Origin of the sequence: Mixta sp. Marseille-Q2659 (assembly GCF_940807255.1) — a bacterium.
Lineage (GTDB): Bacteria > Pseudomonadota > Gammaproteobacteria > Enterobacterales > Enterobacteriaceae > Mixta.
Genome location: NZ_CALNWY010000017.1, coordinates 1 through 85336 on the forward strand (window position 1 = coordinate 1; position 85336 = coordinate 85336).

Here is an 85336-nt window from a genome sequence, read left to right on the forward strand (position 1 = left end):
TTGGTGGGTCGTGCAGGATTCGAACCTGCGACCAATTGATTAAAAGTCAACTGCTCTACCAACTGAGCTAACGACCCACTTTTGCCATCCGAAACATAATTACTTATGCCTCGTCAACGGCGGCATATATTACTGATTTACATTTCCAGCGCAACCACTATTTTCCCCGCAACGGTTTAACTGCTTACCTTTCATGCGTTAAGACCAGAAATCCAGCGAAATCTGGTCGATATAACGCAATTACAGGCTTGCTGCACGCTTTTGCGCCTGTTTGGCCGCTTCGGTGTTTGGATACTGCTTAATCACCTGCTGGTAAACCGCTTTCGCTTTGGCGGTATCACCTTTGTCCTGCATGATCACGCCGACCTTATACAGGGCTTCCGAGCTTTTCGGCGATTTAGGATAATTTTTCACCACGGTGGCGAAATAATAAGCCGCATCGTCCTTTTTGCCTTTGTTGTAATTCAACTGCCCAAGCCAGTAGTTGGCGTTCGGCTGATAGGTTGAATCAGGATATTTCTTCACAAAAGCCTGAAATGCCGCGATAGCCTGATCGTACTGTTTCTTTTCCAGCACCAATGCTACAGCGCTGTTGTAATCAGTATTGGCATCGCCGCTTTGCACCGGTGCGGTGCTGGTTGACGCATCCGCCGCTGGTGCTGGTGTTGCCGCTGCCGTGTCGCCGCCAGAGGCCGCTGCGCCGCTACTGGCCGACGCGCCGCTGCTCAGGCTGTCAATTTGCTGATAAATCTGTTTCTGCCGCTCAACCACCTGGTTCAGCTGGTAGCTGTTTTCCTGGATCTGACCGCGCAGCGAATCTATATCGCTTTGCGTGGCGTTAAGCTGCTGCTGGAGCTGCTGAAGAAGCTGAGCCTGTGCATTTGAGATGCGCTCAAGAGAGGTGACACGGTCTTCTACCGAGCCGGAGCCGACGTTACTGATTGAAGCCTGGGCATTAGCGGCCCAGGGGGCCGCTATGCCAATCAGTAACGACAGACTCAACAAGTGAGGTCTGAAGCTACTAATCATGTGAGTCTCTTAGTATACCAGGACGGCACGACGGTTTTTGGAGTACGCCGCTTCGTCATGACCCAGTACCGCAGGCTTCTCTTTACCGTAAGAAACGATAGAGATCTGGTCGGCAGAAACGCCTTTGCCCTGCAGGTACATTTTCACGGCGTTAGCACGACGCTCGCCCAGTGCGATGTTGTATTCCGGCGTACCGCGCTCATCCGCATGACCTTCAACGGTCACTTTGTAAGACGGGTTGCTACGCAGGAAAGCGGCATGCGCATCCAGCATCTGAGCGAAGTCAGAACGGATGTCATACTTGTCCAGGTCAAAGTAAACGATGTTGTTCTGCTGCAGCTGCTGCATCTGCAGACGTGCCTGCTCGTCAGAAGACATGTTGCCGTTGCCGTTCATACCGTTGCCGTAAGCACCGTCAGCGCCGCCCATACCGTTGGTCTGGTCGTTGTCGTTGTTCTTGTGCGAGCTACATGCAGCCACAGCAATGACCGGCAGAGCCAGCATTAAACCCTTCAGCACTTTGTTCAGTTGCATTTCTAAAATCCTGTTTTAAGTTTGCTATACATATTTACACATGCATCACAGATACGGCGACCAGGCAGGGAATTTGACCTGTCCATCAGTAGCCGGAAGACGCGCTTTGAAACGCCCATCTGTCGAAACCAACTGCAACACGGAACCCATCCCCTGAGTAGAGCTATAGATTACCATCGTGCCGTTAGGTGCGAGACTTGGCGTCTCATCCAGGAACGTGTCCGTTAATTGTTGAACGGCTCCCGTTTCCAGATCCTGTCTGGCGACGTGTTGAGCGCCGCCGTTGGTGCTAATCATCACCATAGATTTGCCGTCAGTAGCAACGTCTGCGTCCTGGTTCTGTGAACCTTCCCAGGTAATACGCTGCGGTGCGCCGCCATTGACATTAACTTTATAAATTTGCGGACGACCGGCCTGGTCAGAGGTATAGGCCAGGTTCTGGCTGTCCGGGAACCAGGTCGGCTCAGTGCTGTTAAAGCGGCCGTCGGTAACCTGGCGAATCTGACCAGAGCCGATGTCCATAACGTAAATATTCAGGCTGCCGGTTTTAGACAGCGCAAACGCCAGCTTAGAGCCGTCCGGCGAGAAAGCCGGGGCGCCGTTGTGACGCGGGAAAGAAGCAACCTGACGAATAGCACCGTTTGCCAATGTCTGAATGACCAGCGCCGATTTACCGCTTTCAAAGGTAACATAGGCCACTTTGCTGCCGTCCGGCGACCAGGCCGGGGACATCAGCGGCTGCGGCGAGCGATGCACGACAAACTGGTTGTAGCCATCATAATCCGCCACGCGCAGTTCATACGGGAACTGACCGCCGTTGGTCTGCACAACATACGCGATACGGGTACGGAACGCGCCTTTAATACCGGTCAGCTTTTCAAAAGATTCATCGCTGGCGGTATGCGCCGCATAACGCAGCCACTGTTTCGTGACTTTATACTGGTTCTGCGCCAGCACGGTGCCCGGCGAGCCAGAAGTATCAACCAGCTGGTAAGAAACGGTATAACTACCGTCGGCGCCCGGCTGGATTTGTCCCACGACCACGGCGTCAATACCGAGCGCGGTCCAGGCGGCAGGCTGTACTTCTGCGGCGCTGGTTGGCTGCTGCGGCAGGCGAGAACGATCCAGCGGATTAAATTTACCGCTGTTGCGTAAGTCGGCAGCGATAATGCCGCCAATATCTTCCGGCGCCGCGCCCGGTCCATCCCACTTAAACGGGACAACACCAATCGGACGCGCCGTATTCACCCCTTGGGTGATTTCGATGCGCACTTCTGCGTGCAGCATTGCTGCCCACAGAAGAAGAAAAAAGCTTAAGGTTACACGTAGAGCCTGCTTCATTTTCTCTCCCTTATCTGAACGCCATGTTCATGATAATTCGCACTGTTCCTGACGACGGTTAACTATATGGTCACTCATTTACGTGGCAGAAAGGCGACAGCTCATGCGTTCACGGAACGCCTGTTAAGTAAGCGACCGGAATGCGTGAGTGCGGTTAACACCCTGCAACGTGAAGTATGACCAATATAAGACCATACAGAGTACGGCAAGCTAACCATAGTTCAACCTGCCATTTGTTACTGCATTCTTACGGCTTGAATTCCAGCGTGGCATTTTTTACTGCCTGCCAGACATCCTGATTCGGCGGTTTTGGCATATGCGCCATGCGCGCCGCGTTAATGGCCGCCTGACACAGTGCCGCATCGCCGCCCGCCGCCGTGGCCGAAATCAGCAAACCATCGGGCGCCAGCTTAATACGGACATCACAGGTGCGTCCCTTAAAGGTGTCGGCATCATAGAATTTACTTTCTATCGCGCCTTTTACCTGGCCCAGATAGCTGTCAATCGCCGCACCAGACGCGCCCGATTTTTTCTGCGTACCCTGCCCCGCCGCACCGCTGGACTGACCGGTTTTCGGCGCATTCTTACCGGAGGTCAGGCCGCCCAGCAGATCGTCTACCGCACTGCTGTCGCTGGCCGCTTCCGCCGCCGCTTTTTTCTTCGCGTCAGCGGCGGCTTTCGCTTTCGCTTCGGCGGCTGCTTTGGCTTTAGCGTCAGCGGCGGCTTTTGCTTTCGCATCGGCTTTTGCTTTTGCCTCAGCGGCCGCTTTCTCTTTGGCCTCTTCCGCCGCTTTGGCTTTCGCCTCAGCAGCGGCTTTTGCTTTGGCTTCCTGCGCTGCTTTCGCTTTCGCCTCGGCTTTGGCCTCAGCAGCCGCCTGTGCTTTGGCTTCAGCATCTGCTTTAGCCTTTGCTTCCGCCGCGGCTTTCGCCTGTTCTTCCGCTTTTTTCTTCGCTTCTGCGGCAGCGGCCTTCGCCTGTTCTTCCGCTTTTTCTTTGGCCTGAGCTGCGGCTTTCGCTTTGGCTTCGGCAGCGGCGGCTTTTGCCTGCTCCGCCGCTTCCGCTTTGGCTTTCGCCGCCGCGGCTTCCGCCGCTTTTTGCTGTTCTTCAGCGCGTTTCGTCGCTTCGGCGGCCTGACGCTGCTGCTCCGCCTGCGCCTGCGCCTGCTTTTTCGCCTCTTCCTGCGCCTGCAGACGCTCTTTTTCCAGCTCTTTCAGCCGCTGCTGTTCTGCGGCCTGCTTTTGCTGTAGCTCTTCCGCCTGTTGCTGCGCCTGTTTTTGACGCTGCTGTTCCGCACGGCGACTGTCGCTTTGCTGATTTTGCTGGCGGTTATATTGTTCAACCACCGCGCCCGGATCGACCATGACGGCATCAATATCGCTGCCGCCACCGCCGCCGCTGGCCTCGATTTTTTCGTTAAACGAACTCCAAATCAGTAATGCAATCAGTATGATATGCAGTATTACCGAGATGATTATCGCGCGTTTTAACTTATCGTTTTGTTCGGATGCCTTCGACACGCTCGGTTCCCAAAAAACGGTTACGGAATGATTAAATTGGCTGCGTCATCAGGCCGACTGATTTCACACCCGCCTGATGCAGCAGGTTCAGCGCCTTGATGATTTCGTCATAGGGCACATCTTTCGCGCCGCCAATCAGAAACACCGTTTTCGGATTCGCTTCCAGTCGGCGCTGTGCTTCCGCCACCACCTGCTCTGAAGGCAACTGCTCCATACGATCGTGATCGACAACCAGGCTGTATTGCCCAACACCGGAGACTTCTACAATCACCGGCGGGTTATCATCGCTGGATACCGTTTTGGAATCCGTGGCGTCCGGCAGATCGACCTCAACGCTCTGGGTGATAATCGGTGCCGTCGCCATAAAAATCAGCAGCAGCACCAGCAATACGTCCAGCAGCGGAACGATATTTATTTCAGATTTCAGATCGCGACGACCGCGACCACGCGTTCTGGCCATACGTCACCTCTGCTTACTTTTTATTCTCGCTGGAGAACGCCTGACGGTGCAGGATGGCCGTAAACTCTTCCATAAAGTTGTCATACCCCTGCTCCAGCTTGTTTACGCGCTGGTTCAGGCGGTTATAGGCCATGACGGCAGGAATAGCGGCAAACAGACCGATCGCAGTCGCGATCAGCGCTTCGGCGATACCTGGCGCAACCATTTGCAACGTCGCCTGCTTTACCGCGCCCAGCGCGATAAAGGCGTGCATGATGCCCCAAACGGTACCGAACAGGCCGATATAAGGACTAATAGAGCCCACGGTGCCAAGGAAAGGAATGTGGTTTTCCAGGCTTTCCAGTTCACGGTTCATTGAAATGCGCATCGCACGGCTGGCACCTTCCACTACTGCTTCCGGCGCATGACTGTTAGCACGATGCAGACGGGCGAACTCTTTAAAACCGGCGTAGAAGATCTGCTCCGAGCCGCTCAGCTCATCACGGCGCAACTGGCTTTCCTGGTACAGGCGGGAAAGCTCAATGCCCGACCAGAACTTATCTTCAAACGCTTCCGCTTCGCGACCTGCCGCGTTAAGAATGCGGGTGCGCTGGATGATAATTGCCCATGAAGCAATAGAAAACCCAATCAAAATCAGCATGATAAGTTTAACCAGAAGGCTTGCCTTCAGGAACAAATCAAGAACATTCATGTCAGTCACTGCTTGAACTCCGCGACAATAGACTTGGGAAGCGCTATCGGCTTCATTAGGTGTGGGTTGATACAGGCAATAAGGACTTCTGCTTCATTGAGCAATTTGCCTTCTGCGTTAACGATACGTTGCGTAAAAGTCATAGTCGCACGGCTCATTGACGTTACCTCGCTCTGCACCTCAAGCATATCATCCAGCCGCGCAGCAGCAATATAATCAACCGTGATTCGACGCACGACAAAGGCAATCTGCTGTTCAAGCAACGATTGCTGGTTGAAATGATGCTGGCGCAGCATTTCTGTACGCGCTCGTTCATAAAAAGCGATATAGCTGGCGTGGTAAACCACACCACCGGCGTCCGTGTCTTCGTAGTAAACACGCACCGGCCATCGAAACAGCGTTGTACTCACTTTACATCCCGGTAATGCTTTTTAAACGTTGCTACTATACGCAAGTGCAAACGGGTTTGGAATGGGTCACCGGAGCGCTGAGAAAATAATTATCGAATGGAAACTATTGACAAAAACTTCGTGATTATTTCTTGCAGAAAGCGGATCTAACTGGAGATTTGCTGACGTAAATTTTCATTGGCGAAAGCGCCTGCCGAAAGAGGCAGGCGTTGAGAAAAATTACCAGATAAAGAACAGCGCGCCTGACGCCAGCACAATCAGGGCCAGCAATGGCGAAAAGAACGTTTGCCAGCGAACACGATGAGGGCGAAAGCCAACGCCATGAATGACACCAGCACAGACCGCCCACATCAGCAAAAATCCCTGCCAGACAGATAATGCGCTGGTGCTGGCGGCAAAGCGCGTCGGATCCCAAAACAAACAGCCTGCCAGCAGCAAAGCCAGCACCAGAGAAAGCGCCCGTAACGGGCGCTTATCCATAATGGCATACAGCTGTTGCAGCCGCTGACGCATCAGGCTTTATCCTGCTGCGCGCTTTCTTCTACATGCTCCAGCGCCAGCGCGGTGATAATTCCAAAGGCGCAGGCCAGCAGCGTTCCAAGAATCCAGGCAAAATACCACATGCTTAACGCCTCCGTTAATAGAGTGAATGGGTGTTGCTTTCAATATGTTCTTTGGTGATACGCCCGAACATTTTGTAGTAACACCAGCTGGTGTAAATAAGGATAATCGGAACGAAAACCATCGCCACGTACAGCATTAGCTTCAGCGTCAGCAGGCTGGACGTGGCATCCCACAGCGTCAGGCTCATGTTCGGCTGCGTGCTGGATGGCATGATGAACGGGAACATCGCCACGCCAGCGGTAAGAATGACGCAGGCCAGCGTCAGCGAAGAGAACAGGAAGGCCCAGGCGCCCTTCTCCATGCGTGAGAAAAGCACGGTGAACAACGGGCAAATTACGCCCAGCGCCGGAATCAGCCACAGCACCGGATGCTGGTTGAAATTAATCAGCCAGGCGCCCGCTTCACGCGCTACTTCTTTATTTAATGGATTAGACGCCGCCGCATGATCCATCGCGCTGGTTACCACGTAGCCATCAATACCGTAAACCACCCAAACACCTGCGAGGGCAAACGCCACCAGCATAATCAAGGCGCAGATTTGCGCCGTGGCGCGCGCGCGCAGCTGTAATTCGCCGTTGGTACGCATTTGCAGCCAGGTAGCGCCCTGGGTCAGGATCATGGTCAGACTGACCACACCCGCCAGCAGGCCAAACGGATTCAGCAGCTGGAAGAAATTGCCGGTATAGTACAAACGCATATAGGCATCGGCATGGAAAGGCACACCTTGCAGCAGGTTACCGAACGCCACGCCAATCACCAGCGGCGGTACGAAGCTGCCGATAAAAATGCCCCAGTCCCACAGCTTGCGCCAGCGCATATCCTCGATCTTGGAGCGGTAATCAAACCCAACCGGACGGAAGAACAGCGAGGCCAGCACCAGAATCATCGCCACATAGAAACCGGAAAAGGCAGCGGCGTAAACCATCGGCCAGGCGGCAAACAGTGCGCCGCCAGCGGTAATCAGCCACACCTGGTTGCCGTCCCAGTGCGGCGCGATGCTGTTAATCATAATGCGGCGTTCGGTATCGCTACGACCAAGAATGCGCGACAGCATACCGACGCCCATATCAAACCCGTCGGTGACCGCGAAACCAATCAGCAAAATACCGATCAGCAGCCACCAGATAAAACGTACAACTTCATAATCCAACATGGCTGACTCCTTTACTGCAGCGGCTGCGAGGCGACTGTGGACTGCTCATAGTGATAGCGTCCGGTTTTCAGGCTGCTGGGGCCCAGGCGAGCAAATTTGAACATCAGATACATCTCAACCACCAGGAAGAGCGTATAGAGGCCGCAAATTAACCCCATTGAGAACAGCAGGTCACCCACGGTTAAGGTGGAGTTAGCTACCGCAGTCGGCAGCACTTCGCCAATCGCCCACGGCTGGCGGCCATATTCCGCCACGAACCAGCCCGCTTCCACGGCGATCCAGGGCAGCGGAATACCGTACAGCGCCGCTTTCAGCAGCCAGCGGTTTTTACCGATACGGTTACGGATCACGCTCCAGAACGACAGGCCGATAATGCCCAGCATCAACACGCCGCACAGCACCATAATGCGGAAGGAGAAATAGAGCGGCGCAACGTGCGGGATAGAATCCTGCGTTGCCTGCTTAATCTGCGCTTCGGTCGCATCGGTAACGTTAGGCGTATAGCGCTTCAGCAACAGGCCATAGCCAAGATCCTGCTTATGGCCGTTAAAGGCTTCGCGTACTGCCGGATCGGCATTACCAGCGCGAAGCTCTTCGAGCAACGCATAGGCTTTCATCCCGTTGCGAATACGCACCTCATGCTGCGCCAGTAGATCTTTCAGGCCGGTCACCGGCCGATCGACCGATCGCGTGGCAATCAGACCCAACAGATAAGGGATTTGAATCGCATAGCTGTTTTCCTGCGTCAGCTGATCTGGCAGGCCGAACAGGGTGAAGGCGGCCGGCGCGGGCTGAGTTTCCCATTCTGCTTCGATGGCTGCGAGCTTGGTTTTCTGGACGTCGCCCATTTCGTAGCCGGACTCATCACCCAGCACAATAACGGACAGCACCGCCGCCATACCAAAGCTGGCTGCGATAGCGAAGGAACGCTTAGCGAATGCGGTGTCGCGTCCGCGCAGCAGGTAATAAGCGCTGATGCCAAGAATAAACATCGCGCCGGTGGTATAGCCAGCCGCGACGGTATGCACGAATTTCACCTGCGCAACTGGGTTAAGCACCAGTTCGGAGAAGCTCACCATCTCCATACGCATGGTTTCAAAGTTGAATTCGGAAGCGATGGGATTCTGCATCCAGCCGTTAGCCACCAGGATCCAGAGCGCGGAAAGGTTGGAGCCCAGCGCCACCAGCCAGGTCACAGCCATATGCTGCACTTTGCCCAAGCGATCCCAGCCAAAGAAGAACAAGCCGACAAAGGTCGATTCAAGGAAGAACGCCATCAAACCTTCAATGGCCAGCGGGGCGCCGAAAATATCGCCGACGTAGTGGGAATAGTAAGACCAGTTGGTGCCGAACTGGAATTCCATAGTCAGGCCGGTAGCGACACCCAGAGCGAAGTTGATGCCAAACAACTTGCCCCAGAATTTGGTCATATCTTTGTAGATCTGTTTACCCGACAGGACATAGACGGTTTCCATGATGGCCAGCAGAAACGCCATACCCAGCGTTAGCGGCACAAACAGGAAGTGGTACATCGCCGTCAGGGCAAACTGTAAACGCGACAGTTCGACGATATCAAACATCTTAACCCCTAGCTTTTTCCAGAAAGCGTTGAAGCATGATGTTTATTTGCCGCGACAAACGGCAAATAGCGACATGCTTATTGCTATTAAAAAGAAACGTTATTTTTATTTTGCTGATTAACGGACAAAGAAAGAGATGACCGCCGCAGCAAAGGAAAAAGAGTTAATAACTCATTACCATTGAGACGACAATATCATACCCTTACAAACGATACGGTAAAGCGAAATTAGTGTGAGCTGCAAGAAATTTTTTTGATCTGGATTCAGGTTTAACCTGAACGAGTTACAGGAACCAATATGATGCAACGCAATTTATTCCAGGCAAGACCAACCAGGAATATAAAGCTTAAATATCATATAGTTATATACAAAGAGCTAAAAAGGTTAAATATAAACTCTCAATTTAACTCATAAGTTAAATGATGGTTAATTTTATGTTCTAAAATAGCTCCGTTATTAATATTAATTTAAATTAATAGATAAATAATACCTTATATGTTGTTATCCAATACGTAAAACAAAGCTTTCTTTCATGCGTTAACTCAACAGATAAAAATCATTGAGGCTAATTCACCGGAAATTAAATTAACAAAATTTAAACCATAGAGGTTTTTATTTTTAACATTAAAATTCGCAATAAATATGCCAATTTTATCGACTCAGTAAAAACAGCGCCCTGATTCTTTCAGGTCGATCTTATTTGAGGTTCTTAATCGTAATAAAGGACAGCAGGTTTTGAAGTGAAAAGCCGGGGGTTAACTATCTTAGGCGAGGCCCTAAACCATAGGTCTGGAAACAGAAACAGGCGTGAAGCCTGTGAAGGCTGAATCCCGGAACATAGTTGATGAGCAATAGCTGCAGTAAGGAGAACTACTCCACCTCACCTCACCTCACCTCACCTCACCTCACCGCAGAAGCAGAAGCAGAAGCAGAAGCAGAAGCAGAAGCAGAAGCAGAAGCAGAAGTAAAGAATACGAAAGAAGCAACAGAAGCAACAGAAGCAGCCAGCAAGCTGCTACGCGGCGCATAAAAAAGGCCACCCGAAGGTGGCCAATATGTCGAATAATCTGACACAGATTATTTTAGAGGGAGTACTGCTTTTACTGCGTCGCCAATATCTGCCAGGCTACGAACGGTTTTCACGCCGGCCGCTTCCAGCGCAGCAAATTTTTCATCCGCGGTGCCTTTGCCGCCAGCAATGATTGCACCAGCGTGGCCCATACGCTTGCCTTTCGGCGCAGTAACGCCAGCAATGTAGCCCACAACCGGTTTGGTGACGTGTTCTTTAATGTAGGCTGCCGCTTCTTCTTCTGCGCTGCCGCCGATTTCACCGATCATCACGATGGCTTCGGTCTGCGGATCGTCCTGGAACATCTGCAGAATGTCGATAAAGTTGGATCCTGGAATCGGGTCGCCGCCGATACCTACGCAGGTAGACTGGCCGTAGCCAATATCCGTGGTCTGCTTAACGGCTTCATAAGTCAGCGTACCGGAACGGGAAACGATACCGATACGACCCGGCTGATGAATGTGGCCCGGCATAATGCCGATCTTGCATTCGCCTGGGGTAATCACGCCCGGACAGTTCGGACCGATCATACGCACGCCCGCTTCATCCAGCTTCACTTTTACCGTCAACATATCCAGCGTCGGGATACCTTCGGTAATGGTGATAATCAGCTTAATGCCCGCATCGATCGCTTCCAGAATCCCGTCTTTACAGAACGGCGCCGGTACATAGATCACGGATGCCGTCGCGCCGGTCGCTTCTACCGCTTCGCGCACGGTATTGAATACCGGCAGGCCGAGATGGGTGGTGCCGCCTTTGCCCGGCGTTACGCCGCCAACCAGCTGCGTACCATAGGCCAGCGCCTGCTCAGAGTGGAAAGTACCCTGACCGCCGGTGAAACCCTGGCAGATCACTTTGGTGTTTTTGTCGATCAAAATGGACATTATTTACCCTCCGCTGCAGCAACAACGCGTTGGGCCGCGTCGGTCAGGCTGGTTGCTGCAATAATGTTCAGACCGCTGTCCGCCAGTTTCTGTGCGCCCAGCTCAGCGTTGTTTCCTTCCAGACGTACCACTACCGGTACGTTGACGCCGACTTCAGCGACCGCGCCGATGATGCCGTCGGCAATAAGGTCACAGCGTACGATGCCGCCGAAGATATTCACGAATACCGCTTTTACCGCGTCGTCAGACAGGATGATTTTAAAGGCTTCGGTAACGCGCTCTTTGGTCGCGCCGCCGCCGACGTCGAGGAAGTTGGCTGGCTGGCCGCCGTGATGTTTCACGATGTCCATGGTGCCCATCGCCAGACCGGCACCGTTTACCATACAGCCGATATTACCTTCCAGCGCAACGTAGTTCAGTTCCCACTGCGTTGCATGCGCTTCGCGCGGATCTTCCTGGCTCGGATCGCGCATTTCGCGCAGTTCAGGCTGACGGAACATCGCGTTGCCGTCGGCGCCCAGTTTGCCGTCGAGACAGATCAGGTCGCCCTGTTTGGTAATCACCAGCGGGTTGATCTCAACCAGCGCCAGGTCGCGCTCCAAGAACATGGTCGCCAGACCCATAAAAATTTTGGTGAACTGGTTTACCTGTTTGCCGGTCAGACCCAACTTAAACGCCAGCTCGCGGCCCTGGTAAGGCTGCGGACCGGTTAACGGATCCAGCGCCATTTTATGAATCAGGTGCGGGGTTTCTTCCGCCACTTTTTCAATTTCCACGCCGCCTTCGGTGGAAGCCATGAACACCACGCGACGTGAGCTACGGTCAACCACGGCACCGAGGTAGAGTTCTTTATCAATATCGGTAGCGGCTTCAACCAGAATCTGGTTTACCGGCTGCCCTTCCGCATCCGTTTGGTAAGTAACCAGACGTTTACCCAGCCAGTTTTCAGCAAAAGTACGGATCTCTTCTTTGCTGTTAACGACTTTCACACCGCCCGCTTTACCACGGCCACCGGCATGAACCTGACATTTTACTACCCACGGGCCTGCGCCAATTTTAGAGGCTGCTTCTTCCGCTTCACGTGGCGTAGTGCAGGCGTAACCGGTTGGTGCCGGTAAGCCATACCGTGCAAACAGCTGTTTCGCCTGGTACTCGTGTAAGTTCATGATGTTCTATCCATTCAGGTCTGAAAAGATTAATAAGGTTGGGCGCGGCAGAACCGCGCCCGGCAACATTAAACGTCCAGCAGCAGACGCGCCGGATCTTCCAGCATCTCTTTTACCGCTACCAGATAGCCGACGGATTCGCGGCCATCGATCAGACGGTGGTCATAAGAGAGCGCCAGATACATCATTGGCAGCACCACAACCTGACCATTAACAGCCATCGGACGATCCTTGATGGCGTGCATGCCCAGGATAGCGCTCTGCGGCGGGTTGATGATCGGCGTGGACATCAGCGAACCGAATACGCCGCCGTTGGTGATGGTAAAGTTACCGCCGGTCAGCTCTTCTACCGTCAGCTTGCCGTCACGGCCTTTGACCGCCAGCTCTTTAATTTTCTTCTCGATATCCGCCATGCTCAGCGTATCAACGTCACGCAGAACCGGCGTTACCAGGCCGCGCGGCGTGGAGACGGCGATGCTGACATCGAAATAGTTGTGGTAAACCACATCATCGCCATCGATGGACGCGTTCACTTCCGGGTAGCGTTTCAGCGCTTCGACTACCGCTTTGATATAGAAGGACATAAAGCCCAGACGCACGCCGTGACGCTTCTCGAAGGCATCGCCGTACTGCTTGCGCAGATCCATGATCGGCTTCATGTTCACTTCGTTGAAGGTGGTCAGCATCGCGGTGCTGTTTTTCGCTTCCAGCAGACGCTCAGCTACGCGTTTACGCAGACGCGTCATCGGCACGCGTTTTTCGCTACGGCCAGCCAGCGGCTGCGGCGCGGCGGCGGCGGCGGCTTTCGGCTCAGCTTTCGCAGCGGCAGGCTGCTGTTTCAGATGTTTTTCCACATCTTCCCGGGTGAGACGGCCGCCAACGCCGGTGCCTTTAATCGCGGAGGCATCCAGGTTATGTTCCGCGATCAGACGACGGATCGCCGGGCTCAGCGCATCGTTGCTCTCTTCTTCCAGCGAAGCGGTCTGGCGCTGCGCAGGCGTCGATTCGTTGCTTTCCGCTTTGGCAGTGGTCTCTTTGCCGCCGCTGTTGCCCTCTTTCAGGCGACCCAGCACCTGACGCGAGGTCACGGTTGCGCCCTCCTCTTCCAACACGGCTTCCAGTACGCCGTCGGCGGAGGCAGGCACTTCCAGCACAACTTTATCGGTCTCGATTTCTACCAGAACTTCATCGCGGCTTACCGCATCGCCCGGTTTTTTATGCCAGGTTGCTACAGTGGCATCAGCAACAGATTCAGGCAGGTCGGGAACGAGAATATCTACGCTACTCATTATCTTTCCTTATTTAATCAACGTTCAGCGCGTCATTAACCAGGTCTTGCTGCTGTTTCAGGTGTACAGACATGTAACCTACAGCAGGTGAAGCGGAAGCCGGACGTCCGGCATAACGTAAAGAAGCACCAAAAGGAATCACTTCACGGAAGTGATGCTGGCTGCAATACCACGCACCCTGATTCAGCGGCTCCTCCTGACACCAAACGAAATCATGGACGTGCGCATAAGGCTGCAGCGCTTCCTGGACCGCTTTATGCGGGAAAGGATAGAGCTGCTCAATACGCACGATGGCAACATCGTTTTGTTCATTTTTGCGGCGCTGTTCCAGCAGATCGTAATAGACCTTACCGGCACACAACACCACGCGTTTGACTGCTTTCGGATCGAGATCGTCAACTTCGCCAATGGCTGGCAGGAAGCTACCGCTCGCCAGTTCTTCCAGCGAGGAGACTGCCAGCGGATGACGCAGCAGCGACTTCGGCGACATCACTACCAGCGGACGGCGCATACCGCGTAATGCCTGACGACGCAGCATGTGATAAACCTGCGCCGGCGTCGACGGCACGCAAACCTGCATGTTTTGCTCTGCGCACAGCTGGAGATAACGCTCCAGACGCGCCGAAGAGTGTTCCGGGCCCTGACCTTCATAGCCGTGCGGCAGCAGCATTACCAAGCCGCACATCCGGCCCCATTTCTGCTCACCAGAGCTGATGAACTGGTCGATAACCACCTGCGCGCCGTTGGCGAAATCGCCGAACTGCGCTTCCCAGATGGTCAGCGTACGGGGCTCAGCGGTAGCGTAGCCATATTCAAATGCCAGCACTGCTTCTTCCGACAGCACGGAGTCCCAGACTTTAAACTGGCCCTGACCGTTGTGAATATGCTGCAGCGGCGTATAAGTCGAGCCGTTCGCCTGATTATGAATAACCGCATGGCGATGAAAGAAGGTGCCGCGACCGGAGTCTTCGCCGGAAATGCGCACCGGAATCCCTTCGTCTACCAGCGTAGCGTAAGCAAGGTTCTCCGCTGCGCCCCAGTCAAAGAGTTTATTACCCGCCGCCATTTCTGCGCGATCGTTATAGATTTTTGCGACACGCGACTGCACTTCCACCGATTCCGGCACCTGGCTGATGCGTTTAGCCAGTTCCTGCAAACGCTTCAGCTCAACTTTTTCCGGGTAGCTTTCATCCCACTCATGGTTGAGATACGGCGACCAGGTAAAGGAGTGCAGGCTCATCGGACGCCATTCCGGCACCACGCATTCGCCCGCATCCAGTGCGTCACGGTAAAGGTTAACCATTTCCGTCGCATCTTCCAGATTGATCACCTGCTCAGCTTCCAGACGGTCAGCGTAGATTTTACGCGGCGTCGGATGCTTTTTGATTTTCTGGTACATCACCGGCTGGGTTGCGCTTGGCTCATCCGCTTCGTTATGGCCGTGGCGGCGATAGCAAACCAGGTCGATAAAGACGTCGCGCTTAAAGTTGTTACGGAAATCGAGCGCCAGGCGCGTGACAAAAGCAACCGCTTCCGGGTCATCCGCGTTCACATGGAAAATCGGCGACTGCACCATTTTGCCGATGTCGGTACAGTATTGTGTTGAGCGGGCGTCTTTCGGGTTAGAAGTGGTAAAACCAATCTGGTTGTTAATTACGATACGTACCGTACCGCCCACTTCATAACCGCGCGCCTGTGACATGTTCAGGGTTTCCTGCACCACGCCCTGGCCAATAACCGCTGCATCGCCGTGAATGGTAATCGGCAGCACTTTATTGCTTACCGGCTCATCCAGACGATCGAGACGGGCGCGTACTGAACCCATCACCACCGGGCTGACGATCTCCAGGTGCGACGGGTTAAACGCCAGCGCCAGGTGAACCATGCCGCCTTCGGTTTCCACGTCGGACGAGAAGCCCATATGGTATTTCACGTCACCGGTGCCGAGATGTTCTTTATGCTTGCCAGCGAATTCGTCGAACAGATCCTGCGGCTTTTTACCCAGTACGTTAATCAGCACGTTCAGACGACCGCGGTGCGCCATACCCAGCACAACTTCGCGCGTACCGTTTTTACCCGCGTGACGAATCATCTCGCGCAGCATCGGCACCAGCGCATCGCCGCCTTCCAGCGAGAAACGTTTTGCGCCAGGGAATTTGGCGCCCAGATAACGCTCCAGCCCTTCCGCCGCGGTTAACTCTTTCAGAAAGCCTTTTTTCTCTTCAGACGAGAATGCGGCATGACCCACTACCGATTCGATGCGCTGCTGAATCCAGCGTTTCTCTTCGGTGTTGGTGATATGCATATATTCCGCGCCGATAGGGCCGCAGTAGGTTTGCTTCAGGGCATTAATCAGCTCGCCCAGCTGCAGGCGATCTTTGCCGATAGCGAAAGAACCGACGTTGAAGGTTTCCTGATAATCCTCTTCGCTCAGGCCATGGAACGCCGGATCGAGATCGGATACCTGCTCCTGCTGCCATAATCCCAGCGGATCGAGGTTAGCGTGCTGATGACCACGGAAGCGGTAGGCGTTAATCAGCTGTAAGACTTTAACCTGCTTGGCATTGGCATCAGGATCGCCAACAGAGGCGGCATAGCGAGAAGTATCTTTCGCCAGACGACGGAAATAGTCGCGTGTGGAGGAGTGGAACTGCTCCGGCTTGAGCCCGGCGCCAGGAAGCTGTTGGAACATGTCGCGCCATACAGCATCAACAGAGTCAGGATCGGTGAGAAAATCCTCATAGAGCTGCTCTATGTAAGATTGGTTCGCGCCGGCCAGCCAGGAAGAGTCAAGCCAGGGCTTCATTGCGCTGTTCTGCATTGTGATCCCTTAAGCATTACATGCTTTTTTCGAGGTTTCATTGTTGCCGGCGTACCGGCTTGCCCAACGCTGCGTCCCGCATTCGCTTACCGAGTGCGTGGCGCAGCCAGATCCAGTTCATCGATACGAGCGCGGTGGGCAAGCGATGCCCTGGCCCGTAAGGGAACCTTGGTAAAGTTTTTCACCGACGCCGTGACAGACCTTACCAGGGTCTCCGTAAAACATCCGGGAACCTGGGTTCCCGGATGGCAGTGCCGTTATGCGTTACGCTGCAGCAGCATCGACTTGATATGGCCGATAGCTTTCGTTGGGTTCAGCCCTTTTGGACAAACGCTGACACAGTTCATGATGCTGTGGCAGCGGAATACACTGAAAGCATCGCTGAGATCGTCCAGACGCGCATTGGTTTCCGTATCGCGGCTATCGATCAGGAAGCGATACGATGCCAACAAGCCAGCCGGTCCGATAAACTTGTCCGGGTTCCACCAGAACGACGGGCAAGAGGTTGAGCAGCAGGCGCACAGGATACATTCATATAACCCATCCAAATGTGCGCGATCTTCCGGCGTTTGCAAATGCTCGCGCGCGGGCGGATTTTCACCATTATTCAACAGGTAAGGCTTAATCTTCTCATACTGCTTGTAGAACTGTCCCATGTCCACGACTAAGTCGCGCACCACCGGCAGACCCGGCAGCGGACGGATAACAATTTTTTTCTTGCCGTTACCCAGCGCCGAAACCGGCGTGATGCAGGCCAGACCGTTGCGGCCGTTCATATTCAGGCCGTCGGAGCCGCAAACGCCCTCGCGGCAGGAACGACGGAAAGCCAGCGTCGGATCTTTCTCTTTCAGCTTAATCAGCGCGTCCAGCAGCATCATGTCGCGTCCATCTTCCGCTTCCAGGCTGTAATCCTGCATGCGCGGCGCGGCATCCACATCCGGGTTATAACGATAAATGGAAAATTCGAGTCTCATCGTCTCTGCTCCACAAATTAGTAGGTACGCACTTTCGGCGGGAAAGCGGCGCGCAGTTTCGGCTGCATGTTCACCTCACGGCGCGTCATGCTTTCGGTTTGCGGCAGATAGAGCGAATGGCACAGCCAGTTCTCATCGTCACGTTCCGGGTAGTCAAAACGGCTATGGGCACCGCGGCTCTCGGTGCGGTAGTTGGCGGCTACAGCGGTCGCAAACGCGGTTTCCATCAGGTTATCCAGCTCCAGGCATTCGATGCGCTGGGTATTGAAATCGCTGGAGCGATCGTCGAGACGCGCGAGTTTCAGACGCTCACGGATCTGACGCAGCTCTTCCAGGCCTTTCGCCATTGCGTCGCCTTCGCGGAATACGGAGAAGTTGTTCTGCATGCAGCTTTGCAGCGCTTTGCGGATCTCAACCGGATCTTCGCCGGTAGTGTTGTTATCCCAGCGGTGATAGCGCGCCATCGCCGCATCGATATCTTCCGGCGTCGCATCGCGCAGCGGGCCTTGCTCCTGGATAGACTCCAGCAGATGCAGACCGGCGGCGCGACCGAATACCACCAGGTCCAGCAGCGAGTTGCCGCCGAGGCGGTTGGCGCCATGCACCGATACACAGGCAATTTCGCCCACGGCGAACAGGCCCGGCACCACAACATCTTCACCTTTTTCATTCAGGGTGAGCGCCTGGCCGCTGACTTTGGTCGGAATACCGCCCATCATATAGTGGCAGGTCGGGATAACCGGAATCGGCTCTTTCACCGGATCGACGTGTGCAAAAGTCCGTGACAGCTCAAGAATGCCAGGCAAACGCGACTCCAGCACTTCTTTACCCAGATGATCCAGCTTCAGTTTAATATGCGGGCCCCACGGACCTTCGCAGCCGCGGCCTTCACGAATTTCAATCATCATTGAACGGGCGACAACGTCACGACCCGCCAGATCTTTGGCGTTCGGCGCGTAACGCTCCATAAAGCGTTCGCCATGTTTATTCAGCAGGTAACCGCCTTCGCCACGGCAACCTTCGGTCACCAGCACGCCCGCGCCAGCGATACCAGTTGGGTGGAACTGCCACATCTCCATATCCTGCACCGGCACGCCAGCGCGCAGCGCCATGCCAACACCGTCGCCGGTATTGATATGCGCATTGGTGGTGGACTGATAGATACGGCCTGCGCCGCCGGTCGCCAGGACCGTCGCTTTCGCTTTGAAGTAAACCACTTCGCCGGTTTCAATGCTTAAAGCGGTGCAGCCTACGACAGCGCCATCCTGGTTTTTCACCAGATCCAGCGCGTACCATTCGGAGAAAATGGTGGTTTTGTTTTTCAGGTTCTGCTGATAGAGCGTATGCAGCAACGCATGGCCGGTACGGTCAGCAGCAGCAGCGGTACGCGCCGCCTGCTCGCCGCCGAAGTTACGCGACTGGCCGCCGAACGGACGCTGGTAAATGCGCCCATCCTCCAGGCGGGAGAATGGCAGGCCCATATGTTCCAGTTCCAGAATCGCTTCCGGGCCGGTTTTACACATATATTCGATCGCGTCCTGGTCGCCGATATAGTCGGAACCTTTGACGGTATCGTACATATGCCATTCCCAGTTATCTTCATGGGTGTTACCCAGCGCAACGGTAATGCCGCCCTGCGCGGAAACGGTATGGGAACGCGTCGGAAAAACTTTTGACAGCAGGGCGCAGCTCTGGCCCGACTGGGAAATCTGTAGGGCCGCGCGCATACCTGCGCCGCCTGCCCCGATTACTACGGCATCAAACTCTCTGACTGGCAAATTCATTATCACGCACCCCACACCACAACAGTTCCATAAATCGCATAAACCAACAGTGCAACAACAATAGCCAGCTGTAACAGCAGGCGCCATGCCAGAGGTTTAATGTAATCCGTCAATATCTGCCACATGCCGATCCAGCCGTGAATAACGGTGGAAAACAGCGTCAGCAGCGTAAAGACCTTGGTAAAGGAAGAGGCGAAGAAGGCGCGCCAGATATCGTAAGTCAGAGTATCTGACACAATAATGAAGCCGAGGATATATAAGGTGTAGAGCGTAATGAGGATTGCAGTAGCACGCAGCAGCAGCCAGTCCTGCACGCCATTGCGCCCCAGAGCAGTAGCATTGCTTACCATACGAGGACTCCAGCCAGAATTGAAAGCACGACAGTAATACCAAAACCGATACGCGCAGAGCTGTTGCCTACGCGCTGTGTTTCTGCCAGATAACCGAAGTCCATCAACATATGGCGGAAACCACCAATGGTATGCCAGGCTAGCGCAGTAAGGATGCCCCACATAATGAACTTAGCAAAAAAGCTGTTCATTACGGCGGTTGCCTGTTGGAAGCCTTCGGGAGAGGAGAGCGAGAGACCCAGTAGCCAGAGCAGAATACCGACGGCTACAAAACTAATGACGCCGGAAACGCGGTGGAGAATGGACGCTATTGCAGTAACGGGAAACCGGATCGTAGTGAGATCCAAGTTGACAGGTCTTTGTTTTTTCACGGTTTTGCCCACACAGCTTTTCTTATTTTGCTTCCTCCGGGCCTGAAGGTGGAAAGCCTTAGGGGGACTTTTTCACCGGCACCATTACAGCAACATCCAGTGTTAATTGAAGCGGTAAAACGCTGGGTGGCTCCTGGTGTCAGGGTATTCCGGAGACCTGGCGGCAGTATAGGACGATCACATTCTCATTACAATTCCTCTACAAACGCTTTAGCAAGATTTAAGTGGAACAGTGATCCACCTCACGATTTTCATATTTTAAACAAATTTAATTAACTGATTTGACAATAGTTCAACAATTCAGTTACAAACTAACGCACAAAAGTCCTATGATGCGCAAAAGTTATGGGGATACACTTTCCCCTAAACTCAAGTTATGTAACAGTATTGAAATAAAATGCTAAACGCATCAGGTTATTAATTAAGATTCATAATGACCAGAACGGATCTTTAACAACCACAGAACGCATTAGCATCGTGGCTGCCGGAAACTTTCCGACCGCGCCCGTCACTCTGTACCCTGCACGCAAAACATGTCACAGAGCTGATAGTCTGCAATTACTTCACGCAATTCGCAGCATGATGGTAATTTCGGTGTCAAAGATCCTACAAATATGGCGCTAAGGAGACTGTAAATGACTGATAAAAAAGTGACGCTCACCCTGGACGGTGAAGCTCCTGTTGAGCTGGACGTGCTACAAGGCACGCTGGGTCAGGACGTTGTTGATGTCCGAAGCCTGGGCTCAAAGGGTCTGTTTACGTTTGACCCTGGTTTTACCTCTACTGCGTCCTGCGAATCCAAAATCACCTATATTGATGGTGATGAAGGCATTTTGCTCCATCGCGGCTACCCGATTGATCAACTCGCCACTCACTCAAACTACCTGGAAGTCTGCTATATCCTGCTGAACGGCGAAGCACCGACGCCAGAACAGTTTGAAGAATTCCGCACCACGGTTACGCGCCATACCATGATTCATGAGCAGATTACCCGTCTGTTCCACGGTTTCCGTCGCGACTCCCATCCGATGGCGGTGATGTGTGGCGTTACCGGCGCGCTGGCGGCGTTCTACCATGACTCGCTGGACGTGAATATTGAGCGTCACCGTGAGATCGCGGCTTTCCGTCTGCTCTCTAAGATGCCGACCGTGGCCGCCATGTGTTACAAATACTCTATCGGCCAGCCGTTTGTTTACCCGCGCAACGATCTCTCCTATGCCGGTAATTTCCTGCATATGATGTTCGCCACGCCGTGCGAAGAGTATAAGGTTAACCCGATTCTGGAACGCGCAATGGATCGTATTCTGATCCTGCATGCTGACCACGAGCAGAACGCCTCTACTTCTACCGTCCGTACCGCGGGTTCTTCCGGCGCTAACCCGTTCGCCTGTATCGCAGCAGGTATCGCTTCGCTGTGGGGACCGGCGCACGGCGGCGCGAACGAAGCCTGCCTGCGCATGCTGGAAGAGATCAGCCATAAAGATCATATTCCAGAATTCGTAAGACGCGCGAAAGATAAAAATGACTCTTTCCGCCTGATGGGCTTTGGCCATCGCGTCTATAAAAACTACGATCCGCGCGCAACCGTGATGCGTGATACCTGTCATGAAGTGTTAAATGAACTGGGTATGAAGGATGATCTGCTGGAAGTGGCGATGGAGCTGGAACATATTGCGCTCAACGATCCCTATTTCATTGAACGCAAACTCTATCCGAACGTCGATTTCTACTCTGGCATTATTCTGAAAGCGATGGGCATCCCCTCTTCCATGTTCACCGTGATTTTCGCCATGGCGCGTACCGTTGGCTGGATTGCACACTGGAAAGAGATGCACGACGAAGGCATGAAAATTGCCCGTCCGCGTCAGCTCTACACCGGTTACGATCAGCGTGAGTTTGAATCTAAGCTGCCGAAGTAAATATCGGATAGCAAAAAAGGGCCTGCGGGCCCTTTTTTATTAGCCAGTGTTAACTATTTCTGGCAGCCGGGACACCAGTAAAAGGGCCGGGAGGAAAGCGTGGTTTTTTCGATGATGCCGCCGCAACGTTCGCAGGCTTTTCCGGCGCGATGAAAAACTTTAAAGGTAAATGCCGCGCCGTGATGGGCGCTTTTCATGGTGCCGCGCATACGATAAGAGTGGCGTGGGATCGCCAGCATAGCCTGAACCAGGCGCTGGAGCTGCGTCTCGGTCAAATCCTGCGCCCGATGCTGCGGCGCCAGCCCGGCTTCCCATAAAACTTCCACCCGCAGATAGTTACCTAAACCGGCCAGAAACGCCTGATCGAGCAGCAGGCCGCTGAACTGGCGACGGCGAAAACGCGGTGAAAGCAGACGTTCTTGCACCGCTTCCTCAGTCAGCTGCATATCCAGCACGTCAGGGCCGATGCGCTGGAGGAAAGGATGCGCCGCCAGCGTATCGCTGTTGTGCATCTCAATATCCGACGCGCTGTACAGCAAAATCGTCTGATCGGCACAGGCGAGCCGCACGCGCAGCACGCGCTGCGTGACGGGTTCGCTGCCGGTTTTCACCACGCGCCAGACGCCATACAGTTGGTTATGGCTGTAAAGCGTCAGTCCGTTGGAAAAGTGCGTAAGCAGCGCTTTCCCACGGGTTTCAATGGCGGTAACCGTCTCGCCGAGTAAGGCGTTTTCATAGGTTTTAAGCTGCGGAAAGGCAAACCAGACATTCGTTAATGGTTTGCCGACAATGGCTTCTTCCAGCCGATCCGCCGCCCGGCGGATCTCTGGTCCTTCTGGCATACGAATATCCTGTTAGTGCGTTGCGCCGCCAACCAGGCGCAGATCCTGTTCAGTACGAAGTGCAATGGTAATCGCCATTTCCAGCGCCAGAATGACGGTTTGTGCCGCCATGCTGGGACTGCCGGGATGGTTTATTGCCTGCTCCGGCAGATAAGGAATATGAATAAAACCGCCGCGCACGGCATTATCCTGCTGGGCAAGACGATGCAGCAGGCCGTACATCACATGGTTGCAAACATAGGTGCCAGCCGTTTGCGATACCGAAGCAGGAATACCCGCTTCCCGAATGCCTTCCACAATCGCCTTAATCGGCAAGGAAGAGAAATAGGCCGCCGGGCCGCCAGGAATAATCGGTTCATCAATCGGCTGATTGCCGTTGTTGTCCGGGATGCGCGCATCGTTAATATTGATGCCGACGCGCTCGACGGTAATATCCGCGCGTCCGCCCGCCTGCCCCACCGCAATGACCAGCTCCGGTTGCAGCGCTTCCATCTCCGCATAGAGCGTAGTCAGCGCATCGCCAAAGGCGCAGGGCAGTTCTTTTGCCACTACTTTATAGCCGCATAACATGCGCTCATGCAGCTGACGAACGGCTTCCCATGAAGGATTGATCTGCTCGCCGCCGAACGGTTCAAACGCGGTAATCAGTACATTTTTCATTTTCGCCTCACAGGAACATCAAAAAATAGAGCAAAAATATGTTCACAATTAACAGTAGCACGCCGGTTGGCGTCTGCGCCTTGATGACCGCATTACGATCCGGCAGTTCCAGCAGCGCCGCCGGGACGATATTGAAATTAGCCGCCATTGGCGTCATTAGTGTGCCGCAATAACCGGAGAACATGCCAATCGCGGCCATCACCGCCGGATTGCCGCCGTGCTGAAGCACCAGAACCGGAATGCCGATACCGGCGACAACGATAGGAAACGCGGCAAAGGCGTTGCCCATGATCATCGTCAGCAGCGCCATGCCAACCACAAATACCGCGACGGCGATAAAGCGGTTATCGACCGCCAGATACTGCTCCGTCAGGTGTGCAATGGCGCTGCCGACGCCTGCGGTGGTAAACAGCAGGCCAAGCGTGGCGAGGATTTGCGGCAAAATAAATGCCCAGCCGATAGAATCCAGCAGCCGGCGTGTTTCCTGTAATGACTGGGTCGGACGCTCGCGGCTCATTTTTAGTGCGACCAGCCAGCCCACCAGACAGCCGAGCGTCATGGAAAAGAGCGTCACCAGCGTGGAATGGTTGCCTGCGCCGAATACCGCCAGTTCCAGTCCGGGAATATGATTAAACGCCAGCACGCCCGCAACCGTGACCAGCGGAATAGCCAGCGCCGGTAAAAACAGGCGGTTGCCGAGACGGCTGGCGCTCTGCTGCCGCTCAGATTCGCTGCGCTGGTGATAGCTTCCCAAACGCACGCCGCCGAAACCGGCGATCAGCGCCATCGCTACGACCAATATGCCGACCAGAATATGCAGACTGCGCGTGCCTTCCGCGCCGGAGCCGGTAAGCTGCTCCGCCAGCCGGTACGCCCAGTCACCGATAAGGAACATCAGCCCGTACAGTCCCCAAAACAGACCGGTTGTGAGCCGTCGCGGATTTGCCTTATCGCGCCACGACAGCAGCGCCACCACCAGCAGAATGAGTCCGGCCAGATAAAACAGATATTGTTGCTGAAACATTAGCGGCCTCCTTTTTGCTGGAGCGCCGCCTGATTCAGCGCGCTGATTTCTGCCGCCAGCTTTTTATCCAGTCGACGCAGACGAAGGGAGTGAATAATAAAGGCACTAATCGCGGTAGGAATGCCCCACAGCGCAATATGCAACGGCTCAGTATGAATACCGCCGGACTCCAGCATAAAGTTGTGCATAAAGATGATCGCGCCGAAAGCGACAAAAATGTCTTCGCCGAAGAACAGGCCGACATTATCCGTGGCAGCGGACATGGCGCGCAGACGGTAGCGTACCGATTCCGGCAGTTCGCCGTAACGGTTCTCCGTAGCGCCTTCCGCCATTGGCGCCAGCAGCGGGCGCACCATCTGTGGATGTCCGCCAAGGCTGGTCAGACCCAGCGCCGCCGTGGCTTCACGTACCAGTAAATAGACGATTAACAGACGCCCCGCCGTCGCGGTTTTAATAGTGGCAATCCACGCCTGCGCACGCTCTTTTAAACCATGACGCTCCAGCAGGCCGATAACCGCCAGCGGCAACAGCAGAATGAAAGGCAGGTTGCGCGTGTTAAGAAAGCCGGAACCCAGCTTTTCCAGAATATCGCCCAGCGGCATATGCGCCGCCACGCCGGTCACCAACCCTGAAATAATGACCACCAGCACCGGATTAAAGCGCAGTAAAAAGCCGATAATAATGGCTGCGATGCCCAGTAAGGGCCAAAGATTTACCAAAGGCTGCATAAATTTTCCTTATAAGAACCCCGACGTCAGTCGGGGTTAAAATGTCAGGCTACGCTGCTGACTAAAATTTGCTGCGCGGCGAAAGCGTCACGCAGGCGGCGGGCAAAGGCCAGCGCATGGGGACCATCGCCATGCAGGCAAACGGTCTGCGCACGCAGTGCAACCCGTTCGCCCGTCACGCTGGCGACTGTGCCATGCTGAACCATTTCTAATGTACGAGAAATGGCCTGTTTTTCTTCTTCAATCATCGCGCCGGGTTGGCCACGCGGCACCAGCGAGCCGTCGGTCTGATAACCCCGATCGGCAAAAACTTCTTCACGTGTCTGCAAGCCGTAATGACGGGCGGCGCGAATCGATTCGCTGCCCGCCAGGCCAACCAGCAGCAGGCCAGCATCAATGGCCTTTACCGCACGGGCGATGGCATCCGCCAGCCCAGCATCGCGCGCCGCCTGGTTATAGAGCATGCCGTGCGGCTTAACGTGCGTGAGCTTGCCGCCCTCGCTTTCCGTAATGGCTTTCAGTGCGCCGATTTGATACAGCACCTGCGCATAAACGGTTTCCGATGGAAGCTGCATGGCGCTGCGGCCAAAATTTTCCCGATCGGGAAAGGAGGGATGCGCGCCAATTGCCACGCCATACTCCAGCGCCCAGCGTACTGACTGCAACATAGTTTGCGCATCGCCCGCATGGAAACCGCAGGCGATATTGGCTGAACTGACCAGCTGCAACAGTTCACGATCGCTGCCGCAGCCTTCGCCTAAATCCGCGTTTAAATCAATTTTCATTTTCCAGTCCCCATGCCATGCGGTCGAGAACCCGCTGCTGCTGCTGTTTCGCCTGCAGCGCTTCCTCCAGCGTACAGTGAATAAAATGGATCGGTTCGCCGAGGCGGATTTGCGCCAGATGATAAAGATCCGCTTCAATAACGCAGGCGATACGCGGATAGCCGCCGGTGGTCTGCGCATCGGCCATCAGCACAATCGGCTGACCGCTGTGTGGAACCTGAATCACGCCGGGCAACAGGCCGTGCGACAGTAGCTCGCGCTGACTATTGCGCGCCAGCGGCCTTCCCTGCAGGCGGTAGCCCATCCGATTACTTTGCGGATCAAGCCGCCAGGAAACGCGCCAGAACGCTTCCTGAGATTCCCGCGCAAACTCATGGTATTCCGGCCCCGGCAGCGCGCGCAGCCGGTTGCCCCACAGCAGCTGACGTACACCTGCGGGCTGGCTGAAGGTTCGCGTCGGCGCGGCCAGCGGCAGCACATCGCCATCCTGCAGACGCCTTCCCTGCCAGCCGCCAAATTCCGCATTAATATCGGTGCTACAGGAGCCAAGCAGCGGTTCAATCGCGAAGCCGCCGTTGATTGCCAGATAACTGCGCATGCCGCGTACCGGCATTGCCAGCGTCAAGCGCTGTCCTTTTTTGACCGGTAGCCGCCAGCCGGTCCAGACCGGACGACCGTCCAAATCAGCGTTGCAGCCAGCACCGGTCAGGGCAAACCAGCCGTCACGCTCAAACTCGGCACAAAACTGACCTAAGGTAATCTCCAGTACCGCCTGCTGCTGTGGATTTCCTACCAGCAGATTCGCCGTACGCATCGCCGGTTCATCCAGCGCGCCGCCGCTGCTGATGCCGAACTGCCGCCAGCCGCCGCGTCCGCCGTCCTGAAGCGTGGTGTTCATACCGGCACGGATAATTTTCAGCATACGCCCTCCTTCTGCGGCACAAAACGTACGCGATCGCCCGGTTGCAGTAATGTTGGTGGCTGGTGTTGCGGATTGAATAACGGCAATGTGGTGCGGCCCAGCAGTTGCCAGCCGCCGGGCGAAGCCAGCGGATAGATGCCGGTTTGACTACCGCCGATGCCGACCGTCCCCGCTGGCACCAGCACGCGTGGTGTGCTGCGGCGCGGCGTATGCAGACGCTCATCCAGCCCGCCCAGATAGGGGAATCCCGGTTTAAAGCCGATAAAGTAAACCACATACTCTGCGGCCGAGTGCGCCTCGACCACCTGCTGCGGCGTCATCTGACAGTGACGTGCGACCTCATCCAAATCAGGCCCCGCCTCGCCGCCATATATCACCGGAATGGCGACATCGCGCGATTCCGGCACGACAGCTTCGCTCTCTTCCCACCAGGTTTGCAGGCGCTCAATAGCGTCCAGCGCCTGATGCTGCGGATCGCTCAGAATAACCGTGAGGTTATTCATTCCAGGAATCGCTTCCAGTACCTGCGGGTAATCGCGCAGACGTTGAGTCAATCCCCAAATTCGCTGCTGGCTGAGCAGTGAAACAGGCGGTTCCAGCTCAAGCACGACCGCGCGTTCCCCCAGTAGGTAACAACGTGCCCTTTGCAAAATTCGCCTCCTGTTATAACCCCTGGTTATGATCTTATTCATTTCGAACAGATAGTTATGCGGGGATGCAGCAGGCGTGTCAACCGCTTTTGCGTGAGTTTATAATAGGAAATTAACGGCAGGCGGCTGCCCGCCGTCGGATAAACAGGCGAGGAAAATCAGGCTGGATTATTAATATCGATAAAGGTGACATCCAGTGAATGATGCGCCGCCAGCCATTCCCCCAGCGCGCGAATACCGCCGCGTTCGGTGGCATGGTGACCGGCAGCAAAAAAGTGAATGCCGTTTTCTCGCGCGCTGTGGATGGTCTGTTCGGAGACCTCGCCGGTAATAAACGCGTCGACGCCAAAGGCCGCCGCGCTGTCGATAAAGCCCTGGCCGCCACCACTGCACCAGGCGATGCGCCGGATCTGCTGTGGAGCATTATCGCCGCAGTGTAAGGTTCACGCCCCAGTACCGCCGCGATACGTTGCGCCAGCGCCTCGCCGCTCAGGCTCTCCGCCAGTTCGCCCCAGGGCACCAGCGGTTGCACTTCGCCCTGTACGTTAATGCTCAGCGCCTGCGCCAGCTGTGCGTTGTTGCCCAGTTGCGGATGCGCATCGAGCGGTAAATGCCAGCCGTAAAGGTTAATATCATTTGCCAGCAGCGTACGCAGACGGCGACGCTTCATGCCTTTAATCGCTGGCGCTTCGTTTTTCCAGAAGTAGCCATGATGCACCATCACCGCATCCGCCTGTAGCCGTACCGCTTCATCCAGCAGCGCCTGACAGGCGGTGACGCCGGTGACGATTTTCCTCACCTCGTCGCGTCCCTCAACCTGTAAGCCATTCGGCGCATAGTCGCTGAACGCGGCGCTGTTAAGCTGTTGGTTAACGATCTGCTCCAGTTCAAAATTGTTCATTCACCTACTCCGTGCGCGTAATAGTGGACGCCTGGCGCGCCGCTTCAAAGATAGCCAGGGTTTTCTCTCTTGCCGCCTTATGTTCCACGATCGGCAGCGGATAATCGAGCCGCTGATGATTTTTCTTTGCCCAGCGATGGGGATCGTGGATTGCGCTGTCGGGCACTGCCGCCAGCTCCGGCAGCCAGCGACGAATAAAGGTTCCCTGCTTATCGAAACGTTCGCCCTGGGTGGTGGGGTTGAAAATACGGAAGTAAGGCGCCGCATCGGTGCCAGTGGAAGCCGCCCACTGCCAGCCACCATTATTGGCCGCCAGATCGCCATCGATTAATACCGACATAAAATAGCGTTCGCCCAGCTGCCAGTTAATTTGCAGATCTTTGACCAGAAAGCTGGCGGTAATCATGCGCAGGCGATTGTGCATCCAACCCGTGCTGTTTAGCTGGCGCATGGCGGCATCTACTATCGGATAACCGGTTTGGCCCTGCTGCCAGGCGGTAAAATGCTGCGCATTCTGTTGCCAGGCCACGTTTTTCGTCCACGGTATAAAGGGCTGGTTTTTACAGAGCGCCGGAAAGGCGACCAGCAGATGACGATAGAAATCGCGCCAGACGATCTCATTCAGCCAGACGCTGGCCCGCTCGTCATTTAACGCCTGCGGCTGCTCACGCAGCAGGCGATGCAAACACTGACGCGGCGACAGCGTGCCGGTTGCCAGACAGACGGAGAGGCGGCTGGTGGCATCCAGCGCCGGTAAATCGCGCTGCGCCGGATAATCCAGCACCCTTTGGCGGCAAAATTCGCGCAGGCGCTGTAACGCAGCGGCTTCGCCGATCGGAAAAAAGTGTCGATCAAAAGGCTGGCGAGGATAATCGAAAGGTGCCAGCGCAGGCAGAGCTTCAGGAGTGATTGCCGCGCGTTTATTGGGTGCTGGCAAGCATTCCGGCAAACTTTCACGCAGCCGTCGCAGATAAGCCTTACTGAAAGGCGTAAACATCCGGTACATTTTTCCGTCACCGGTCTGCACGCTGCCGGGCGGCAGCAGCACGCTGTCATCGAAACCCTGCACCATTACGCCCTGCTGCGTTAACCGGCGTTCAACCGCTGCATCCCGCTCGCGCTCGTTAAATTCATATTGGTAGTTATAGAAAAGCGCATCGACCTGCTGTTCGCGGCAAAAATCCGCCAGGCAGTCGACAGAAGCACGGAAATCATCGCACTGGCGATAGTGCAAAACGATGCCTTTGTCAGCCAGCGCCGTTTGTAAAAGCTGCAGACTTTGCCAGATGTAATCCGCCTGACGCGGCGACATATCATGCTGCCGCCACTGCTGCGGCGTCGCGATAAACAGCGCGATGACCTTAGCATCGCGCTGCCGACAGGCGGCCCACAGCGCGCTGTTATCGTTGATGCGCAGATCGTTGCGCAGCCAGACCAAATGGGTGTCCATACTCTCTCCTGATCTGTCAACGACCGTAACGTAAGCGCAGCGCTTCCGGGTAGGGCTCAAAATAACGCTGTTGCGACAGCCATTCGTGCGGATACTCTTTCATATAGTGTTTAAGCAGCGTGATGGGCGCCAGCAGCGGCTGTACTCCCTGCCGATAGCGATCGATAAGCGAAGCCAGCTCCTGGCGCTGCGACGAAGAAAGCTGTTTACGGAAATAGCCCTGAACGTGCATCAAAACGTTGGTATGGTTACGGCGTGTAGCGCGATGCGACATCAGCCTCATCAGGCGGTTGCGGTATTCAGTGGCAAATTCTTCCAGCGAGGCGTATTCCTTCATTGCCGCGACAAACGGCCCTAACTGTCGATATTCAGGCTGCGAATGCGCCAGCAACAGCAGCTTATAACGGGTATGGAATGCCATCAGCTTGTGTGCCGTCAGCCCGTCTTGCCAGAGCTGGTTAAACTCATGTAGCGCATAGACTCGCGCCACGAAGTTCTCGCGCAATGTGTCATCATGCAGACGGCCATCCTCCTCCATCGGCAGCCAGGGCATCTCCTGCTGTAAAGCCTGTGCGAAAATGCCCACGCCCTCTTTGCGATTATTATTGCTGTCAGGTTCATAGATACGCACCCGCTCCATACCGCAGCTGGGCGATTTAGCGCAAAGAATATAGCCACAAAGGTGATGCAGACCGGCGACCTTGCGGCGGGCAAAATTGCGCATCTGCGTCGTTACTTCTTCTCCGCCCGTTTTACTAAAACAGAGTGCGATCTCGTCCTGATGTTTTACCAGCCGCAGCGCCGGACGCGGCACAGGCAATCCGATCGACATTTCCGGGCAAATGGGTTCGTAGCGCACGTATGGCGCGAGTTCTTCCGTAGCAAAAGTCAGACGCTTATGACCGCCATCAAAACGTACGCTGTCGCCCAATAAACAGGCGCTGATTCCTACCGGTATTTTCTCGCTCATACTTGTACAACCTCAAACATCTTGTATAAGTTTAAGTGTAGCGCAAGCCTCTCTATGACGCACTTCAAATCCCGTCGGACTGTGGCAACAGGCAAAAAAAATCTCATCGGATGATGAGATTTTCAGGCGGCGGAGCGTAGCGGGCGGCCAGGTTATTATCGTTGCTGACTGCAGGTTCAATAGAAATCGCCACCAGCTGCTTCAGCCTGCGCCAGCCAGACCGGTTTGGTGCTGGTTTTACTCCAGACGCGATGCAGATAGCTATAAAAACGCGCACGATCGCGGCGAAACAGCATCACCGGCAACGCCAGTACGCCAACAATGATTACCGCTGCGCGACGCAGGATAATTTTATGCAGGGGATAAATGGAATACATTACCTACGCCTCCTGAGAAGAATGAGTTACAAATTAGTCATTGGTTAAATATGATAGGCCCCATTGCGTAATTTTACTACTCATCCGACCACTAATTCGGTGAAAAAAAGTGCAGATTTACACTTCGCCTGTAATTAGGTTACATATCTGTTAATTTTAGGTTTTTGTTTTGTTTGATTCAGCAGGTGCAACACAAAGCGCAGCGGGTTTTGTTAAAGTGCGGTTTTGTCATTTTCTGTCTGTGACAGCGGAGAATCCTCGTTTTGGCCAGCGTACTGATTGTTGAAGATGAAAAAGAGATTCGTCGTTTTCTGCGCGTCGCGCTGGAAAGCGAAGCCTTGCGGGTTTATGACGGCGATACCTTACAGCGCGGACTAATTGAGGCCGCTACCCGCAAGCCTGATTTAGTGATTCTTGATTTGGGTTTGCCGGATGGCGATGGCCTCGACTTTATCCGCGATTTTCGCCAGTGGAGCGGCGTGCCGGTTATTGTGCTGTCCGCACGCAGCGACGAGCAGGATAAAATCGCGGCATTGGATGCCGGCGCCGATGACTTTCTCACGAAACCTTTTGGCGTCGGCGAACTGCTGGCGCGCGTGCGCGTCGCTCTGCGTCGTCAGCCCGGACAGCAGGCACTGCACGCACCCGTACAGTTTGGTCAGATTACGGTGGATTTGGCGGCACATCATATTGCGCGTAACGGGGAGACGGTTCATCTTACGCCGACGGAGTTTCGGCTGCTGGCGCTGTTACTGAACAATCCAGGAAAAGTGCTGACGCAGCGGCAGTTACTGAATCATGTCTGGGGGCCGAATGCGGTTGAACATAGCCACTATCTGCGCATCTATATGGGCCATTTACGGCAGAAGCTGGAGCAGGATCCCGCCCGTCCGGCGCATCTGCTTACCGAAACGGGTATCGGCTATCGCTTTATGCCGTGATCAGCGGACATAAAAAAAGGCGCTGAATATCAGCGCCTTTTTTGTGGTTTAGCCTCAGGCGTTTTTCAGCACTGCGCTAACAATCTCAACGGCTTCTTTTTCGATTTGCGCACGATGCTCGGCGCCGAGGAAGCTCTCACAATAAATCTTGTAAGCATCTTCCGTGCCTGACGGACGCGCGGCAAACCAGCCGTTTTCCGTCATCACTTTTAAGCCGCCAATCGAAGCACCGTTGCCTGGCGCGCTGGTCAGACGGGCCGTAATCGGATCGCCTGCCAGCGTAGCCGCGCTGACCATTTCCGGCGACAGTTTCGACAGCGCGGCTTTCTGCGCGGAAGTGGCTGGCGCCTGCAAACGGTTGTAGCTCGGTGCGCCAAAACGCTCAGCCAGTTCATCGTAGTGCTGCTGCGGGTTTTTACCGGTTACGGCGGTGATTTCCGCCGCCAGCAGGCAGAGGATGATCCCGTCTTTATCGGTTGACCACGGCGTGCCGTCAAAACGCAGGAAAGAAGCGCCCGCGCTCTCTTCGCCGCCAAAACCGAAGCTGCCGTCGAACAGACCGTCAACAAACCATTTAAAGCCTACCGGCACTTCCACCAGCTTACGGCCAATATCGTTGACAACGCGGTCAATCATGGCGCTGGAGACCAGGGTTTTGCCTACGGCAACCTCTTTGCCCCACTGCGGACGATGCTGGAACAGATAATTGATTGCCACCGCCAGGTAATGGTTCGGATTCATCAGCCCAGCCGGAGTGACGATTCCGTGACGGTCGTAATCGGGATCGTTGCCGAAAGCGAGATCGAACTTATCGCGCAGCGCCAGCAGACCGGCCATCGCACATTCGGACGAACAGTCCATACGCACCACGCCATCTTTATCCAGATGCATAAAGCGGAAAGTCTGGTCAACGGCGTCGTTAACAATGGTTAAGTCCAGCTGGTAATGTTCGGCGATGCGCTTCCAGTATTCCATGCCGGAGCCGCCCAGCGGATCGATGCCGATTTTCAGACCCGCTTTCTTAATCGCCTCAATATCCACCACCTGCGCCAGGCCTTCTACATAAGGCTGAATCAGATCTTTTTCCTGGATATGTCCGCTGGCCCACGCTTCTGCCAGCGGCAGACGCTTCACCTCCTGCAGATCGTTTTGAATCAGCTGATTCGCGCGATCTTCTACCACTTTGGTAACGTTGGTATCGGCCGGGCCGCCGTTCGGCGGGTTGTATTTGATGCCACCATCTTCCGGCGGGTTATGAGAAGGCGTAATGACAATGCCGTCCGCCTGCGCGCCGCCGGCTTTGTTATGCTCAAGGATCGCGTTGGAGATCGCCGGCGTCGGCGTATAACCGTTATCCTGCTGCACAATCACATCAACGCCATTAGCCGCTAATACTTCCAGCACGGAAATAATGGCTGGCTCTGAGAGCGCATGGGTATCCTTACCAACGTAGCAAGGGCCAGTAATCCCATTCTTTTTACGTTCTTCAGCAATGGCCTGGGCGATAGCCAGAATATGCGTTTCGTTGAAACTCTGGCGTGCAGCGCTGCCGCGATGCCCGGAAGTGCCAAATTTCACCGCATGTTCCGCATTCCCTTTTTCTGGCTGTAGAACGTAATACTGGGATGTTAATTGTGCAACGTTAATCAAATCGCTCTGCTGGGCTGGCTGCCCGGCACGGGGGTGATTGGCCATTGGCGCTTCTCCCTGACGCATCAGTTAAATGGTGCCGCAAACCTTATCTGCCAGTTCCTGCGGGAACTGCATTGCCAGCATAATGTGTTCCACCATGCTGCATTTGCGGCCTGTGTTAGTGTTGGTGATCACCCAATACGGCGTGCCGGGGACATGTTTCGGCTTAGTATGGGTGCCATGCTGCAACAGTGTTTGCTCATCGCCCGCAAAATAGACGCGGGTGCGCCCTTGCAGCGATGCAGTGGCCTCAGCAAATGCATCGGGATCCAGACGATATAGCGTCGATAAAATCAACATAAAGCGATTTACCGCTTTATTCTGCTCGGCGTACTCATCAGAGAGTAGCAGCTCACGTACAGCTCGCACCCGATCCTGAGAACGTGTGGTCGGCTTAACCGGCTCATTATTCTGATTCACGCTTGCAGCAGATGCCGGCACCGCAGCAGCAACGGGCGCGCTCTGACCAGCGGTAAATTTCAACATACGCCGTAAAATGTCCGAGGCGCTTTCACCGATATGCTGCGTGTGGCTGGCAATATAGCGATAGAGTTCTTCGTCGACTTCAATCGTTTTCATCTTTATCCGTACGGTAATTGCTTGTGGCAGAACCCGGCGCAGCGCGTCATAGCAAATTTTAGCTAAACAATCTGTGCTGTGGTTCTAACATAAGGATTATAAAGTTAAATCCTGCAAGTCGGTAGCGACGTTGGCGCTTGCAGACAAAAGTCAGAATATGCCGCAAAGCCACCGGGCAAACAACCACTCACCGACCGGCAGGGAGAGTAAAAACCATGATAACCTATGCTTTCCTTTCAACTGTAAGAACTTTGCCATGAATTTGAATACTCGCTTGCAAACTGAACAGTCTAATCCAGAGGCTCTGCCCATCCTGCTGATTCATGGCCTGTTCGGCAGCCTGGATAATTTAGGCGTGCTGGCGCGCGGCCTGAAGGCGGATCGTCCACTGATTCAGGTTGATGTGCGTAACCATGGGCTGTCGCCGCGCAGCGATGAGATGGCTTATCGCGAGATGGCGCAGGATATGCTGGAGACGCTGGATGCGCACGGCATCGATAAAGTGACGGTTATCGGTCACTCGATGGGTGGTAAAATCGCGATGACGATGACCGCACTGGCGCCTGAACGTATTGAACAGCTGGTGCTGATTGATATTGCCCCGGTTGATTACTGCACGCGCCGTCACGATGAGATTTTTGCCGCGGTGAAGGCGGTAACGGAGGCCAATGTGCGTTTGCGCAGCGAAGCCGCCAACGTCATGCGCAGCTTTATTGCGGAAGAAGGCGTTATTCAGTTTCTGCTGAAATCCTTTCATGAAGGCGAATGGCGTTTTAACGTTCCGGCCCTGTGGAATAACTACGCCACTATCTCCGGCTGGGAAACCGTGCCAGCCTGGCATGGCCCGGCGCTGTTTATTCGCGGCGAGCTTTCGCCCTATCTCGATGATATTCATCGTGATGCGCTGCTGGCGCAGTTCCCGCAGGCGCGCGCGCATGTTATTGCTGGCGCCGGACACTGGGTGCATGCGGAAAAACCGGATGCAGTGTTGCGAGCCGTACGCCGTTTTTTAGCGCTGTAAAAGCAAGGCGTTAACTGCCCGACAAAGATTGTTCTCACTCTTTCCACAAGGTATGATGGCGCGCTAAAATTTTGCCGCTGTTGAGTTGGCGGCAAACCGGCCCAAAACGTCACCATGCGCGGCGCAAACGCGCAGCCCATTCAGTATCACGATTCTATGGCAAAAGAACAAACGGACCGAACCACGCTCGATCTGTTCGCAGATGAACGTCGCCCGGGACGCCCGAAAACCAGTCCGCTGTCGCGTGATGAACAACTTCGTATCAACAAACGCAATCAGTTGAAACGTGACAAAGTGCGCGGGTTACGGCGCGTTGAACTGAAGATGAACAGTGAAGCTGTCGATGCGCTTAACGCAATGGCCGCCGAGCGCGGGTTAAGCCGCAGCGAGCTGATCGAAGAGATGATCCTTGCCCAACTAAAGGCGCTCTGAACGGCTGGAAGAAGCGCACGATGTAACAAATGCAACGGCTTTACGAGTTCCGCCTCCTGACGGTCTCTGCTATTATTGCCGTAATCTGCATACAACGGGCAGTTACCATATTTTTAAGTTTCAAGAGGTTACTAAACTCATGGCAATCGTAGGTATTTTCTTTGGCAGCGATACCGGCAATACAGAAAACATTGCAAAGATGATCCAGAAACAGCTCGGTAGCGATGTTGCCGAAGTGCATGATATTGCCAAGAGCAGTAAAGAAGACCTGGAAGCTTTCGATATTCTGCTGCTGGGCATCCCCACCTGGTACTACGGTGAAGCGCAGTGCGACTGGGATGATTTCTTCCCGACGCTGGAAGAGATCGACTTCAACGGTAAACTGGTTGCGCTGTTCGGCTGCGGCGACCAGGAAGATTACGCGGAATATTTCTGCGATGCGATGGGCACCATTCGCGACATTATTGAGCCGAACGGCGCGGTAATTGTTGGCCACTGGCCGACCGAAGGCTATCACTTCGAAGCGTCAAAAGGTCTGGCTGATGATAAACATTTCCTTGGCCTGGCCATCGATGAAGATCGCCAGCCTGAGCTGACCAACGAGCGCGTTGATCGTTGGGTAAAACAGATTTACGAAGAGCTGCATTTGCAAGAGATTCTGGAAGCCTGATTTAATGCGCATTGTGTTGTAAATCACATTGCGTAACAGGTTTTTCCTATAGAAATGATAGGTACGGATTTGAAAATTTTATCAATGAATCGGTAGAATACCCGTATCGGTCACGCGCTTTCCTGCCGTCGAGCTGCAAAGCGGCAGGATTAAGCGAAATGTAAACGCAGCATCAAATGAGCATGAACAACGCCGGACGTAGCGAACTTCTCTTTACTTCCACCTGCGACTTCACGCGCGCCCTACGGTTTTCATTTCGAAGCATCAGTTCTATAATGAGACGCTATTAGTAACTTAGCGTCGACCGATGTTCATGGCTGTTCAGCCACATTGTGACTAGCAAAGTAACAGGACAATATCCGCATGACTGACAATAACACCGCATTAAAGAAGGCTGGACTGAAGGTCACTCTTCCGCGACTAAAAATCCTGGAAGTGCTTCAGGGCCCGGGTCCTGAAAGCCATCACGTCAGTGCGGAAGACTTATACAAACGTTTAATTGATATGGGTGAAGAGATCGGGCTGGCGACGGTTTATCGCGTCCTGAACCAGTTTGATGATGCCGGTATCGTTACGCGTCATAACTTTGAAGGCGGCAAGTCCGTTTTCGAACTGACCCAGCAACAGCATCACGATCACCTGATTTGCCTGGACTGTGGCAAAGTGATCGAATTTAGTGATGAGTCTATCGAAGCTCGCCAGCGTGAAATCGCCACGCGTCACGGCATTAAGCTTACCAACCACAGCCTTTATTTATATGGTCACTGCGCGCTGGGCGACTGTCGCGAAGATGAAACCTTACACGACAAATAATCAATTTTGCTATGCAGTAATAAAAACCGGCGCTCAGGCACCGGTTTTTTTATGGCTGCGCCGCAAGGCAACGCGTGCGCGCAGCCGTCGCGTTACTAAATCACTAAATCCTGTTATAGCGCTTCGCTACGGCTAACGCGCTGGCCGTCCGGGCTGACGCTACGCACCTGAACCTCAGCATCTTTGCTTACAGCAGGCTTCTGGCGATCGTCATAGCGCTGCCAGCGCTGTCCGCCGTCAAGCGAGTATTCAATAGCCAGCCCCGGCAGCGCGATATTCGCTTCCAGTTTGCCAGCGTTAACGCGTGCGCCCGGCACCGGTAAGCGATATGAAATACCGGCTTTATCCAGTTTTGCCAGTTCACGCTGCCCCAGCAAATTAGCAAAACGCTGCCAGTCGCGATTTAACGCATCCCGATCGACAAACTGCGTTACGCCGCCCGCATATTCACGACCGGGCTGATAATCCTGCTCCCAGGCAGCGCGATGCCATGCCCGTTCCGCCACCGTCATCAGGCGTGGATAAATCATGTATTCCATCTGCTCGTCGGTGCGGACGGTTTCGCTCCATAGCTGTGCCGATAAACCCCAGGCGCCAGGCCAGGCCTTATCGGATCGGGCGATAAACAGGTTGCCGTCACGATCCACAGAGGTTTCTGCATTTTGCGGCAGGTTGTTCGGGGCGAAGCTGAACATTTTACGCTCGTCGCTAAAACGGGTTCCCCAGTAATAGCCGCGCTCCAGCGGATTCACTTCATACGGGAAATCCATATAGACATAGTCCGGGTTGGAGATAACCACGTCGTAACCTTTATTAGCCCAGTCGTTGGCGCTGTCAAAGCCGCCCCAGTAGAGCGTATCCCAGAAATTTACCGAGACTTTAGGCGTGGCAAAGGCGGCGGCATTGGCCGCATGTTTTACGCCATCCTGCCAGGCCTGCATGCGCCCAATGCCTTTTTCCTGCACTTTTTGGCTGACGGCCAGCGCGAATTTACTGGGAAGATGGTCCAGATCTTCCACCTCACCCGCTTTTATCATGGCCTGGCAAGCTGGCGATTTTTCCCATGGTAGATGCTCTTTGCTTTGATCGAGAATGCCAGTGCCGGGTTTAGGCTGATGAATATCACTATAGCCAGCGCCTAAACGAATATTTTTGGCCTCATCGCCGCCAAAATGCCAGGTCATTAGCGGTTGTCCCGCTTCGCTATGCATGGTCTGTATTTCACCGATCACCTTATCGACGAAGCGCAGCGAAGAGGAAAGGCAGGGATTGAGATAGCTGGCGCGATCGTAAAGCTGAACGGAAGTGGTATTAGAGGTATCTTGCGGATCGCGTAGCCGGTATTCCTCCGCTTCCTGCGGCTTGCCTGCTTTCATCAATCGTTGATAGCGTGCTTCCATTGAGATAACGGCGGCACGGGCATGAGCGGGCATATCAATTTCCGGGATCACTTCAATATGACGCGCCTGCGCATATTTTACGATATCGATATAATCCGTCCGGCTGAAAAAACCGCTGCCGTTATTATCGCTGAACGGCCCCGAGCCCAACTGCGGCAGCAGGCATTGCTGCTCAGTTAAATCGTGACAGCGACGGCTCCCCACCTCGGTTAACTCCGGCAGGCCGGGAATTTCAATACGCCAGCCCTCATCATCGCTCAGGTGAAAATGGAACTTATTCATTTTCCAGGCTACCATTTGATCTAACATGCGCAGGACAGCCTGTTTGCTGTGAAAGTTGCGGGCAACATCCAGAAATGCACCGCGGTAAGCAAAGCGCGGCGCATCTTCAGCATTCAGCGTAGCAATAACCGGTTTTCCCTCCGCAGGCAGCAGTGAGGCGACCGACATCAACCCGTAAAACAGTCCGGCCCGATCGTAACCGGTAATAGTGATTTTATGCGGGCTTATCGCAAGTTGATAAGCGCCGCTAACGGCCCGATCGCCGTTAAATTTCGTCTGGTCGATAGTAGTATGCAGCGGGACGCCCGCCCGATTTTCCGTAACGCCCAGCAGAGCGAAACGCGCTTTGGCTACTTGTGCCTCATTATTTTTCATCGCCTGCAGGTCAAAGGCGATGCCGTGACTTAGATCGAGATCGTCTTTATGAATGGTCAGCTGTAATGGCGTTGGCGTGATTTGTCCGCGCAACCTTTCTGCTGCTAACGGAGCCGTATCACTGTTTTTAGCAAAGCGGCTGGCGGGCTGCATCAGAATGTTTTTATCCTCTGCGGTGCGCCTCCAGTTATCGTTAAAAGGCGCGACAAACTGCGTTAAATCTTCCGTATCGGTGCTGGCAATAATGCGCGGCTCGGCCTGTTCTGCTGTGACATACCAGCGCGGCATCACGTCGGTAATAAATAGCTGCCAGTATTCATTGATCAGCGGGATCTCGATAGATTCCCCCGCGCCGATGCCGGTAAATTTATCCGTCGGCTCCAGCCGGGTGAGATCGCCGGTAATGTGAGTGAGGCGGAAACGATCGTCATCGATCTTGAGCGTGGCGTGAACGTTGCTCATATAAATCGCCCAGTTACGGCTGGTTAACGCCGGGCCGTTGTTGGTCAAGGTAATAATGGCACGGTTACAGGAGGCCCAGTCGGCTCCCAACGCCGCACAGTCCGTGCCGTGCAGCGCCGCCTAGTTATCGGTAACCTGATAGCGCACGCCAAACTGACTTATCTGATCAACCACCTGCTGCGCCTGCATTGCAGAGCAGTTGCCTCCCATGAGCGCTGTAAGAATCAGCGTTGCCAGCGGTAGATTTTTCATGATTTCCCCTTAGTAGGTTATTGCCGCTTCCCTGCTCTCGCTTCGCCTGACCTGATTAACCTTAGCGATAACAGGTATGGCTGCTTCCGGGACAGCGCGCTATCCCGGACGGTTTAGAAAATGGTGAACGGCGCGATAACAATAAACTTCACATCTTTTTCATCCTGGAAGATATTGCCGAAGCCGCCGCCGAAGCTGGGAATGTCGCTGTGATTGTCGTAACGCGTGAAATGGAGTTTGAATAAGGTATCTTTTGCCCTGCCCTGCTGGACGGTATAAAGCAGGTCAAGATTCCAGGCGGATTCCCTGATGCGCTGCTGCTGATCCCATTGCGGATTGCTGCTGGGTTTGGCATCCCAGCCCCAGGCGTAGGAGGTACCTACCGTCCAGCCAGCCAGATCCCAGCCGCTCAGCTCATACATTACACCGGCAAACAGCGCCTTCTCGCCGTTAGCATTCCAGTCAGAGCGCGCATCCCACCAAATATCCAGACGACCGTTCGAACTGGCGTAAGAAGGCGTCATGCGCTGTAAGAAGAATCCCTGGTTGCCTTCCGCTTTGACCCAGGTTCCTTCGAGACGAAAATCAAAAGGCCCGTGGGTATAGCCAAACGTCAGCGCCTGAAGCCAGGCCAGACCGTCATAAACATCATTGTTGTTGGCAGGGCCCCCGCTTTCACGATCGTGCGCACCGTAAAATTGGTAGCTGGTGCGTAAATCGTTATCGCCCAGCGGCATCGTCCAGGAGGCTTTGGCAAAATATTGATCCATATAGTCAGCGGCCTGGCCCCAGGAAGCTTCGAGGATTAGCTGGTTTTTAAAGTCATAGCGGGCGCCGATAGCATGCAGCCAGGGAATGCCGGTTTTGCCGTCGGCCTTACGAAATTGATACATATGTCGATACCAGGGCGCTTTGTAGCGATCGCTCCAGATATAAGAGATATCAAGCGCGCCCGCTTCAGCAAAGTCCTGCTGCATACCGACTTCCACCGCGCGATAGGTGCCGGGTAAAAAGCTCCAGTGCGGCGTCAGCAACGTCTGTCCCTGCGGCTGAAGATAGCCAGCGCGTAGCCAGTAATCGGTCACTTTCATTTTTAATGCTGCTTTATACAGGCTGGCGCCGCTGCGATCGCCGCCCCACTCTTCATCCCAACGATTACTGGCTTTACTGAAACCAATTTCATTAGGTGCCGCCGGACCGCTATTACTCATTTCCAGTGCGCCAAATACCGCCACATCCAGACCAATAAAATCCGCCGCGTAGCCAGAGCTAAAATCGAGACTGCTATTAATTGTGGCATGATGCAAATTAGCCTGATATTGCCCATACTTTTCGCTGGCGGGCTCCAGATCTTTCCGATCGCGTTGACGCTGCCAGTAATAAAAACCTCCTTTTAAGGTGGAATCATTTATAAAACCAGCGGATTGAGCAGGCGGAATGATAATAAAACCAGAAATTACCGTTATCAAAGAAACTGTGCAGCAAACGGCCTTACGCTTACCGGTTAAGGTGCGCATGATAAATTCCTTTTTGACAAAAAATAAAAAATTAGAATAAGAACAACAAGGAGATAAACCGGGTAACAGCACAAGAATATTTTTCGCGTAGCGAATTATCAATAAGTACAGGCAGGTAATTTATTATTTTATGACCGGGGGCACATAAAAAGAGAGAGGGATTAACAAATAAATAAATTCTAAACCATCCAGATATAAATATGATCGCGCTAATCTTTTTATTGAGTAAAAAACAAAAACAATAAAGTTAATTAGTGAATTAAGTGAATCTAATTACTCGTTTTAATAATGAGGAAACACAAAAGTTATTTTTATTTCCGGGGCGAACACGTAGGCGCCCCGGAAATGTTATTTAACGCGCATAAACCGGCAGCAGATCAGCATAGCTGAGCAGAGAAACCACAATATTCAACGCTGCAAACAGCAAGACCAGCAGAATCGGAAACAGGCCCCCTTTTAACCGCCATCCCTGCGCATCGGGAAAACGCTGTCTGGCGCGCGCGACCAACAGCGCTGGCGTAATAACGGCCCAGACTGTGGCAGCCAGACCGGCGTAACCAATAGCGATCAGAAAGCCATTGGGCCAGATAAGCGCGGCGGAAAGTGGAATAAAGAATGTGATAAAGGTCGTTTTTAATCTTCCGGTGCCGCTGTTATCAAGCTTTAGCAAATCAGCCAGGTAATCGAACAGGCCCAGCGTCACGCCCAGGAAAGAACTGGCAACGGCAAAGGTGGAAAAAATAGTAAGCAGAACGCTAAGCGAGGCGTTTTGTAACAGGTTGCCTAAGGCATCCACCAGTGCGTCAATATTGCCGCCGCGTTGGGCAATGGCGATAAAGTCCCCACGGGGAATATTGCCCATGGTGCCGATAATCCATACCAGATAGATCGCCAGCGCCGCCAGGGTTCCCAGCAGCAAACAGCGCGCAACCTTTTTGCCATCGCGCTGGTAATAGCCAATTAGCCCGGAAATATTCCCATGATAACCAAAGGAAGCCAGGCAAAAGGGAATAACCATCCAGCCATAACGCAAATAATGGCTCTCCGTACCGCCCGTATCAAATAACAAGGCAGGTTTGACGTGACCGAGCAGTCCACCAAACAGCAGGAAGAAAGTAATGACCTTCGCACCAAGAAAAATTAGCGTTACGCGACTAACAACCGCCGTTCCCAGCCAGACGAACAGCGCGACCAGCAGCGTAAAGCCGAGTCCGGCAATACGGGCAGAAACCGGCAGCGACAGCGCGGCAAAAGTATGCTGTAAGATGGCGCCGCTGGCGGAGATATAGGCATAGGTTAAAATTCCCAGCACAAACGCGATGGAGGCGCCATTCAGCCAGTTCCAGCGACGCCCCAGCAGATCGCGCGTGAGCGTATCGAAGCCGGCGCCGCCGGGGTAATGCAGGCTGGCTTCAAGAAACATCAGCCCCGACAGCAGCATGCAAAGCCAGGTTAATAACAAAATGGCTGCTGACCAGCTGAACCAGGCGCCGGACATCACCACCGGCAGAGAAAACATTCCGGCCCCGACAACCGTGCCGGTAATAATTAATGTTCCCCATAACACCGAGGGAAGTTTGCTGGCGGAAACCGCTGTTTCCATAACGCGTCCTTAGAATGATATATGTACATTTTATGTTCAAATGGCGCACTATTCGGCAGAGCGCCTGATAAGGCAGATATTCTACCTCAGAATGAACTCATGAACTAGTACACAACTACTGAGCGGTAAGCATTTGCATCTCGTCAGGCTGCTGTTATCAGGAAAATCGCCTGGGTGGGCTGGAAATAACTCAACAGCAAGTATGGGTTTATTCAGTAAGTAACGGATTTAGAAAAAAGAATGGAAGCCGAGAAAAATAGCTAAACAGCAAACACAGGTTTATTCAGTAATGATCGGCTTTAGCAGAAAAATGTGGGGATTACTGAAAGGCTGTCTGGTGAATAACCGCAGACGATAAAAAAGGCGACTCGCTGAGCCGCCTTTTTTCATCATTGTGGCTTACTCGCCGCTTTTAGCCCAGGTGTCGCGCAGGCCAACGGTACGGTTAAAGACCAGATGCTGCGGGCTGGAGTAAACGCTGTCGGCGCAGAAGTAACCTTCGCGTTCAAACTGGTAAGGCGAAGTCGCTTCCGCCTGTTTCAGGCCCGGCTCGACAAAGCCTTGTTTGATCACCAGTGATTCCGGGTTGATGGTCGCCAGGAAATCCTCTGCCGCGCCCGGATTCGGCACGCTAAACAGACGGTCATAAAGACGGAACTCCGCCGGAACCGCATGCTCGGCGGAAACCCAGTGAATTACGCCTTTTACCTTGCGTCCGTCAGCCGGATCTTTGCTCAGCGTATCCACGTCGCAGGTACAGAAAATGCAGGTAATGTTGCCTGCTTCATCTTTTGCCACGCGCTCAGCACGGATCACATAGGCGTTACGCAGACGAACCTCTTTACCCAGCACCAGACGTTTGTACTGTTTATTCGCTTCTTCGCGGAAATCGGCGCGATCGATCCAGATCTCGCGGCTGAACGGCACGGAACGCGTCCCCATTTCCGGCTTGTTCGGATGGTTCGGCATGCTGATCATCTCTTCATGACCGGCAGGCAGGTTTTCAATCACGATTTTCAGCGGATCGAGAACGGCCATCGCACGCGGTGCGTTTTCGTTCAGGTCGTCACGAATACAGGATTCCAGCGCGGCCATTTCCACGATGTTATCCTGCTTGGTTACACCAATGCGGCGGCAGAAATCGCGAATAGAAGCGGCGGTATAACCACGGCGGCGCAGACCGGAAACGGTCAGCATGCGCGGATCGTCCCATCCTTCCACTACTTTCTCGGTTACCAGCAGGTTCAGCTTACGCTTGGACATGATGGCGTACTCAAGATTCAGACGAGAAAACTCGTACTGACGCGGATGCACAGGAATGGAGATGTTATCCAGTACCCAGTCGTAAAGGCGGCGGTTATCCTGGAACTCCAGCGTACAAAGCGAATGGGTAATCCCTTCCAGCGCATCGGAAATGCAGTGGGTAAAATCGTACATCGGATAGATGCACCACTTATTGCCGGTCTGATGATGCTCGGCAAATTTAACGCGGTACAGTACCGGATCGCGCATAACGATAAAGTTGGATGCCATGTCGATTTTCGCGCGCAGGCAGGCAGCGCCTTCGGCAAATTCGCCGTTACGCATTTTCTCAAACAGCGCCAGGTTCTCTTCCACGCTGCGATCGCGATAAGGGCTGTTTTTGCCCGGCGAGGTCAGCGTGCCGCGATATTCGCGAATCTGCTCCGGCGACAGCTCATCAACATAGGCCAGGCCTTTATTGATCAGTTCGATGGCGTACTGATAGAGCTGGTCAAAGTAGTTAGAGGAGTAACGAACTTCACCACTCCACTGGAAGCCCAGCCATTGCACGTCACGCTTGATGGATTCGACATATTCAATGTCTTCTTTTGCCGGGTTGGTATCGTCAAAACGCAGGTTGCATTCGCCCTGGTAATCTTGTGCGATGCCGAAATTCAGGCAGATCGATTTTGCGTGTCCAATATGCAGATAGCCGTTTGGCTCCGGTGGAAAACGGGTATGCACACTGCTGTGCTTACCGCTCGCCAAATCTTCGTCAATGATCTGACGAATAAAATTAGTTGGGCGGGCTTCAGCCTCACTCATCACTGTATCCTCAACACGAAATGTCTGGTCGTTATAACCACGAAATGACGGATATGATCCACAAAGCACGCAAGGGAAACAACCGTTTGTTAGTTGTGAGGCAGAAAAAAGGCAGGAATCGCTTCCTGCCTGGAGAGGTTTAACGCAAAGGGACGTTATTTGCGGATTTCGTACAGTTTGCTTTCGCCTGCAACCACCGTGCCCGTTGCCAGTAATGTCACACCGGTAAAATCATCGATATTGCTGACCACTACCGGACTGATCATCGAGCGGGCATTGGCGTTCAAAAAGTCGAGATCCATTTCCAGCACCGGCTGGCCCGCGCTGACGGTCGCCCCCTCTTCCACCAGCCGCGAGAAACCTTTACCACCCAGCGCAACGGTATCCAGTCCCATATGCACGACGATCTCTACGCCGTCCGCCGTTTCCAGACAGAAGGCGTGGTTGGTATTAAAGATTTTTACCAGCGTACCGGCAACAGGTGCGACTACCGTCTTACCGGTCGGTTTAATCGCTACACCATCGCCTACCGCTTTGCTGGCAAAGGCTTCATCCGGCACCTGCTCAATCGGGACGATTTCACCGCTGACCGGCGACAGCAACGTGGCAAAGACCACCTGAGAAGCTGACGGCACAGCGTTACTGACGGGCGCTACGGCGGGGGCCGGCGCAGCGACAGAGGATGCCGCAACCGGTCCTTTTGCCAGCACGTTTTTCATGGCCGATGCGATCGATTCTGCCCGTGTACCGATGATAATCTGCACACTCTGTTTGTTAAGACGAATGACGCCGGATGCGCCCAGGCGTTTGGCCAGACTCTCGTTCAGCATATCACTGTCTTTAACGTTCAGGCGCAGGCGGGTGATACAGGCATCAATGTGCGTCAGATTGTCCGAGCCGCCTACCGCGCTGATATAACGGCGCGCCAGCGATTCAGTTTCCGATTCGCCCTGTACGTTATGTTCGACATTCACGTCATAGCCATCGCTTTCATCACCGGAGACCGACAGCTCACGGCCCGGCGTCATCAGGTTGAATCTTTTGATGGTAAAACGGAACACCAGATAATAGAGCGCGAAGAACACCAGACCCTGCGGGATCAGCATATACCAGTGTGTGGCCAGCGGGTTACGCGACTGAAGCGCCATATCTACCAGACCTGCGCTGAAGCCGAAGCCGGAAATCCACTGCATGCTGGCGGAGATATAGACGGAAATACCGGTCAGCACCGCGTGGATAAAGTAAAGCACCGGTGCGACGAACATAAAGGAGAACTCTAACGGTTCGGTAATGCCGGTAAAAAATGCTGCAAACGCCGCCGCAATCATGATGCCGCCCACTTTCGCGCGGTTTTCCGGTCGTGCGCACTGATAGATAGCCAGCGCCGCGCCCGGCAGACCAAACATCATAATCGGGAAGAAGCCCGCCTGATATTGTCCGGTTACGCCTACAGTCGCTTTGCCGCTAAGGATGGACTGCGCGCCGCCGAGGAAGTTAGGAATATCGTTAATGCCAGCCACGTCGAACCAGAAAACCGAGTTCAGCGCATGATGCAGGCCAACCGGAATCAGCAGACGGTTAAAGAAGGCGTAAACGCCTGCGCCGACGGAACCCAGTTTCTGAATATGCTCGCCGAAGTTAACCAGCGCGTTAAAAATAACCGGCCAGACATACATCAGGATGAAGGCGATCAGAATCATCAGGAAGGAGACCAGGATTGGCACCAGCCTGCGTCCGCTAAAGAAGGAGAGTGCTTTCGGCAGCTCGATATGGCTAAAGCGGTTATAGACCTCGGCCGAGAGAATACCGACCAGGATGCCGACAAACTGGTTATCGATTTTGCCAAACGCAGCCGGAACCTGCTCCAGCGGAATTTTTTGAATCATGGCGACTGCCGCTGGCGAACAGAGCGTGGTCACGACCAAAAAACCGACGAAGCCGGAAAGCGCTGCGGCGCCGTCTTTATCTTTCGACATGCCGTAAGCAATACCGACGGCAAACAGCGCCGGCATATGTTCAATAATGGCACCGCCTGATTTAATCAATAACGCCGCCAGTGCATTGCCCGCTCCCCAACTATCTGGATCGAGCCAGTAACCGACGCCCATTAAGATCGCGGCTGCGGGTAGCGTTGCCACAGGCACCATTAGCGCCCGGCCTACCTTTTGCAAATAACTGAGAATATTCACTCATTTCCCCCTGTGAGAATCAAAAAGGCGTCTGAAGCTGTTACTTTTATTATCACATTCCTCAGATAACCTGACGAAAGTACAGCATGCGCAGCAGTGTAAAAAGAATTTAATTCGCTTCGCAAATTAAAAGCGTTCTGTATGTGACTTTTGTCACCTAAAACTTATTTGGGCCTAACGTGACGCTGGCTATCTGTTTTGACTTATTTTATGATCCAAAATATGCGGACGGTGATGCTTCTGCTGTCAGAGCCACTAGGCCAAACTACGCTTAGCTATGCGGCTAATCCCGTCCATTACCGGTTTGAATACTGCTTAAACGAGGTAAAAAATGAGACTTATTCCTCTGGCGAACGCGTCCCAGGTAGGCAAATGGGCCGCACGTCATATCGTAAATCGCATCAACGCGTTTAAACCTACCGCCGCTCGTCCTTTTGTTCTCGGTCTGCCTACCGGCGGCACGCCGCTGGAAGCCTATAAACATTTAATTGAGATGCACAAAGCGGGCCAGGTTAGCTTTAAACATGTCGTCACGTTCAATATGGATGAATATGTCGGCCTGCCAAAAGAGCATCCAGAAAGCTATCACAGCTTTATGTATCGTAATTTTTTCGATCATGTTGATATTGCCCGAGAAAACATCAACCTTCTTAATGGAAATGCGGCAGATATTGACGCAGAATGTCGCCAGTATGAAGAAAAAATTCGCGCCTATGGAAAAATCCACCTCTTTATGGGCGGCGTAGGTAACGATGGCCACATCGCGTTTAACGAACCGGCTTCTTCACTGGCTTCCCGCACGCGCATTAAAACGCTGACGCATGATACGCGCGTCGCTAACTCGCGCTTCTTTGACGGCGATGTAAACCAGGTGCCGAAGTATGCCTTAACCGTCGGCGTAGGCACATTGCTGGATGCGGAAGAAGTAATGATTCTGGTGACCGGCCATGTAAAAGCGCAGGCGCTACAGGCGGCGGTGGAAGGCAATGTTAACCACATGTGGACCATCAGCTGCCTGCAACTTCATCCAAAAGCCGTCGTGGTGTGCGACGAACCTGCGACCATGGAACTGAAGGTCAAAACGGTGAAATATTTCCGCGAAATGGAAGCGGAAAATATGCAGGGTCTGTAATCACTGGATTTAATAACCTGTCCGGTTCAACGCCGGGCAGATGCCGCTTTTAGTCGGGAGAATATTATGTACGCTTTAGTCAATGGCCGCCTGTTTACCGGCCATGAAATCCTGGATGATCACGCCGTTATCATTAAAGACGGTTTGATTGAACGTGTCTGCCCTCAGGCTGAGCTTCCAGCTGAATGCGAGCAGCGCGACGTGGGTGGCGCGATCGTGGCTCCCGGCTTTATTGACGTTCAGCTGAACGGCTGCGGTGGCGTCCAGTTTAATGACACGCTTGAGGCCATCAGCCTGGAAACGCTGGCTATTATGCAGAAGGCGAATGAGAAGTCCGGCTGCACCAGCTTTTTACCCACGCTGATTACCAGCAGCGATGAACTGATGGTACGTGCGGTAGAAGTCATGCGCAGCTGGCTGGAACATCATTCGCATCAGGCGCTGGGTCTTCATCTTGAAGGGCCATGGCTGAACGTGGCGAAGAAAGGCACGCATCATGCGGAGCTGATTCGTAAACCTGATCCCGCGCTGGTTAAATTCCTCTGCGATAACGCCGATGTGATTACCAAAATCACGCTGGCACCGGAAATGGCAGGCCCGGAAGTGATTCGCCAGCTGCACGAAGCTGGGATTATTGTCTCCGCCGGTCACTCTCATGCCACCTATGATGAAGCGCGTAGCGGTTTTGCTGCTGGCATTAGTTTTGCGACGCATCTTTATAACGCCATGCCTACCATTACCGGCCGCGAACCGGGCCTGACCGGTGCGCTGTTTGATATGCCGGACGTTTACTGCGGCATTATTGTCGACGGCCTGCATGTTCACTATGCGAATGTGCGCAATGCCAAACGTATTAAAGGCGACAAGCTGGTACTGGTCACTGACGCGACCGCGCCGGCGGGTGCTGCCATTGACCGGTTCATTTTTGCCGGTAAAACAATATACTATCGTGACGGGCTTTGCGTTGATGAAAATGGAACGCTAAGTGGTTCAGCGCTGACCATGATCGAAGCAGTTAAAAATTGCGTTGAGCATGTCGGCCTGCCACTGGATGAGACGCTGCGCATGGCGACGCTTTATCCGGCCCGCGCAATGGGCGTGGAGAAACAGTTAGGTTCGATTGAAGCAGGAAAAGTCGCCAACCTGACCGTTTTTACGCGTGATTATCACATTATCAAGACTATCGTTAACGGTAACGAAGTCCTTAGCGAGTAATCATTGAATGACCACTGGCGGCCAGGCACAAATAGGAAATGTTGATCTCGTAAAGCAGTTAAACAGCGCAGCGGTTTACCGCCTCATCGATCAGATGGGCCCGATCTCCCGCATTCAGATTGCGGAACAGAGCCAGCTTGCGCCCGCCAGCGTGACCAAAATTACCCGTCAGCTTATTGAGCGCGGCCTGATTAAAGAGGTAGAGCAGCAGGCTTCTACCGGCGGCCGCCGCGCTATCTCAATTATTACCGAAACCCGCGGCTTTCATACCATTGGCGTGCGTCTTGGCCGTAACGATGCCACACTAACGCTCTACGATTTGAGCGGCAAGTCGCTGGCAGAAGAGCATTATCCCCTGCCGGAACGCACGCAGGAAACGCTGGAGCATGCGCTTTTTAACGCTATCGATCACTTCCGCTCTGCTTATCAACGCAAGCTGCGCGAACTGATCGCCATTTCCGTTATTCTGCCAGGCCTGGTCGATCCGAATAACGGCATTATTCGTTATATGCCGCATATCTCGGTAAATAACTGGCCACTGGTGGCCAATCTGACACAGCGCTTTAATGTGACCAGTTTCGTCGGCCATGATATTCGTAGTCTGGCGCTGGCGGAACACTATTTTGGTGCAAGCCGCGACTGCGCCGACTCTATTCTGGTGCGCTTACATCGCGGCACCGGTGCCGGAATCATTGCTAACGGCCAAATTTTTCTCGGCAGCAATGGCAATGTTGGCGAGATCGGCCACATTCAGGTGGATCCGCTCGGCGAACGCTGCCACTGCGGCAATTTTGGCTGTCTGGAAACCATCGCCGCCAACAGCGCTATTGAAAATCGCGTCCGCCATCTGCTTCAGCAGGGCTATCCCAGCGCGCTCACGCTGGATGACTGTGCCATTCACGCCATCTGTAAAGCGGCCAATCGTGGTGATGCGCTGGCGACCGAAGTGATTGAGCATGCCGGACGTTATCTGGGTAAAGCGATTGCGATTGCGATTAACCTGTTTAATCCTCAGAAAATCGTACTGGCCGGTGAGATTACCGAGGCGGGAAAAGTGCTGTTTCCAGCCATTGAAGGCTGCATCAACACGCAGGCGCTGAAGGCATTTCGTAAGAGTTTGCCGGTGGTGCGTTCAGAACTGGATCATCGTTCAGCCATCGGCGCTTTTGCATTGGCGAAACGCGCGATGCTCAATGGCAGCCTGCTACAACATCTGTTAGAAGAGTGATTTGAAGACCAGCCTTTTACGGCTGGTTTTTTTTACCTGCAGGTTGGATTGGCTACTTTTCACTCAACTTTGACGATTCTTTGCCGATAATGTAATTATCTGGCACTTTTTTTAGATGAAATTCAATTTTCAACGCCAACCAACAATCTTTTTATCAAGAAAAAATGAAATTACTTGCATTGTATGCAGCAGATAGCGCATTTTCTTATACATCACGCAACGACAGGCGTTGCTTAACCAACATCAATTAATGAAAACATCACCGGGTAGGTGAGATCAGGAGTAGGTTATGTGTTCAATCTTCGGTGTACTCGATCTGAAAAGCGATCCTTCAGAACTGCGTAAAAAAGCGTTAGAGCTTTCACGTCTTATGCGTCATCGCGGCCCGGACTGGTCCGGCGTCTATGCTGATGAGCATGCTATTCTGGCGCATGAGCGTTTATCGATTGTTGACGTCAACAACGGTGCGCAACCGCTGTATAACGCGGCGCATACCCACGTTCTGGCCGTAAACGGTGAAATTTATAACCATCAGGCGCTGCGTGCTGAACTGAGCGATCGCTATGAATTCCAGACCGGCTCCGACTGCGAAGTGATCCTGGCGCTCTATCAGGAAAAAGGCATCGATTTCCTTGATGATTTGCAGGGTATGTTCGCGTTTATTCTTTACGATAGCGAAAAGAAAAGCTGGCTGATTGGCCGCGATCATATCGGCATTATTCCGCTCTATATGGGCAACGACGAACATGGCAACCTGTTTGTCGCCTCCGAAATGAAAGCGCTGGTGCCGGTCTGCCGCACCATTAAAGAATTCCCGCCGGGAAGCTATCTTTCCAGCACCGACGGCGAAATTCGTCGTTACTACCAGCGCGACTGGATGGAATATGACAACGTCGCCAACAACACCACCGACGCCACCGCGCTGAAAAACGCGCTGGAAGAATCCGTGAAAGGCCACCTGATGTCTGATGTGCCTTACGGCGTGCTGCTCTCCGGCGGTCTGGATTCCTCGATCATTTCAGCAGTGACTAAACGTTTCGCCGCGAAACGCGTAGAAGATCAGGATCAGAGCGATGCCTGGTGGCCGCAGTTGCACTCGTTCGCCGTCGGCCTGGAAGGTTCACCCGATCTGAAAGCGGCGAAAGCGGTCGCTGACCATCTGGGTACGGTGCATCATGAAATTCACTTCACCGTACAGGAAGGGCTGGATGCGATTCGCGATGTGATTTATCACATTGAAACTTACGATGTGACAACCATTCGCGCCTCAACGCCGATGTACCTGATGTCACGTAAGATCAAAGCGATGGGCATTAAGATGGTGCTGTCCGGCGAAGGTGCGGACGAAGTGTTTGGCGGCTACCTCTATTTCCATAAGGCGCCGAACGCCAAAGAGTTCCATGAAGAAAACGTGCGTAAGCTGATGGCGCTGCATATGTATGACTGCGCGCGCGCTAACAAAGCGATGTCCGCCTGGGGCGTGGAAGCGCGTGTACCCTTCCTCGATAAAAAATTCCTCGACGTGGCGATGAGCATCAACCCGCAGGATAAAATGTGCGGCAGCAACGGCAAGATGGAAAAACATATCCTGCGCGAGTGCTTCTCCTCTTACCTGCCGGAAAGCGTAGCCTGGCGTCAGAAAGAGCAGTTCTCCGACGGCGTAGGTTACAGCTGGATCGATACGCTGAAAGAAGTTGCCGCTCAGCAGGTTAGCGATCAGCAGTTAGAGACCGCGCGTTATCGTTTCCCGTACAACACGCCGGCCTCTAAAGAGGCTTATCTCTATCGTGAGATCTTCGAAGAGCTTTTCCCACTGCCGAGCGCGGCCGAATGCGTGCCTGGCGGCCCGTCAGTGGCCTGTTCTTCCGCCAAAGCGATTGAATGGGATGAAGCGTTTAAAAGCATGGACGATCCGTCTGGTCGCGCCGTAGGCGTTCACCAGTCTGCCTATAAATAAGCGGCGGAAAGTAGAGTGTAAAAACGGGCCTGCACGGCCCGTTTTCTATTGTATTTGGTGTAGTTACGATCAAAAATCGTCGTTTTTATCATCATGCTGGTTACAAGCCAGTCAAACGAAACGCGAAAGCAAAAAAACGACAAAAAACTTGTTGACGCTATTGAGTGCAATACGCATAATGCGCCCCGCAACGCCGATGAAGGTAGCGCGAAAAAAGATGGCTACGTAGCTCAGCTGGTTAGAGCACAGCACTCATAATGCTGGGGTCACAGGTTCGATTCCCGTCGTAGCCACCATCTTTTTTGCGGGAGTGGCGAAATTGGTAGACGCACCAGATTTAGGTTCTGGCGCCGCAAGGTGTGCGAGTTCAAGTCTCGCCTCCCGCACCATTTCAGTCATCGGTTAGCACGGATGGGGTATCGCCAAGCGGTAAGGCACCGGTTTTTGATACCGGCATTCCCTGGTTCGAATCCAGGTACCCCAGCCATATTTCTGATGTAAAACTGATGCGTGATCGGATCTTGGGATATCGCCAAGCGGTAAGGCACCGGTTTTTGATACCGGCATTCCCTGGTTCGAATCCAGGTATCCCAGCCACATCAGAAAGCAATAAAATTTGGCTACGTAGCTCAGCTGGTTAGAGCACAGCACTCATAATGCTGGGGTCACAGGTTCGATTCCCGTCGTAGCCACCATTTTATTGGGGTATCGCCAAGCGGTAAGGCACCGGATTCTGATTCCGGCATTCCGAGGTTCGAATCCTCGTACCCCAGCCAATTACAAACTGTTTATCCCAATTTATTGGGGTGTCGCCAAGCGGTAAGGCACCGGATTCTGATTCCGGCATTCCGGGGTTCGAATCCCTGCACCCCAGCCAAACAGTGTGAAAAAGCCCGCTTTTGCGGGCTTTTTTGCGTCTGTCGTTCAAGTGTTTTTAACGGGCGGCGTACCGCCCGTGTCGCGCTTACAGTCCCAACGCGTAACGCAGCGCCTGACGCTTCAGCACGCCCGCGCGTTCCGCGGCCATCAATCCTATATTTCTCAGCATACGCAGCGGCGGCAGGCGATTGCTGAAGGCAAAATAGAACAGATCCATACCGCTCTGCATCAGCAGATTATCCCGTTGGCGCTGGCGCTGATAGCGCAGCAGCACGCGCTCTGATGCCCAGTCCTCCGCCTGATTGCGCGCCATGACTAACACATCAATCAACGCATCAACGTCACGGTAGCCGAGATTTACGCCCTGCCCCGCCAGCGGATTGATGGTATGCGCCGCATCGCCGACCAGCGCCAGTCCGGGCAGCACATAACGCGTCGCATGACGACGCACTAAAGGAAAGGAAGCGGCCTGCTGCACGCGAAAACGTCCCAGCCGCGCCGGGAAGCAGCGCGCCACCTCTTTTTGCAACTGTTCCGGCGCCAGCGCCTGGAGCTGACGAATACGGGCCGGACTGTCATACCAGACCAGCGAGGCCCAGCGACCATACAGCGGCAACAGCGCATGCGGACCATCAGGCGTAAAGTGCTGCCAGGTGGTATCGCCCGCCTCGTGTTCCAGTTCCACACTAATCAACATGCAGGACTGGCTATAGTTCCAGCCCTGAATGCCAATGCCGGTCAGCTGACGCACCTGTGAATTGGCACCGTCGGCACCGATCACCAGGCGGGTCGAGAATTGTTTTCCATCCTTCAGCGTCAGCCGCCAGCCGCCGTTATACTGCTGTAGCTGCTGCAATTTCGCCGGCGCGAAAAGCGTTACCGGCTGCTGCTGCAAACGCTGCCACAGCGCCAACTGCAGCACAGAATTCTCTACCATATAACCCAGCTCCGGCAGACCAAGACTGGCGGCATCAAATGCTACGCGCGCCGTCTGCCACTCCCAGGTTTCCAGTTTGCGGTAAGGCGCACAGCGCATCTGTTGAACGCCCGGCCAGACTTCCAGCTGTTTAAGTAAATCCACCGAGGCGCAGCCGATGGCGGAAATGCGAATATCCGGCGGCGCGTCAGGATTGAAGGCGGACGGGATCTCTCGTTCCAGCACCGCGACCTGAAATCCCTGCTGTGCCAGCCCGCTTGCCAGCGCCGCGCCCACCATGCCTCCGCCAACCACGACGACATCGAATTGCGTTTGATCCATACATTTATCCTTCTGTGCCCTGCCGTCTCGCTGCGACAGGGCAGCGAGCCCGTTTTAAAGTGTACCGGAAATTCAGCGGAAAACAGAAAAGCCGACAGACTGGTCACAACAGCAGCAAAGCATTACAATACGCGCCCTGCAATCCTTCCTGCACTGATAAATGGCACGTTAGATGAGTAAAAAACTGCATATCAAAACCTGGGGCTGTCAGATGAACGAATACGATTCATCTAAAATGGCCGACCTGCTGGAGAGTACGCACGGCTATACCCTCACGGAAGTGGCGGAAGAAGCTGATATTCTGCTGCTCAATACCTGCTCAATCCGCGAAAAAGCGCAGGAGAAGGTCTTTCATCAGCTGGGCCGCTGGAAAACGCTGAAAGAGCGTAACCCGGAATTAATTATTGGCGTGGGTGGCTGTGTCGCCTCGCAGGAAGGTGACCATATTCGTCAGCGCGCCAGCTACGTCGATATTGTCTTCGGCCCGCAAACGCTGCATCGCCTGCCGGAAATGATCAATACCGTACGCGGTTCGAAAAGCCCGGTAGTGGATATCAGCTTCCCGGAAATCGAGAAGTTTGATCGTCTGCCGGAACCGCGTGCCGAAGGCCCGACCGCTTTCGTTTCGATCATGGAAGGCTGTAACAAATATTGTACCTTCTGCGTGGTGCCTTATACGCGCGGCGAAGAAGTCAGCCGTCCCTGTGACGATATCCTGCTGGAGATCGCCCAGCTGGCCGCCCAGGGCGTACGCGAAGTCAACCTGCTGGGCCAGAACGTAAATGCTTATCGCGGCGCGACCTATGACGGTGGCATCTGCTCTTTCGCTGAACTGCTGCGCCTGGTCGCCGCCATTGACGGTATCGATCGCATTCGCTTTACCACCAGCCATCCGATCGAATTTACCGATGATATTATTGACGTCTATCGCGATACGCCGGAGCTGGTGAGCTTCCTGCATCTGCCGGTACAGAGCGGCGCCGATCGCATCCTGACGCTGATGAAGCGCGCCCATACCGCGCTGGAATACAAAGCGATCATTCGCAAACTGAGAGAAGCGCGTCCCGATATTCAGATCAGCTCGGACTTTATCATCGGCTTCCCTGGCGAAACGCAGGAAGATTTTGAAAAGACCATGAAGCTAATTGCCGACGTTAACTTCGATATGAGCTTCAGCTTTATCTATTCTGCGCGTCCCGGCACGCCGGCGGCCGATTTGCCGGATGATGTCAGCGAAGAAGAGAAAAAGCAGCGTCTGTATATTCTTCAGGATCGCATCAACCAGCAGGCGATGGCCTGGAGCCGTCGCATGATGGGCACCGTTCAGCGTATTCTGGTAGAAGGCCCATCGCGTAAGAATGTGATGGAGCTTTCTGGCCGTACGGAAAACAACCGCGTCGTCAACTTTGAAGGCACGCCGGAGCTGATCGGTAAGTTCGTCGATGTGGAAATTGTTGACGTTTACCCTAACTCTCTGCGCGGCATCGTGGTTCGTACAGAAGAAGAGATGGGCCTGCGCGTCGCGGAAAGCCCGGCTTCGGTCATTGCGCGCACACGTAAAGAAAACGAAATTGGCGTCGCCATCTACCAGCCCTGATGTTAAAACACGCAGCGGTGGGCGCCTCTTGCCCACCGTACAATTTCGTTCCCCTCCCCTTGCTTTCTGAAAGCAGCGCCCAAATATCGGCTTTATGGCTTGCGCCTTTCCGCCATGACATAAATACTTTTGCTATGGTTCGCCTGCGCCGCAGGCGGCAAGCCCTTAGTGACTTATCAACTGGCCCTGAGCGACCCAAAGGATTAGTTTGAATATCGAAACTCGCGAAATAGTTTTAGAACCTGCGGATAACAATCGGTTGCTGAGCCTGTGCGGTCCGTTTGACGATAACGTAAAACAGCTGGAACGCCGGCTGGGCATTGAAATCAGCCGCCGCGATAACAGCTTTAAACTGGTTGGCCGTGCGCTCTGCGTTAACGCCGCCGCTGACATTCTGCGTAATCTGTACGTGGATACCGCGCCCGTACGCGGTGTGATCGCGGACATCGAGCCGGAACAGATTCACCTGGCGATTAAAGAGAGCCGCGTGCTGGAGCAAACGGCGGAAAGCGTGCCGGAATATGGCAAAGCGGTGAATATCAAAACCAAACGTGGCGTTATCAAGCCACGCACGCCGAATCAGGCGCAGTATATTGCCAATATTCTCGACCACGACATCACTTTCGGCGTTGGCCCTGCCGGTACGGGTAAAACCTATCTGGCGGTAGCCGCCGCGGTGGATGCGCTGGAGCGTCAGGAAATTCGTCGTATTCTGCTGACGCGTCCTGCTGTCGAAGCGGGTGAAAAGCTGGGCTTTTTGCCTGGTGACCTGAGCCAGAAAGTCGATCCTTACCTGCGTCCGCTGTATGACGCGCTGTTTGAGATGCTGGGCTTTGAGCGCGTTGAAAAGCTGATTGAACGCAACGTGATTGAGGTAGCGCCGCTGGCATATATGCGAGGCCGCACGCTGAATGATGCCTTTATCATTCTCGACGAAAGCCAGAACACCACCATCGAGCAGATGAAGATGTTTTTGACCCGTATTGGCTTTAACTCCAAAGCGGTGATTACCGGCGACATCACCCAGATCGACCTGCCGCGCAACGCCAAATCGGGTCTGCGCCATGCGATTGAGGTGCTGTCTGATGTTGAAGAGATCAGCTTTAACTTCTTCCACAGCGAAGACGTGGTGCGCCATCCGGTGGTCGCCCGCATCGTAACCGCTTATGAGGTATGGGAAGAAGCCGACCAAAAACGCCGCGATAAGCTGGCGGAAGAACGCAAGCGCGAAGCGCAGGCAGTACAAGCATCACAGGAACCAAAATGAGTCAGGTAATACTCGATCTACAACTGGCCTGCGAGCAGGCCAGCGGACTGCCTGACGAAGCCGATTTTCGTCGCTGGCTGGAAGCGGTGCTACCGCAGTTTCAACCGGAAAGCGAAGTCACCATTCGCGTAGTGGACGAAGCCGAGAGTCACGATCTTAACCTAACCTATCGCGGTAAGGATAAGCCGACCAATGTGCTTTCTTTCCCTTTTGAGGCGCCGCCGGGGATTGAGCTGCCGCTGCTGGGCGACCTGATTATTTGTCGTCAGGTCGTTGAGCAGGAAGCAGCTGAGCAGGAGAAAGCGCTGGAAGCACACTGGGCGCATATGGTTATCCACGGCAGCCTGCATTTGCTGGGATACGATCATATTGAAGATGATGAAGCCGAAGAGATGGAATCGCTGGAGACTGAGATAATGCTTGCTCTTGGTTATCCCGATCCGTACATTTCGGAGAAAGAGGCGCCGTAAGGCGACCTGCTATGAAACCCTGCCGGCAAACCGCTGGCAGGCCGATCCTGATAAAGTGAGACCCAAACCAGAACGCCATGAGCGACGACCATTCACAAAACAGCGACAGTCCCAGTAGTAAAAAGGGCTTCTTTTCCCTCATTCTCAACCAGCTTTTTCACGGTGAGCCTAAAAACCGTGAGGAATTGCTGGAACTCATTCGCGATTCCGAACAGAACGAGCTGATCGATCAGGATACCCGTGACATGCTGGAAGGCGTCATGGATATCGCCGAGCAGCGCGTCCGCGATATTATGATCCCTCGCTCCCAGATGATTACGCTGAAACGTAATCAAAGCCTGGAAGAGTGTCTGCAGGTAATTATTGAGTCTGCGCATTCACGTTTCCCGGTAATTAGCGAAGATAAAGATCATGTCGAAGGGATCCTGATGGCAAAAGATTTGCTGCCGTTTATGAGCAGCGAATCAGAGCCGTTCAGCATGGAGAAAGTGCTGCGTCCGGCGGTGGTTGTGCCTGAAAGCAAGCGCGTCGATCGCATGCTGAAAGAGTTTCGCTCCCAGCGCTATCACATGGCGATTGTCATCGATGAGTTTGGCGGCGTTTCCGGCCTGGTGACCATTGAAGACATTCTTGAGCTGATCGTGGGTGAAATCGAAGATGAATATGACGATGAAGAAGATCGGGATATTCGTCAGCTTAGCCGTCACTCCTATACCATTCGCGCCCTGACGCCGATTGAAGACTTTAACGAAGCCTTTGCGACGCAGTTCAGCGATGAAGAGGTCGATACCATTGGCGGCCTGGTGATGCAGGCGTTTGGTCATCTGCCAGCGCGCGGTGAAAGCATTGAGATTGAAGGTTATGAGTTTAAAGTCGCCATGGCGGATAGCCGTCGTATTATTCAGGTGCATGTAAAAATACCGGAAAATGCGCCGCTGCCTGTCCTGGAAGACTAACGCTTTTATGGCTAATGCCTGATTCTGGATGAATAACACATTTATGGCTATTGCCTCTCTCTATGCCCGTCAGCAGGTTCGCCTGCTGATGGCTTTATGTGCCGGCGCCGTCGGCACACTGGCTTTTTCCCCCTATGATTTTTGGCCTGCCGCGCTATTATCGTTAATCGGGCTGCAGGCGCTCACGCTGCAACGCACTACACCGCAGGCGGCCGCCATTGGCTTTGCCTGGGGTTTCGGCCTGTTCGGCAGCGGCATTAACTGGGTTTATGTCAGCATCGCCACCTTTGGCGGCATGCCCGGTCCGGTTAATGTGCTGCTGGTGATTTTGCTGGCCGCTTACCTTGCGCTCTATCCCCTACTGTTTGCGGCGGTCATTAACCGTCTTAGCCCGCGTACAACCTTATTAAGGCTAACGCTGCTGGCGCCCGTTGCCTGGCAGGTCAGCGAGTTTCTGCGCGGCTGGATCCTGACCGGCTTCCCCTGGCTGCAGTTCGGCTACAGTCAGATTGACGGCCCGCTGAAAGGGCTGGCGCCGCTGGCTGGCGTGGAATCGCTGACTTTCGTGCTGATGATTATCGCTGGCCTGGCGGTTTATGCACTGACGCAGTGTCGTCTGTGGCCTGCTCTGGCGGCGCTGGCGCTGTTGGTATTGCCCTGGCCGCTGCGTTATATCAGCTGGTATCAGCCGCAGCCTGCACGCGCGGTTAACGTTGCACTGGTGCAGGGCAACATTCCGCAGTCGTTGAAATGGGACCCGGAGCAGCTGCGTAATACGCTGCGCATCTACAGTGATTACTCCCGGCCCTTCATTGGCAAAGCGCCAATCATCATCTGGCCCGAATCGGCAATCTCCGATCTGGAAGTGAATCAACAGCCTTTCCTGCATGGGCTGGACAGCGCGTTTCAGGCTGGCGGCAGTACGCTGATTACCGGAATTGTTGATTCGCGGCTGGAGAACAATCGTTATCACGATTACAACTCGGTAATTGTTTTAGGCGGCAAGCAACCTTACAACTATTACGGCGGTAATCGCTATCAGAAAAATCATCTGGTGCCGTTTGGCGAGTTTGTACCGCTGGAATCGTTGTTACGTCCGCTGGCGCCGTTCTTCGATTTGCCGATGTCCTCTTTCAGCCGTGGCGATTATATTCAGCCCCAGCTGCAGGCCGCAGGCTACAACCTGACGACGGCCATCTGCTATGAAATCGTGCTGGGTCAGCAGGTTCGGGATAATTTCCGGCCCGCTACCGATTTTTTGCTGACGGTCTCCAACGATGCCTGGTTTGGGCATTCAATTGGCCCCTGGCAGCATTTCCAGATGGCGCGTATGCGTGCGCTGGAACTGGGACGGCCGCTATTGCGCAGCACCAATAATGGCGTAACCGCAGTGGTCGGCGCCGACGGCAACGTGCAACATATTATTCCGCAATTTACCCGTCAGGTTCTGGAGGCAAAGGTTACGCCGACTACCGGCCTGACGCCGTATGCGCGTACCGGCAACCTCACTGTCTGGCTGTTGACGCTGGTATTTGCGCTGGCTGCCATTGTTCTCGCCCGTCGCACAAACCGTTAATTATCCTCTCAGGCGAAGCCAGCGCGCTTCGCCTGCTTTCCTCTTTGTTTCTCCTTCATTAAAACGACATATTCCTCCCATAACGTGGCTGGCACAGCACTTGCATTATCTGGCTGGCGAAACCGCTACAGGCCTTAGTTGGCTTTAAAACATATTCGATATTGCACCGTTAAGGTTCAACCACTGCTCTCTGCCAGGGCAGCGCGGTAAAAATGCATCTATTTGGTGCGGCGGGCTTCGCAAAAAACAAACTTTTTTGTTTCATTGCGTTAACATTCCGCTATGTTAGAGGCTATTCAGAACGCGTTCTGGAACTGGAACGAAAAGAAAAGCAGCAGGCATAAATAATCTTATCTCGGTGCCTGGATTAGGTGCCAAAACGACGAAGGAGTTGGAACATGCAGATGCGTAAAGTGGCGCTGTCTCTTCTGTTGCTCAGTGCGGTAACAGGCGCGGCCCAGGCAGAAGAACTCACCGGCACGTTGAAAAAAATTAATGATAACGGCGTGATCGTTGTCGGGCATCGTGAATCTTCCGTTCCCTTTTCTTATTACGATAACCAACAGAAAGTCGTTGGCTATTCACAGGCCTACTCTAATGCCATCGTCGAAGCGATTAAGACCAAGTTAAACAAGCCTGATTTGCAGGTGAAGATGTTGCCTGTTACCTCACAAAACCGTATTCCTCTGCTGCAGAACGGCACTTACGATTTTGAATGTGGCTCCACCACCAATAACCTGGAGCGCCAGAAACAGGCTGCATTCTCCAATACGGTATTTATTATCGGCACGCGCCTGCTGGTTAAAAAAGGCAGCCCGATTAAAGATTTCACCGATCTGAAGGGTAAAACCGTGGTGGTGACTTCCGGTACTACTTCTGAAGTGCTGCTGCATAAACTGAATGATGAGAAGCATCTGGAGATGCGCATTATCAGCGCTAAAGATCATGGCGATTCGTTCCGCACGTTGGAAACCGGACGCGCCGTAGCCTTTATGATGGATGATGCCTTGCTGGCTGGCGAACGCGCCAAAGCGAAGAAGCCGGATAACTGGGAAATTGTCGGCACGCCGCAGTCGAAAGAAGCCTACGGCTGTATGTTGCGCAAAGACGATCCGGCCTTTAAGGCGCTGGTCGATGAAACCATCGCCAAAGCGCAGACCTCCGGCGAAGCGGCAAAATGGTTCGATACCTGGTTTAAACAGCCGATCCCGCCGAAAAACCTCAATATGAACTTTGCGCTTTCTGACGATATGAAAGCATTGTTCAAAACGCCAAATGATAAAGCGCTGAATTAATTACAACGAAAACAGGGGCGATGCGTCGCCCACTCGATTGCTGAAAACAGGCTCGGACAGACAGCGTCAGTCGGTCGTTCCCCGACAGACGTTCCACAGAAGCCTCTCATCAATCTTCAGGGTAGCTTAGCTACCCTTTTTTACCGGAGTTTGTTATGGGTATTGACTGGAACTGGGGCATCTTTTTTGAACAGGCCCCCTTTGGAAACACCACCTATCTCGGCTGGCTGTGGTCAGGATTACAAACCACCGTCACCGTCTCAGTTTGCGCCTGGGTTATCGCCTTTTTTGTCGGATCCTTTTTTGGCATTTTGCGTACCGCGCCCAGCCGTCTGCTGTCAGCTATCGGCACCTGCTATGTCGAGCTGTTCCGTAATATTCCGCTAATCGTTCAGTTCTTTTTCTGGTATCTGGTGGCGCCGGAGCTGGTGGGTGAAGATTTAGGCATGTGGTTTAAAGCTGAGCTGGATCCTAACCTGCAGTTTTTCCTCTCCTCCACTATCTGCCTCGGTCTGTTTACCGCGGCCCGCGTCTGTGAACAGGTCCGTGCCGCCATTCAGTCGCTGCCGCGCGGCCAGCAAAATGCCGGACTGGCGCTGGGATTAACGCTGCCGCAGACCTATCGCTATGTGCTGCTGCCCAACGCGTATCGGGTGATCGTGCCGCCGATGACCTCGGAAATGCTTAACCTGGTAAAAAATTCCGCTATCGCTTCCACCATCGGCCTGGTGGATATGGCTGCGCAAGCGGGCAAGCTGCTGGATTACTCCGCTCACGCCTATGAATCTTTTACCGCTATCACGCTCGCCTATATCGCCATCAACCTGATTATTATGCTGTTGATGAGCCTGGTGGAGCGCAAAGTGCGTTTACCTGGCAACATGGGGAGTAAATGATGTACGAATTTGACTGGAGTTCGATTGTCCCCAGCCTGCCCTACCTGCTCAACGGCCTGGTTATCACGCTGAAAATTACCGTCACGGCAGTGGTTTTCGGCATCCTGTGGGGAACCCTGCTGGCGGTAATGCGCCTTTCAACCTTCAAGCCGATCAGCTGGTTCGCCAAACTGTACGTCAACCTGTTCCGCTCCGTGCCGCTGGTCATGGTGCTGTTGTGGTTTTATCTGGTGGTGCCGAGCTTTTTACAGCAGGTGTTGGGATTGTCACCTAAAACCGATATTCGCCTGATTTCGGCGATGGTTGCCTTTTCGCTATTTGAAGCAGCCTACTATTCCGAAATTATTCGCGCCGGTATTCAAAGCATTTCCCGTGGGCAATCCAACGCGGGCCTCGCATTGGGAATGACGCCGTTACAAACCATGCGCCTGATTATTCTGCCGCAGGCGTTCCGCGCCATGGTGCCGCTGCTGCTGACGCAGGGCATTGTGCTGTTTCAGGATACCTCGCTGGTTTATGTGTTAAGTCTGGCCGATTTCTTCCGCACCGCCTCCTCCATCGGCGAGCGCGACGGTACGCAGGTCGAGATGATTCTGTTTGCCGGTCTGGTCTATTTCGTTATCAGTATTAGTGCGTCAACGCTGGTCAGCTATCTAAAAAGAAAAAGGACGGTATAAATGATTACCCTGAAAAACGTTTCAAAGTGGTATGGTCACTTTCAGGTGCTGACCGATTGCTCAACGCAGGTGAATAAAGGCGAAGTGGTCGTGGTGTGCGGCCCTTCCGGCTCCGGCAAGTCCACGCTGATCAAAACCGTCAACGGTCTTGAGCCGATTCAACAAGGCACCATTGAAGTTAACGGCATTCCGCTCAACGATAAGAAGACTAATCTGGCCCAGCTGCGTTCTAAAGTCGGCATGGTCTTCCAACATTTCGAACTCTTTCCTCATCTCAGCATTGTAGAAAACCTGACGCTGGCGCAAATCAAGGTATTGAAGCGCAACAAAGATGAGGCCAGAGAAAAAGGGCTGAAGCTGCTAACGCGCGTTGGCCTTTCCGCGCACGCTAACAAATTTCCCGGCCAGCTGTCAGGCGGACAACAGCAGCGCGTCGCGATTGCGCGCGCGCTCTGTATGGATCCGGTGGCGATGCTGTTTGACGAACCCACCTCCGCGCTCGACCCGGAAATGATTAATGAAGTGCTGGACGTGATGGTTGAGCTGGCCCATGAAGGCATGACGATGATGGTAGTAACGCATGAAATGGGCTTCGCCCGTAAAGTAGCGAATCGGGTCATCTTCATGGATGAGGGCAAGATTATCGAAGACACCCAGAAAGAGGCCTTTTTCGCCGATCCGCGTTCCGATCGCGCCAAAGATTTCCTGGCGAAGATCCTGCACTAACTAATGGCCAGGGCAGTCTGCAGGCTGCCCCGCTTTTTCCTGTCAGGGCGTAAAAGGCTGACGCTGAAAATGATCGTGTCCGCACTCCGGGCAGAGCGTCAGGGTTTCCGGCGTATAAATGGCCCGGGTAAAGTGGCATTTTTCACAGGCCAGATTACCTAACCCCACCACTTCGCCGCTTTGATAAACGCCATGATGATTCAGGTCCTGAAAGACTTCACGCCACTCCAGCTGGCTTTTGTCAGTAATGTCGGCCAGCTCTTTCCATAGACTTTCACGTATCACGCGCATAAACACGCTGTCGGTCGGATCGTCGTTTTCATTTTCATGATAGCTGCGGGCAAACTCTTCCAAATCGCGCTGTACCGCGCGCGTTACCTCATTCACTTCATTGCGGGTCAAATCGCTGTGCATTAGCAACTGTTGTCGGGCACGCTCAACCATGCCGTCAATATCGCGCTCGCCCTGGGTTAAGCGTTCACTCAGGGAAGCGATCAGCTGCTGATAATGGTGCGCCACCTTGTTCATATTTTCTCCTGTTATCAGCGGTAAACGTTTTCCTTAATTTTAGCGCTTATCGCAGATTTGCTCTGTCCGCGCAGCAATTGCCGGAAAATTTTGCAGCCATGCTTTCAGCTTGCAGAGAAATGGCCTGCCGGTAGCGGTCAGGTGTTGTTGCAGCAAAGCCTTATCGGCTATGCTATGCGGATCTTATCTACACAGTTCAGGCTTCGCGCTATTCATAAAGGACCACAGGCTGCCATGCAAGAGCAATACCGCCCGGAAGAGATCGAATCCCACGTTCAACAACACTGGGATCAACAACAGACCTTCAAAGTGACCGAAGAAGAAGGCAAAGAGAAATATTACTGCCTCTCAATGCTGCCCTATCCTTCCGGTCGCCTTCATATGGGCCATGTGCGCAACTACACCATTGGCGATGTGATTGCCCGCTACCAACGTATGCTGGGTAAAAACGTGCTACAGCCGATCGGCTGGGATGCTTTCGGTCTGCCTGCGGAAGGCGCCGCGGTGAAAAATAACACCGCGCCGGCCCCCTGGACCTACTCTAATATCGAATATATGAAGAACCAGCTGAAACTGCTGGGCTTCGGCTATGACTGGAGCCGCGAGCTGGCGACCTGTCAGCCGGAGTATTACCGCTGGGAGCAGTGGTTCTTCACTAAGCTGTATGAAAAAGGCCTGGTTTATAAAAAAACCTCGGCGGTTAACTGGTGCCCGAACGACCAAACCGTGCTGGCTAACGAGCAGGTGATCGACGGCTGCTGCTGGCGCTGCGATACCAAAGTTGAGCGTAAAGAGATCCCGCAGTGGTTTATTAAAATCACCGATTACGCTGATGAGTTGCTGAACGACCTGGACAAGCTGGAAGACTGGCCTGAACAGGTTAAAACCATGCAGCGTAACTGGATTGGCCGTTCTGAAGGGGTGGAAATCACTTTTGACGTGGCCGACAGCGAAGAGAAAGTCACCGTTTACACCACGCGTCCCGACACCTTTATGGGCGCGACCTATGTTGCCGTTGCCGCCGGTCATCCGCTGGCAACCCAGGCCGCCGTCAATAACCCGGCGCTAGCCGATTTTATTGCTGAATGCCGTAACACCAAGGTTGCCGAAGCTGATATGGCGACCATGGAGAAAAAAGGCATGGCCACCGGTCTGTTTGCCATCCATCCGCTGAGCGGCGAAAAGCTACCGGTTTGGGTCGCTAACTTTGTGCTGATGGAATATGGCACCGGTGCGGTAATGGCCGTTCCGGGACACGACCAGCGTGACTGGGAGTTCGCCACCAAGTACAACCTGCAAATTAAACCGGTAGTGCTGAACCTTGACGGCAGCGAGCCGGATATTAGCGCGGCGGCGATGACGGAAAAAGGCACCTTGTTTAACTCCGGCGAGTTTAACGGCCTCAGTCACGAAGCGGGCTTCAACGCCATCGCCGACAAGCTGGCGGAAAAAGGCGTCGGCGTACGCAAAGTGAACTATCGTCTGCGCGACTGGGGCGTTTCTCGTCAGCGCTACTGGGGCGCGCCTATTCCGATGGTGACGCTGGAAGATGGCACCGTAATGCCGACGCCGGAAGATCAGCTGCCGGTCATTCTGCCGGAAGATGTAGTGATGGACGGCATTACCAGCCCGATTAAAGCAGATCCTGAATGGGCGAAAACCACGGTGAACGGCCAGCCGGCGCTGCGTGAAACCGACACCTTCGATACCTTTATGGAATCGTCCTGGTATTACGCCCGTTATACCTGTCCCGATTTTGATAAAGGGATGCTGGATCCCGCAGCGGCGAACTACTGGCTGCCGGTCGATCAGTATGTTGGCGGCATTGAACATGCCATCATGCACCTGATGTATTTCCGCTTCTTCCATAAGCTGCTGCGCGATGCGGGTCTGGTCACCTCCGATGAACCGGCCAAACGCCTGCTGTGCCAGGGTATGGTACTGGCCGATGCGTTCTACTATCTGGGCGAAAACGGCGAGCGCAACTGGGTTTCCCCGGTTGACGTTACCGTTGAGCGCGATGAGAAAGGCCGCGTGGTGAAGGCATTCGACAATACCGGCCGTGAAGTGATTTACGCCGGCATGAGCAAAATGTCGAAATCGAAAAACAACGGTATTGATCCACAGCTGATGGTTGAACGCTACGGCGCCGATACCGTTCGTCTGTTTATGATGTTCGCGTCGCCAGCGGAAATGACGCTGGAATGGCAGGAATCCGGCGTGGAAGGAGCGAACCGCTTCCTGAAACGCGTCTGGAAACTGGCTTACGAACACAGTCAGAAAGGCGCAACCGTCGCGCTGGACATCAACAGCCTTAACGACGATCAGAAAGCGCTGCGCCGCGATCTGCACAAAACCATTGCTAAGGTTTCTGATGATATTGGCCGTCGTCAGACATTCAACACCGCCATCGCGGCGATTATGGAGCTGATGAATAAACTGGCGCGTGCGCCGCAGGACAGCGAGCAGGATCGCGCTCTGATGCAGGAAGCGCTGCTGGCTGTTGTGCGGATGCTCTATCCTTTCACTCCACACGCCAGTTTTGCCCTGTGGCAGGCGCTGGGCGGCGAAGGCGAAATCGACCAGGCACCATGGCCGGTTGCTGACGAAGCCGCTATGGTGGAAGATTCAGTACTGGTAGTGGTACAGGTTAATGGCAAAGTGCGCGGTAAAATTACCGTGGCGGCGGACGCGACTCAGGAACAGGTTCAGGCGCTGGCCGCGCAGGAGCATCTGGTAGCGAAATACCTGGACGGCGTAACGATTCGTAAAGTGATTTACGTCCCGGGCAAACTGCTTAACCTGGTTGTAGGTTAAGTTCAGGAGGAACTGTGCGACATCCGATTTTTACCCTTTTACTCAGCCTGGCGGTATTGATTACCGCCGGCTGCGGTTTCCATCTGCGCAGCACGACTCAGGTGCCGCATGAGTTACGCACCCTGGTATTGCAAAGCAGCGATCCCTACGGTCCGATGACGCGTGCGGTGCGTCAGCAGCTGCGTCTGAACAATATTACGATTGTGGAAGCGGAGAATGCGGGCACCCGTACCGATCTGCCAACGCTGCGAGTGGGGGGCGAACGTCAGTCGCAGGATACCGCATCGGTATTTCAGAACGGCGTGACGGCGGAGTACTCGATGGTAATGACGCTGAGCGCACAGGTCGTTATCCCTAATAAGGGTATCTATCCTATCAACGCGACAACGTACCGTTCGTTCTTCGATAACCCGCTGGCCGCGCTGGCGAAAGATGCGGAGCAAAGCATCATTCGCGATGAAATGCGTCAGCGCGTAGCGGAGCAACTGGTGCGTAAGCTGCTGACAGTTCATGCCGCCCAGCTGAACGACAAAGAGACCCTGCCGGCACCTGATGTCCTGGCGCCGGGAGAAGATTCGCCGGAAGTCTCCTCTTCTTCAGCTACCAGTCTGCAATGATCAGGATTTACCCTGAACAACTCCACGCGCAGCTCCAGGAGGGGCTGCGCGTCTGCTATCTGCTTATCGGCAATGAGCCCTTGCTGTTGCAGGAAAGCCATGACGCCATCAAGGCCTGCGCGCAACAGCAAGGTTTTATTGAGCATTTCAACGTGGTGTTGGATAACAACACCGACTGGGATAGCGTTTTTAGCAACTGTCAGGCGATGAGCCTGTTTGCCAGTCGCCAGACGCTCACCTTGACGCTGCCGGAAAACGGCCCTAACGCAGCCATGGCGACCCAGCTGGAAAAGCTGAGTACGCTGCTGCATAGCGATATTTTGCCAATTATTATTGGCAACAGGCTGACCAAAGCGCAGGAAAACAGCGCCTGGTTTAAAGCGCTTAGCGCGCAGGCGGTGCTGGTTCCCTGTGCCACGCCTGAGCATGCGCAGCTGCCGCGTTGGGTTGCCGCTCGCGCCAAAAATATGCGGCTCGATCTGGATGAAGCGGCCTGCCAGCTGTTGTGTTACTGCTACGAAGGTAATCTACTGGCGCTGGCGCAGGCGCTGGAGCGCCTGTCGCTGCTCTGGCCCGATGGAAAGCTGACCTTGCCGCGCGTAGAACAGGCGGTAAGCGATGCGGCGCACTTTACCCCTTTTCATTGGGTTGACGCGCTGCTGGCTGGTAAGAGCAAACGCGCCCTGCATATTCTGCGGCAGCTGGCCGCCGAAGAGAGCGAGCCGGTGATTTTAATCCGCACTCTGCAGCGCGAATTGTTGCTGCTGCTGACATTACAGCGTCAGCAGCACAATGTTCCGCTGCGTACGCTGTTCGATCAGCATCGCGTCTGGCAAAACCGCCGCGCGCTGTTCAGCGAAGCGTTGCAGCGCCTCACCTTGCTGCAAATCCGTCAGGCTATTAGCTTGCTGACGCGTTTAGAAATTACGCTTAAGCAGGATTATGGTCAGCGCCTGTGGCCGGAGCTGGAAACGCTCTCGCTACTGCTGTGCAATAAAGCGCTGCCTGCAGAATTAGGCGAATTTTAAATGGCTTCACTTCACGCGCTCTACGGCGGCACTTTCGATCCCATTCATTACGGTCATCTGAAAACGGTAGAGGCGCTGGCGCACGAGGTGGGCTTACAGCAGGTCACGCTGTTGCCGAATAATGTGCCGCCGCATCGGCCTCAGCCCGAAGCCAGCACAGCACAACGTGTCGCCATGGTTAAACTTGCTATCGCCGATCGGCCGCTTTTTACGCTCGATACGCGGGAACTGGAGCGCGAGACGCCCTCTTATACGGTAGAAACACTGGAGCAGCTGCGCGCGGAGCGCGGTGTTGAGCAGCCGCTGGCCTTTATCATTGGCCAGGATTCCCTGCTCAGCCTGCATAAATGGCATCGCTGGCAACAGCTGACGGCGCTCTGTCACCTGCTGGTTTGCCAACGTCCCGGTTACGATCGCGCGATGCCGACCCCGGAACTGCAACGCTGGCTGGATCGCCATCAGACGCACAATGTCAGCGCACTACATCAGCAGCCGGGCGGTTTGATTTGGCTGGCCGATACGCCGCTGGTGCCGGTTTCGGCCACTGAAATTCGTACGCGTCGGCATCAGGGGTTAGCCTGCGATGACTTGCTTCCTGCCGCCGTTATCGACTATATCAATCAACAGGGCTTATATCGCCCTTGATAAGCGCATGGTATACTGCGCCGCTCAATTTTTCAGGCGTCGCCAGGCGACGTTTGACAGACCACAGAAACGCTTAAAAGGGGAACCTTTTGCAAGGTAAAGAACTCCAAGACTTCGTTATTGATAAGATTGATGATCTGAAAGGTCAGGATATTGTTTCTATCAATGTGCAGGGTAAATCCAGCATCACCGATTGCATGATCATCTGTACCGGCACCTCTACGCGTCATGTGATGTCGATTGCCGATCACGTGATGGAAGAGTCGCGCGCCGCTGGCCTGATGCCGCTCGGCGTGGAAGGCAAAAATGTTGCCGACTGGGTGGTGGTCGATCTCGGTGAGGTAATTGTTCATGTCATGCAGGAAGAGAGTCGTCACCTGTATGAACTGGAAAAACTCTGGAGTTAAGCAGTGAAGTTGCAGCTTGTTGCCGTAGGCACCAAAATGCCGGATTGGGTGCAAACCGGCTTTATGGAATACCTGCGTCGCTTTCCAAAAGATATGCCGCTGGAGCTGACTGAAGTCTCAGCTGGCAAGCGCGGCAAAAATGCGGATATTAAGCGCATTCTTGAAAAGGAAGGGGAAGCGATGCTGGCAGCCGTCGGTAAGGGTAACCGTATTGTGACGCTGGATATTCCAGGGCAGCCCTGGGAAACGCCACAGCTTGCCCAACAGCTGGAGCGCTGGAAGCAGGATGGACGCGATGTCAGCCTGCTGATTGGCGGCCCGGAAGGGTTGTCCCCGGCCTGCAAAGCTGCCGCAGAACAGAGCTGGTCTCTTTCAGCACTGACGCTGCCTCATCCGCTGGTACGCGTGTTGGTCGCAGAAAGCCTGTATCGTGCATGGAGCATTACTGCGAATCATCCTTATCACCGTGAATAATTCGATAAGGCAAAACGGACACCCAAACAGCGGATGAAATCTCAACGCAACTCTTTTCGTGACTATACTGCCGAGCAGACACTCTTTGTACGGCGGGCGCTGCTGGCGTTCGTCGGCATTTTGCTGCTTTCCGGCGTACTGGTCGTTAATCTGTATCACCTGCAGATTTTACGCTTCGAAGATTACAGCACCCGCTCTAACCAAAACCGTATCAAGCTAGTGCCGGTCGCGCCAAGCCGCGGCATTATTTATGACCGCAACGGCACGCCGCTGGCGCTGAATCGTACCATTTATCAGGCGGAGCTGGTGCCGGAAAAGGTCGATAATCTTAAGCAGACACTGCAAGATTTGCGGCCGATACTCGATCTGACCGATGACGATCTTGAGAATTTCGAGAAAGAGCGTAAACGCTCGCGTCGCTTCACTTCTATTGCCCTGAAAACTGCGCTGAATGATGTTCAGGTCGCCCGTTTTGCCGTTAACCAATACCGTTTTCCCGGCGTTGAGGTGAAAGGCTATCAGCGTCGCTACTATCCTTATGGTCAAACCCTGACCCACGTCGTGGGCTACGTATCGAAAATTAACGATCGTGACGTGGCGCGCCTCGATAAAGAGGGAAAGTGGCCTAACTATGCGGCAACGCATGATATTGGCAAACTCGGCATCGAGAACTATTACGAAGATGTGCTGCACGGTAAAACCGGCTATGAAGAGGTTGAGGTTAACAACCGTGGCCGCGTCATTCGCCAGCTTCATGAGCAATCGCCACAAGCCGGACGCGACATCTGGCTGACTATCGATCTCAAGCTTCAGCAGTATATCGAAACCTTGCTGGTTGGCAGCCGCGCGGCGGTCGTCGTCAGCGATCCGCGTACCGGCGAGATTTTGGCGATGGTGTCCACGCCCAGCTACGATCCCAACCTGTTTGTCGATGGGATTTCCAGCAAGGATTATAAGGCGCTGTTGCAGGACGAGAATCGTCCGCTTTATAACCGTGCCATTCAGGCCGCCTATCCGCCCGCCTCTACCGTCAAGCCTTATGTCGCCGTTTCCGCGCTGAGCGCTGGCGTCATTACGCGCAATACCAGCCTGTTCGATCCGGGCTGGTGGCAGCTTCCAGGTTCTGAAAAGCGCTATCGCGACTGGAAAAAATGGGGCCATGGTCGTCTGAACGTGACGAAATCGCTGGAAGAATCTGCGGATACCTTCTTCTATCAGGTTGCCTATGATATGGGCATCGATCGCCTGTCGGAGTGGATGAATAAATTTGGCTACGGCCAGCGCACCGGTATTGATTTGCCGCAGGAAAACCCCGGCAACATGCCTACGCGCGAATGGAAGATGAAGCGGTTTAAAAAGCCATGGTATCAGGGTGACACCATTCCGGTCGGCATTGGTCAGGGCTACTGGACCGCCACACCGCTACAGATGAATAAGGCGCTGATGATTTTGATTAACGATGGCGTTATCAAAACGCCTCATCTGCTGCGCGCGACGCGGGAAAATAACCTGATGGTGCCTTACCGTCAGCCACCCGCCACTCCGATTGGCGATATTCACTCCGGCTATTGGGAAATTGCCAAAGATGGCATGTATGGCGTTGCTAACCGGCCAAACGGCACTGCTCATAAAAGTTTTGATAACGCGCCTTATAAAATCGCAGCAAAATCAGGTACGGCGCAGGTGTTTGGCCTGAAAGAAAATGAAACCTATAACGCGCATAAGATTGCTGAACGCCTGCGCGATCATAAACTGATGACGGCGTTCGCGCCTTACGACAAACCGCGCGTTGCGGTAACCATAATTCTGGAAAACGGCGGCGCCGGACCGGCAGTCGGTACGGTAATGCGTCAAATCCTCGACCATATTATGTTAGGTGATAACAATACGGTGCTGCCTGATGCGACGCCGACACCACCCGGTTATGAAGGTGAATAACAATGTCCATGAACGATAGCCCACAAAAAAAATCGATCTGGACCAAAATTCATATCGACCCTCTGTTTCTGATTATCATTGCTTGTCTGCTGATCTACAGCGCCTTCGTAATGTGGAGCGCCAGCGGTCAGGATCCGGGCATGATGGAACGCAAAATTGGCCAGATTTTTATGGGTCTGGCGGTCATGGTAGCCATGGCACAGATACCGCCGCGCGTTTATGAAGGCTGGGCGCCCTATTTATATATCGTCTGTGTGATATTACTGATCGCGGTCGACGCCTTCGGCCACATCAGTAAAGGGGCGCAACGCTGGCTCGATCTCGGTATCGTACGTTTTCAGCCCTCCGAAATCGCTAAAATTGCCGTTCCGCTAATGGTGGCGCGCTTTATCAACCGCGACGTTTGTCCGCCTACCTTAAAAAACACCGGCATTGCGCTGGTATTAATTTTTGTTCCCACCTTGCTGGTTGCCGCGCAGCCCGATCTCGGCACCTCGATTCTGATCGCCGCGTCCGGTCTGTTCGTGCTGTTTCTCTCCGGCATGAGCTGGAAACTGATCGGCATCGCTGTGCTGCTGGTCGCCGCTTTTATTCCCGTGCTGTGGTTCTTCCTGATGCACGATTACCAGCGCGACCGCGTCATGATGCTGCTCGATCCCGAAAGCGATCCGCTGGGCGCGGGCTATCATATTATCCAGTCGAAGATCGCTATCGGCTCCGGCGGCCTGCGCGGCAAAGGCTGGCTGCACGGCACGCAATCGCAGCTGGAATTTCTGCCGGAACGTCATACGGACTTTATTTTTGCGGTACTGGCCGAAGAACTGGGCCTGGTCGGCGTGCTGATTCTGCTGGCGCTCTATCTGCTGCTGATTATGCGCGGCCTGATTATCGCCGCGCGTGCGCAAACCACTTTTGGTCGCGTGATGGCGGGCGGCCTGATGCTGATTTTGTTTGTCTATGTTTTCGTTAATATCGGCATGGTAAGTGGTATCTTACCGGTCGTAGGCGTTCCGCTGCCGCTGGTGAGTTACGGCGGATCGGCGCTGATTGTTTTGATGGCGGGATTTGGCATCGTTATGTCAATCCACACACACCGAAAATTATTGTCTAAAAGCGTTTAAGAGGCTCTCGATGCGTAAGGATTGGCTTTGGGTGGGTGCAGCCTCGCTGCTGTTAGCCGCCTGTACCACAAATACAGAACAGCAGACGTCCGCTCCGCAGCAGCCCGCCTATAATGGTCCGGTTGTTGAAATCGGCGGCGTCGAGCCGCGTTATGAGCCGATTAATCCTGCGACCAGCCAGGATTACAGCGTTAACGGCAAAACGTACCGCATTATTAAAGATCCTTCCAATTACAGCGAAACCGGTCTGGCGGCCTGGTATGGCGACGAAGCGAACGGCACCCGGACCGCTACTGGCGAACCCTTTGATTCCGAAGCCTTAACCGCCGCGCATCCTACCCTGCCGTTGCCCAGCTATGTCCGCGTAACCAACCTGGCGAATGGCAGGCAGCTGGTCGTGCGCGTGAACGATCGTGGGCCTTACACGCCAGGCCGGATTATCGACCTTTCGCGCGCGGCGGGCGATCGGCTGAATATCTCGAACAATACCCGTGTGCGTCTCGATTATATTAAAGTCGCGCCGGACGGTTCGCTCTCAGGACCCGGCACCGTTGGCACCGTGGTCGCCAAACAAAGCTATGCCCTGCCCTCTCGCCCCGATATTGGCGGCGGTATGACGATAATGGGCGGCGCAGCGGCGCCTGTAGAACAGCCGCAGAATGTGCATCCGGTGGATAACAGCACGTTAACCAGCGAAAATCAGATGGGCGCCCCGGTCCACAGCAGCGGCTTCCTTGGCGCGCCGACGCCGTTACAGCCAGGCGTGTTGGAAGGCAGCGAACCTGAAGCGCCAGCAGCAGTCAGTACACCGGTCGCGGCCAGCGCGCCTGCCAGTGCAGAGAACAGCGCTGCCGGAAATTATGTGGTACAGGTTGGCGCACTAAGCGATGCCAGTCGCGCGCAACAATGGGCCGATAAGCTGAAGTCGCAGTTTGGCGTGCCAGCTGCCGTCGCCAGCAGCGGAAAACTTTATCGCGTACAGCTGGGGCCTTTCGCCTCGCGTCAGCAGGCGGCGGCGCTACAGCAGCGGCTGATTAGCGAAGCCAGTCAGCAATCCTTTATTACCGTGATCCATAGCGGCATGTAAAAACCAGTGGCGACAACTTTGCGTTGGCTCGACAGAAGCTGGCTGGCTGCTGATTTTGTCAACGCGAAGTTGGATGCCTGTAAAAACGCCTTTTGCTATAGTAAGGCACTTTTTTCACTAACCTCCACGGATGTTGTTGTCCCTAACATGAATACGCTGAAAACCTGTCACTATTTTAAGCGCCTGGCGGCGGGCACCGTGATTGCCCTGAGCCTGAGTCAGGTCGCGCTGGCTGAAGATATTAATCTTAAAACCATGATCCCCGGCGTACCGGATATTGACGCAGAAGCGTATATCCTAATCGATTATAACTCCGGGAAAGTCCTCGCTGAAAAGAACGCCGACGCACGCCGCGACCCTGCCAGTCTGACAAAAATGATGACCAGCTACGTCATTGGTCAGGCAGTGAAGGCAGGCAAAATCCATCAGGATGATATTGTTACCGTCGGACAGGATGCCTGGGCGACCGGTAACCCCGTCTTCCGCGGATCCTCGCTGATGTTTTTGAAGCCTGGCGATCGCGTGCCGGTTTCGCAGCTGACGCGCGGTATCGTGCTGCAGTCCGGCAACGATGCCTGTGTTGCCATGGCGGATTATGTCGCCGGCAGCCAGGATGCGTTTGTTGGCCTGATGAACAACTATGTGAAGGCGCTGGGTTTACAGAACACCCACTTCCAGACGGTTCATGGTCTGGACGCCGAAGGACAATATAGCTCCGCGCGCGATATGGCGCTGATTGGTCAGGCGCTGATCCGTGATGTGCCGGAAGAATATGCGGTTTATAAAGAAAAAGAGTTTACCTTCAATAATATTCGTCAGACCAACCGTAACGGTCTGCTGTGGGATACCAGCCTGAACGTTGACGGTATCAAAACCGGCCACACCGCTTCTGCGGGCTACAACCTGGTCGCCTCCGCGACCGAAGGTCAGATGCGTCTGATCTCCGCGGTGCTGGGCGGTCATACCTATAAAGGTCGTGAAGTTGAAAGTAAAAAGCTGCTGACCTGGGGCTTCCGCTTCTTTGAAACCGTCGCGCCGTTGAAAGCCGGTAAAGAATTTGCCTCTGAACCCGTATGGTTCGGTAACAGCGATCGCGTTCAGCTTGGCGTGGATAAAGATATGTACCTGACCATTCCTCGTGGTCGGATGAAAGACCTGAAAGCCAGCTATGTGTTGAACAATACCGAACTGCATGCGCCACTGCAGAAAAACCAGGTGGTTGGCACGATCAACTTCCAGCTGGACGGTAAAACCATTGAGCAACGCCCGCTGGTGGTGCTGAATGAAGTGCCGGAAGGCGGTTTCTTCGGCCGTATTATCGATTATATCAAGTTGATGTTTCACCACTGGTTTGGCTAAGGCGCGTCTGTTGTAGTTGATATTGTCAGCATTCGCCCATATAACCAGATAATCAGTAAGCTCCCGCTGCGGCGGGAGTCTTTTTTAGCACCGGAGTCCCTATGAAAACCAAACTGAATGAACTGCTCGAATTTCCTTGTTCCTTTACTTATAAAGTAATGGGCCTGGCGCAACCGGAGCTGGTTGATAATGTGGTGGAAGTGGTGCAGCGTCACGCTCCAGGCGATTATACGCCCGATGTAAAGCCCAGCAGCAAAGGCAACTACCACTCCGTTTCTATCACCATCAACGCCACGCATATTGAGCAGATTGAAACCCTGTACGAAGAACTGGGTAAAATTGAAATTGTGCGCATGGTGCTGTAACCATCGCCAACTGTCCGGGCGGGTAGAGCTCGCCCAGGACCCGCGTTATACTTCCTTCTTTCTCTGAAGCGGAAAGCACGTTTTGCAGCAGCCTTCTCTTATTGTTCGCCAGCTGGGCCTGCGCCCCTGGGAACCCGTCTCTCTTGCGATGCACCAGTTTACCGATCAACGTACTGCCGATACGCCAGACGAGCTGTGGCTGGTAGAGCATATGCCCGTGTTTACGCAGGGGCAGGCCGGCAAAGCAGAGCATTTATTAATGCCTGGCGATATTCCGGTGGTTCAGAGCGATCGCGGCGGCCAGGTGACCTATCATGGCCCTGGTCAGCAGGTCATGTATGTGTTAATCGACCTGAAACGCCGTAAGCTGGGCGCGCGTCAGCTGGTTACTGCCATTGAGGAAACGGTAGTGGCGACGCTGGCGCATTATGATGTGGAAGCCTATGCCCGTCCTGATGCGCCGGGCGTTTACGTTGACGGCAAAAAAATCTGCTCGCTGGGCCTGCGAATTCGCCAGGGCTGTTCTTTTCACGGCCTGGCATTGAATATCAACATGGATCTGGCACCGTTTCTGCGTATCAATCCCTGCGGCTATGCCGGGTTGGAAATGACACAGCTGAGTGCGTTCCGGGCGGGCGTGACGCCTTCTGATGTCCAGCCAGTACTGGTAGAAAAATTTTTGCAGCAGCTGGCTATTCCTTCTGCCCGCTGGCAACCTGCGGAAACATCAGCGGTCTTGTAACCGTGCGTGCTGCTTTACAATTTTGCAACCTAAACGCGCCCTGGCAGGCTGTTTGTCAGGCGGTGAGATGATATAATTTTTGCACATTTTTCAAATAAAGTTGAAAAAGCAGCCGACTCATTGAGTTACAGCCTCTTTTCAAACTGCAATCCAACCTGGAAACTGCAAGCTTATGAGTAAACCGATTCAGATGGAACGCGGCGTTAAATATCGCGACGCAGACAAAATGGCGTTAATCCCGGTAAAAACGGTGGTTACCGAGCGTCAGGAATTATTGCGCAAGCCCGAATGGATGAAGATTAAACTGCCCGCCGACTCCAGCCGTATTCAGGGTATTAAGGCAGCAATGCGTAAAAATGGTCTGCACTCTGTCTGTGAAGAGGCCTCTTGCCCTAACCTTGCAGAATGTTTTAACCACGGTACCGCAACCTTTATGATCCTTGGCGCCATCTGTACGCGTCGCTGCCCGTTCTGCGATGTGGCGCATGGCCGTCCGCTTACGCCTGACAGCAACGAGCCGGTGAAGCTGGCGCAGACGATTGCCGATATGGGCCTGCGTTATGTGGTGGTGACCTCAGTGGATCGTGACGATCTGCGCGACGGCGGCGCTCAGCATTTTGCTGACTGCATCAGTGCTATTCGTGAAAAAAATCCGACCATCAAAATTGAAACGCTGGTGCCCGACTTCCGCGGCCGTATGGATCGCGCGCTGGAAATTCTTACCGCCACGCCGCCGGATGTGTTTAACCACAACCTGGAAAACGTGCCGCGTATCTATCGCCAGGTTCGTCCCGGCGCCAACTATGAATGGTCTCTGAAGCTGCTGGAACGTTTTAAAGAAGCGCACCCGGAGATCCCAACCAAGTCAGGCTTAATGGTTGGGCTGGGAGAGACCAATGCGGAAATTATCGAGGTTATGCGCGATTTACGTCGTCATGGCGTGACGATGCTGACGCTGGGCCAGTATTTGCAGCCAAGCCGCCACCATCTTCCGGTTCAGCGCTATGTCAGCCCGGCGGAATTTGATGAGATGAAAGAAGAAGCGCTGGCGATGGGCTTCACCCATGCGGCCTGTGGTCCTTTTGTCCGCTCCTCCTACCATGCCGATTTGCAGGCAAAAGGGCTGGAAGTGAAATAAGCGTTACCGAGGACCAAAAAAACGCAGCGAGAGCTGCGTTTTTTATCGGCGGAGCAAAGCAGATGATTTATGAAAAAAGCCGCCGTCGGGATGCAAAAAAAGCCAGCTAAGCTGGCTTTTTTCATGCAGTAAAAGTTACATCTTGTAACTTCACACTGCCGCAATGGTTACTCTTTGTGGGTTACGCGCTCTGCTGGCATCTCTTCTGCCTTAGCAGCCGGTGCCACGTCCTCGTCCTTCATCGCCTTTTTAAAGCCTTTAATGGCGGCACCTAAATCGCCACCCAGCGAACGGAGTTTATTCGTGCCAAACAGCAGTACGATCAACGCACCGATAACCAGTAACTTGGCAATACTGATACCTTCCATAACACCTTCTTACATTAACTGAGGAGCCAACTGCCGCTATTAACGCGCAGAACGCTGATTAATACAACAGCGACATGTAACAGATTACTAATTTTTTTTAAGCGAGGCTTATTTCAGCCGGTGCTTATAATGCCACGGGGCGCGGATAATGCGCCTGACCCACATCAAGCGTTGTCAGGCCAGCTCTGGCCGGTTAAAGCGACGATTCGCTAATACCGGTAGCCGCTGCCGCGCGCTGGCAATACGTTCGGCATCCAGTTCAGCAAAAACCAGCGCAGGCTCTTCTGCGGCACGCGCTATGGCAATGCCAAGCGGGTCGACAATTAAACTGCTGCCGATATTACGCGGGCCGCACTCGCCCACCGCCATTAAATAACAGGTGTTTTCTAACGCTCTGGCGGTAACCAGCACTTCCCAGTGCATTTCTTTTAACGGGCCTCTTACCCAGGCGGAAGGCAGCACCAGCACATCTGCACCGTCCAGCGCCAGACGACGCGCCAGCTCTGGAAAGCGAATATCGTAACAGGTCATCATGCCGATTTTCATATCGCCGACGTCCAACAGCGGCGGTAGCTGGTTTCCGGCGGTGACACGCTGCGACTCTTGCATAGCAAACGCATCGTAAAGATGCAATTTGTCATAACGCGCGATGATTGCTCCGTTACGTAAAGCAAGCTGAGCGTTGATGGCTCGCTGCGGGCCATCAGGCATAAGCAGGGTAAAAATAGTGGTGAGCGAGCTGCCCTGGCTTTTTGTTAGCAGCTGCGTAACAAAAGGGCCATCCAGCGGCTGCGCAGCGCTGACAGAGAAGCCCGGATCGGACATATCCGCCGCCAGTACTGATTCAGGCAGCACCAGTAAAGACGCTCCGGCATCCTGCGCTTGCTGCATCAATTTTTCGCAGGTCTGTGCATTTTGTTGCCATTCACGTCCTACCGCAAACTGCCCCATAGCCACTTTCATCGTTTTTCCTTCTGCGGCAATCAAACAATCTCACCGTTCAGTCAACGGCATCATCAGTTCAGCGTCTTAACCAGATATCGTGGCGACTCGCTATACCCTTCACGGGCATAAAACTGGTTTGCTTTGATACGCCGCTCATGGCAATGCACCTCTATGCGATCGCATCCTCGCTGACGTGCTATCCGCTCGGCATGCTCTATCAGATATTGCCCTACGCCTTTACTGCGTTCGCCGTCAGCGATGCAAAAATAGCTGATACGGGCAAAATCCCCTTCCAGCGCCAGCTGCGGAATGAAATGTAAGGAGAGAAAGCCCAGCACGGTTTGCCCCTCTTCCGCCACCAACAACGTTTCATTCGGATGGTCAATAAGCTGCTGCAATCGCTTGCCCATAAAGCTTTCGGTGTCACCGTAGCCTAATTCGGTCAATAGCGAAATTAAGACAAAACTATCTTTAGTTTGAGCCGGACGAATATGCATTGCGCCTCCTTCAGATGCGCTGACCGCGTCAGGATTTCCTGTTTATAGACGGAGTTACGCGCGCAAAGCAAGCAAATATCAATTGCAAAACGTGACCAGCACCGTTTATGTGCTGCCGCGCAATAATTAATGTTTCCTTAATCTTGCAGCAGCAAACTACAGGCAGATGAATCGGGAGAGGTAATAATGAAAAATCTGATGCCGCGAAGCCTGTCTGAACTGTTTGCTGTAGCGCTCAGCTACCTTTCATTAATGACTTTTATTGCGTTGTATATTTATCGCTGAATGACAGACAAAAAAAACCCGCCTGTAGGCGGGTTTTTAAAATTCTGACTGTTAACTTACAGAGCGATAACGTTAGCAGCAGATGGGCCTTTTGCGCCGTCAGTGATTTCAAACTCAACGCGCTGACCTTCGGCCAGGGTTTTGAAACCATTGCTCTGGATAGCAGAGAAGTGTACGAATACGTCTTTGCTGCCATCTTCCGGAGTAATGAAGCCGAATCCTTTGGACTCATTAAACCACTTAACGTTACCTTTGATCTTGGACATCTATATTACCTTTACATGAAAAATGGACACTAAACTGTGTCGGGGTTAAGTACAGCAATTGCGGCGGCTTTTGTCCAGTACGTCATGAAGAAAAAGTGATAAATATCGCTATTTTTTCGCAGGTGACGATTTCAGGGTAACGTAAAAAGAACAAAAATCAGCGCCCTTTGAACTAACGAAAAATGAGATAACGATTTAACCTGTTGTATTATAGATAAAATTTTTAAAAACTTCGTCAATGCTGGCTTTTTGTGTCTGTCGGATTCGGGAAAAAGACTTTTTGCTCACTTCTGAATCTTTTCCAGGAAAAACTATCATCAGTGATGATAAAAACGTCAGGAAAAAGATGAATACAGATTGACTTCACCAACTGGCAGTGCTTGCTTAGCAACTTCAGCCCTGCTTCAGATTTACGTCCTGGTTTATATATTCTAATTACAAAAAGGTTCAGAATGCTTATTTACATTATTTCCTTAATCTTATGATAAAAAGGCCATCCCCCTTGATATTTTGCATTACAATTGATGAAAATCATTGAATTGCACTTTTTATCATCCGTAATTGCTAATAAATCTTCTAAAACTCATTAAATCTTCTTACTTTTCATTTATTTATAAAGTGACCATAACCACATTGAACAGATAAAGTAAATTTATAGATCTTTCATATGTTTTTGCTAAGATAATTCTCGCCGCGAAATCAGACATAAGGAAGATAAGGATGGTCATGAAGGTAAGATGTACCGCCTGCGGCAGTAAAAGGTTTCGCTATACAACCGGGGATCAGAAAGGAAAACTTCACCACGGCGCGGTATGTGCTTATTGCTTTAAACCTTTTACCGCACAGGATTTACTACCACGCACAGAAATTGATCCTATTACACGCTGCCTGATTGGTCAGCGCAACATAGGTTAACGTCAAACGCTGCGGCACCTGTTGAAGGTGCCGCAAGCTCTGTTAAAACAGGATTTTAAATACGCCGGTCAGCGTCAGTAACCCAACAATAAAAATAATCGCAATAATCCACAGTATGATTTTCATTCCATTCTCCTTTTCAACGACGTTAGCGCCGTCCAGTAAATTTAGCCACGATGTGGTCAAGTACCCCTTGCCGACCTGCTCAATAACAATCACAACGTTATCCGTTGCTTAAGTATAGTTAAGGCTACAGATTCTGCATATTTGCGACCCAGATCGCGCTCTGCTCTTTTACCGCTGGCTGGCGCTTCGATCTGCGCCGAAAAGAACACTAAACTTATAGCGCGTATCAACTTAAGCCTTAGTGGTCCTTTTCAGCCTGTACAAAGGAGGCCTTATGAGTACGATTGATACCAATATGGGCAGATATTGTCTGAAAGCGAATCATGCTGGTAATCACATTAAGGGCTCGATTGCGATTAACGATGAGGGAGGCGCTCAACTCTCGTTACAGGAGTTTGATGAGCATTATCTGGACGATGTCGTGAATAACGTGATTTATCCAATAACCGGTGGCAATCGCGAAATCACCCAGGCGTTGCGCGAACAAATGGTTAAAGCGGGCTTTACCCAACCCCACTAGCCTTACCGCAACCTGATTTTCACATTTACCAACGGTGTTGGTGGCATATCGCTCGGTATAAGAGCAGAAGCAAAGCAGGCCGCTTTGCTTCTGTTAAGAAAGGTTAAATCATAGCGGAAAGCAGCAAACACCCTACCAACCCGCAAACGGAGATGATGGTCTCCAGCGCCGACCATGAACGCATTGTCTCGCCAATCGTCAGATTGAAATACTCTTTGAACAGCCAAAAGCCGGGATCGTTAACATGCGAGAAAATCACGCTACCGGCGCCGACTGCAATCACCATTAATTCAGGACTGGCGCCGGTAGTCGCAATCAGCGGCGCCACAATACCGCCTGCGGTAATAGCAGCAACGGTTGCTGAACCCAGCGCGATTCGCAGCACGGCAGCAATTGACCAGGCCATAAAAATAGGCGACACGTTGGTTTCATTCATCAATCCGGCGATATATTTATCCACGCCGCTGTCTACCAGAACCTGCTTAAACGCGCCGCCGCCGCCGATAATCAGCAACATCATGGCAATGATCTTGATAGAGTCAGTCAGCGTACCCATCACTTCGTCCATGCTGCGACCACGATTAAGGCCGAAGGTGAAAATCCCAATCAGCACAGCAATCAGCGTAGCCATCACCGGGTCGCCAAAAAACTCAGCCCAGGGCAGTAAGGCATGCCCTTTCGGTAAGATCATCTCCGCGACCGCACGCAGCGCCATTAAAATTACCGGCACCAGCGACGTCCAGACGCTGACGCCAAAACCGGGCATTTCTGCTTCACTAAAAGTTTTGGGGTTATAAAGTCCTTCCGGGATGGGCTTATCAATATTTTTCAGAAAGCGCGCATAAACCGGCCCGGCAAGAATAACGGTCGGAATAGCCAGCAGCGTACCAAACAGCAGGGTTTTACCCATATCGGCATTAAACAGCGTGGCAATGGCCGTCGGGCCAGGATGCGGCGGCAGGAAGCCGTGAGTGACAGAGAGCGCCGTCGCCATCGGTACACCAACATATAACAGCGGCACCCGCGCCGAGGCGGCAATGCTGAACACCAGCGGCAGCAGCAAGACAAACCCCACTTCATAAAACAGCGCAAATCCTACGGTAAAACCAGTTAGCACAACGGCCCACTGAATATGCCGCTGGCCGAATTTTGCGATCAGCGTAGTCGCGATACGCTGCGCGCCGCCGCAGTCAGCCAGCAGTTTCCCCAGCATCGCGCCAAATCCCATAATCAGCGCCAGGCTGCCCAGGGTACTGCCGACGCCCGTTTTAATCGAAGTAATGACTTTATTGACCGGCATTCCCTGCATCATGCCAACCACCAGCGCGACCAGGATCAGCGCAATAAATCCATTAAGCTTGAAGCGAATCATCAGCAGGAGCAGAAGCGCAACTCCGACCGCGACGATAACTAATGGCATAATTTTTCTCCGGTGAAGGGTCGCTGTGGTTAACGACCGGTAGCGTAATTTTTAAGTTACGGCAGAGAAGAGTGAGCGGATTGCTCAGCCGGATCTGGGATGCCGCAACATTGTTACCGATAACATGGTAACGGTAACAAATTGTCGCCGGAATGAGGGAAGCAGGCAGAATTCCTGATTTGAGAAGGTGATCAACTTTTTGCCACAATGTTAACAAGTCCAACTTTCCATAGCGAAGCGGTTGACTGGTACACTCGATTTCACTTCAAGAATAGCCTCGCAGGTACAAATGTGTTAATCAGCCAGATGATAGCGAATCGCCAGACATTTTTCGGACGCGGCAGCCTGCAAAAGCTGTTGCCGCTGTTGCAACAAGACCCTTGCCCTACCCTGTTATTTTGTGGCCGTTCTTTTTTGCAGAGTCCGCACTACGCCGCCATTAGCGCTGAGCTTAACGCTTTGCTCATCGGGCATGAACGGATTACGCATGAAGCGTCCCCGGATGAGATAGATCGCTGGGTGGCGCGCTGGCGCGGCCAGGTAAAACGCGTGGTCGCTATTGGTGGCGGTAGCGTTCTGGATGCAGCGAAAGCTTTTGCTGCCGTCAGTCAATACCCGTTAAACACACTGCGCTATCTGGAAAAGGTCGGCGATACGCCGGTGAGTGGGGATACACTGCCCGTGATTGCGGTTCCTACCACCGCCGGTACCGGCAGCGAAGTTACCCAAAACGCAGTGGTTACGGACCAGGCGGCAATTAAGGTTAAAGCATCGCTGCGCCATGCTAACTTTGTACCGCAGGTTGCCATTCTCGATGCCGATCTGCTCGATGGTACGCCAGATAATACGCTAACCTGCTGTGCAATCGACGCATTTACCCACCTTTTTGAAGCCTGGCTATCGGCAAAAGGGGATCGCTTTAGCCGCCAGACAGCACTTAACGGCATGCGTCACTTTGTTCAGGGCTGGCCGGATCTTAATCGTCAGGATCGGCGTGGAGCCGACGCGCGCGAAGCAATGCTGCTGGCCT

Annotated in this window: 78 protein-coding genes, 8 tRNA genes and 2 pseudogenes; 42 read left to right on the forward strand and 46 right to left on the reverse strand. The window is 53.6% G+C overall.

The genetic code is table 11. The features are described from left to right. Position 1: 1 nt before the first annotated feature. The 12 genes from P3C52_RS12995 to cydA all read right to left on the reverse strand — a co-directional run bounded on the left by P3C52_RS12995 (position 2) and on the right by cydA (position 9338). Positions 2–77 (reverse strand) — tRNA-Lys (locus tag P3C52_RS12995). 163 nt (positions 78–240) lie between these two features. Further along, positions 241–1029: a cell division protein CpoB gene (gene cpoB, locus P3C52_RS13000; protein ID WP_275555414.1), complete on the reverse strand. Its 789-nt coding sequence runs from the start codon at positions 1027–1029 to the stop codon at positions 241–243. Between the two features lie 9 nt (positions 1030–1038). Then, the gene (gene pal / locus P3C52_RS13005) at positions 1039–1563 is read right to left on the reverse strand and encodes a peptidoglycan-associated lipoprotein Pal (protein ID WP_275555415.1); all 525 of its coding nucleotides are present in this window, start codon (positions 1561–1563) and stop codon (positions 1039–1041) included. A gap of 45 nt (positions 1564–1608) precedes the next feature. Beyond that, entirely contained in the window at positions 1609–2904 is a 1296-nt protein-coding gene (tolB, locus tag P3C52_RS13010) for a Tol-Pal system beta propeller repeat protein TolB (protein WP_275555416.1), read from the reverse strand. Positions 2905–3151: 247 nt separating this feature from the next. Next, entirely contained in the window at positions 3152–4420 is a 1269-nt protein-coding gene (tolA, locus tag P3C52_RS13015) for a cell envelope integrity protein TolA (RefSeq protein WP_275555417.1), read from the reverse strand. A 31-nt stretch (positions 4421–4451) separates the two neighbouring features. Next, on the reverse strand, positions 4452–4880 hold the full coding sequence (gene tolR, locus P3C52_RS13020; protein WP_038627352.1) for a colicin uptake protein TolR: 429 nt from the start codon (positions 4878–4880) through the stop codon (positions 4452–4454). 13 nt (positions 4881–4893) lie between these two features. Continuing rightward, entirely contained in the window at positions 4894–5580 is a 687-nt protein-coding gene (gene tolQ / locus P3C52_RS13025; protein ID WP_275555418.1) for a Tol-Pal system protein TolQ, read from the reverse strand. Next, positions 5577–5981, reverse strand: coding sequence for a tol-pal system-associated acyl-CoA thioesterase (gene ybgC, locus P3C52_RS13030; protein ID WP_275555419.1), 405 nt, complete (start codon positions 5979–5981; stop codon positions 5577–5579). Before ybgC ends, tolQ begins: the two co-directional genes overlap by 4 nt. 219 nt (positions 5982–6200) lie before the next feature. Further along, positions 6201–6494: a cyd operon protein YbgE gene (gene ybgE, locus P3C52_RS13035; protein ID WP_275555420.1), complete on the reverse strand. Its 294-nt coding sequence runs from the start codon at positions 6492–6494 to the stop codon at positions 6201–6203. After that, entirely contained in the window at positions 6494–6604 is a 111-nt protein-coding gene (gene cydX, locus P3C52_RS13040) for a cytochrome bd-I oxidase subunit CydX (RefSeq protein ID WP_275555421.1), read from the reverse strand. Before cydX ends, ybgE begins: the two co-directional genes overlap by 1 nt. Before the next feature lie 14 nt (positions 6605–6618). Then, positions 6619–7758 carry a cytochrome d ubiquinol oxidase subunit II gene (cydB, locus tag P3C52_RS13045; RefSeq protein ID WP_275555422.1) on the reverse strand — a complete coding sequence of 380 codons (1140 nt, stop codon included), beginning with the start codon at positions 7756–7758 and terminating at the stop codon, positions 6619–6621. An 11-nt stretch (positions 7759–7769) separates the two neighbouring features. After that, positions 7770–9338, reverse strand: a complete 1569-nt coding sequence (gene cydA, locus P3C52_RS13050; RefSeq protein ID WP_275555423.1) for a cytochrome ubiquinol oxidase subunit I — start codon at positions 9336–9338, stop codon at positions 7770–7772. An 844-nt stretch (positions 9339–10182) separates the two neighbouring features. Between cydA and P3C52_RS13055 the strand changes: the two genes are divergently transcribed. Beyond that, positions 10183–10368 (forward strand): hypothetical protein, encoded by a 186-nt coding sequence (locus P3C52_RS13055; protein ID WP_275555425.1) that lies wholly within the window; start codon positions 10183–10185, stop codon positions 10366–10368. Positions 10369–10415: 47 nt separating this feature from the next. On the opposite strand, the gene sucD is transcribed toward P3C52_RS13055, so the two are convergent. From sucD to sdhC, 8 genes are all read right to left on the reverse strand, one after another. Next, positions 10416–11291, reverse strand: a complete 876-nt coding sequence (gene sucD / locus P3C52_RS13060) for a succinate--CoA ligase subunit alpha (RefSeq protein ID WP_085067580.1) — start codon at positions 11289–11291, stop codon at positions 10416–10418. After that, a complete protein-coding gene (gene sucC, locus P3C52_RS13065) occupies positions 11291–12457 on the reverse strand; it encodes an ADP-forming succinate--CoA ligase subunit beta (protein ID WP_275555427.1) in 1167 nt (388 codons plus the stop codon). The genes sucD and sucC overlap by 1 nt, the downstream gene beginning before the upstream one ends. A 68-nt stretch (positions 12458–12525) precedes the next feature. Next, the gene (gene odhB / locus P3C52_RS13070) at positions 12526–13746 is read right to left on the reverse strand and encodes a 2-oxoglutarate dehydrogenase complex dihydrolipoyllysine-residue succinyltransferase (protein ID WP_275555428.1); all 1221 of its coding nucleotides are present in this window, start codon (positions 13744–13746) and stop codon (positions 12526–12528) included. 13 nt (positions 13747–13759) lie between these two features. After that, entirely contained in the window at positions 13760–16567 is a 2808-nt protein-coding gene (gene sucA, locus P3C52_RS13075; protein WP_275555429.1) for a 2-oxoglutarate dehydrogenase E1 component, read from the reverse strand. A gap of 257 nt (positions 16568–16824) precedes the next feature. Beyond that, a complete protein-coding gene (locus tag P3C52_RS13080; protein ID WP_275555430.1) occupies positions 16825–17541 on the reverse strand; it encodes a succinate dehydrogenase iron-sulfur subunit in 717 nt (238 codons plus the stop codon). Between the two features lie 17 nt (positions 17542–17558). Next, positions 17559–19325 carry a succinate dehydrogenase flavoprotein subunit gene (sdhA, locus tag P3C52_RS13085; RefSeq protein ID WP_275555431.1) on the reverse strand — a complete coding sequence of 589 codons (1767 nt, stop codon included), beginning with the start codon at positions 19323–19325 and terminating at the stop codon, positions 17559–17561. 2 nt (positions 19326–19327) lie between these two features. After that, on the reverse strand, positions 19328–19675 hold the full coding sequence (gene sdhD, locus P3C52_RS13090; protein ID WP_275555432.1) for a succinate dehydrogenase membrane anchor subunit: 348 nt from the start codon (positions 19673–19675) through the stop codon (positions 19328–19330). Further along, positions 19669–20058, reverse strand: coding sequence for a succinate dehydrogenase cytochrome b556 subunit (gene sdhC / locus P3C52_RS13095; protein ID WP_275555433.1), 390 nt, complete (start codon positions 20056–20058; stop codon positions 19669–19671). The genes sdhD and sdhC overlap by 7 nt, the downstream gene beginning before the upstream one ends. 623 nt (positions 20059–20681) lie before the next feature. Here sdhC and P3C52_RS13100 point away from each other — a divergent pair. After that, entirely contained in the window at positions 20682–21965 is a 1284-nt protein-coding gene (locus tag P3C52_RS13100) for a citrate synthase (protein WP_275555434.1), read from the forward strand. A gap of 53 nt (positions 21966–22018) precedes the next feature. On the opposite strand, the gene nei is transcribed toward P3C52_RS13100, so the two are convergent. The 11 genes and pseudogenes from nei to P3C52_RS13155 all read right to left on the reverse strand — a co-directional run bounded on the left by nei (position 22019) and on the right by P3C52_RS13155 (position 31274). After that, a complete protein-coding gene (gene nei, locus P3C52_RS13105; RefSeq protein WP_275555435.1) occupies positions 22019–22807 on the reverse strand; it encodes an endonuclease VIII in 789 nt (262 codons plus the stop codon). A 12-nt stretch (positions 22808–22819) separates the two neighbouring features. Then, positions 22820–23467, reverse strand: a complete 648-nt coding sequence (pcp, locus tag P3C52_RS13110; RefSeq protein WP_275555436.1) for a pyroglutamyl-peptidase I — start codon at positions 23465–23467, stop codon at positions 22820–22822. 7 nt (positions 23468–23474) lie between these two features. Continuing rightward, positions 23475–24491, reverse strand: coding sequence for a DUF979 domain-containing protein (locus P3C52_RS13115; protein ID WP_275555437.1), 1017 nt, complete (start codon positions 24489–24491; stop codon positions 23475–23477). Next, on the reverse strand, positions 24491–25219 hold the full coding sequence (locus P3C52_RS13120; RefSeq protein WP_275555438.1) for a DUF969 domain-containing protein: 729 nt from the start codon (positions 25217–25219) through the stop codon (positions 24491–24493). Before P3C52_RS13120 ends, P3C52_RS13115 begins: the two co-directional genes overlap by 1 nt. A 44-nt stretch (positions 25220–25263) precedes the next feature. Continuing rightward, positions 25264–26004, reverse strand: a complete 741-nt coding sequence (gene pxpA, locus P3C52_RS13125) for a 5-oxoprolinase subunit PxpA (protein ID WP_275555439.1) — start codon at positions 26002–26004, stop codon at positions 25264–25266. Continuing rightward, positions 25994–26926 carry a 5-oxoprolinase subunit PxpC gene (pxpC, locus tag P3C52_RS13130; RefSeq protein ID WP_275555440.1) on the reverse strand — a complete coding sequence of 311 codons (933 nt, stop codon included), beginning with the start codon at positions 26924–26926 and terminating at the stop codon, positions 25994–25996. Before pxpC ends, pxpA begins: the two co-directional genes overlap by 11 nt. Beyond that, positions 26920–27576 carry a 5-oxoprolinase subunit PxpB gene (gene pxpB / locus P3C52_RS13135; RefSeq protein WP_275555441.1) on the reverse strand — a complete coding sequence of 219 codons (657 nt, stop codon included), beginning with the start codon at positions 27574–27576 and terminating at the stop codon, positions 26920–26922. The genes pxpC and pxpB overlap by 7 nt, the downstream gene beginning before the upstream one ends. Positions 27577–27734: 158 nt before the next feature. Continuing rightward, a pseudogene (locus P3C52_RS13140) lies at positions 27735–28477 on the reverse strand (type 2 GTP cyclohydrolase I). Between the two features lie 4 nt (positions 28478–28481). Next, positions 28482–29927 carry a deoxyribodipyrimidine photo-lyase gene (gene phrB / locus P3C52_RS13145; RefSeq protein WP_275555442.1) on the reverse strand — a complete coding sequence of 482 codons (1446 nt, stop codon included), beginning with the start codon at positions 29925–29927 and terminating at the stop codon, positions 28482–28484. A 16-nt stretch (positions 29928–29943) separates the two neighbouring features. Further along, a complete protein-coding gene (locus P3C52_RS13150; protein WP_275555443.1) occupies positions 29944–30897 on the reverse strand; it encodes a 2-thiouracil desulfurase family protein in 954 nt (317 codons plus the stop codon). 176 nt (positions 30898–31073) lie between these two features. Beyond that, the gene (locus P3C52_RS13155) at positions 31074–31274 is read right to left on the reverse strand and encodes a YbfA family protein (RefSeq protein WP_275555444.1); all 201 of its coding nucleotides are present in this window, start codon (positions 31272–31274) and stop codon (positions 31074–31076) included. Between the two features lie 263 nt (positions 31275–31537). Between P3C52_RS13155 and kdpE the strand changes: the two genes are divergently transcribed. Beyond that, positions 31538–32215, forward strand: coding sequence for a two-component system response regulator KdpE (gene kdpE, locus P3C52_RS13160; RefSeq protein WP_275555445.1), 678 nt, complete (start codon positions 31538–31540; stop codon positions 32213–32215). A 54-nt stretch (positions 32216–32269) separates the two neighbouring features. On the opposite strand, the gene pgm is transcribed toward kdpE, so the two are convergent. Together pgm and seqA are read right to left on the reverse strand one after the other, a co-directional pair. Continuing rightward, positions 32270–33910 (reverse strand): phosphoglucomutase (alpha-D-glucose-1,6-bisphosphate-dependent), encoded by a 1641-nt coding sequence (pgm, locus tag P3C52_RS13165; RefSeq protein ID WP_275555446.1) that lies wholly within the window; start codon positions 33908–33910, stop codon positions 32270–32272. Positions 33911–33934: 24 nt separating this feature from the next. Beyond that, complete coding sequence (gene seqA / locus P3C52_RS13170) at positions 33935–34486, reverse strand: replication initiation negative regulator SeqA (protein WP_275555447.1); 552 nt, start codon at positions 34484–34486, stop codon at positions 33935–33937. A gap of 256 nt (positions 34487–34742) precedes the next feature. On the opposite strand from seqA, the gene ybfF reads away from it, so the two are divergent. The 4 genes from ybfF (at position 34743) to fur (ending at position 37422) form a co-directional block, all read left to right on the forward strand. Continuing rightward, positions 34743–35507, forward strand: coding sequence for an esterase (gene ybfF / locus P3C52_RS13175; protein ID WP_275555448.1), 765 nt, complete (start codon positions 34743–34745; stop codon positions 35505–35507). A gap of 156 nt (positions 35508–35663) precedes the next feature. Continuing rightward, entirely contained in the window at positions 35664–35939 is a 276-nt protein-coding gene (gene ybfE / locus P3C52_RS13180) for a LexA regulated protein (protein WP_275555449.1), read from the forward strand. 139 nt (positions 35940–36078) lie between these two features. Beyond that, positions 36079–36609 (forward strand): flavodoxin FldA, encoded by a 531-nt coding sequence (gene fldA, locus P3C52_RS13185; protein WP_275555450.1) that lies wholly within the window; start codon positions 36079–36081, stop codon positions 36607–36609. Positions 36610–36972: 363 nt separating this feature from the next. Further along, positions 36973–37422 carry a ferric iron uptake transcriptional regulator gene (gene fur, locus P3C52_RS13190; protein WP_275555451.1) on the forward strand — a complete coding sequence of 150 codons (450 nt, stop codon included), beginning with the start codon at positions 36973–36975 and terminating at the stop codon, positions 37420–37422. 113 nt (positions 37423–37535) lie between these two features. Here fur and P3C52_RS13195 read toward each other — a convergent pair. The 5 genes and pseudogenes from P3C52_RS13195 to nagE form a co-directional block, all read right to left on the reverse strand. Beyond that, positions 37536–40193, reverse strand: a pseudogene (locus P3C52_RS13195) (beta-N-acetylhexosaminidase). Positions 40194–40306: 113 nt separating this feature from the next. Further along, positions 40307–41710: an OprD family outer membrane porin gene (locus P3C52_RS13200; RefSeq protein WP_275555452.1), complete on the reverse strand. Its 1404-nt coding sequence runs from the start codon at positions 41708–41710 to the stop codon at positions 40307–40309. A gap of 352 nt (positions 41711–42062) precedes the next feature. Beyond that, on the reverse strand, positions 42063–43313 hold the full coding sequence (gene mtr / locus P3C52_RS13205; protein WP_275555453.1) for a tryptophan permease: 1251 nt from the start codon (positions 43311–43313) through the stop codon (positions 42063–42065). A gap of 399 nt (positions 43314–43712) precedes the next feature. Further along, a complete protein-coding gene (gene glnS / locus P3C52_RS13210; RefSeq protein WP_275555454.1) occupies positions 43713–45380 on the reverse strand; it encodes a glutamine--tRNA ligase in 1668 nt (555 codons plus the stop codon). Between the two features lie 155 nt (positions 45381–45535). After that, positions 45536–47563: an N-acetylglucosamine-specific PTS transporter subunit IIBC gene (gene nagE, locus P3C52_RS13215; RefSeq protein ID WP_275555487.1), complete on the reverse strand. Its 2028-nt coding sequence runs from the start codon at positions 47561–47563 to the stop codon at positions 45536–45538. A gap of 337 nt (positions 47564–47900) precedes the next feature. Between nagE and nagB the strand changes: the two genes are divergently transcribed. The 11 genes from nagB (at position 47901) to P3C52_RS13270 (ending at position 53978) form a co-directional block, all read left to right on the forward strand. Then, the gene (gene nagB / locus P3C52_RS13220) at positions 47901–48701 is read left to right on the forward strand and encodes a glucosamine-6-phosphate deaminase (protein ID WP_275555455.1); all 801 of its coding nucleotides are present in this window, start codon (positions 47901–47903) and stop codon (positions 48699–48701) included. A gap of 66 nt (positions 48702–48767) precedes the next feature. Next, complete coding sequence (gene nagA, locus P3C52_RS13225; protein ID WP_275555456.1) at positions 48768–49916, forward strand: N-acetylglucosamine-6-phosphate deacetylase; 1149 nt, start codon at positions 48768–48770, stop codon at positions 49914–49916. Positions 49917–49923: 7 nt separating this feature from the next. Further along, positions 49924–51144, forward strand: a complete 1221-nt coding sequence (locus tag P3C52_RS13230; protein ID WP_275555457.1) for an N-acetylglucosamine repressor — start codon at positions 49924–49926, stop codon at positions 51142–51144. 289 nt (positions 51145–51433) lie between these two features. Further along, positions 51434–53101 carry an asparagine synthase B gene (gene asnB, locus P3C52_RS13235; RefSeq protein WP_275555458.1) on the forward strand — a complete coding sequence of 556 codons (1668 nt, stop codon included), beginning with the start codon at positions 51434–51436 and terminating at the stop codon, positions 53099–53101. Positions 53102–53320: 219 nt separating this feature from the next. After that, positions 53321–53397 (forward strand) — tRNA-Met (locus P3C52_RS13240). Positions 53398–53405: 8 nt separating this feature from the next. Then, positions 53406–53490 (forward strand) — tRNA-Leu (locus tag P3C52_RS13245). Positions 53491–53513: 23 nt separating this feature from the next. Further along, positions 53514–53588, forward strand: a tRNA-Gln gene (locus P3C52_RS13250). A 35-nt stretch (positions 53589–53623) separates the two neighbouring features. Continuing rightward, positions 53624–53698, forward strand: a tRNA-Gln gene (locus tag P3C52_RS13255). A gap of 21 nt (positions 53699–53719) precedes the next feature. Further along, positions 53720–53796: transfer RNA gene (locus tag P3C52_RS13260), tRNA-Met, on the forward strand. Positions 53797–53802: 6 nt separating this feature from the next. Further along, positions 53803–53877, forward strand: a tRNA-Gln gene (locus P3C52_RS13265). A gap of 26 nt (positions 53878–53903) precedes the next feature. Beyond that, positions 53904–53978: transfer RNA gene (locus P3C52_RS13270), tRNA-Gln, on the forward strand. 87 nt (positions 53979–54065) lie between these two features. Here the strand turns inward: P3C52_RS13270 and ubiF are convergent. Next, positions 54066–55238, reverse strand: a complete 1173-nt coding sequence (ubiF, locus tag P3C52_RS13275) for a 3-demethoxyubiquinol 3-hydroxylase (RefSeq protein ID WP_275555459.1) — start codon at positions 55236–55238, stop codon at positions 54066–54068. Positions 55239–55410: 172 nt separating this feature from the next. Between ubiF and miaB the strand changes: the two genes are divergently transcribed. From miaB to P3C52_RS13320, 9 genes are all read left to right on the forward strand, one after another. Continuing rightward, the gene (gene miaB, locus P3C52_RS13280) at positions 55411–56835 is read left to right on the forward strand and encodes a tRNA (N6-isopentenyl adenosine(37)-C2)-methylthiotransferase MiaB (protein WP_275555460.1); all 1425 of its coding nucleotides are present in this window, start codon (positions 55411–55413) and stop codon (positions 56833–56835) included. A 208-nt stretch (positions 56836–57043) separates the two neighbouring features. Further along, positions 57044–58102 carry a PhoH family protein gene (locus P3C52_RS13285; RefSeq protein WP_275555461.1) on the forward strand — a complete coding sequence of 353 codons (1059 nt, stop codon included), beginning with the start codon at positions 57044–57046 and terminating at the stop codon, positions 58100–58102. Further along, on the forward strand, positions 58099–58572 hold the full coding sequence (gene ybeY / locus P3C52_RS13290) for an rRNA maturation RNase YbeY (protein WP_275555462.1): 474 nt from the start codon (positions 58099–58101) through the stop codon (positions 58570–58572). Before P3C52_RS13285 ends, ybeY begins: the two co-directional genes overlap by 4 nt. A 77-nt stretch (positions 58573–58649) precedes the next feature. After that, the gene (gene corC, locus P3C52_RS13295) at positions 58650–59528 is read left to right on the forward strand and encodes a CNNM family magnesium/cobalt transport protein CorC (protein WP_275555463.1); all 879 of its coding nucleotides are present in this window, start codon (positions 58650–58652) and stop codon (positions 59526–59528) included. A 43-nt stretch (positions 59529–59571) separates the two neighbouring features. Next, positions 59572–61104, forward strand: a complete 1533-nt coding sequence (gene lnt, locus P3C52_RS13300; RefSeq protein WP_275555488.1) for an apolipoprotein N-acyltransferase — start codon at positions 59572–59574, stop codon at positions 61102–61104. Positions 61105–61502: 398 nt separating this feature from the next. Next, positions 61503–62399, forward strand: a complete 897-nt coding sequence (locus P3C52_RS13305; protein WP_275555464.1) for an amino acid ABC transporter substrate-binding protein — start codon at positions 61503–61505, stop codon at positions 62397–62399. A gap of 155 nt (positions 62400–62554) precedes the next feature. Continuing rightward, the gene (locus P3C52_RS13310) at positions 62555–63295 is read left to right on the forward strand and encodes an amino acid ABC transporter permease (protein WP_275555465.1); all 741 of its coding nucleotides are present in this window, start codon (positions 62555–62557) and stop codon (positions 63293–63295) included. After that, positions 63295–63972 carry a glutamate/aspartate ABC transporter permease GltK gene (gene gltK, locus P3C52_RS13315; RefSeq protein WP_275555489.1) on the forward strand — a complete coding sequence of 226 codons (678 nt, stop codon included), beginning with the start codon at positions 63295–63297 and terminating at the stop codon, positions 63970–63972. The genes P3C52_RS13310 and gltK overlap by 1 nt, the downstream gene beginning before the upstream one ends. Continuing rightward, positions 63973–64698 (forward strand): amino acid ABC transporter ATP-binding protein, encoded by a 726-nt coding sequence (locus P3C52_RS13320; RefSeq protein ID WP_275555466.1) that lies wholly within the window; start codon positions 63973–63975, stop codon positions 64696–64698. A 42-nt stretch (positions 64699–64740) separates the two neighbouring features. On the opposite strand, the gene P3C52_RS13325 is transcribed toward P3C52_RS13320, so the two are convergent. Beyond that, positions 64741–65226: a zinc ribbon-containing protein gene (locus P3C52_RS13325; RefSeq protein WP_275555467.1), complete on the reverse strand. Its 486-nt coding sequence runs from the start codon at positions 65224–65226 to the stop codon at positions 64741–64743. A 234-nt stretch (positions 65227–65460) separates the two neighbouring features. Here P3C52_RS13325 and leuS point away from each other — a divergent pair, with 234 nt between their 5' ends. The 13 genes from leuS to lipA all read left to right on the forward strand — a co-directional run bounded on the left by leuS (position 65461) and on the right by lipA (position 78964). Further along, positions 65461–68043 (forward strand): leucine--tRNA ligase, encoded by a 2583-nt coding sequence (leuS, locus tag P3C52_RS13330; RefSeq protein ID WP_275555468.1) that lies wholly within the window; start codon positions 65461–65463, stop codon positions 68041–68043. Between the two features lie 14 nt (positions 68044–68057). Beyond that, complete coding sequence (lptE, locus tag P3C52_RS13335) at positions 68058–68660, forward strand: LPS assembly lipoprotein LptE (protein WP_275555469.1); 603 nt, start codon at positions 68058–68060, stop codon at positions 68658–68660. Beyond that, entirely contained in the window at positions 68657–69688 is a 1032-nt protein-coding gene (gene holA, locus P3C52_RS13340; protein WP_275555470.1) for a DNA polymerase III subunit delta, read from the forward strand. The genes lptE and holA overlap by 4 nt, the downstream gene beginning before the upstream one ends. Continuing rightward, a complete protein-coding gene (gene nadD, locus P3C52_RS13345; protein ID WP_275555471.1) occupies positions 69689–70333 on the forward strand; it encodes a nicotinate-nucleotide adenylyltransferase in 645 nt (214 codons plus the stop codon). It begins immediately after the preceding gene. Between the two features lie 89 nt (positions 70334–70422). Then, positions 70423–70740, forward strand: a complete 318-nt coding sequence (rsfS, locus tag P3C52_RS13350; RefSeq protein ID WP_275555472.1) for a ribosome silencing factor — start codon at positions 70423–70425, stop codon at positions 70738–70740. 3 nt (positions 70741–70743) lie between these two features. Then, entirely contained in the window at positions 70744–71214 is a 471-nt protein-coding gene (rlmH, locus tag P3C52_RS13355; protein WP_103058767.1) for a 23S rRNA (pseudouridine(1915)-N(3))-methyltransferase RlmH, read from the forward strand. 33 nt (positions 71215–71247) lie between these two features. Continuing rightward, positions 71248–73152 carry a peptidoglycan DD-transpeptidase MrdA gene (gene mrdA, locus P3C52_RS13360; RefSeq protein ID WP_275555473.1) on the forward strand — a complete coding sequence of 635 codons (1905 nt, stop codon included), beginning with the start codon at positions 71248–71250 and terminating at the stop codon, positions 73150–73152. A gap of 8 nt (positions 73153–73160) precedes the next feature. After that, on the forward strand, positions 73161–74273 hold the full coding sequence (mrdB, locus tag P3C52_RS13365) for a peptidoglycan glycosyltransferase MrdB (protein WP_275555490.1): 1113 nt from the start codon (positions 73161–73163) through the stop codon (positions 74271–74273). Between the two features lie 10 nt (positions 74274–74283). Further along, a complete protein-coding gene (gene rlpA / locus P3C52_RS13370) occupies positions 74284–75360 on the forward strand; it encodes an endolytic peptidoglycan transglycosylase RlpA (protein ID WP_275555474.1) in 1077 nt (358 codons plus the stop codon). A 147-nt stretch (positions 75361–75507) separates the two neighbouring features. Further along, entirely contained in the window at positions 75508–76719 is a 1212-nt protein-coding gene (dacA, locus tag P3C52_RS13375) for a D-alanyl-D-alanine carboxypeptidase DacA (protein ID WP_275555475.1), read from the forward strand. A 101-nt stretch (positions 76720–76820) separates the two neighbouring features. Next, the gene (ybeD, locus tag P3C52_RS13380) at positions 76821–77084 is read left to right on the forward strand and encodes a DUF493 family protein YbeD (protein ID WP_275555476.1); all 264 of its coding nucleotides are present in this window, start codon (positions 76821–76823) and stop codon (positions 77082–77084) included. Positions 77085–77166: 82 nt separating this feature from the next. Then, on the forward strand, positions 77167–77826 hold the full coding sequence (gene lipB, locus P3C52_RS13385; RefSeq protein WP_275555477.1) for a lipoyl(octanoyl) transferase LipB: 660 nt from the start codon (positions 77167–77169) through the stop codon (positions 77824–77826). Between the two features lie 172 nt (positions 77827–77998). Further along, on the forward strand, positions 77999–78964 hold the full coding sequence (gene lipA / locus P3C52_RS13390) for a lipoyl synthase (RefSeq protein ID WP_275555478.1): 966 nt from the start codon (positions 77999–78001) through the stop codon (positions 78962–78964). A gap of 167 nt (positions 78965–79131) precedes the next feature. Here lipA and tatE read toward each other — a convergent pair whose 3' ends face one another. The 5 genes from tatE to P3C52_RS13415 all read right to left on the reverse strand — a co-directional run bounded on the left by tatE (position 79132) and on the right by P3C52_RS13415 (position 82459). Continuing rightward, entirely contained in the window at positions 79132–79332 is a 201-nt protein-coding gene (tatE, locus tag P3C52_RS13395) for a twin-arginine translocase subunit TatE (protein ID WP_275555479.1), read from the reverse strand. Between the two features lie 174 nt (positions 79333–79506). Further along, on the reverse strand, positions 79507–80295 hold the full coding sequence (locus P3C52_RS13400) for a deaminated glutathione amidase (protein WP_275555481.1): 789 nt from the start codon (positions 80293–80295) through the stop codon (positions 79507–79509). A gap of 53 nt (positions 80296–80348) precedes the next feature. Beyond that, positions 80349–80774: a GNAT family N-acetyltransferase gene (locus P3C52_RS13405; RefSeq protein ID WP_275555482.1), complete on the reverse strand. Its 426-nt coding sequence runs from the start codon at positions 80772–80774 to the stop codon at positions 80349–80351. 341 nt (positions 80775–81115) lie between these two features. Beyond that, positions 81116–81325 (reverse strand): transcription antiterminator/RNA stability regulator CspE, encoded by a 210-nt coding sequence (gene cspE, locus P3C52_RS13410; RefSeq protein WP_038627478.1) that lies wholly within the window; start codon positions 81323–81325, stop codon positions 81116–81118. 957 nt (positions 81326–82282) lie between these two features. Beyond that, positions 82283–82459, reverse strand: coding sequence for a hypothetical protein (locus tag P3C52_RS13415; protein WP_275555483.1), 177 nt, complete (start codon positions 82457–82459; stop codon positions 82283–82285). A 181-nt stretch (positions 82460–82640) separates the two neighbouring features. On the opposite strand from P3C52_RS13415, the gene P3C52_RS13420 reads away from it, so the two are divergent. Then, entirely contained in the window at positions 82641–82886 is a 246-nt protein-coding gene (locus P3C52_RS13420; RefSeq protein WP_275555484.1) for a hypothetical protein, read from the forward strand. 103 nt (positions 82887–82989) lie between these two features. Here the strand turns inward: P3C52_RS13420 and gntT are convergent, their stop codons facing one another. After that, a complete protein-coding gene (gene gntT / locus P3C52_RS13425; RefSeq protein WP_275555485.1) occupies positions 82990–84306 on the reverse strand; it encodes a gluconate transporter in 1317 nt (438 codons plus the stop codon). Positions 84307–84597: 291 nt separating this feature from the next. Between gntT and P3C52_RS13430 the strand changes: the two genes are divergently transcribed. Continuing rightward, on the forward strand, positions 84598–85336 hold a 739-nt coding region (locus tag P3C52_RS13430; protein ID WP_275555486.1), incomplete at its 3' end, for an iron-containing alcohol dehydrogenase.

Excerpts from the sequence above, each read along its gene's own strand:
- cpoB (WP_275555414.1), bottom strand. The coding sequence starts at position 1,029 with ATGATTAGTAGCTTCAGACCTCACTTGTTGAGTCTGTCGTTACTGATT.
- pal (WP_275555415.1), bottom strand. The coding sequence starts at position 1,563 with ATGCAACTGAACAAAGTGCTGAAGGGTTTAATGCTGGCTCTGCCGGTC.
- tolB (WP_275555416.1), bottom strand. The coding sequence starts at position 2,904 with ATGAAGCAGGCTCTACGTGTAACCTTAAGCTTTTTTCTTCTTCTGTGG.
- tolR (WP_038627352.1), bottom strand. The coding sequence starts at position 4,880 with ATGGCCAGAACGCGTGGTCGCGGTCGTCGCGATCTGAAATCTGAAATA.
- ybgE (WP_275555420.1), bottom strand. The coding sequence starts at position 6,494 with ATGCGTCAGCGGCTGCAACAGCTGTATGCCATTATGGATAAGCGCCCG.
- cydX (WP_275555421.1), bottom strand. The coding sequence starts at position 6,604 with ATGTGGTATTTTGCCTGGATTCTTGGAACGCTGCTGGCCTGCGCCTTT.
- cydB (WP_275555422.1), bottom strand. The coding sequence starts at position 7,758 with ATGTTGGATTATGAAGTTGTACGTTTTATCTGGTGGCTGCTGATCGGT.
- cydA (WP_275555423.1), bottom strand. The coding sequence starts at position 9,338 with ATGTTTGATATCGTCGAACTGTCGCGTTTACAGTTTGCCCTGACGGCG.
- P3C52_RS13055 (WP_275555425.1), top strand. The coding sequence starts at position 10,183 with ATGAGCAATAGCTGCAGTAAGGAGAACTACTCCACCTCACCTCACCTC.
- sucD (WP_085067580.1), bottom strand. The coding sequence starts at position 11,291 with ATGTCCATTTTGATCGACAAAAACACCAAAGTGATCTGCCAGGGTTTC.
- sucC (WP_275555427.1), bottom strand. The coding sequence starts at position 12,457 with ATGAACTTACACGAGTACCAGGCGAAACAGCTGTTTGCACGGTATGGC.
- odhB (WP_275555428.1), bottom strand. The coding sequence starts at position 13,746 with ATGAGTAGCGTAGATATTCTCGTTCCCGACCTGCCTGAATCTGTTGCT.
- sucA (WP_275555429.1), bottom strand. The coding sequence starts at position 16,567 with ATGCAGAACAGCGCAATGAAGCCCTGGCTTGACTCTTCCTGGCTGGCC.
- P3C52_RS13080 (WP_275555430.1), bottom strand. The coding sequence starts at position 17,541 with ATGAGACTCGAATTTTCCATTTATCGTTATAACCCGGATGTGGATGCC.
- sdhA (WP_275555431.1), bottom strand. The coding sequence starts at position 19,325 with ATGAATTTGCCAGTCAGAGAGTTTGATGCCGTAGTAATCGGGGCAGGC.
- sdhD (WP_275555432.1), bottom strand. The coding sequence starts at position 19,675 with ATGGTAAGCAATGCTACTGCTCTGGGGCGCAATGGCGTGCAGGACTGG.
- P3C52_RS13100 (WP_275555434.1), top strand. The coding sequence starts at position 20,682 with ATGACTGATAAAAAAGTGACGCTCACCCTGGACGGTGAAGCTCCTGTT.
- nei (WP_275555435.1), bottom strand. The coding sequence starts at position 22,807 with ATGCCAGAAGGACCAGAGATCCGCCGGGCGGCGGATCGGCTGGAAGAA.
- pcp (WP_275555436.1), bottom strand. The coding sequence starts at position 23,467 with ATGAAAAATGTACTGATTACCGCGTTTGAACCGTTCGGCGGCGAGCAG.
- P3C52_RS13115 (WP_275555437.1), bottom strand. The coding sequence starts at position 24,491 with ATGTTTCAGCAACAATATCTGTTTTATCTGGCCGGACTCATTCTGCTG.
- P3C52_RS13120 (WP_275555438.1), bottom strand. The coding sequence starts at position 25,219 with ATGCAGCCTTTGGTAAATCTTTGGCCCTTACTGGGCATCGCAGCCATT.
- pxpA (WP_275555439.1), bottom strand. The coding sequence starts at position 26,004 with ATGAAAATTGATTTAAACGCGGATTTAGGCGAAGGCTGCGGCAGCGAT.
- pxpC (WP_275555440.1), bottom strand. The coding sequence starts at position 26,926 with ATGCTGAAAATTATCCGTGCCGGTATGAACACCACGCTTCAGGACGGC.
- phrB (WP_275555442.1), bottom strand. The coding sequence starts at position 29,927 with ATGGACACCCATTTGGTCTGGCTGCGCAACGATCTGCGCATCAACGAT.
- P3C52_RS13150 (WP_275555443.1), bottom strand. The coding sequence starts at position 30,897 with ATGAGCGAGAAAATACCGGTAGGAATCAGCGCCTGTTTATTGGGCGAC.
- P3C52_RS13155 (WP_275555444.1), bottom strand. The coding sequence starts at position 31,274 with ATGTATTCCATTTATCCCCTGCATAAAATTATCCTGCGTCGCGCAGCG.
- pgm (WP_275555446.1), bottom strand. The coding sequence starts at position 33,910 with ATGGCCAATCACCCCCGTGCCGGGCAGCCAGCCCAGCAGAGCGATTTG.
- seqA (WP_275555447.1), bottom strand. The coding sequence starts at position 34,486 with ATGAAAACGATTGAAGTCGACGAAGAACTCTATCGCTATATTGCCAGC.
- ybfF (WP_275555448.1), top strand. The coding sequence starts at position 34,743 with ATGAATTTGAATACTCGCTTGCAAACTGAACAGTCTAATCCAGAGGCT.
- ybfE (WP_275555449.1), top strand. The coding sequence starts at position 35,664 with ATGGCAAAAGAACAAACGGACCGAACCACGCTCGATCTGTTCGCAGAT.
- fldA (WP_275555450.1), top strand. The coding sequence starts at position 36,079 with ATGGCAATCGTAGGTATTTTCTTTGGCAGCGATACCGGCAATACAGAA.
- fur (WP_275555451.1), top strand. The coding sequence starts at position 36,973 with ATGACTGACAATAACACCGCATTAAAGAAGGCTGGACTGAAGGTCACT.
- P3C52_RS13200 (WP_275555452.1), bottom strand. The coding sequence starts at position 41,710 with ATGCGCACCTTAACCGGTAAGCGTAAGGCCGTTTGCTGCACAGTTTCT.
- mtr (WP_275555453.1), bottom strand. The coding sequence starts at position 43,313 with ATGGAAACAGCGGTTTCCGCCAGCAAACTTCCCTCGGTGTTATGGGGA.
- glnS (WP_275555454.1), bottom strand. The coding sequence starts at position 45,380 with ATGAGTGAGGCTGAAGCCCGCCCAACTAATTTTATTCGTCAGATCATT.
- nagB (WP_275555455.1), top strand. The coding sequence starts at position 47,901 with ATGAGACTTATTCCTCTGGCGAACGCGTCCCAGGTAGGCAAATGGGCC.
- nagA (WP_275555456.1), top strand. The coding sequence starts at position 48,768 with ATGTACGCTTTAGTCAATGGCCGCCTGTTTACCGGCCATGAAATCCTG.
- P3C52_RS13230 (WP_275555457.1), top strand. The coding sequence starts at position 49,924 with ATGACCACTGGCGGCCAGGCACAAATAGGAAATGTTGATCTCGTAAAG.
- asnB (WP_275555458.1), top strand. The coding sequence starts at position 51,434 with ATGTGTTCAATCTTCGGTGTACTCGATCTGAAAAGCGATCCTTCAGAA.
- ubiF (WP_275555459.1), bottom strand. The coding sequence starts at position 55,238 with ATGGATCAAACGCAATTCGATGTCGTCGTGGTTGGCGGAGGCATGGTG.
- miaB (WP_275555460.1), top strand. The coding sequence starts at position 55,411 with ATGAGTAAAAAACTGCATATCAAAACCTGGGGCTGTCAGATGAACGAA.
- ybeY (WP_275555462.1), top strand. The coding sequence starts at position 58,099 with ATGAGTCAGGTAATACTCGATCTACAACTGGCCTGCGAGCAGGCCAGC.
- corC (WP_275555463.1), top strand. The coding sequence starts at position 58,650 with ATGAGCGACGACCATTCACAAAACAGCGACAGTCCCAGTAGTAAAAAG.
- lnt (WP_275555488.1), top strand. The coding sequence starts at position 59,572 with ATGGCTATTGCCTCTCTCTATGCCCGTCAGCAGGTTCGCCTGCTGATG.
- P3C52_RS13305 (WP_275555464.1), top strand. The coding sequence starts at position 61,503 with ATGCAGATGCGTAAAGTGGCGCTGTCTCTTCTGTTGCTCAGTGCGGTA.
- P3C52_RS13310 (WP_275555465.1), top strand. The coding sequence starts at position 62,555 with ATGGGTATTGACTGGAACTGGGGCATCTTTTTTGAACAGGCCCCCTTT.
- gltK (WP_275555489.1), top strand. The coding sequence starts at position 63,295 with ATGTACGAATTTGACTGGAGTTCGATTGTCCCCAGCCTGCCCTACCTG.
- P3C52_RS13320 (WP_275555466.1), top strand. The coding sequence starts at position 63,973 with ATGATTACCCTGAAAAACGTTTCAAAGTGGTATGGTCACTTTCAGGTG.
- P3C52_RS13325 (WP_275555467.1), bottom strand. The coding sequence starts at position 65,226 with ATGAACAAGGTGGCGCACCATTATCAGCAGCTGATCGCTTCCCTGAGT.
- leuS (WP_275555468.1), top strand. The coding sequence starts at position 65,461 with ATGCAAGAGCAATACCGCCCGGAAGAGATCGAATCCCACGTTCAACAA.
- holA (WP_275555470.1), top strand. The coding sequence starts at position 68,657 with ATGATCAGGATTTACCCTGAACAACTCCACGCGCAGCTCCAGGAGGGG.
- nadD (WP_275555471.1), top strand. The coding sequence starts at position 69,689 with ATGGCTTCACTTCACGCGCTCTACGGCGGCACTTTCGATCCCATTCAT.
- mrdA (WP_275555473.1), top strand. The coding sequence starts at position 71,248 with ATGAAATCTCAACGCAACTCTTTTCGTGACTATACTGCCGAGCAGACA.
- mrdB (WP_275555490.1), top strand. The coding sequence starts at position 73,161 with ATGAACGATAGCCCACAAAAAAAATCGATCTGGACCAAAATTCATATC.
- rlpA (WP_275555474.1), top strand. The coding sequence starts at position 74,284 with ATGCGTAAGGATTGGCTTTGGGTGGGTGCAGCCTCGCTGCTGTTAGCC.
- dacA (WP_275555475.1), top strand. The coding sequence starts at position 75,508 with ATGAATACGCTGAAAACCTGTCACTATTTTAAGCGCCTGGCGGCGGGC.
- ybeD (WP_275555476.1), top strand. The coding sequence starts at position 76,821 with ATGAAAACCAAACTGAATGAACTGCTCGAATTTCCTTGTTCCTTTACT.
- lipA (WP_275555478.1), top strand. The coding sequence starts at position 77,999 with ATGAGTAAACCGATTCAGATGGAACGCGGCGTTAAATATCGCGACGCA.
- tatE (WP_275555479.1), bottom strand. The coding sequence starts at position 79,332 with ATGGAAGGTATCAGTATTGCCAAGTTACTGGTTATCGGTGCGTTGATC.
- P3C52_RS13400 (WP_275555481.1), bottom strand. The coding sequence starts at position 80,295 with ATGAAAGTGGCTATGGGGCAGTTTGCGGTAGGACGTGAATGGCAACAA.
- P3C52_RS13405 (WP_275555482.1), bottom strand. The coding sequence starts at position 80,774 with ATGCATATTCGTCCGGCTCAAACTAAAGATAGTTTTGTCTTAATTTCG.
- cspE (WP_038627478.1), bottom strand. The coding sequence starts at position 81,325 with ATGTCCAAGATCAAAGGTAACGTTAAGTGGTTTAATGAGTCCAAAGGA.
- P3C52_RS13420 (WP_275555484.1), top strand. The coding sequence starts at position 82,641 with ATGAGTACGATTGATACCAATATGGGCAGATATTGTCTGAAAGCGAAT.
- gntT (WP_275555485.1), bottom strand. The coding sequence starts at position 84,306 with ATGCCATTAGTTATCGTCGCGGTCGGAGTTGCGCTTCTGCTCCTGCTG.